The sequence below is a fragment of the Burkholderia sp. COPS genome, assembly GCF_019425585.1.
Lineage (GTDB): Bacteria > Pseudomonadota > Gammaproteobacteria > Burkholderiales > Burkholderiaceae > Burkholderia > Burkholderia cepacia.
In genome coordinates, this window is sequence record NZ_WIXR01000027.1 from 1 (window position 1) to 113,709 (window position 113,709).

Sequence of the window (113,709 nt, forward strand, 5' to 3'; positions counted from 1 at the left end):
GTGCGGCGGGGGCGGCAGGCGGGGCGGCATGGAGCGGGGCAGCGTCGGGCGCGACGGCTTTGATGGCCGACATGCCGGCTCCGGGAGCAGGTAGCTTGCCGCTTGTCCCGCACGCGTTGGCAGATGAGTCGAGTCGATCCATGCCTGCACCGGTACCCGCTTCGTCGGGACAAAATGCGGCGCCCGGCCCGTCGCTCGGTTATTCGACTCCGCCGCCGGTGTCCAGCGAACTGGAAGGCATGCCGAAGAAAGGCCCGGCAGCGCAAAGCGGGCCGTGCAATCTTCACGTCCCCGCGATTCCCACCGAGCTTCATACCGTTGATGCCGGATGCGTCAGCTATTTCCAGACGGGAGAGGACGGCAAGGCGGTACTCAAGGACAAGAAGCGAATCTGGCTGAATATGTCCGGCACGGAGGATTCGTACGACATCGGATACGCACCCGCGACGGCGACCGTAACGGCGATGATCTATATCAAGATCAACCTGAAGGACCAGTACTGGATCAAAGATGGAACCGTCTACATGGATCCATCGACAGGAAAACCGTTCTCGGTGCCGTTCAATAGCGATGGAAACCGTAAAGACCTGGTGATTAAGATCGTGGACCGGCCGGGTGGTCTGGGTCCCATATCGTCGAGCTTCAAGAAGCGCATCGAGGACGGGCTGAATAGAGGGAACTATTCGATGCAGCCGAAAGAATGCCCGCTGGGTAGTGCATGTACGTGCAAGGTCAAGCTGAGACTGGAAGTCGAACTGGTTCAAATTGGGCGATGCCATGCGGAGGTCAATCTGTTTCCGATGGCAACCCGGGCGGATTCGGGGAACTGGGGGGAAGTGAACGTCCAGTGGAACGGCCGGGAGAATCGGTACGTGCCGCTGAAAACGCAACATACGATCGTGCACGAGGCCGGCCACCTGTTCGGCTGGCCCGATGAGTATTTCCTGGATGGCGGGTCGGTGTATGGCAAATACATCAACTCGCAACACCTGGTCGACGTGAAGATGGCCCAGCTTGTCGACAACTGGCAGCGCGAGACCCCCACGAACTTGATGGGCCGGGGGGTGTACACGGAGAAGCCGGAAATTGCGAAGTACTACATGTACGGCTTCCGCAACTGGTTCAACAAGAAAACCGGGATTGAATGGGAGGTGCTGAAATGAAGCGCTCGATCTTGTTCCTGGTGATGTCAACGATTTCTTTCGGGGTGGCGGAAATGACGCTTGCACATGATCGTCCGGATTATTTCGAGATTCGTAGCGGACAGGGACAGCTCAATCCTTCGCCATCGATGGTCTTCACGGCCGATGGTCGAACGGTGTCGTACTTTTCGCGTGGGCGGGACATCGACCCGCTGCCGCCATCGAGTTACGTCGGAATCGGGAAATATACGGCGGATCTCACGGGAACCTATCGCCAGCATGTCGATATGGTCAAGGCGACGTTGAGCAGCAGGACAATCCCCCAGATCCGCGAAATCAACAAGGGGTCCGTGCTTGTCTATTCGTTCAACAAGGACGGCCACCATTACGAGGGCACGTACAACTATCAGTTCGACGATCAATTCAACAAGAACCTTTCGGTGCTTTATGACCTTGCCCACGATTTGCTGGCGCGTGGTACGCACGAGATCAATTTTCGTCCGGAATTTTCGGTGCGATCCACTGCCGACCATCTTGTCGTCGACGTGACGTTCGCAAACGATGGCAAGCAGGATGTGGCGATCGACGGTCCTGATCGTTGGTCGCCAGATCTGGCGAGGCCCGATGTGCAATACATGGAGATCAGCGGCGGCAACAAACTCGTGGGTTTCGACGTCAGGCTTGTCAGCAAATATCTGAACGACGCATCGCGTCGTAATCGGCGCGAAATCGTCGTCAAGCCCGGTCAGCCCGAGAAGATGGAATTCCTCGTGCCTTACGCGGATCTGACCTATGACGCCAATTCGCCGATGCGCCGTGTCGAGCCCGGCACCTACGTCTTCGCCGGCAAGATGAACGTCGACATCCTGCGTCCGCAGGAAATGGACGGACGGATCTTCACGCCGACGAATCGGTTGGAAAACGTGAACCTGACGGGGAAGTGACCCTGACGTGATGCGCGTTATACGAATCCTGGTGTTGGTGGCATTGCTTCCTTGCGCGACGGACATGGCGTCTGCGCGCGACGAGCATGGTCATTTCGAAATCCGGAGCAGCCCGGGGCAGATCAAGCCTGCGCCTCCATTGGGTTTCACGTTTGACGGCAATCGTGTCGCCTACTATTCGCATGGGCTGGATCTTGATCTCATGCCGCCGGCGAAGTATGTGGGAATCGGAAAATACACGGGAGAACTGAACGATCGTTACCGGCCGGAAATCGAGCAGATGCAGCGGATTCTGGCCAATAACGAGATCGCTTCGGTTCCGGGCCGGAATGTCGGATCGGTCCTCGCATATTCGTTCGATCGGAATGGAACGCATTACCAGGGGCAGCTTCAATATCGATCCAGCGACGAGATCAACGGAAAGCTGTCGTTTCTTTACGAACTTGCGCAGGATCTGCTGGATCACGGCACGCCGGAAATCAATCTGCACCCGACGTTCGCCGCGCGTTCCGAAGCGGGGAATCTGGTGGTCGATGTCGTGTTCGGGAACGACGGGACGCAGGAAGTGGTCATCGATGGCCCGGAGAAGTGGTTGCCGCGGCGCGCGCTCCTGAACGGGCAATACTTTCTGACCAGCGCGCGCAACGACGCTGGAGCGCGCTTCCAGGTCGCACTGGTCGAGAAGTACCTGAGTGCCGCTTCCCGCGCCTATGCGTCGGTGATTTCGGTCAAACCGGGGCAGTCGGTGAAGGTCGAATTCGTCGTGCCGCACGATGCGTTGACGTTCGATCCGGGCGCATCGCGGCAACAGATCCCCGGGGGCACCTATCAGATGTTTGGCGAAGCGAATGTCAACATCCAGTCGCCCTCGGAAATGAAAGGCAAAGCATTCATACGGATGGACAAACTGTCCGACGTCGATTTGACCGAACGGTAATGCGTAACCCGATGCTTCGACTCCAGGAACTGAACGTACCCCCCCCGTGAACCCCGAACCCACCCATCATGCCGACCCAATCTGACCTCATCCAGGCGTTCTTCCGCGGCTGGTCGCAGCACGACCGGTTTCTGTGGCTGACCACGCCGCTCGGCGCGGACAAGCTCGTCGCCGAGAGCCTGCACGGATGGGAGTCGCTCGATCACGGCGGCTTCCGGTTCCAGGTCACCGCGCTGACCGAGCGTCCCGACGTGCCGCTCGACAAGCTGATCGGTGCGCCGATCCTGATCGAATGGCAGGCCGCCGACGGGCAGGACGCACGGCGCCCGTTCCACGGCCATGTGATGGCCGCGGAGCTTGTCGGCTACAACGGCGGGCTCGCGCGCGTGCAGCTCGTCGTCGAACCGTGGCTCGCGCTGCTGCAGCAGCGCGTCGACAGCTACAACTTCGTGAACGCGAGCGTGGTCGAGATCAGTGAACAGGTTTTCGCGCACTACGCGCGTGGCGCGGTCGCCCCGGCCTGGCGCTGGGCGCTCGCCGCCCCCACGCGATATGCGAACCGCAGCCTGACCGCACAGGCCGGCGAATCGGACTTCGCGTTTCTCGAACGTCTGTGGGCGGAAGAGGGCATCTTCTACTGGTTCGAACACGAGGGCGACGCGCAGTCGACGAACCTCGGCAAGCACACGCTCGTTCTCGCCGATACGAACCAGCGTTTCGACCCGGCTGAACCCGAGGTCGTCGGGTTCCACCAGACGAGCGACGGCGATCCGCGCGGCGGCATCCGGCACTTCCTGAACGCGCGCCGCTGGCGCATCGGCAGCGTCGCGCGCGCCAGCTGGGATCATCGAAGCCTGTCGACTCGTCCATCCGGCGTGCGCGCGAACGGCGCGGTCGTGCCGGGCGAGGATCGCGACGTCGCCGGCCCGTACGCGTTCCAGACCACCGGGATCGGCGAACAGCGCGCACAGCAGCAACTCGACGCGCAGCGCGTGGCGGCGCTGCAGGCCGAAGGCAGCGGTACGCGTCGTGATCTGCGGCCGGGGCTGCACTTCGCGATGTCGCAGCATCCGTCGCTCGATGCGTCGCGCACGTTCGTGTGCCTGCGTGTCGAGCACGACGCGCGTGCGAACGTGGGCGCCGACGTGCACGGTGCGATCGCGCAGCGACTGGGCGAGATTCCGTCGATGCCCGACGCCGCACCCGGCGAGGCAGTCGGATACGGCGGCGCGCAGGCGCTGCATGCGGCAATCGACGCCACGACGCACGCTGGCGGCGCGCTCGTGGACGGCAACGAGGTGTACCGGAACCGCTTCGCCGCGTTGCCGTTCGACCAGGCCTATCGGCCGCTGGCGTCGAACGGGCACGGTGCGCGCGTGCATCCGGTCGCGGTGATGCCGGGCGCACAGACAACCGTCGTGGTCGGCGCGGGCGATCCGGTTCACACCGAACGCGATCACCGGATCCGGATCCAGCATCACGCGCAGCGTGGGCAGAATTCCGCGAGTCGCGAAGCGCATCCGCGCGCGGCGAATGCGCCGGCCGATCGTGGCGCCGGCACCTGGACGCGCATGGTGACACCGGTCGGCGGCGACAACTGGGGCGGCGTGAGCGTACCGCGCGTCGGCCAGGAAGTCTGGACCGAGTGGCTGGAAGGCCAGCCGGACCGGCCGGTTGCGGTCGCCGCGCTGTACAACGGGCGGGGCAACGCCGACGCGCAGCACAATGCGCTCGCGGGCGGCCCGAGCGGCAGCACGGCCAATGCGGCGGCCTGGTTTGCCGGCAACGACCATGCGGCCGTGCTGACCGGCTTCAAGACGCAGGACATGAGCGCGAGCCAGACCGGTGCGGGCGGCTCGCGGCAATTCATGCTCGACGATACGGCGGGCCAGTCGAGTGCGCGCCTTTACACGACCGATCACGGCAGTGGCCTGACGCTCGGCCACATCAAGCAGGTGCAGGACAACCGGCGTCTGGCCGATCGCGGCTACGGCGCCGAATTGTCGACGCAGGCGGCCGCTGCGCTGCGCGCCGGTGCCGGCCTGCTGATCAGCACGGCGCCGGGCGTGAACCAGATGGACGCGAGCACGGCGAGCCAGGTGCTCGCGCAGCAACGCGAGATGCTTCAGGGGCTCGCGGATTTCGCGCGCAAGCAGGGGGCGGAGCCGGGTGTGAGCACGGTGCAGCCCGGTGTCGCGAGTGCCGGCGCGAGCGCCGCGTCACCGCTCGCGGCGATCGACGGGCTGCAGCAGAGCGAGGTGTCGATCGGCGCGACGCGCGAAGGCAACGGCGCGGGCGGCGCCGGCGGCGGCGGTGCGGTTGCGTGGCAGCATCCGCATCTCGTCGCGCACGGCGAGGCCGGCGTCGTCGCGATGACCGCGCGAAGCCACGTGTGGGCGTCGGGCACGCAAACCGCGCTGAGCGCAGGATGCGACGTGCAGGTTACGGTCCACGGCAAGTCGAGCATCGTCGCGAAGGAAGGCATCGCGCTGTACACGCACGGCACCTCGGGCGGCAGCCGCCCGGTGCCGGCCGTCGGCATCGCGCTGCACGCGGCGACGGGCGCCGTCACCGTGCAGGCGCAGAACGCCGGGACGCTCGACGCCAATGCGCAGCGCGCGGTGACGGTGTCGAGCGCGCAGGCGAGCGTCGCGCTGCAGTCGCCGAAGCGGCTGCTGCTGACGGCCGCCAACGCGTTCCTGAAGATGGAAGGCAACGACATCGTGATCGGCGCGCCCGGCAAGGCGACGTTTCATGCGGCCCAGCACACGCTGGCCGGGCCGCGTTCCGCGAACGTGCAGCTGCCGTCGATGAACAAGCCCGCGTGCGTCGAATGCATGCGGGATCTCGCGCATCGCCACGAAGCGATCGCCACGCGCGGGTGACGCCGATGACAACGCTGCTTCAGACCTGGGAAACGACGGCCGCCGCGGAGCACATGGCGTTTCCGGATACCCATCGCTATCTGCTGGCCGATGCTTCGCAACTGCCGATCAACGCGGCGCCGTGGCGCGAGCTGATCGCGCAAGGGCGGGTTCACAACCTGCTCGCCGGTCAGCCGGAAGCGAGCAACCCGGAAGTCTGCGCGCTGGTGTGCGACTATCGTGCGCCGCACGTGTCGGCGTTGCTCGAACGGCAGTTCGCGCGGCGGCCGTTCGCGTTTCTGTCGCTGGTCAGCATCTATCCGCTCGACGAACTCGCGCCGAAACTTGGTATCCGGACGCGCGTGACGTTGCCCGACGATCGCGACGGCCTGCTGCGGTTCTACGATGCGGCGGTGTTCCAGACGCTGGCCGGCGCACTGTCCGGGTCGCGCTATCAGGCGCTGTTGTCGCCGTGCGTGTCGTGGACCTGGGTGTGTCGCGATGGAACCGTCGGTACGGTACGGCATCCTCGCCGGCACGAGCGGATCTTCTACGCGCGCGTGGACGCCCGCGAGCTCGACGCATTGCGCCGCGGCAGCCGGCCGGACGCCGTGCTGGCCGAGTTGCGGCGCAACGGCCGGATCCCGGCCGACGCGGATCCGTTCGACACATACGCGCGCATGCTCACACTGTTCGGCATGCTGGATGCACAGGGGCTGAACGACGACAGGCTCGCCTACCGGATTGGCGCGACGCTCGCGATGGTCGGCCACGTGCGGCTCGACGATGCGAGTGTCGCCGAGTGCATCGCCGCGCATCGGCACGATCACGACGCGTTGTGCGACGCATTGCTGGATCGCCTGCTCGAGCACGGCGAGGCAGCGAATGCCGCGACGGAACAGGAGGCGCAGCGATGAACGTGCCCGCGCTGTTTTCGTTGCGCGGCCGGGCCGGGCGCATGCAATGGTGGAGCGTGACGGTGCCGTTGCTGGTCGTCGGTTCGGTGTTCGACGGGCTCGCCGATCTGCCCGCCGCGCAGCGTGCGCAGACGATCGTCGACCTTGCCGGATGGGCATTCGCGATCGTGATGATCTGGCTGCTGGTCGCGGTGTCCGTGCGGCGCTGGCACGACATCGGCAAGTCCGGGTGGTGGACGCTCGTCCATGCAATTCCCGTCGTCGGCGCGTTCGTCGCGATCGCGATGAACGGGTTCGTCCGTGGCGACGACGTACATAACCGGTTCGATCCGCCGTCGCGCGGTGAAGGCAACAACGACGCAAGTTTGCGAGGGTATCGATGAAATTCAGGGCAGGGATGCACGTTTTGGCGCTGGTCGGGCTCGGTGTGCTCGCCGCATGCAGCAAGCACGGCGTCGACGTGTCGGCGGAGCCGCATAACGTGTGCGTCACCGGATACAACGAGTACGGCCGCAAGCTGCACGAATTCTGGCTCGACAACGAGCACAAGTCCGGGTGCTTCGGCAATCCGGCGGCGCGCGAGGACGGCGAGGCATTCGGCGGCGGCGGCGGCTTCGCGTGTGGCTGCAAGGTGACGCCGGGGCAGAAGGTGAAGCTGTACTGGGAATTCGCGCAACCGCTGGCCGACATTCAGCGCGGCATCCAGCCGGAGCGCAAGACGATCGACGTGACCATTCCGCAGCCGGAATCGCCGACGTCGCGCTATCTGCGCGTGTATTTCCGCAAGAACGGTACCGCCGAGCTGCAGTGGGTCGACGACATGAACGCACCCGAGCTCAAGCCGACCCAGGAGAAGTGAGCGCCATGGCCGAAATCAACCTGAAGAAGGACGCCGCAAGCGCGGAGACGGATCGCGTCAAGGCGGAAGCCGAGCAGATGTGCCCCGCATGCGAGCACATGCTGTGGGTCAGCTTCTATTTCGACGGATTCGGTTTCGGCGACAAGGAAGGACCACGAACCAATATCCTGAAGCTGTTCAACGCCGCATACGACAAGAAGAACAAGAACATGCGGCGCTTCTACTATCCGGGGCTCGGCGCCGATTTCGACCCGGAAGCCGGCGTCCTTCGGCAGGTATTGAAGGACAAGGCGCTCGACACCGCCGGCGAAAAGGCCGGCGACAAGCTCAAGGAGACGACCGTCGACAAGGCCAAGGAGAAGGGCATGAAGACGGTCGAGGACGCGTGGAAGCAGAGCGGCAGGAAGGGAAATTCCACGCTGAGCGGCCGCGTCGGCGACACGGTCGGCACGGTGTTCGACAAGGCGAAGGAAGGCGTGGGCGACGCACGGAAGCGGCTCGAGCGAGCGGTCGCGCGGCCGGGGGCGGAAAAGAACCGCGCGTTGCGTTACCTGAAGCGCGAATGGCGAGGGTTCTGGCGCGATGTCGTCAAGTATCCGTACCGGATTCCGAAGACGGTCCTGAAGGAGGTCGGCAAGGAAACGCTCGGCGCGCTGGCCGAGTCGTTCCAGCTCTCGCGCGACACGAAGCTCGGCGCCGCGCTGTTCAATACCGGCGTCGATACGCGCCTGAAGGCGGCGGACGAAGATTTCAAGGCGGCCGTGGCGGGCGCGAAGCAGGCGGGCACGATCAACAAGATTCATGTCGCGATCTTCGGTTACGACATGGGCGGCGGCCTCGCGCTGGCCTTTGCCAAACGGTTGCTCGAGGAAACCTGCAAAGGCGGGAAGTACGACGGCGTGGCGGTCAAGATCAAGTTCATGGGCCTGTTCGACTGCGTGACGAACCGTTTCGACGACAACCTGCTGACGGGCTACATTCCGTTGAGCAACGCGGTGTCTTCGGATCTGATCTTGTCGCCGGACATCGAGAAATGCGTGCACTATGCGGCCGCGCATGAACTGCGCGTGTACAAGCCGTTGACGATGCTCGGCGTCGATCCGGCCGACATGCGCGGCAGGCGGCAGGAGCGCCTCTTTCCCGGCGCGCAGGTGGACGTGGGCGGCGGCGCGATCGAAGGCGAGGACGGCATTTCCGACAAGCTTGCGCGCGTGCCGCTCGAGATGATGTACCACCGCGCATACGGCGCGGGCATTCCAATGCCGAGCCTGACCGCGCTGGCGAACGAGGACGGCGCACTGTATCAGCAGATCGTCGCGCCGCAGGAGGTCCAGGCCTTCCAGCTCGACTACCGGGTGACCGTCAAGAAGCTCGTGGCGACGACGCGCGAGATTCCGCCGCTGTCGCCGCTGGGCGCCGGCATCGGCTATCCGTCGGCGGCGCCCAGGCCGTCGACCGGGCCGCTCGATTTTCTCAATCCGAAGCCGCTGCCCGACATGACGGACGGTTGCCGTGTGCCCGACCGGACGCCGCCGCGCCCGGTCGTCGTGACCGACCTGCCGAAGGACATCCAGGGCGAGCTCAAGGGCCACATGGTCGTGTACATCCAGTGGCTGCGCATGTGGTACGACCGGGCCGAGAATCGCACGGCCGCGACACAGCGCAAGCCGGGGTGGCTCGGTGGCGCGGCGAATCCGCTGGCGTACGGCCGTTACGAGAAGCTGGTGCGCGAAATCGACTACCAGAAGCAGCACGGCACGCGCCCGGGATACGGGTTCGATCGGAAGCAGGCGATGAAGCAGCTCGACGGCGAGTTGCCGGCGTCGATGTTCAATACCGACCCGCAGGCGCAGGCGCTGTTCTGGCTGTGGAACAATCCTGGCGAGCGCCTGCCGCAAGTCGAAGCGATGTATCCGCTGTTCGTGAAGCACGTGCACGACAGCATGGCCGAGAGCGATATCGAGGCCGTGTGGAGCCACCTGGTGTCGATCAAGAACTACATGAATACGCGGGCGATGCAGAAGATCGCGACCGCGCCCGACAAGTCCTTCCTGGATCGCGTCGCGGACGTGTACCACTCGCTGGTGTCGACCGTATCCGCACCGTCCGGCACGACGGTCGTTCGATAGTCGGCCGGCCGCCGACCCACGCCGGCCGCCGACGCGCGGCCGGCCCGTGCGTTACTTCGAGATGTACCAGAGCGCGTCGGTGCTGACGCGCGCGGCCGGCTTCGTCGTGGCCGGCACCTGAGGCGTCGCAACGGGGGGCGGCGTGTTCGACGTCACCGCGGTGGGCCACGTCGCCGGCGTAGTCGACGGGGGCGATGCCGTCGACGCATTGGCGGTACTCGCGGTCGGTGCCGAACCCGACGTCGACGCCGTGTCGATGTACCAGAGCGCATCGGACGATGCGGTCCGCCTGGTCGACGCATTCGCTGCCGCCTGTTTCGCAGCCGGCGCGGCGGCAGCCGTTGCCGCCGTCGCGCCCGAACGCGGCGTTCCCGCCGCAGCCGTTGCCTGCGCCGTCGTCCCGGCTCCGCCACGCTGCGCACGCGCCTCGAACGGCCCGAGCTGGAAGATTAACGTTTGCGCGGGACGCGTCAGGACGGCATACGGGAACTGCAGCTCCCACGACATCAGCACGCGTCCCGACGACGTTTCGGTGAAGATCGCCGGCAGGTGCTTCATGTCGCTGAACTGCACGTAGACCCGTGCGCCGTCGTCGAACACCTGGGTCGGCTTGGCCTGGTCCGCTCCGGTGACCGTCCAGCCGAAGTTGTACGTGCCGGCCGGGCCGGCGGGGCCGCCCTGCGGGGGCGCCGGCGGCGGAGCCGACGAGATCGTGCGCGGGCGCGTGACCTGCTGCGGGGCGGACACGCTCAGGCTCGCGAACGGGTTGTACGCCTGGGCCTGTTGCGGCGGCGTAAAGGACGGTGGAAGGATGGGCATGGGAGTATCCGGCGAATCCGGCATGGTCCGGATTGCATCATAGACCTTGCGCGCATACGCGAGGCGCTTGTCGGGCGACGCGGAGTTGTACGCGCCGATCGCGTTCCAGTTGGCGCCGAGCTGGCGGATGTTCTGCGACAGGATCCACGCGCCGACATACGCGTTCGTGCACGCATCGAACAGGCTCTCCCGCGTGATGCCTTCGCGCGCGAGCGTCGGCAGCCAGGTGCTGTTGATCTGCATCAGCCCGATGTCGACCGTGCCGTTCGTGTTGGTGTTGACGGCGTTCGGGTTCATGCCCGACTCGACCTGCGCGATGCCGCGCATCAGGCTGACGCTCACATGCTGGAACGCGGCCGCGTCGTCGAGGCAATCGGCCCGCGCGACGCCGTGCAGTGCGCACGACAGCGCAATCGTCGAGGCGATTTTCAGCGTTTCTCGGCTGATCGAACGGGTGGTCTGACGCGGCATGGCAGGATGGGGCGGAATCCGGGCGCCCGGTGCAAGGAAATTACGCGAGACGCGAAGTTTGCCATAGCGAGCAGGCAAATGGCTCGCGTCAAACTTTCCTTTGCATTTGCGCATGCGCCCGACACGCCTTTTTATCGTGTCCGATCACGGCGTCCGGCGAAGCATTATCGGTAAATATGGCCGGATTTCCCGGTGAATGCCGGGGCAATGGCGGCGCCGGAATACTGACGCATCGCGTCATTCATCCCGGGAAACCGGTGCTGAATCAAACCGGATGAAAATCGGCAGGCAGCCGATACCCGCGGTGAAACGGGCGATGAAAAGGCGATCGGTAAACACGCCGGCGGCCGGTGCCGCCGTATCGGCCGATGCGGATTCGGCCGGCCGCACGGCGGACAGCCGGCCGTTCTGCATCAGAAGCGGTGACGCAGGCCGAGGTTGACCATCGTCTGCGAGCTCATGCCCGCGTAGCCATACGAACCGATCGACGCCTGCGCGGCCATCGAGCCGCCGTTGCCGTCGCCGGTCCGGCCGCTTGCGTGCTGGTACGCGGCAGTCAGGTAGACGTCGGTGCGCTTCGACAGGTTGTAGTCCGCGCCGGCCGATACCTGGTGATAGGTGGCCGACGTGTCGCCGCCCGAGCGCGTATAGCTGTAGCCGACGCCGACCAGCAGCGCGTTCGTCGCCTGGTAGTTCATGAAGCCTTGCCCGGTGTTGTAGTGCTCGTTCGAGTTGAATACGGAGCTCGCATCGCGGCGGTACTGCGCGTTGCTGTAGCCGACGCCGAACGTGAACGGGCCGGCGACGTACTGGCCCGCGATGCGCGCGATGCCGATCGAGTGCGCGCTCGCATAACCGTTGTTGATCGGGCCGTCGAAGGTGCCGTCCGACGAGCTGGTCCAGCCGTTGCGCAGCGTGTTCGACGCGGGGCTGTTGGTCGCGTGGAAGTACCCGCCCGCGACGCTGAACGGCCCGTTGTTGTACGACACGGCGGCCGAATACGATTGCGCGGCGCCGGTGCTGCCGGCGATGCCGCCGAACGAATACATCGCGGAGAACTGCAGGCCCGCATAGACGGCCGACGTGTACTTCACCGCGTTGTCGACGCGGAAGCTGTTGTCGTAGTTGTCGACGTCGCCGGGCGTTGCGAACACGCTGCCGAGATAATTGTCGGCGGTGATGCTCTGCACGAGATCGACGAGCGGATCGTACTGGCGGCCGAACGTGAGCGTGCCGTAGCGGTCGCTCGTCAGGCCGACGAACGCCTGCCGGCCGAACATGCGGCCGCCCTGGCCCTGCCGGCCGTTGCTCGGGTCGAAGCCGTTCTCGAGCTGGAACAGCGCCTTCAGCCCGCCGCCGAGATCCTCGGTGCCTTTCACGCCAAAGCGGCTGCCGGCAAGGTTGCCCGCGCTGCTGTTGCCGAGCATCCACGCGTTGTCCTTGCCCTGCGCATGGTTCACGTAGGTGATCGACGTGTCGATCACGCCATACAGCGTGACGCTCGACTGCGCATGCGCGACGGGTATCGCCGCGAATGACGCGATCGAAATCAGCGAGAGGGTCGTGCGTTTCATTTCATCTCCTTGCGCATTGGCTTGTGTTCGTGATCCGGAATGGCAGGAGACTACCGAGTGCGATTGAAACGGAAAAACGAAATTCTCTTTTGTGGCTTGAGGCAGACAGGGATGTGCTCCAGTCTCGACGATCGAGGGATTTGAATTATTGAAAATTGCGTATCAATTGATTGTCATTTCGCGATTTGGCCATTCCGGCTTGCATATCTCGCGATAATTTCGACCGATTCGACGGGGAGTCGAGGTGGTTCGGATATTGTTATCGATCCGTCAAATAACTATTTAATGAATCGATTTGGCCGCGGTGTAATGAATGTGTTAACGACGCGTCGGGCGACGGCATCGCGGCGGCGCCACCCTTCCTGTCGTGTTGTCGCGGCGCGCATGGCACGCCGGTCGTCGATCCGGTTTTGTATATAATAATCATTCTCATTTACAAGATCGTTGACGCCTGCGCACCCCGGAACCCGGCCATGTCTGCTGACCAGCTGTCTCTCCATCGAGAAATCGACGCCCTCTATACCGGCCACCACGCGTGGCTGCGCGGCTGGTTGAGCCGGAAGCTCGGTTGCGCGCACCGCGCGGCCGACCTGGCGCACGACACCTTCATGCGCCTGCTCGCACGCGACGAGCCGATCGGCGCCGACGAGCCGCGCGCGTTCCTGACCACGGTCGCGCAGCGCGTGTTGAGCAACCACTGGCGGCGCGAGCTGATCGAGCGCGCGTATCTCGATGCGCTCGCGCAGCGCCCCGAAGCGTATGCGCCGTCGCCGGAGGAGCGGGCTGTCGTGCTCGAGACGCTGCTCGAAATCGACCGGCTGCTCGACGGCCTGCCGCTCGCGGCGAAGCGTGCGTTCCTGCTTGCGCAACTCGACGGGCTCACGCAGGCCGAGATCGCGCGCGAACTCGGCGTGTCGCTCGCGACGGTGAAGCGTTATCTCGTGAAGGCCGGCACGCAGTGTTTCTTCGCGATGGCGGCCTGACCGATGGCCGCCCCGGGAGCGCCGGCGGTGCCGCCGCAGGTTGCGCGTCGCGCGGTCGAATGGTGGGTCGACCGGCAGGCCGGCCGCACCGGCGAAGCGTTCGACGCCGCGCTCGCGCGCTGGCGCGCGGAGGATCCGGCGCACGACGCGGCATGGCGCCATATCGAAACGATGCAGCAGAGGTTGGGCGGGCTCACGGCCGGGCTCGACCCGCAGGCCGCGCACGCGGCGCTGCTGTCGCCGCGTGCGGGCCGCCGCCGCGCGGCCGTGAAGGCGCTGGCCGTGCTGCTGTTCGCGGGCGGCGCCGCATGGATGGCCGAGCCCGCGCGGCGCGCGGCGATCTGGCCGGTGGACCTGCGAACGGCGGTCGGCGAGCGGCGCACGGTGACGCTCGCGGATCGCACGGTCGTCGTCCTCGATACCGACACGGCGCTCGACGTGCGCTTCGACGCCGCCGCGCGCCGCCTGCGCCTGCTGCGCGGCACGATCATGGTGACGAGCGGCCACGACGATCGCGTGCCCGCGCGGCCGCTCGTCGTCGCGACCGCGCAAGGCGAGTTGCGGCCGCTCGGCACACGCTTCGCGGTGCGGCAGCGCGACGGCGCGACGCGAATCGAAGTGTTCGCCGGTGCCGTGCGCGTGCAGCCGGACGACGCGGCGGCACGCGCGCGCGTGATCGCGGCCGGGGAGGGTGCGGATTTCACGCGCGATGCGATCGGCGTGCCGGCACCGCTCGATGCGTATGCGTCCGCGTGGACGGGCGGCATGCTGGTCGCGTCGCGCATGCGGCTGGCCGACCTCGTCGCCGAGCTCGACCGCTATCGCCGCGGCAGCCTGCGCTGCGATGCGGCCGTGGCCGACCTGCGCGTGTCGGGCACCTATCCGCTCGACGATCCCGCGCGTGTGCTCGACACGCTGAAGGCGACGTTGCCGATCGATGTGCACTACCTGACGCGCTACTGGGCGACGGTCGTGCCGGCCCGTTCCTGAGCGTGTCGAAAAAAATTTCCGCCGACCTGAGCTGTTTCTCGATGTTCGCGTGACATGGGTAATGAAAGCAGCACTGGCCCATCGTCCACCGACTTCCCGATCATGGTTTCCATCCGTCTCACGTATCGGCGCCGTCCGGCGCCCGACCGACATCTGCCGCGCGCCGCGCGCCCGGCCGCACCCGCCGCGCCCGGGCACCTCGCGCGCCGGCTCGCCGGTGCCGTGCTGATGTCCGCGCTGCTGCCGCTGCCCGCGCTGGCCGACACCGGCACCGATGCGGCGCCGGCCGCGCAGCGCGCGGCACGCCGTGCGTTCGACATTCCGGCCGGGCCGCTCGAAGCGGCGCTGAACCGGTTCGGCCGCGACGCGGGCATCCTGCTCGCGTTTCCGGCCGAGCTGACGGCCGGCCTGACGAGCGGCGGCGTGCAGGGCCGCTTCGACGTCGACGGGGCGCTCGACCGCCTGCTGGCAGGCACGGGGCTCGTCGCGTTGCGGCAGCCCGGCGGCGGCTACACGCTGAAGCGTGCGGACGGCACGGTCGCACGACCCGTGGCGGCCGGCGTGGCCGCGGGCGCCGAGTTGCCGGCGATCATGGTGCGCGACAGCGCGCTGCGCGCCGAAAGCTATCGCGCGCCGAAGGAGGCGGGCGTGCTGCGTTCCGACATCCCGCTGCTCGACACCGCGCAGGCCGTCAACATCGTGCCGGCGCAGGTGCTGCGCGACCAGCGTCCGCGCAATCTGGACGACGCGCTCGGCAACGTCAGCGGCATCACGCAGGGCAACACGCTCGCGGGCACGCAGGACACGATCATGAAGCGCGGCTTCGGCGGCAATCGCGACGGCTCGGTCATGCAGAACGGGATGCCGCTCGTGCAGGGGCGCGCGTTCAACGCGGCGGTCGACAGCGTCGAGGTGCTGAAGGGGCCGACGTCGCTGCTGTACGGGCTGATGGACCCGGGCGGCGTGGTCAACGTCGTCACGAAACAGCCGCAGCTCGTGCGCTACAACGCGATCTCGCTCGGCGCGTCGACGTTCGGGCACGGCAAGAACGGCGGCAGCGCGACCTTCGATTCGACGGGGCCGGTCGGCGATTCGCGGCTCGCGTACCGGCTGATCGTCGATCAATCGAACGAGCAGTACTGGCGCAACTTCGGCGAATACCGGCAGACCTTCGTCGCCCCGTCGCTCGCGTGGTACGGCCGCGATACGCAGGTCGTGGTGTCCTACCAGTACCGGACCTTCCATTCGCCGTTCGATCGCGGCACGGCGCTCGACCCGCGTACCAACGCGCCGCTCGACATTCCCGCGCGGCGGCGCCTCGACGAGCCGTTCAACAACATGGACGGCGAATCGCACCTCGCGCAGCTGAGCGTCGATCACCAGTTCAACGCGGACTGGAGCGCGCATCTCGGTTACAGCTACAACCGCGAGACCTACGACGCGAACCAGTTGCGCACGACGGGCGTCGATCCGGTGAAGGGCACGCTGTCGCGCAGCAACGATGCGACGCACGGCTCGCTCAGCACCGACAGCTACGGGATCGGCTACGTGAACGGCAAGCTGTCGCTCGGCGGGATGCGGCACGACGTGCAGGTCGGCTTCGATACCGAATACCGTCGCATCTACCGCAAGGACATGCTGCGGCAGGCCGTGAAGACGCCGTTCAGCTATGTCGATCCCGTCTACGGGCTGCTGCCGCCGTCGAGCACGGTGTCCGCGAGCGACAGCGACCAGACCGACACGCTGCACGATGCGTCCGCGTTCGTGCAGGACACGATCCACCTGACCGACAAGTGGATCGTGTCGGGCGGGCTGCGCTACATCACGTACAACCAGGTCGCGGGGCGCGGCCGGCCGTTTACCGCGAACACCGATCTCAGCGGCTCGAAGTGGCTGCCGCGCGCGGGCGTCGTCTACAAGTGGACCGATACGTTCTCGCTGTACGGCAGCTATTCGCAGTCGCTGAAGCCGTCCTCGTCGATCGCGCCGATGACGGGCTACATCATCGACGGCGCGACGCCGCCCGAGGAAGCGACCGCGTGGGAAGTGGGCGGCAAGCTCGACCTGCCGGGCGGGATGACGGGCACGCTGGCATTCTTCAACATCGACAAGAAGAACGTGCTCGTGTCGCAATACAACGACGCGACCAAGCTGACCGACTGGCGCACGTCGGGCAAGGCGCGCTCGCGCGGGATCGAGCTCGACGTGTCGGGCCGGATCGGCGAGCGCGTGAACGTGATCGCGAGCTACGCGTACATCGACGCGAAGACGACCGAGGACCCGCTTTACGCGGGCAACCAGCTGTGGAACGTCGCGCGCCACACGGCATCGCTCGCGGCCGTCTACGATTTCGGCACGCTGGTCGGCGGCGACGACCTGCGCATCGGCGCGGACGTGCGTTACGTCGGCGCGCGGCCCGGCGATTCGGCGAACAGCTTCACGCTGCCGTCGTACGTGCTCGCCGACGCGTTCGCGACCTACGACACGCGGATCGGCAAGCAGAAGCTGTCGTTCCAGCTCAACGTGAAGAACCTCTTCAACCGCACCTATTACCCGTCGAGCGCGAACCGTTATTTCGTCGCGATCGGCGATGCGCGACAGGTGTCGCTGCTCACCACGCTGCAGTTCTGACCACGCAATCGCCGCGCGGCCGTCCCGGCGGCGCGCGGCTTCGGAGAAGATCCAGATGAACCGGAACATGAAAACCGGCGCCGTGCGCGCCTTTGCCACCGGTGTCGCCGGTGCGCGGCGCCGCGCGTTGCGCGCGATCGCGGGCTCGGTGCTCGCGATCGGCGCGGGCCTGGGCCTCGGGGCAGGGGCGGCTGCGCCCGCGCGGGCGGCCGATGCACCGCAGGCCGTCACGCGCGTCGCGATGCTCGTGCAGCTGCGCGGCCCGAACCTGAAGGTCGACGAACGCATCGGCCAGCATCTCGGCGAACGCGGCTACGCGGTGCGCCTGATCGACGAGTCCTCGACGCCAGACGCGGCGCGCGACGCCGACCTCGTCGTGATCTCGTCGACGGTGTCGTCGAAGAACGTGCGCCCCGGCTGGCGCACGCTCGACAAGCCGCTCGTCACGTGGGAAAACGACCTGCTCGACGATCTCGCGATGACGGGCAAGCGTCATGACGTCGACTTCGGCGAAACGGGCAAGGAGCGCTACCTGTGGCTCGTCAATGCGCCGCACCCGATCTCGGCCGGGCTGCCGGCCGGCGCGACGAACGTGTACGGCAAGCAGGCGCCGATGAGCTGGGGCAAGCCGGGGCTCGGTGCGGTCACGATCGCGACCGTGTACGGCCAACCCGACAAGGCCGCGATCTTCGCGTACGAGAAGGGCGCGACGATGGACTACGAAGCGCTCGCGCCGGCGCGCCGCGTGATGTTCTTCCTCGACAACGATACGTTCGCGAACCTGTCGCCGGCCGGTGTCGCGCTGTTCGATGCGGCGGTCGACTGGGCGGCCGGGCGGCGTTGACCGACGACGTCGGCTTTATGCCGGCTGCGGCGGCGCGCGCCGTCGTGACGCCGCCTCGATCAGTTGCGCGAGCTGCTGGGCCGGCTCCGACATCGTCCGCCGCGCGCGGTGCACGAGCCCGATGTCGCGGTGGAACGTGTGGTGTCCAAGGTCGATCGCGCGCACGCCGGCCGGCCAGCGGCGATAGACGGCGGTCTGCGGGACGATCGCGACGCCGACGCCGTTCGCGACCAGCTTGACGATCGCGTCGAGCTCGTCGAGCTCACACGTGTCGCGCACCGCGAGGTGCATCTTTCTCAGGAAACGATCGACCTGGCGCCCGCCGAACGATGCGCGGTCGTAGCGCACGAACGGTTCGCGCGCGAGCAGTTCGGCCCAGTCGTTGCCTTTCATGCCGCGCGGCACGATCAGGCGGAACGGTTCCTGCGCGAGCGTCGTCCAGTGCAGGTCGCTCTGCAGCGAAAACGGCGGCCGGATGATCGCGGCCATGTCGATCTCGCCAGCGTCGACCCGGTTGACCAGCTCGATCGACAGCCCCGGTATCACGCGCGTGCGGCACGCGGGATGCCGGCGATGGAAGTCGGCGAGCGCGGCCGGCAGCAGTGCGCTCTGCACCGACGCGATCGCGCCGATCGTCACGCGCACGGCGGCCGGCGAGCCGGGGGCCGTCGAGCTCAGGTTCTCGTACAGGCCGAGCAGCGCCTGCGCCTGGCCGAGCACGTGATGGCCCATTTCGTTGAGCCGCGCCGACCGGCCCTGCCGGTCGAACAGCGCGAAGCCGAGCTCGGCTTCGAGGCGCTGCATCTGCGCGCTGACGGCCGCCTGCGTGAGCCCGATACGGTGGCCGGCCGCGGCGAACGTGCCTTCCCGGGCGACGGCGACGAGGGTTCTCAGTTCGCGGATCATTCATCAATTCCGTTTGTGAATGACGAAACTATATATTGATTTAATTTTCGCTCGACCTTGACTACCATGGTGCCGTCCTCGCGCCACGCGAGCGTTCCATCACGAGGCAACCATGAGTCTTTCCCCGTTTCACCTGGCGATCCCGGTCTACGACCTGGCGGCCGCGCGCGATTTCTACGGCCGTGTGTTCGGGCTGGAAGAGGGGCGTTCGAGCGCGCAGTGGGTCGACTTCGACTTCTACGGGCATCAGCTCGTGATCCACGAGCATCCGAAGACCGCATCGCAGGAAGGCGCGCATACGAACGCGGTCGACGGTCACGACGTGCCGGTGCCGCATTTCGGGATCGTGCTCGACTGGGCGAGCTGGGAAGCGCTGGCCGAGCGGCTGAGATCGTTCGGCGTGACCTTCGTGATCGAGCCGTATGTGCGCTTCCAGGGGCAGGTCGGCGAACAGGCGACGATGTTCCTGTTCGATCCGTGCGGCAACGCACTCGAATTCAAGGCGTTCCGCGATATCGGCCAGTTGTTCGCGAAGTGACCGGCGGCGTTGTCGGCACCGATTGAAATTGGGTGCGAGAATGCGGCCTTCGGGCCGGTTGCGCACATGCCCACCTGCGCACCGGCCGGCGCCGCGCCGCACGACATCCGTCCGTGCGCGCCGTTCTCCAGGGAATCCGTATGGACAGTCACATCGCTCCGGTGGAGCTGAAGAAAGCCTACCGTCTCCTCAACCACGGCCCGACCGTGCTCGTGTCGGCCCGCCACGACGGCGTCGACAACGTGATGGCCGCCGCGTGGGCGTGCGCGCTGGACTTCCTGCCGCCGAAGCTGACGGTCGTGCTCGACAAGTCCGCGAAGACGCGCGAGCTCGTCGAGCGCAGCGGCACGTTCGTGATCCAGGTGCCGACGGCCGCGCAACTGCAGCTCACGCACGCGGTCGGCAGCCACAGTCTCGCCGAGCGTCCGGACAAGCTGCGCGAGGCGGGCGTCACGCTGTTCGACGTCGAGGGCCACGACCTGCCGTTCGTCGCCGGCTGCTCGGGCTGGCTAGCTTGCAGGCTGGTTCCGGAGCCGCACAACCAGCAGACCTACGACCTGTTCATCGGCGAGGTGGTCGCGGCGTGGTCCGACACGCGCGTGTTCCGCGACGGTCACTGGTATTTCGAATCGGCCGATCCGGCGCTGCGCAGCCTGCACTACATCGCGGGCGGCAATTTCTATGCGATCGGCGAATCGCTGCACGTCGATCCGGACGCGCAATAAGCCGAACCCGGCATCACGCGCGGGCGGGCTGTCCCGATCCGGGCGCGCGGTTCACGCGCGCTTTTTCATTTCCGTCAGCATGGTTTCCGCGAACGCCTGCGCGACGCGCGGCAGCGTGCGGCCGCGCTTCGTGACGAGCGCTATCGGCCGCACGAACGCGGGATCGTCGATCGGCTTCGCCACCAGCTCGGGCTCGGCGCGCACCTCGCGCGCGGTCGCGGGCAGGATCGTCACGCCGAGCCCGCCGCGCACCATCGCGACGGCCGTCATCATGTGGGTCGGCTCGCACGCGATGTCGGGCGTGCAGCCGGCCGCGTCCAGCGCGGCATCGACGACGCTGCGCACGCTCGTGCCCTGCGCGGTGAGCACGAGCGGCACGGCCGCGACATCGGCGGTGCTCACGCGGCGCTTGCGCGCGAGCGGATGATCCTTCGGGCACACGGCGACGAGCCGGTCGGCGCCCGCATACAGCACCTCCAGCGACGCATCGAACGTGTCGCCGCCCGTCAGTCCGAGATCGGCTTCCTCGTTGCGCACGAGCGCGGTGACGAGGCTCGCGACGCCGTCGCGGATCTCGAAGGCCGCGCGCGGCACGTCGCGCCGGAACGACTGGATCAGCTCCGGCAGCACGCTGGACGCGAAGGTCGGCAGGCACGCGAGCCGCACCGTGCCGCTCGTGCCTTCGCCGAGCGCGCGCGCGTCACGCAGCACGCGCTCCATGTCGTCGAGCGAACGCTGCAGCAGCGGCAGCAGCTCGCGCCCGGTCTGCGTGAGCGCGACGCTGCGGCTGTTGCGGTCGAACAGGCGCGCGCCGACGATTTCCTCGAGCCGGCGGATCTGCACGGTCAGCGCCGGCTGCGACAGGTGCAGCCGCGCGGCGGCGCGTGTGAAGTTGCCGGCGTGCGCGACGGTGACGAACGCGCGAATGTCGCGAAGATTCAGATCCATAACGATTCGTGATTGCTGCGATCAAATCATTTCAATTGTGCTATCGCTGCGCCGACCTTACGCTCGTCTCCAACAAAAGACAAGGTAGGAGACACGGATGCTGCCGTTACTCGGGCTTGGCACGATCGTCGTGCTGCTGGCCGCAATTCTGTCGAAGCGGATGTCGCCGCTCGTCGCGCTGATCATCGTGCCGATCGCCGCATCGCTGATCGGCGGCTTCGGGCTGCACACCAGCAAGTTCGTCGTCGACGGGCTGAAGGGCCTCGCGCCCGTGGTCGGCATGTTCGTGTTCGCGATCCTCTATTTCGGGACGATCACCGACGCGGGCATGCTCGACCCGATCATCGACCGCATCCTGCGCGCGGTCGGCACGCGGCCGACGCGGATCGTGATGGGCACGACGCTGCTCGCGCTGCTGATCCACCTCGACGGCTCGGGCGCCGTATGTTTCCTCGTGACGATTCCGGCCGTGCTGCCGCTGTACGACCGGCTGAAGATGGACCGGCGCGTGCTGGCCGCCGCGGTGTCGATGGCCGCGGGCATCAACTTCCTGCCGTGGACGGGGCCGATGATCCGTGCGTCCGCTTCGCTGCACCTGCCGGTGTCGGCGCTGTTCAATCCGCTGATCCCGGTGCAGGCGATCGGGCTCGTGTTCGTGTTCGGCGTCGCGTACTGGCTCGGGCGGCGCGAGGAGAAGCGGCTCGGCCTGTCGCGCGACGATGCGTCGATTCCGTTGCCGACCCGCGAGCTGACGCCCGACGAGCAGGCGCTGCGCCGGCCGCACCTGTTCTGGTTCAACCTCGTGCTGACGCTCGTCGTGCTCGGCACGATGGTCGTGATGGGCGAGAAGATCCCGCCGGCGATCATGTTCATGGTCGGGCTGTGCATCGCGCTGATGGTGAACTACCCGGACGTCGACATGCAGAGGAAGCGCATCGACGCGCATGCGCGCGCGGCGCTGATGATGGCCGGCATCCTGCTCGCGGCCGGCGTGTTCACGGGGATCATGCAGGGCAGCGGGATGCTGAAGGCGATGGCGCAGGCGGCGGTCGGCTTCGTGCCGCCGTCGATGGCCGGCCACATCCCGGTCGCGCTCGGCCTCGCGTCGATGCCACTCAGCATGCTGTTCGATCCCGATTCGTTCTACTTCGGCGTGCTGCCCGTGATCGCGGAGGTGGCCGGCCAGCTCGGCGTGCCGGCCGTGCAGGTCGGGCAGGCCGCGCTGCTCGGCCAGATGACCACCGGTTTCCCGGTCAGCCCGCTGACGCCCGCGACCTTCCTCGTCGTCGGCCTGTGCGGCATCGAGCTGGCCGAGCACCAGAAGTTCACGTTTCCGCTGCTGTTCGGCGCGTCGATCGTGATGACGGTCGCGTGCGTCGTGCTGGGCATCTTTTGATTTTCACCGGCGGCGCACCCGCCGGACGACGACGGTATGGACATGACAGCAAAGCAACCTGAACGGCGCGTGCGCATCGGCGCGGGCGCCGGCTACTCGGGCGACCGGATCGAGCCCGCGGTCGAGCTGGCCGAACACGGGCAGCTCGACTATCTCGTCTTCGAATGCCTGGCCGAGCGCACGATCGCGATCGCGCAGCAGGCGCGGCGCCAGGACCCGTCGCTCGGCTACGACCCGCTGCTCGACGCGCGGATGCGCGCCGTGCTGCCGGTCGCCGCGCCGAAGGGCGTGCGCATCGTGTCGAACATGGGCGCGGCGAATCCGCGTGCGGCCGCACGGCGCACCGCCCGGATCGCGCAATCGCTCGGCGTCGCCGGGCTGAAGGTCGCGGCCGTCGAAGGCGACGACGTGCTCGACGTCGTACTGCGCGGCGCGTTCCGCTTCGAGGAATCGGGCGACGACGTCGCCGCCTATCGCGACCGCATCGTGTCCGCGAACGCGTATCTCGGCGCCGCGCCGATCGTCGACGCGCTCGCGGCCGGCGCGGACGTCGTGCTGACCGGTCGCGTCGCCGATCCGTCGCTGTTCGCCGCGCCGCTGATCCATGCGTTCGGCTGGCGGATGGACGACTGGGACACCCTCGGGGCCGCGACGGTCGTCGGCCACCTGCTCGAATGCGCGGGGCAGGTGACGGGCGGTTATTTCGCCGATCCTGGCTACAAGGACGTGCCGAACCTCGCGCGGCTCGGGTTTCCGATCGGCGAAGTCGCGGCGGACGGCTCGGTCGTGATCACCAAGGTGCCGCACGCGGGCGGCCGCGTGAGCGCGGCGACCTGCAAGGAACAGCTGCTTTACGAGATACACGATCCGGCGCGGTACCTGCAGCCCGACGTCGTTGCGGATTTCACGCAAGTCACCGTCGCCGAGGAGGCGGCGGACCGTGTGCGCGTGACGGGCGGGCGCGGCACGGCGCGGCCCGACACGCTCAAGGTGTCGGTGGCGTATGTCGACGGCTGGATCGGCGAAGGCCAGATCTCGTACGGCGGCCCGGGCGCGCTCGAACGCGCGCGTCTCGCGCTCGGGATCGTCCGCGAGCGGCTGGCGTTGACCGGCGTCGCCGCGACCGAGCTGCGCTTCGACCTGATCGGCGTCGATGCGCTGTATGGCGACGCGACGCCGGCCGTGCGCGGCGAGCCGGCCGAGGTGCGTGTGCGGGTGGCCGGCCGCGCGGCGAGCGCCGGCGAAGCGGCGCGGATCGGCAATGAAGTCGAGACGCTCTATACGAACGGGCCGGCCGGCGGCGGCGGCGCGTTCAAGTCGACGCGCGAGGTGATCGCCGTGCAGTCGGTGCTGCTGCCGCGCGCGGCCGTGGCGCCGTCGTTTTCATTCGTGGAGGCATGATGCAACTGCGTGAACTCGCGCATGCGCGCACCGGCGACAAGGGCAATACGCTGAACGTGTCGGTGATCTGCCGCGATCCGCGCCATTACGATCATCTGCGCACGCATCTGGGTGCCGATGCGGTGAAGGCGTGGCTCGCGGGTATCGTGCACGGCGACGTCGTGCGGTACGAACTGCCGGCGCTCGGGGCATTCAATTTCGTGCTGCGCGATGCGCTCGGTGGCGGCGTCACGCGCTCGCTCGCGCTCGACGCGCACGGCAAGTCGGTCAGTTCGGCGCTGCTGGCGATCGAGGTGCCGGAGCCGGCGTGACGGGCGTGACGGGCGTGACGGGCGTGACGGGCGTGACGGGCGTGACGGGCGTGACGGATGGCGCCGCCCGGGCGGGCGAGCCCCGTCACGGAATCAGCAACTCGCGAAGCCCGTCCGGATGCTCGATACGTTCGCCGGCGATGTGCAGGCGCTGGTCCCTGCGATAGTCGTAAACCGCGCGCGACGCGGCGAGCTGGTCGAAATCGAGCTCGATCGCGTGACGCGATTCGCGGTTGCCGGCCTCGAAGATCAGGTTGCCGAACGGATCGGCCGCGAGGCTGCCCCCCGCGAACACGACGTCGTGCGAGCTGCCGCCGACGCGGTTGGCGACCACCGTGAACACCTGGTTCTCCATCGCCCGCGCCGTTGCCGACGTGCGGTGGACCGGGCGGTACGGTTCCATGTTGCCGTCGGTGATGAGGATCAGCTCGGCGCCGAGTTCGGCGAGCGCGCGGCCGGTTTCGGGGAATTCGTTGTCGTAGCAGATCAGCAGGCCGATCCGCACGCCGTGCCATTCGATCGTCGCGTAGCGGTCGCCGGGCAGCACGACGCCGTGCTCGCTCACCCACAGGTGCGTCTTGCGGTAGCGCAGCGCGATGCCGTCCGGCGTGACGAACACGGTGGTGTTGTAGAAGCGGCCGCCGTCGTTCTCGATCAGCCCGACCACGACGGCAACGTCGCGCGCGCGTGCGGCCGCGATGACCGCGCCGACGCTCGGGCCGTCGAGCGGCTCGGCGCATTCGGCCAGGTTCGACGGATCGAGGAAGCCGGTGAGCTGCGCTTCCGGAAACATCACGATGTCGGTGCCCGGTGCGCAGGTCGCGATCGCGTCGAGCGTGCGCTGCAGGTTGTAGTGCGTGTCGCCGTCGCGGCCGGCGAGCTGGACGATGTCGAGCTTCAGTTTCATGGGCGATTTCGGTGGGTGGGGCCGGCGCGGCCGGCTCCGCAACGTTGGACGTCGGAACGCCCGAGTATGCGCCGAACCGCCGGTTTTCCCATCCCGCCGGCGTGTTAACCCGTCAGGGGTATTGATCCCGCGTACTGTCGCCGGCCGGGGCTCAACTTTTTTTGCTGGTCTGACCAGTCGAACCTCAAGTTGCATCGCGTGCGGTCGTTAAGGACGGTTGAGTGCCCATTTGACCAACCGAAAACAACGCGGCAACCGGAGATCACCGTCATCATGCTGTCATCGATTCGCGCTCGGATTCTGGCGACCTGCGTCGCCATCGTGGTCACGGCCCTGGCCGTGACAGGCGGCCTTGTGTACTACGTCGTCAAGCAGCACAACGACACGACCATCGACCAGAACCTGCAGTCCGTCCTGACCGGCCACGCGCTCGCGCTCGACGAGTGGGTCGCGAGCCGCGCGCAGCAGACCCAGGCGCTCGCGGACACGCTCACGCCGGGCGAAGGCGATCCGCTGCCGGCGCTGACCCTGCTCGGCAAATCGGGCGGTTTCCAGGTGCTCACGCTCGGCCTGCCGGATCGCACCGCGTATTCGAACGTTCCGCTCGCGGCCGGCTACGATCCGACCGCGCGCCCGTGGTTCAGGCAGGCGGTCGACGCGGGCCGGCTCGTCGTCACGGCGTTGTACCGCGACGCGTCGACCGGCAAGCCCGCGTTCGCGTTCGCCGCCCCGATCGTTCGCGGCGGCACGCTGAAGGGCGTGCTCGCGGCGAGCCTCTACATGGAGCGCGCGAGCGCGATCGTGGCGTCGATGCATCCGACGCCGTCGAGCTTCGCGTTCCTGGTCGACAGGAGCGGGCGCCTGATCGCGGGCGCGAAGACCGATCTGATCATGAAGCCGGCCGCCGAGCTGTCGCCCGAACTGACGCCGGAGCGGCTCGCCGGCCTGCAGACGGCGACCGAACCGGTGGCGATCGACGTGGACGGCGTGACCAAGCTGGTCCGCGCGCGCCCGATCGCCGGGACGGACTGGTCGCTCGTCATGGCGCTCGACCGGTCGGACGTGACGGCCGGCATGCGCGCCGTCGCGACGACGACGCTCATTGCGATCCTCGTCGTCGCCTGCGTCGCGGCGGCACTCGTCGGCGCGTTGACGAACGCGGCATTCAAGCGCGTGCTGCTCGTGCGCGACGCGCTGACCGACGTCGCGAGCGGCAGCGGGGACCTGACGAAGCGGCTGCCGGCCGACGGCGGGGACGAGGCCGCGCAGATCGCGCGGGCCTTCAACCTGTTCGCCGAAAAGATCAGCGCGATCCTGCTGCAGATACGCGGATTCAGCGAATCCGTGAGCGTGGCGAGCGCGGAGATCGCGCAGGGCAACCAGGACCTGTCGAGCCGCACCGAACACGCGGCATCGAGCCTGCAGGAGACCGCGGCGGCACTCGAGGAGATCGCCGGCACGGCGCGCAACTCGGCCGATGCGGCCACGCAGGTGAGCCGGCTGGCGGAATCGGCGTCGGGCGTTGCCGTACGCGGCGGCGAGGTGGTGAGCGAAGTGGTCGCGACGATGGACGAGATCACGAAGGCGTCGGCCGAGATCTCGAACATCATCGGCGTGATCGACGGCATCGCGTTCCAGACCAACATCCTCGCGCTGAACGCGGCCGTCGAGGCGGCGCGCGCGCACGAGCACGGGCGAGGCTTCGCGGTCGTCGCGGGCGAGGTGCGCACGCTCGCGCAACGCAGCGCGGTGGCCGCCAGGGAGATCAAGCAGTTGATCCAGTCGTCCGTCGAGAAGATCGAAGGCGGATCGGGGCTCGTGAAGACGGCCGGCACGACGATGGACGAGATCGTCGAGGGCGTGCGCGGCATCACGAGCGTGATCGCGGAAATGACGGTCGCGGCGAACGAGCAGAGCACCGGGCTCGCGCAGGTGAACCAGGCCGTGTCGCAGCTCGATCACTCGACGCAGCAGAACGCCGCCCTCGTCGAGGAGTCGGCTGCGGCCGCCGCGCTGTTGCGCGAGCAGGCGGCTCAGCTCGCGCAGACGGTCGGCGAATTCAAGCTCGCGGGTTCGCAACGGGCCGCGACGGCATCGGCATGATCCCGCCGCGGCCGCCGAAGGCCGCCGCAAAGAGGCACGAAGGAGGGCGAAAACGGGCGCGACGGAGCGCGCTATCCGTCGGCCTGCGCCTTCAGGAACAGTGAAAACAGTTCCGATTGCGAATTGATCGCGAGCTTCCCGTAGATGTTGCGCCGGTGCACCTTGACCGTTTCGGCGGAAATCGACAGCTTGTTCGCGACTTCCTTGTTCGAGCAGCCGCTGAGGATCAGCCGGATCACGTCGAGTTCGCGCGCGGTGAGCGGCGTGCCGAGCCGCGCCATCGCCTGCTCGAAGCCATCGTGCGGGCCGGCCCGGCGCGGCGGCGCTTGCTCCGCGGAGGCGGGCTCGAACGCGAGCCGCTGCCGCATCAGCCCGGCCACCCACGGCCGGATCAGGTCGAGCAGCGCGACCTGCCCGGGGCTGAAGCGTCGTTTGCTGCCGAGCGACAGGCACAGCGTGCGCGCATCGTCGAGCACGACGTTGAACTGCACCTCGTCCTCGACGACGTTGTGCGTGAAATAGAGCGTGTAGTACTCGGTATCGCGAAAGCATTCGGGGGCGACGTCCGACAGCCGGAACAGGCCGCTCCTCGGCGCGTCGCGGTTCGCGATGTAGAACGGGTCGAGCTGGTACAGGCCCTGCACGTAGTCGCGGAACAGCGGGTCGGGGCCGCCGCCTTCGTACGGGCATTCGGCGAACACCTGCGGGCGGCCGTCGCCGAAGGTCAGCACGACCCAGCTGTCGACCGCGACGTATTCCTCGATCAGCCGGATCAGCGCCAGCCAGAAGCCCGGCTGGTCGAGCGACTCGATGAGCCGCCCGACCGAACGATGCCACGCGACATCCTGCAAGGTGAGGTTCATGCGGTTTCCGGGGCGGGGGACCGGTCGGCGCGCGTCGCGCCGTCGCGCCGTGCGCATCGACCTGTCCAAGGATGAAGAACGAGATCGTAACGCCGGGCGACGCGAATGGCGAGGCCGCGCACGGTCGCCGTCTCCTGATAAGCTATCGCGATTCCGAGATGGAGAAGTCGATGACTCCCAGCGCCAATACAACTACAAACGCCCATTCCAATATCGATATGACGACGATGCCCCTGACGGGCCAGCCGCTCGACACACTGATGAACCGGCTCGAAGCCGATCTCGAGGAAAGCGATTCGAGCCGCGAGAGCGACCTTGCGGCTCGACTGCGTGCGCAGCCGTTGCGTGCCGATTCGCTCGACGCGATCGCGCGCCTGCACACGCTGTGGATGCGCGCCGGCGATCCGGCCGCCGCACGCGCCGTGCTCGACGAGGACGGCGCGGGCGTGCACGACGCGGCGCCGCCCGAGGCGCGGCCCGACATCCGCATGCAACTCGCGCTATACCGGCTGCAGGTCGCCCGGCACCTGGGCGAGAACGACGCCGTCACCGAGGCGATCGGCCAGATGCACGACGTCCTGCGCACGTCGCCGACGCTCGATGCCGATCGCTACGTCCGCGCACGCATTCTCGATACGCTCGAATTCGACCACGCGGAGCATGCGCTCGACGCGATCGAACTGCGGCATGCGCTGAACCGCGCGATTGCCGACCGCGCCACGTTTCGCGCGTGGGACGAGGCGAACCGGCAATGCCTGCGTGCGTGGGCACTGCGGCGTCTCGACCGGGACGACGACGCGCGTGCGGCGGCCGAGGCCGCGGTGGCTGCGATGGCATCGGCCGGCGCGGACCAGGACATCGACGCCGACGACTGGCTGCGGATCGGCCGGGCGATGATCGAGATCGCGCCGCTGCAGCTCGACACCATTCGCCAGGCCGTCGAGTCGCGCATTGCCGACTGGGCGCTGCCGCCGCGCCGCGAGGCCGAGGTGAGGCTGGCGCGGCTCGCCGCGCGGGCCGCACACGCGCAAGGCGATCTCGCGGGCGCGCTGGCCCGTTGCGAGATGGCGCGCCACAGCCTCGAATCGGATGGCAGCGACGACTTCATCGAATACGAACTGCCGTGGCTGCTCGAGGCGGGCCGTTTCGACGACGCGGGGCGCCGGGCGTTCTTCCACGTGTACCAGATCGAAAGCGGCATGCTCGACCTGGTCGGGCAGATCATCCATGCGCGCCTGGCCGAGCCGACCGACACGTCGGTCTGGTGGCCGCTGTGCGCGATGCGCGCAGCGGGTTTCCAGCCGACGCTCGAGCGGTTCGTCGAACTCGGCGCGGAAGGGCCCGACGCGCTGGCCGCGCGTTCGCCGACGCATGGCGAGATCTTTGCCGCGTTCGGCTCGCTCGAAGGCGACGCATTGCGCTACGCGATCGCCGACGCCGCGCGCGAGGTCGCACTGCGGCGCGCGCCCGGCCATCCGTGGATCGCGCGGCTCGCGGCCGTCTACGACGGCGAAACCGGCCGCATCGACGCGACGACCCAGGCCGCGCGCCTGCTCGCGGCCGCGCAGGAAGGCGAGATGTACGACAAACGCACCGGGTTCATGCTGACCGATGCGCGCATTCGGGCGCTGGGTGTCGCCGCCGCGATGAAGCTGCCGCCGCCGCCGCTGCGCAGCGGCTTGTGGAGCTACGGCTACGCGTGCTCGATCGAGGACAGGGCCGAGGAGGCGATCGACGCGCTGCCGGCCGCGGAACAGGCGCCGGTGCGCGCCGATCTCGAGCGCCTGAAGATCGCCGTGTACGAGCAGGGCCGCGCCTGCATGGAGCGCTTCTTCGAGACGGGCAACGGCCATCCGTACGATGCGTGCGCGCACCTGTATTCGATGCTCTGCAACAATCTCGCGATCCTCTATCGCGACGAGGAGCGCTACGACGAAGCGCTGGTCCTGCATCGCAGCGGGATCGCGGCGAGTTCGTTTGCCGAGCATTACGACGGCGTGCGCTATGTGCTCGCGTGCCAGGGGAAGGATGAGGAGATGCTCGAAGCCGCCGAGCAGCTGTGGCACTACGCCGCCGAATTCGGTTACAGCCGGCACGAGCCGAACTGGTACGTGCGCGACGTGGTGCGCGCGCTGTACCGCGTCGATCGCTGCAACGAATTGCCGATCTGGCTCGAGCGCCTGGTCGGCTGGCAGCGCGAGCACGACCAGCTCGACGGCAGGTTGCCCAACGAGGCACTGATTGCCCGCCTCGTGTTCGCGGCCCACATGTCGGAGTCGCATCCGGACCAGGCATCGGCGCTGTACGACGCCGCGCGTGCGCAGGCCGACGCGTCGCGCGATCTGGACGTGCTGCTCCGGGCCGCCGACGCGGCGTACGAACTGGGCCGCCAGCCGGACGTGAAATATTTCTACGAACGGGTGCTCGCCGGCAACCGGCACGCCGCCGAACCGCTCGACCTGAAGGTGGACGTGATCGAGCGGCGGATCAGCGAGGCCGGTGCGCCGCCCGCGTCGCCGGGCCCGGCGACGGCCGCGCCGGGCAAGCGCTGGTGGAAGTTCTGGCAATGACGGCCGTCGGTCGGCGGACAGGCTATGCGCCGCGCAACGCGCTGAACGCCGATGCGCTGAAAGCGGCGATCGCCGCGCGCAGCACCGCGCGAGGCGATGCCGACGCGGTGCGCGCGTGGCTGCTCAACCATTTCTACCGGCACGTCGTCGCGAACTTCGAGCCGGCACGCACGATCGGGTCGCTCGACGACGCGCGGCAGGCGCTCGGTAACGCCGCGCCGCCGGCGTGGGTCGCGCGGCGCTTCGGTGCGGACGCGAAGACGATCGGCGAGGCCGACGCCGGCAGGCTGGCGCCCGTCGTCTGGGTCGACCCGGGCGATCCGCAGCTTCTCGCGCTCGAAACCACGCTCGTCGAGTTCCTCGAGTCGCGCAAGGGGACCGGGCTCGACGGCAAGCTCGACCGTGTCAATTGCCCGCAGGCGCTCGCGATGTGGGAACGCGAGCATGCGGAGATGGCGGCCCGGATTGCGCGCGGCTGGCGCGAGAGCCAGCCCGACGCGCTGCGCACCTGGTGTGAAACCGCGAACGGCCGCTTCGTCGAATTCCTGCCCGACAGCGCGCTGCTGCGCGCCGAAATGGCGTTCGAGAGTTACGTGATGCGCCATTGCCTCGGGCAGTTCGCCGACCGGCAGGCGCTGACGGGCGGCTACGGCGGGCGCTACGCGGAAGCGATCGAGGCGCGCACGTTGCGGCTGCTGAGCTTCCGGGACGCGAGCGGCCAGCCGCACATCACGATCGGTGTCGCGGTGCGCGCGGACGGCGGCCTCGACGTCGATCAGGTCAAGGGCAAGCAGAACCGGCCGCCGGTCGAGCGCTATGTCGACGACGTACTGGCGTGCCTGAATACGCTGGGGACGACGGATAACACGCCGCCCGACTGCATCGCGCTCGGTGTGGTCCATACGGCGTCGGGGTGGTGCAGGATCGAGGACGTGACGGATGCCGCGTCGCAAGCACGGCTCGTCGCGCGCCATCCGCAATTGTTCGGGCGGCTCGCCGAGCCGACGCCGACCGTCGAGTGGCTGGTCGCCGCGCGGCAGCCCGAACTGTTGCAGGCGCGGCCGCCGCGTGCCGGCTCGGTGCGTTACGCGGTGCGTGCGACGCTGGCGCCCGCGGTGCCGTCCGCGCAGCGGGACGACACACGGCCCGCCTTTGCAACCGAGAACGTGCGCTGGCCCGGCTACGACGCGCCGCATGGCGCCAGTGCCGGCGAATGACGGGGCGAAGACCATGACATTCAAGCTGATCGTCGCGTTGTTCATTTTGTGGCGTATCGTGCGCTACTTCCGCCGGCGCGGTGCGCGCCATTCGACCTTGTCCGCCCGCAAGCACTGGGCGCTGCTGCTCGCGCATCCGTACGTGGAGGCGACCGGGTTCTCGGGTTTCGACGATGCGGATACGAGCCACCTGAACGACACGTCGCGCAAGTTCCTGCGCGCGCAGATGCTGCATCAGATGGAGTTGCGCACCGACGCGACGGACGACGATGCGCGCGCGCACCTCGCACGCGTGCTCGAGACGCAATGGTTTCGGGCCGACCTGCATGCGCTGCAGCCGACCGACGACCCGCGTGCCGCACTCGCGTTCGCCTGTGCGCGGATGGCGTTCCTCGCGCGCGTGGCGATGCTGATGGGCTGGACCGAGCCGGACACCGCATGGCGTGTGCTGTTGCTCAACGCGCAGCGCGCGCAGGATTGTTTCGACAGCTGGACGGATTTCGGTAGCGCGTATATCGCGGGCCGCAAGCAGTGGGTGGCCGGGTTTCGCGCCGATCCGTTCGGCAAGGCGTTCGACGACGCCACGCTGCAGCGCTGGCTTGCACCGGGTGACGGTGCGTGGGGGCGGGCGGCATGGCCGGGGCTGGCGGCGTTCGATCCCGAACCGGTCGCGCAAGCTCGGTGACGCGTCGATGCCGCCAGCCGTTCACTTCGCATGCCGCTTTCCGTTTCCGCCGACGCCGACATGATTTCATCCGTTCATCCCCTGTTGCGACGCCTGGCGCTGTCCGTTGCGTGTGCGGTGCCGGCGTCGGTGCTGCCCGCGACGGCGCAGGCGGTCGAGCCGGTCGCGGCCGACCGCTTGCTGCGCACGTTCCTCCACGACCACTACGGCAACTGGCGCGCGGACCGCAAGGGCTGGCAGTCGGACGCGGGCGATTTCATTTATTCGCCGTGCGGGTCGCTGCGCGTCGCGACCGCCGACGGCCCGCGGTATCTGCTCGCGGTGTGCGGCGAGACCGAGGCAGCCGTGCAGGACGGCACGCCGGGGATGGATTCGGACGGCACGACGGGCACCATCGACCTGTACGTGCTGAAGCCCGCGGCGGACGGCAAGACGCTCGAGCCGGTGGTGAAGAAGACGGATATCGCGTCCGGCAAGCGCGGCGAGCCGGGTACGGTGCGCATCGAGCGGTACGGCCCGCACCTGTTCGGCTTCACGATCGGCGACGGCGTCACGCTGCAGGGCTATACGATGGCGATGCGATCGATCTGGCTGCCGGTCGGCAACGCGATCGTCGAGGCGGCGGCGCGCATCGACGAAGCGCTCGACAACACGGGGTCGCTCGATTGCGGGAACGCGAAGTCCCGTTGCGAGAGCCGCACGTTTTCGATCGTGCCCGACACGACCGGCACCGGCGACGTCTATCCGTTGACGGTCACGGAAACGGGCTCGCGCGGCGACAAGGAGATTCACGCGCGCTACACGGTGAAGTTCGACGCGGCACGCGGCCGCTACGTGGTACCGAAGGCATTGCGCGCAGGATACTGACCGTTCGCGCGAAGGAGCGGGCGGCGCGGTGCCGCCCGAGCGTCACACGTACAGGTACCGTACGAGGTGAAAGAACACCGGCGCGGCGAAGCAGATCGAGTCGACGCGATCGAGCATCCCGCCGTGGCCCGCGATCATCGAACCCCAGTCCTTGGTGCCGAGCGAGCGCTTGACGGCCGACAGCACGAGGCCGCCGACGAAGCCCGCGATCACGATCGCGAGCGAGATCCCGAACGCGGCGCCGAAACTGAACGGCGTCACGCGATACAGCGACGCGCCGCACAGCGTCGCGAGCAGCCCGCCGCCGACGAACCCCTCGATCGTCTTGGACGGCGACAGCTGCGGCGCGATCTTGCGGCGCCCGAACAGCTTGCCGACGACATACTGCAGCACGTCGCTGATCTGCACGACGAACAGGAAGAAGAACAGCAGCAGCGCGTTCTGTCCCGTGTAGCGCGGAATGTCGAGGATCAGCACGGCCGGCGCGTGGCTCAGCCCGTACACGCACACCATCAGCGCCCAGTTGATCTTCGCGTTGCGGCTCAGGAATTCGCGCGTGTCCTGCGTGAGCGCCGACACGAGCGACATCGCGAAGAACAAGTGCACGGGCACGAAGATCGAGTACATCCCGTACCAGTCGATCCCGAGCAGCAGGTATTGCACGGGGATCGCGACGAAGAACGCGATGAACAGCGTCGTGTGGTCGCTCGCTGTCGTCGGCGTGAGCGTGATGAATTCGCGCAGCGTCAGGTAGGACAGCACCGCGAACACGAGATACGTGACGTTGTTGCCGAGGCTGATCGCGATGACCATGATCGCGATCATCGCCCACCACGCACGGATGCGCTGGTTCAGGTTGACGATGGTCGCGCTCGTGCCGCCGCTGCGCGCGCCGAGGATCGCGCCGATCACGGTGGCGATGACGAGCACGCCCGTGACGCCCGCGACCAGTTCCCAGAAGAGAGTTCGCATGAGGGATATCCGGAAAAGGGGAGAAGGGGGGGCTGCGTTCAGCCGGCCGGCCGCTGCGGCGGCGCGAGCGCGACGATCGCGTCGCGCATGCGGGCGAGGAACGTCGGCTTGTCTTCCTGGGCACCGAGCGCATCGTTCGCGCCGAAGTGCACCTTGCAGATCAGCGGCACCGGCCAGATCGCACCCTTCGGCATGATCCGTTGCAGGTTCTCGAGATAGACGGGCGCGAGCGCGACGTCCGGAAACTCGGTCGCGAGGTGGAACAGCCCGCTCTTGAACGGCTGCGGCAGGATCTCGGCGCCGCGCGTGCCTTCCGGGAAGATGATGATCGAATGGCCCTGCCGGAGCGCGTCGCGCACAGGGTCGAGCGGGTCGCCGCCGGACTCGCGGTGGCGATCGATCAGCACGACGTTCAGCAGCTTCTGCGCGATGTGGCGCTTTGCGTCGCTGCTGTCCCAGTAGTCGCGCGCGGCGACGGGCCGTACGACCGCGCGCACGTCGCGCGGCAGCGCGGCGAGGATCGCGAGCGTGTCGATGTGGCTCGTGTGGTTCGAGAAATAGATCTTCTGCGTCGGGGACGGCGGCCCCTGATGCCAGACCGGATACGCGCCGGCGACGAGCCGCACGATGGACAGCAGGAAGTCGCGCTGCCAGACGTTGAGAATGTTCATCGGCGCTGCGCCTCCTGCCTGCATGCATGGCCCGCGGCGCTTGCGCGGCGGGCGGGACCCCGGAATGCCGGCGCGGCAGGATGCGCGCCGGACGGCCCTTGTTTAAATTTTTTCAAATTCGTGGCTGCCTGTCGCAGGTCCGCGATAATCGGACGATTCGCCGCCACACGCTGTTGCGTCGCGGCGAATGCGCCGGTCGGCGGCGTGATAATCGGCTGTTGCACGAGTGCCCGTTTGCAGTTCGAATGGATCGTGCTGCGTTCGGGCCAGCGGATTATCGCGAGTTTCCGTCAAAAACGCCAGATTGGCGCCGTGCTGGCGGGCCGGGCGCTGCTTGACGCATCGGGGCCGCTCGGCGACGATTAGGGCCGTCCATGGAAGGCCGTCCAGGGCCGTTTCGCCGCCCGGGGCATGGCGGCGGGAAATGTGTCCGACTGTGCCGCGTGAATAGAACGAATACGAAACGATGAGCCTCTACGCACTCAAACCCAAATTCCAGAACCGCCTGCGCCCGTTCGCGAACTCGCTCGCCGAGCGTGGCGTCACGGCCAACCAGGTCACGCTGTTCGCGGCCGGCGGCTCGATCGTCGTCGGCGCGCTCGCCGGCCTTGGCGTATTTGCCCGTGCGCTGTTCCTGCTGATCCCGCTGTGGCTGTTCGTGCGGATGGCGCTCAATGCGATCGACGGGATGCTCGCGCGCGAGCACAACCAGAAGAGCACGCTCGGCGCGTACCTCAACGAACTCGGCGACGTCGTGTCCGATATCGCGCTGGTGCTGCCGTTTCTCGCGATTCCGGCGTTCGCTCCGGCAGACGTCTGGCTGTTCGCGCTGACGGCGGTGATCGTCGAATGCGCGGGGCTGATCGGCCCGCTGGTCGGCGTGAGCCGCCGCTACGACGGCCCGTTCGGCAAGAGCGACCGCGCGCTCGCCCTCGGCGCGTTCGCGTTGTGGATCGGGCTCGGCTTTCCGGTCGGCGGCGTCGCCGCGTGGCTGTGGCGGCTGCTGATCGTGCTGTCGATCGTGACCGTAGTGCGGCGCGTGCAGGCCGGCATCGCGGAAAAGGGTAGTCAAGGGTAGTTGAAGCAGTGGCGGTACCGGGCGCCGGAGGGTGGCGCACCAAGATTCGAATAACGAAACGAGAGAAAAATACATGAGCGCACGCACGGCACGTGAGGCCGATTTCATCACGCACGACGGCGAAACGCTGTTCTATCGTCACTGGCCCGCGACGGGCCCGCGTTGCCGCGGCGCCATCGTGCTGCTGCATCGCGGCCACGAACATTCGGCGCGCGTCGCGCATCTCGTCGACGAGCTCGACCTGCCGGATTTCGCGTTCTTCGCGTGGGATGCGCGCGGCCACGGCCGCTCGCCCGGCGCGCGCGGCTACAGCCCGAGCGCGGCCGCGTCGGTACGCGACCTGCAGACCTTCGTCGAACATATCCGCGACACGCACGGCATCGCGATCGAGGACATGGCCGTGGTCGGCCAGAGCGTCGGCGCGGTGCTCGCGGCCACCTGGGTGCACGACTACGCGCCGCCGATCCGCGCGCTCGTCGTCGCGTCGCCGGCGTTTCACATCAAGCTCTACGTGCCGTTCGCGCGGCCGGGCCTGCGGCTGATGCACAAGCTGCGCGGGCTGTTCTACGTGAACAGCTACGTGAAGCCGAAATTCCTCACGCACGATCCCGAGCGGATCGCGAGTTATGCGTCCGATCCGCTGATCACGCGGCCGATCGCGGTCAACATGCTGCTCGACCTGCACGACACCGCGCAGCGGATCGTCGCCGATGCGGCCGCGATTACCGTGCCGACGCAACTGCTGATCTCGGGCGCCGACTGGGTCGTGCATCGCGGCCCGCAGGACCGCTTCTTCGAACGCCTCGGCGCCGCGCGCAAGGAGCGCATCGTGCTGCCGGGCTTCTATCACGACACGCTCGGCGAACGCGATCGCGCGCAGGCGCTCGCGCCGCTGCGCGCATTCGTGCTGCGCGAATTCGATGCGCCGAGCCCGCGCGTGTCGCTCGCCGATGCCGACCGGCGCGGCGCGTTCCACGACGAATACGCGGCACTCGGTCGCCCGCCCGCGAATGCGTTCGCGCGTGCGTACTGGGCGCTCACGCGAGCCGGCCTGAAGGCCGGCGGCGCGCTGTCGGACGGTATCGCGCTCGGGCTGCGGCTCGGTTTCGATTCGGGCTCGACGCTCGATTACGTGTACCGCAATCGCGCGCAAGGGCGGCTCGGCATCGGTGCACTGATCGACCGCACGTATCTCGATTCGCCGGGCTGGGTCGGCATCCGCCAGCGCAAGGTGCATCTGCAGGAGCTGATCGGCGCGGCGATCGGCCGCCTGCGCGGCCACGGCACGCCGGTGCGGATCGTCGACATCGCGGCCGGGCACGGGCGCTACGTGCTCGACGCGATCGCGTCGGCCGCCGAGCGCGACGGCGCGGCGCCCGACGACATCACGCTGCGCGACTACAGCCCGCCGAACGTCGAGGCCGGGCGCGTGCTGATCGCGCAGCGCGGCCTCGAGCCGATCGCGCGCTTCGAGCGCGGCGACGCGTTCGACGAGGCGTCGCTCGCGACGCTCGAGCCGCGTCCGACGCTCGCGATCGTGTCGGGCCTCTACGAACTGTTCGGCGAGAACGCGCTGATCGAGCGCTCGCTGCGCGGGCTCGCGCAGGCCGTGCCGCCGGGCGGGTATCTCGTTTATACGGGGCAGCCGTGGCATCCGCAGCTCGAATTCATCGCGCGCGCACTGAACAATCACCGCGGCGAGGCAACCTGGGTGATGCGCCGCCGCTCGCAGGCCGAGATGGACGAACTCGTCGCGCGCGCGGGGTTCCGCAAGCTCGACCAGCGGATCGACGAAATGGGCATTTTCACGGTCAGCCTCGCGCAGCGGGTCGACGCGTCATGAGCGAGTTCGGCGGCGACGCGCGCGGCCTGACGGCGCAGGCGTCGGCGGCCGGCGCACGCGACGCGTCGTTCGCGCTGCGTGTCGGCTGGCTCGCGGTGATGGGCGCCGTGTTCTTCTCGACCTACGGCTTCGCGAACTGGCTCGCCGCGCGCCGTGCGGCGGTGCCGACCTTCGCGTTCGGCTGGGAGCACGCGATCCCGTTCGTGCCGTGGACGATCGTGCCGTACTGGTCGATCGATCTGCTGTATGCGCTGTCGTTCTTCTTCTGGACGCGCCGCGCCGACCTGCTCGATCACGTGAAACGGCTGTTGACCGTGCAACTGGTTTCGGTTGCGTGCTTCATCGCGTGGCCGCTGCGCTTCGGGTTCGAGCGGCCCGACGCGGGCGGCGTGGCCGGTGCGCTGTTCACGCTGCTGATGGGGTTCGACAAGCCGTTCAACCAGGCGCCGTCGCTGCACATCGGGCTGCTCGTCGTGCTGTGGGCCGTCTATGCGAAACACGTGCGCGGCACGCTCGCGCGCGTCGTGCTCCACCTGTGGTTCGCGGCGATCGGCGTGTCGGTGCTGACGACCTACCAGCATCACGCGATCGACGTGCCGACCGGTGCGGCCGTCGGCTGTCTTGCGCTGTTCCTGTTTCCGCTGCGCGATGCCGCGGGCCGGCTGCCGGGCGCCGATGCATCGCCGGGCGCGGCCGGCCGCACGCTTGCGCGTCGTTATGCGCTCGGCGCGGCGGCGGTCGCGCTGGTGGCGCTCTGGTGCGTGCCGCGCGCGCCCGGCTGGGCGCTGGCGGCCGGGTGGGTCGCGCTGGCGCTCGCGTGTGTCGCGTGGATCTACCGGCGCGGCGCACCCGGCGCGTTCCAGAAGGACGCGCACGGGCGTTTCCCGGTCGTCATCCGCTGGCTGCTTGCGCCGACGATTGCCGGCGCATTCGTCAATTCGCGGCTTTGGACGTTCCGGCAGCCGGCGCCGGTGCGGATCGACGAACGCGTGTCGCTTGGCCGCACGCCGACCACATCCGACGTGCGCCGCCACGGTTTCACGGCACTGGTCGACCTGACGGCCGAAATGCCCCGCTGGGCGGCGGCCGACGCATCGCTCGCCTATGCGAGCGTGCCGCAGCTCGACCTCGTCGCGCCGACGGCCGCGCAACTCGCGCAGGCCGTCGCGGCGCTCGAACGCCTGCACGGGGAAGGGCACGACGTGCTGGTCTGCTGCGCGCTCGGCTACGGGCGCAGCGTGCTGTGCGCGGCCGCGTGGCTGGCGGCGCGACGCGGGATCGGCGATGCGCGCGACGCGCTGGCCGCGGTGCGCGCGGTGCGGCCGCATGCGGTGTGGTCGGACGACGGCGTGGCCGTGCTGCAGCACTGGATCGATCGCCGGCGCGGCGCGGGAGGCGTGTGATGCGCGACCCGTCCGCGCCATTCAGGATTGCCGCCGCGCGCGGCGCGCTCGATGCGGGCGCGTGGGCGATCGCGGCCGCGCTGGCCGCGGCCGGCGCGGGCTGGTGGATCGCGTCGGGCTGGGCGCCGGCGACGGTCGCGCGCGTGCTGCTGGCCGTCGTCAGCACCGGGTCGGGGATCGCGGCGCTGTGGGTCGCGGTGCGGATCGAGATCGACCGCCGGCTGTTCGCCGCGCTTGCGCGCGCGGCGGCCGGCGACGCGTCGGTCGACGACGCCCTCGCCGCGCTCGACCGCGCGCTCGCCGATCTCGGCTGGATCGACGCATCGAAGGCCGGCCGCGCGCTCGACGCACGCGTGCGCGGCGCGGTCGGGCTGTGCCGGGCCGGCGTGCTCGTCGCGATCGTGCAGTGGCTCGTGGTCGGGCTTGCGATCGCTGTTCCGCAGGTGGGCTAGTCAGCGGCCGTGCGAACCCGCCGTGCGTGGTCGACGCTGTCGTTCCGGCTACGGGTTCATCGAGGAAGCCGCCTCGGGATCTGCGTTACGCGTGAGCCGTCCGCTGCGACCGCGTGCGCTTCACCTCATACATCGCCTGGTCCGCATGCTCGATCAGCGCGGTCATGTCGGTGCCGTCGTCGGGCAGCAGCGCGATCCCGACGCTGACGCCGAGCCGCAGCGGGCGGCCCTCGAATTCGAACGGTTCGCTGACCTGCCGCGCGAGCCGCGTGCTTTGCGCATGCGCGTCGTCGCGGTTGCCGATGTTCGGCAGGATCACCGCGAATTCGTCGCCGCCGATACGCGCGACCGTGTCCGAGCGCCGCACCGCGCCCTGCATCCGCGTGGCGATCTCGCGCAGCGCCGCGTCGCCCGCGCGGTGGCCGAACCCGTCGTTGATCGGCTTCAGCCCGTCCATGTCGATGTTGAGGATGCCGAGCCGGCCGTTCGCGCGCAGCGTCGTGTGCATCGACTGGCGCAGGCGGTCGTAGAACAGCGCGCGGTTCGGCAGCCCCGTGAGCGCGTCGTGCGTCGCGCGCATGTAGAGTTCGTTCGCCTCGTTGCGTGCCGCGTGGAACATCGCGGCGGCGATCAGGTCGGCCGTCAGCCGCAGCGTGCCGGCATCGGCTGGCGAAAAGCCGTCGACTTCCGGCGACATCACCTTCAGCACGCCGACCGTCGTGTCGGCATGGGTGAGCGGCATCACGAGCATCGAACGCAGGCCGACACGCCGGCATGCGTCGCGATCGACGCGCGGGTCGGTTTCCGAATCGATGCAGTGGAGCAACTCGCCTTGCTGCACGCACAGGCCGGACAGGCTGCCCGAGCGCCGCAGCCGCAGGCCGAGCATCCCGGCCGCGGTGCCCGACGCGGCGCGGTACACCATGTCGTCACCCTCGGCGAATTCGACCGCGGCGGCGCTCGCGCCGGTGAGCTGCGGCACCTGCTCGGCCACATACGCCATCACGCTGCCGAGGTCGAGGCCGAGCTTCGCGATCTCGGTCTGGGCGGCAATGATGCGCAGCAGGGTGTCGGGGGACGGAGTGACGGTGTCGGCGATTTGATTCAAGTCAGTTTTCCGTGAAAGAAAGCACGTCCGGCGGCACGGGATTGCGGTAGCATACGCGCCGCTTCGCGGCGGCGCGTTCCGGGGCGGTCTGCAACGGACCGCCGCCGGCCGGCCGAACCGCGCCGGCAGTATGCCGTTCGGCCCGTCGGGCGACAACGGCGCAATTCTTACCATTCCTCCCTCTCGCGCAGCATTTTCGACTGGATTGAGGTTTTTTTCGCTTCATCGTCGCGAATCGGGGTAAGTTTTGTCCTATTTTTGAGATAGTGTGACGAATGAGCGTGTGCCGGTGCCAGGCGCGCGCGCAGCATGATGACAGGCGATTAAAGAAATCGCCGCATCGTTTCGATAAATGAATCAGGCCAGTTGGATAGATATGAGGGGAAGCAGTGGGATTGTTCACTCACGGGCATAGCTGCTTTGCGCGCATCGGTTCCGATGCAACGGATGACCTGACGATCCTGACGAAACGGAGCGGCGCATGAAGCCGGCCGTGTCGCTGTTCGTCCTGTCGGCCGCCATGGTCGGCGCATTTCACACGGCCGCGCTGTCGGCCGCGCCGATGCCGGCCGTGCCGGCCGCCGCGGCCTCGGGCGCGATGCCGGCGCCGGTGCTCGCGGCCGCGGCTGCGCCCGCGGCGGCCAGTGCGCCGTCCGCCGGCTTGCCGGCGACGACGGTGCATCTGCCGTTCGCGTCGCTCGGTGCGTTCGATCCGCTGCGCCTGCGCGGCGCCGACGACGCGCGCACGATCAACGCAGGCGTGCGGCTCGACCGCGTGGTCACTGGCGCGCGGCTGCGCCTGACCTACGCCTATTCGCCGTCGCTGGTGTTCCCGATGTCGCACCTGAAGGTGTCGGTGAACGGCGAGGTGATCGCGACCGTTCCGTTCGACGCCGCGCAGGCGGGCCGGACGGTCACGCAGGAAATCCCGATCGATCCGCGCTATTTCTCGGATTTCAACCAGATCGGCCTGCGCCTGATCGCGCACTACACGCTCGACCATTGCGAGGATCCGTCGAACTCGGCGCTATGGGCCGACGTGAGCCCGAAGAGCGAGCTGATCCTCGACGAGTCGCCGGTGCGCCTGCCGAACGATCTCGCGCTGCTGCCCGCGCCGTTCTTCGACCGGCGCGACAACGGCCGCGTGCGCCTGCCGTTCGTGCTGCCGGCGTCGCCGGATTCGGCGACGCTGCGCAGCGCGGGCGTGCTCGCGTCGTGGTTCGGCGCGCTGGCCGACTACCGGCATGCGCGGTTCCCGGTGTCGTCCGGGCTGCCGACGGACGACCAGGCGGTGGTGATCGGCACGGCCGCGACGCTGCCGGCCGGCCTCGCGCTGCCGTCGATCAACGGCCCGCTGCTCGCGGTGGCCGACAACCCGGCTGCGCCGGGGCGCAAGCTGCTCGTCGTCACGGGCCGCACGGCGGCCGAGGTCGACGACGCGGTCGCGACGCTCGTGCTGGGCCGCGCGGCGCTGTCGGGGCCGGCGGCGACGGTCGCGCACGTCGATCCCGGCGCGCCGCGCAAGCCGTACGACGCGCCGCGCTGGTTGCCCGTGAACCGGCCGATCGCGTTCCGCGAGCTCGTATCCGATACGCGCCAGCTGGAAGTGCGCGGCACGACGCCCGACGCCATCCGCCTGAACCTGCGCGTGCCGGCCGATCTGCATTCGTGGAACGGCGCGGGCGTGCCGATCACGCTGCGCTACCGCTACACGGCGCCGACCGTGCAGGACAACTCGACGCTCGCCGTCGAGATCAACGAGCAGCTCGTGAAGTCGTACCGGCTCGGGCCGTCCCATGCCGAGGACGCGCACGGCCGCATGCAGCTGCCGCTGCTGTCGGTGCCCGAAGGGCGCGTGACGAGCGACGTCGACATCCCGGCGTTCCGGGTCGGCAGCGGCAACCAGCTGCAGTTCCGCTTCACGCTCGACTCGCAGAAGACGGGCCTGTGCTCGAGCACGGCGACCGAGCCGCAGCGCGCGGCGATCGATCCCGATTCGACGATCGACTTCTCGCACTTCGTCCATTACGCGCAATTGCCGAACCTCGCGTTCTTCGCGAACAGCGGCTTCCCGTTCACGCGCTTCGCCGACCTGTCGCAGACGGCCGTCGTGATGCCCGACCGGCCGTCGCCGCAGGAGCTCGAGGCCTACCTGACGATGCTCGGCCACATGGGCGAATGGACCGGGTTTCCGGCCCTGCGCGTGCAGGTCGCGCGGCCCGGCGACGTCGCCGCGCTGTCGGGCAGCAAGGACCTGCTCGTGATCGACGGCTCGCCCGCGTCGCCGCTGCTCGCGCACTGGCGCTCGGCGCTGCCGCTCGTGATCGGCGAGCAGGGCGGCGCGGGCAGCGAAGGCACCGCGCGCATCGCGTTCTCCGTGAAGGAGCGCTGGCGCAACGGCGTCGGCCTGGCCGAAGGCGGCGCGCACATCGAGCAGACCGGCTCGCTCGCGGCGCTTGCCGGGTTCGAGCTGCCGGGCAGCCGGGGGCGCAGCGTGGTCGCGCTGACGGCGACCGACCAGCCGCGCCTCGGCGACCTGCTCGACGTGTTCGAGAACGCCGGGCTCGTGTCGCAGCTGCAGGGCGACCTCGCGCTGGTGCGGCCGGGGCAGGTCGACAGCCTGCGCGTCGGCGAGCCTTACGTGGTCGGCTTCGTGCCGTGGTATGCGCGCGTGTGGACGGAAGCGGCGCGGCATCCGGTCGTGCTCGGCGCGGTCGGCGTGGTCGCGGGGCTGTTGCTCGCGCTCGGCGTGTTCAGCGTGCTGCAGAGAATCGCCGCGCGTCGACGGGGGATGTAACGGATGGCGCGGGTTATGGCGAAGCGACGGGCAACGCGGCCGGCGCGGCGCGTCGGCGCGGCACTCGCGCTGGCGGTGGCGATGACGTGCACGGCAGCCGGCATGGCCGCGCGCGCGCACGCCGCGGGCACGGCTGACGCGGCCGACGCGGGATGCGGCGCCGCGTGGCCGCGCTGGGACGCGTTCAAGCGCGATTTCATCTCGGCCGACGGCCGCGTGATCGACGTCGGCTCGGCCGATTCACGCACGGTGTCGGAGGGGCAGGCGTATGGACTCTTCTTCGCGCTGGTCGCGAACGACCGGCGCATGTTCGACACGATCCTCGCATGGACCGAGAACAATCTCGCGCAGGGCGACCTGAGCGCGCACCTGCCGGCGTGGCTGTGGGGCCGTGCGCCCGACGGCGCGTGGCGCGTGCTCGACGCGAACGCGGCGTCGGACGCCGACCTGTGGATCGCGTATGCACTCGTGGAAGCCGGACGGCTGTGGCACGAGCGCAGCTACACGGCGCGCGGCGCGCTGCTCGCGAAGCGCGTGCTCGACGACGAGACCGCGACCGTGCCGGGCCTCGGCCTCACGCTGCTGCCGGGGCCGACGGGGTTCAAGCTGGCCGACGGCCAGTGGCGCGTGAACCCGAGCTATTCGCCGCCGCAGGTGATCCGCGCGCTCGGCGCGCGCCTGCCCGACGACCGGCGCTGGGCCGCGCTCGCCGCCAGCACCGGTCGCGTGCTGCTCGACACGGCACCGAAGGGCTTTTCGCCCGACTGGGCGCTGTATCGCGCGGGCACGGGTTTCGGGCCCGATCGCGACACGCATGCGGAGAGCGCGTACAACGCGATCCGCGTGTATCTGTGGGCCGGCATGCTCGACCGCGCCGATCCGCTCGCCGCGCCGTTGCTCGCACGCTTTGCGCCGTTCGCCGACTACATCGCCGCGCATGGCGCGCCGCCCGAGAAGGTCGACACGACGACGGGCGTTGCGGGGCCGAACGACGGCAACGGCGGGTTTTCGGCGGCCGCCGTGCCGTTCCTCGACGCGCGCGGCCAGCGTGCGCTCGCCGATGCGCAGGCGGCGCGTGTCGATACGCTCGCGCGCCAGTCGGCGCCCGGTTACTACACGAGCGTGCTGACGCTGTTCGGGCTCGGCTGGCGCGACGGGCGCTACCGGTTCGGCGCGGACGGCACGCTCGACGCCCGCTGGGGAGGCCGCTCGTGCGCCGCCCGCTGAAGCGCGCCGCGCCGCACGTCGCGGGATTCGCGTGGCTCGCGTCGTCGGTGTGCGCGGCGGCGCCGGGCACCGCGCCGGGCATGACGATGGCATCCTCCGCGACGCCGGCGGCCGCCGCGTCCACCGATGCGCAGCGCCAGCTCGACACCGCGCGGATGTGGGGCGTCAAGCATCGCGACGACCTTGCGCGCGACGCGCTGCGCAAGGGGCTGCTGATCGCGCCGGGCGATCCCGAGCTGCTGGCCGAACAGGTTCGCGTGCTGTTGCGGCTCGGCGATGCGAAAGGCGCGCAGGCCTCGCTCGCGCGCCTGCAGGCACAGTCGCCGAATGTGCCCGCCGCGCGGCGGGTCGCCGACGAATATCGCGTCGCGACGAGCGGGCGCGGCGAGATGGCGCAGATTCGCCTGCTCGCGCGCAGCGGCCGTGCCGACGAGGCGGCACGGCGGATCGTCGCGCTGTTTCCGAACGGTGCGCCGGACGGCGCGCTCGGCGCCGAGTACTACCAGATCGTGTCGAATGCGCCGGGCGGGCGCGAGCCGGCGATCGCCGCGCTGCGCCGCGCGGTCGCGGCCGATCCGCAGGACACGAGCGCGGCGATGGCGCTCGTGCGGCTCCTGAACCAGCGTGCCGACACGCGGCCGGAGGCGAACCGGCTCGCGTGGGCGCTCGCGAAGCGCGCCGACGCCGACCATACGGAGGCGATGGCGCAGTGGCGGCGCGTGCTGCAGGCGGCCGGCAGCGATCCCGCGTATCTCGATGCGCTGCATGCGTATCTCGTGCTCGTGCCGGACGACACCGAATTCGTCGATCGCGCGGCGGCACTGGATCGTCAGCGCGACGCGCAGCGCCGGCTCGAGCGCAATCCCGACTACATCGCGCAGCAGCGCGGCCTGCAGGCGCTCGCGCGCGGCGACCTGGCCGGCGCCGATCCGCTGCTGACGCGCGCCGCGCGCGCACGCGCGGACGACGCCGACGCGGTCGGCGGGCTCGGCCTGCTGCGCCTGCGCGAAGGGCGGCACGACGAGGCGCGCGCGCTGTTCACGCGCGCCGCGACGCTCGCGACCGACCAGCGTGGCAAATGGCAGGGCCTCGCGCGCACCGCGCAGTTCTGGGGGCTGCTCGCGCAAGGCCGCGCGGCGGCCGCCGCGGGACGTCCGCAGGACGCGGAGCGCGCGGCGCGTGCGGCACTCGCGATGCAGCCGGACAGTCCGGACGCGAAGCTGCAGCTTGCCGATGCGTTGCTCGCGCAGCGCGACTGGGCGCGCGCGGAGCCATTGCTGCGCGAGCTGCTGGCCGCGCGTTCGCCGAGCCTCGCGGCCGTGCGCGACACGGCCACGCTGTATCAGAACACCAGCCGCGCGGACCGGATCGGCCCGCTGCTCGACGCGCTGCAAGGCCGCGTGACGGGCCGCGACGACCGGCACGCGCTCGACGGCCTGCGTGCCGACCTGCTCGCGGACCAGGCGCGCGCGCTGGCGGACAAGGGCGAACGCGGGCCCGCCGCGCAGCGTTACGAGGCGGCCGTGCGCGCGGCGCCCGACGCGCCGTGGACGCGCTTCGCGCTCGCGCGCCTCTATCGCGACATGGGGCTGCCGCAGCTCGGCCGCACGGTGATGGACGACGGGCTCGCGCAAGGCGCGACGCCCGAGATGCGCTACGCGACCGCGCTGTATCGCAACTCCGTCGACGACGCGGCGGGCGCGCAGGCCGCGCTCGCGCCGGTCGACGACGCGCATCGTACGGACGGAATGCGCGCGCTCGCGCGCAAGCTCGATGCGCAACGCGCGCTGGCCGACGCACGCGATGCGCTCGCGCGCGGCGACCGCACGGCGTTCGCCGCGTCGCTCGCGCAGGCCCAGGCGAGCGCGCCGGACGATCCCGACATGCTCGCCGCGATCGGCGCGCAGTGGATCGACGCGGGCGAACCGGATCGCGGCCTCGCACCGCTGCACGACTGGATCGCCGCGCACCCGCGTGAAGCCGATACGGACGTGCGGCTGCGCTATGGCGACCTGCTCGGCAGCGCGGGGCGCGACGACGCGCTTGCCGCGTGGCTCGACACGCTGCGCCGGGAACCGTCGCTGACGCCCGCGCAGACCGCGCGGATCGAGGACCAGTCGTTGCGGCTCGTGTTGCGGCAGACCGACGATGCGATCGCCCGGCAGGACTACGCACAGGCGCGCAAGCTGCTCGATCGTGCGAGCCCGGCCGGCCGCGCGGACAAGCGTCATGCGCTCGAACGGGCCGATCTCGAACGCGCGCAAGGCCGTTACGACGCGGCGCGCGATGCGCTCGCGCCGGTCGTCGCGCGCACGCCGGACGATGCCGATACGCAGCTCGCGCTGGCACGCATCGACGAGGACAGCGGCAACCGTGCCGCTGCGCTGGCGCGCGTGCAGGCGGTACTCGCGCGCACGCCGGACGACGACGTCGACACGCAACTGTCGGCCGTGCGCCGCCTGAACGCGCTGCGCCGCGCGGACGAAGCCGCGCAAGTGGCCGACCGGCTGCATGCCGCGTATCCGGCGCGCGCCGACGTGACGGTCGCGGCCGGGCGCGTGGCCGAGGCACAGGGCCGCTATGACGACGCGGCGTCGCTGTACCGGTTGTCGCAATCGCAGGAGCGCGCGACGGGCGTGAGCCCGGGCCGTGACGGCCTGACGCCCGCGCAGGCCGCGTTCGCGGATCTCGAGCAGCGGCGCAATCCCGAGATCGAGACCGGCTGGACGCCTGCCTACAAGTCGGGCGACGAAGGCATCTCTTCGTATCGCGCGCAGCAGGTGCCGATCTACATGCAGATGCCGGTCCGCTACGACGGCCACGTGTTCGCGCAGATCGATACCGTGCATCTCGATCCGGGCACGCTCGATACGAGCGACGCGAATGCGTATTCGCTCAAGACCTTCGGCACGTTCGCGGCGCTCAAGGCGCAGAACGCGCTGACGCCCGCATCGATCGCGAATCCGCCGGGTTCGCGGCACCAGTCGACGACGGGCGTCGCGCTCGGCGCCGGTTATCTGTCGGACGCATGGCGCGTCGACCTCGGCACGTCGCCGCTCGGTTTTCCCGTGCATTACCTCGTCGGCGGCGTGCGTTACCGGTTCGACGCGGGCCCGGCCAGCTTCTCGGTGAACGCGTCGCGGCGGCCGGAAACAAGCAGCGTGCTGTCGTACGCGGGGATGCGCGACCCGTGGACGGGCGCGGTCTGGGGCGGCGTGCGCCGCGACGGCGTGAACCTGCGCGCGTCGGTCGACGTCGGCCGCACGAACCTGTTCGCGGAACTCGGCGCGGGCGTGCTGTCCGGCCGAAACGTCGAGCGCAACGCGGAAGTCACGCTGCGCACCGGCTTCACGGTGCCCGTGTACGAACGCGCGACGATGAAGGTCAGCACGGGGCTCGTCGGCAACGCGTGGCATTACGCGCAGAACCTGCGCTACTACACGTACGGGCAGGGCGGTTACTACAGCCCGCAGCGCTACCTGTCGCTCGGCGTGCCGATCGAATGGGCGGGGCGGCACGATGCACTGTCGTGGGACCTGACCGTCACGGGCGGGATCTCGAACAGCTACGAGAAGGATTCGCTGTATTACCCGACGTTCTCGGACCAGCGGGCCGCGCAGGTGGCGGCCGGGTTCGTGTACGCGGGCAGCTCGACGCGCGGCGTGTCGTTCTCGTACGGCATCAACGGGATCGTCGAGTATCGCGTGAACCCGCACCTGAGCGTCGGCGCGCAGCTGCACGTCGACCGGTCGCACGACTACGCGCCGAGTTCGGCGCTCGTGTACCTGCGCTATGCGTTCGACGCCCGTGCGCAACGCAGCTGGCTCGTCACGCCGACACCCGTGCGGCTTTATTCGGATTACTAGGGGAACGCGCCGTGAATACGGAAATCGATGCCACCCGTCCCGCGCTCGGCGCCGCCGGCCTGCTGGGCCGCCTGCGTGCGCTGCTGGGCGCGGGGCCGGCCGGCGGCCGCGCCGGCACGGTGAGCCGGCTCGCGATCGACGGCTTGCCCGACGCGTGGACACAGCTGGAAGCCGGCGGCCTGTACGCGATCTACGCGGCCGGCGGCACGCCGGCCTGCGATGCGCTCGTGTGGGAGAGCGCGCGGCAGGCGCGCACGCGCGACGTGACGGTCGTGCTCGCGCGCGACGCGGCGCACGTTGCCGGGCAGATGCGGGCGCGCGGTTTCGCGGACGGCGCGCATCCGGCCGGCTGGCCGCGCAACCTGAACGTGCTGGCGATGCCGCCCGCGGCCGAGCCGGCCGGCGGTGACGGCACCGGCACGGGCGCGACCGCCGACGCATCGCGTCGCGCGGCGCCGGGCCCGTTCGCGCGGCTGACCGGCGGCCTGCGCGCGATGAAGCGTTACGGCTTTCGTGCACGCTCGCTGTATTTCGTCGAGGGCGCGCAGCGCTGGTTCAGCTGGGACGACCCGATCGCGCTCGCCGACGAGGCGCACGCGCTCGCCGACTGGTGCCGCACGCGCCGGATCGCGCTCGTGCTGCTGCTCGATCCCGAAGCGACCCGCGCGGACGACGCGGCACGCACCGACGATGCACCGCTCGTGCGCGATGCGGATCGCACGCCGCGCAGCGGTTTCCACGGTATCTGCTCGGGCGTCGCGCAGTTGCAGCGCACCCACGGCGAGCTGCTGTGGATCGTCGACTTCTGGCGCGCGGGCGATACGCTCGCGGCCGGCGAGGTACGGCCGCTGCGTTTCGCGCCGGGCGGCCGGCTGTCGGCGAGCATCGACGGCGGCGCGACCGAGCCGGCCAACCGGATGAAGCTCGCGAGCGACGAGGATCGCGTCGTCGTCAGCCGCGCGGTGCTCGACGGCACGAACCGCGCGCCGCAGGGCTGGGAAATCGTCGAGGACAACGCGGCCGTCGTTGCCGCCTGTGCGCATGCGCAGGCCGCGACCGCAGTGCTCGTGTTCCGTTCGCATGCGCAGCTCGAAGCGCTCTGCGCGGACGTGCACACGCTGCGCCGGCAGTGCGGCGGTGCGCTGAAGATCGCGGTCGTCGAGCGCGGCGAAGTGCTGCGCCAGCAGTTCGAGATGCTCGTGCTGAGCGTCGGCGCGAGCCGCGTCATCGCACGCGACCTGCCGGTATCGCGACTGCAGGGGGCCGTGCATGCGCTGCGCGGCCAGCTTTATGCGCGGCCCGTCGCGGCCGACTATCGTGCGGCGCTCGCGGCCGCGCTCGGCGATTCGGTGCTCGGTTATCTGCCGGTCGGCGCGTTCTGCCTGCGGATTCGCGCGGTGCTCGATCGCGGCGCCGTGCTCGCGCTGCCGCACACGCTCGCGAAGATCGCGCTGCTGCCCGGCGTGTCGCACGTCGACGCGCTGCGGCATTGCCGCCCGCGCCGCGCGGGCGACGTCGTGACGGCCGATGCCGCGCACCTGTACGTGTTCCTGTTCGCGTGCGAACCGGCGGACGCGGAGGACGCGCTCGCGCGTATCTTCGACGTGCCGGTCGACACGCTGTCCGACCGCGTCGTGTGTCTCGGGCAGGGCAGCATCGATACCGAACTCAACGCGCTGAAGGCCGAGAACCGGCGCGCGCCGATCGCCGACTACAGCGATTTGTTCGGGGCCGCGCAGCCGGCGGGCGCCAGTCGCGCCCCGCTCGCGCGCACCGGGCCCGGCGACGCGTTGCCCGACGCGGGTGAAGTGAGCGGTGCGATCGACGCGATCGATACGATCGTCGCGCTCGAGGCGATCGGTGCGATGCCGGCGGCTGCGGCTGCGGCGGCCGCGGCCGCCGACGCTTCGGCACCGGAACCCGTCATACTCGCCGCGCGCAAGCGCAGCGCCATCCGCAGCGCGATGCCGCTGCGCAAGGAGGGGGTCGCATGATCGCCGAACTCGTCATCGGATTCATCGTCGGCATCACGATCGCGGTGCCCGTGTGGATCGTCGCGCAGCATCTCGGCATCGGCCGCGGCTTTCAAGCGCCGCGCGGGATCGACCGGCGTGACGCGGTGCCGTGCGAACTCGTGCCGGTCGCGCATCGCGGGCGGCTGCTCCCGGACGCCGGGCGCGAGCGTGGCGAGCATGACGAACGTCACGGTGAGGCGGCCCGATGAAGACGATCGCCATTACGTCGACGACCGGGGGGGCGGGCCGCACGACGCTCACGGCCGCGCTCGCGGTGCTGCTGGCGCGCCGCGGCCGGCCGGTCGTCGCCGTCGAATTCGATGCGCAGAACCTGATGGGCGCGACGCTCGGCCTCGACACGCTGGCCGAGCACGGCCTCGCGCAGAGCGTGCTCGGCGGCGCCGAGCCGTGGCATGCGCACACGTGGCGCAACGCCGATGGCGTGCTGTTCGTGCCTTACGGGCAGGTCGACGCGGCCGGCGCGGCCGCATGCGATGCGCGGCTCGCGGCGGATCCGGCGTGGCTGTCGCGCGCGCTCGACGAGATCGCGTTGCCGGCCGACGGCGTCGTGCTGATCGACACCGCGCGTTATCCGTCGACGCAGGCCGAGCAGGCGATTCGCCGCGCGGACCTGACGCTCGTCGTCGTGCCGCCCGAGCCGGCCGCCTGTGCGACGACGGCCGCGCGGCTCGGGGCGCTCGGGGCGGGTGGCGAACTGCACATCGTCGTGAACCGGCTGAATCCGGCGCGCGACATGCAGCGCGACGCGCTCGCGATGCTGCGTGCGGTCGCGGGGCCGGCGTCGATGCTCGAGCAGCGCATCCACGTCGATGCGGCCGTGCCCGAAGCGCTCGCGCGCGGCAGCTGGATCTTCGACGACGCGCCGTATTCGCAGGCGTCGCACGACCTGAACGGCGTCGCGAACTGGGTCGATACCTGGCTGGCGGCACGCGCGGCCGTTCGCCGCGGAGCGGAGCGATGAACGCGCGCATCGCGTCGCGCCTGCGCGCATTCGGACGCCGCACGGCCGACTGGATCGCGCGCGGCATCGGCTTGCCCGCGCAACGCACGCTGGTCGACTGGCTCGTGCGGCTGTTCTTCCACGCCCCGCCGCCCGGCCGGCCCGATCACGTGCGCCGCTGGGTGCGTGTCGCGTCGCTGCGGCTCGCGCAGGAGTGGGGCGTGCTGCAGCCGCTCAGCCCGCGCGAATGGCTGTGGCGCGCGATCGTGCGGGCGCCGCGCGCGGCCGACGGCCGCCCCGCGCGTGATCCGCTCGCCTGGTTCGACAAGTACGTCGTGCCCGTCTACGTGGCCGGGCGCGCGGTCGGCCGGCGCGTCAACGCGTTGCTCGAGCGTCTGCCATGGGTGCGCTGGGGCGGCTGGCTCGACGCGCGCGCGAACGGCGTCGGCCGGCGCCGCTGGCTCGCGCCGCTGCTGCTGGTGGCCGGCGCACTGCTGTGGGCCGCGGCCGGCATGTCGCCGCTGATGCCCGGCGCGCAGTTCGCGTTCTTCGCGATCGTCGCGGTGCTGGCGCTCACGCTGCGCCGCCTGCCGGGCCATCTGCCGACGCTCGCGCTCGCGTCGCTCGCGCTGCTCGCGACGGTGCGCTACGTGTGGTGGCGCACCACGCAGACGCTCGATTTCCGCGGCCCCGTCGAGGCCGTCGCGGGTTACCTGCTGTACGGCGCGGAAGCCTATACGTGGATGATCCTGCTGCTCGGCTTCGTGCAGACGGCCTGGCCGCTCGACCGGCCGATCGTGCCGCTGCCCGACGATCCCGACACCTGGCCGACCGTCGACATCTACATCCCGACCTACAACGAGCCGCTGTCGGTCGTGAAGCCGACGGTATTCGCCGCGCAGAGCATCGACTGGCCGAGCGCGAAGCTGCGCGTGTACCTGCTCGACGACGGCCGGCGCCCCGAGTTCGCGGCGTTCGCGGCCGAGGCCGGCATCGACTACCTGACGCGCGACGACAACCGCCACGCGAAGGCCGGCAACATCAACCGCGCGCTGCCGAAGACGCACGGCGAATACATCGCGATCTTCGACTGCGATCACGTGCCGACGCGCTCGTTCCTGCAGACGACGATGGGCGTGTTCCTGCGCGACCCGAAGTGCGCGCTGGTGCAGACGCCGCACCATTTCTTCTCGCCCGATCCGTTCGAGCGCAACCTCGGCACGTTCCGCGAGATCCCGAACGAGGGCAACCTGTTCTACGGCCTAGTGCAGTCGGGCAACGACCTGTGGAACGCGACGTTCTTCTGCGGCTCGTGCGCGGTGCTCAAGCGCAGCGCGCTGGAAGAGGTGGGCGGCGTCGCGGTCGAGACCGTGACCGAGGATGCGCACACGGCGCTCAAGCTGCACCGGCGCGGCTATACGTCGGCGTACCTGCCGACCGTGCAGGCGGCCGGCCTCGCGACCGAAAGCCTAGCGGGCCACGTGAAGCAGCGCACGCGCTGGGCGCGCGGGATGGCGCAGATCTTCCGCATCGACAACCCGTTCCTCGGGCGCGGGCTCGGCCTGATCCAGCGGATCTGCTACGGCAACGCGATGCTGCATTTCTTCTACGGGATTCCGCGGCTCGTGTTCCTGACGATCCCGCTCGCGTACCTGTTCTTCCACCTGTACTTCATCAACGCGTCGTCGCTCGCGCTCGCGAGTTACGTGATCCCGTACCTGGTGCTCGCGAACGTCGCGAACTCGCGGATGCAGGGGCGCTACCGCCATTCGTTCTGGGCCGAGGTCTACGAGTCGGTGCTCGCGTGGTACATCGCGCTGCCGACCACCGTCGCGTTCTTCAGCCCGAAGCACGGCAAGTTCAACGTGACCGACAAGGGCGGCAAGATCGACGAAGGTTACGTCGACTGGTCGACGTCGAAGCCGTATCTCGTGCTGTTCGGGCTGAACGTGCTCGCGATCCTCGCCGGCATCTGGCGGCTCGTGGCCGACCAGGGCGACGAGGCGTCGACGATCCTGATCACGCTCGGCTGGACCGTGTACAACCTCGCGATGCTCGGCGCCGCGCTGGCCGTTGCGCGCGAGACCAGGCAGGTGCGCGTCACGCACCGGATCGCGATGCGCGTGCCGGCCACGCTGCTGCTCGCCGACGGCTCGACGGCCGCATGCTTCACGAGCGACTACTCGACCGGCGGCCTCGGCCTCGAAGCTGTGCCGGGGCTCCCGGTCGCCGTCGGCGACACGCTGACGGTGTGCGTGACGCGCGGCGACCGGCCGTTCCCGTTCCCGGTGCGCGTGACCCGCGTGACGCCGACCCATATCGGCGTGAGCTTCGAGGAACTGACGCTCGAACAGGAGCGCCAGCTCGTGCAATGCACGTTCGGGCGCGCGGACGCGTGGCTCGACTGGCACGAAGGCCAGCGCGTCGACACGCCGCTCGGCGGGCTGAAGGAAGTGCTGCGCATCGGCCTGGACGGCTATGTACGGATGTGGAAGGGTGCGGCGCGCGGCCTGCAGGCCATGCTGGCGCCGAAACTCGATCGGGCGCGCGACTGACGCGGCGCTCATCATGGAGTGGGTTAGATGACGTTCTGGAATCTGTATTTCATCCTGAAGTTCGCGCTGTTCGCGACCGGGCACCTGCAGCCGTTCTGGCTCGCGAACCTCGCGTTCGCGGTGGCGCTCGCGATGAGCGCGCCGATCCGGCGGCGTGCGTGGCGCATCGTCCGGCAGGTCGTCGCGATCGCGATCGCCGTGCCGCTGCTCGCGCGCGAACTGCATGCGCCGCCGCTTGCCCGTCTCGCCGAGGCCGCGCAGGAAGTCAGCACGTTCCGCCTCGACTACTGGATGGAGCTGCTGCCGCGCCTGCTGCCGCCCGTGCTGGTGCTGACGGTGGCCGGTGTGCTGATCGTCTACTTCATCGTCAACCGCTGGCTGCGCGTCGCGACCTTCGTGCTGGCCGTGCTGGTCGTGATGCCGCTGTGGCAGGCCGGCAGCGGGCTGATGGCGCGCGTCGTCGCACCGCTTCCGCAGCAGGCGAACGCGGCAGGCACGACGCTCGCCGGCCAGCCCGAGGACCACAACGCCGCGCTCGCGACGTTCCGCACGCAGGAGTCGCAGCGACAGGTCGCGTTCGGCCACCTAGGCAGCGATCCGGCCGCCCAGTTCGACGTGATCGTGCTGCACATCTGCTCGCTGTCGTGGGACGACCTCGATGCCGCGAAGGCGCGCAACCATCCGATGCTGAGCCATTTCGACTACCTGTTCTCGAACTTCAGCACGGCCGCGAGCTACAGCGGCCCGGCGGCGATCCGCGTGCTGCGCGCGAGCTGCGGGCAGGAAGCGCACGCCGACCTGTACAAGCCCGCACCGCAGCAGTGCCACCTGTTCTCGCAACTGGCGAGCGCCGGTTACTCGGTGCAGTCGCTGCTGAACCACGACGGCCACTTCGACAACTTCCTGCAGGTGATCCACGACAACATCGGCGTGGCCGACGCGCCGATGATCTCGAACGCGGCCGCGCCCATTGCGATGCATGCGTTCGACGGCTCGGCGATCAAGGACGACTACACGACGCTCGCGAACTGGTACGCGCAGCGCGCGTCGGTGCAGGGCCCGGTCGCGCTGTACTACAACACGATCAGCCTGCACGACGGCAACCGGATCGTCGGCAGTTCGCTGACGAGCATCGACTCGTATCCGCAGCGCGTGACGAAGATGATGGACGACTTCGACCGCCTCGCCGACCTGATCGCGCAATCGGGCCGCCGTGCGGTGATCGTGTTCGTGCCCGAGCACGGCGCCGCGCTGCGCGGCGACAAGTACCAGGTCGCGGGGCTGCGCGAGATCCCGACGCCGCGCATCGTGCACGGGCCGGTGGGCGTGCGGCTCGTCGGCTTTGCCGGCAATCACGGCGCGACGACCGTGATCGACCAGCCGACCAGCTTCCTCGCGCTCGCGCAACTGCTGTCGAACCTCGTGTCGAACAGCCCGTTCAAGCCGGGCACGACGCTCGCGCAATACGCGGCCGACCTGCCGCGCACGCGGATGGTCGGCGAGAACGAGGGCACGGTGACGATGCAGACGGCCGAGGGTTACTCGGTGAAGACTCCGGATGGCGTATGGATCGACGAACAGTAATGCTGCACGGTGACGGCGACGACGACCGCCTGTCGCAACCGAACGACGTGCTCGGCCTCGCACGGCATCTGCCCGCGCTCGATCCCGGGCGTTATGTCGACGAGCAGGCGCGCCGTGCGTTCATCGAGTCGCTCGACCGCTGGCCGACACTGGCGAAGCTGATGGGATTGAAACCGTCGGCGTAACACGGACGGGACGACGGCCGGCATGCGTGCCGGCCGTCGGTTGCCTGTGGGCGATCCTGTCTATTGTGCCTATTGCGCCTTGCGTTCCGGCTGGCGCGTCCATTCGTTTTCTTCGCCCGGCACCTTGCCGAAGGTCTGATCGGCCCACGCGGCGCGGGCCGCGTCGATCTTCGCGCGCGCGCTCGACACGAAATTCCATTCGATGAAACGCTCGCCCGGCAGGTGCGCACCGCCGAGCAGCATCACGCGTGCGCCGCTTGCGCTGGCGAGTGCCACGGTCGCGCCGGGTTCGAGCACGGCCATCGTCGCGGGGGCGAGCGGCGTGCCGTCGATGGCGAGGTCGCCGTCGACCAGGTACACGCCGCGTTCCTCATGTTCGGCATCGAGCGCGAGCGTGCCGCCTGCCGCGAATTCCGCATACGCATAGAGCGTCGGCGAGAACACGGCGACCGGCGACGCGAGCCCGAACGCGGTACCCGCGATCACGCGCACGGTCGTGCCGTCACGCGTGAACGACGGCAGCGTGTCGGCCGGATGATGGACGAACGCGGGCGCGGTGTCTTCATGCTCGACCGGCAGCGCGACCCAGGTCTGGATCCCGTGCACCGGCTGCTCGCGCGGCCGGTCTTCGTCGGGCGAGCGCTCCGAATGCACGATGCCGCGGCCGGCCGTCATCCAGTTCACGTCGCCCGGCACGATCTTCTGCCGGAAGCCGAGGCTGTCGTGATGCATCAGCGAGCCGTCGAACAGGTAGGTGACGGTCGCCAGGCCGATGTGCGGATGCGGCAGCACGTCGATGCCGCGGCCGGCCGGCAGCACGGCCGGCCCCATCTCGTCGAAGAAGATGAACGGGCCGACGAGGCGTGCGGCGCGCGCGGGCAGCACGCGGCGCACGACGAGGTTGCCGATGTCGCTTTCGCGCGGCGTGAGCAGGGTCTTGATCGAGGCGGACATGGTGGGGATTCTCGTGGTCGATGCGGGGCGCGTCAGGCGATCGCCGTGTCGATGGTGATCGGATGCGAGAGGATCTTGTGCACCGGGCAGGCGTTCGCGATCTGCAGCAGGCGTTCGCGCTGTTCGCCGGACAGGTCGCCGTCGAGCGTGATGCGGCGCACGATCGTGCTGCCCGCGCTGCCCGATTCGTGCGCGAGCTTCACGTGCACTTCGGCGAGCGGCCAGCCCTTGCGTTGCGCATACATCTTCAGCGTGATCGCGGTGCATGCGCCGAGGCTCGACAGCAGCAGCGCGACGGGCGTCGGCGCGGTGTCGCCGCCGCCGAGCGGCGTGGGCTCGTCGGCGCGCCACTGGTGGACGCCGTCGGTGAAGTGGACGAGGTAATCGACGGCGCCGATGCTTGCTTCGACGGACAGTTCGCTCATTGCGGTTCCATAAGGAGAAAGGGGGAGGCGGCAGCTTGGCCGGGCTTCAGGGTTCGAGCAGGCGCTGCAGGCGCAGTTCCTCGAAATCGAGTTCCGATTCGATCCGGTGCAGGACCGTGTCGTCGACCTTGCCGTCGCGATGCAGGTCGAGCAGCGCGCGGCGCGACACGCCGACGAGGTCGAGTTCGACGCGCAGCATGCGCGCCCGCACGTTGGCCGGTTCGGTGCCGTGACGAAACGCGCGTTCGTTGAAGGTCACGCGGTTCCTGTATTCGGCGAGCAGGCGGTCGAGCGAAGGGCGTTCGAGGCTCGACCCGCGCTGTTCGAGCGCGTCGAGTTCGGCGAGCGCCGCGCCGAACGTATGCGCGCGCACCGCGTGCTCGGACATCGTGTGCCGCGCGGCCGGGCGCAGCTTCAGTACGCGGATCAGCGGCGCGAGCGTGCCGCCCTGCACGACGAGCGTCGCGATGATCAGCAGGAACGTGCTGAACAGGATCAGGTCGCGGCCGGGGAAGGTGGCCGGCAGTGCGATCGCGGCCGCGAGGCTCACGACACCGCGCATGCCCGACCAGCCGAGCACGACGGCTTCGCGCCACGACCACGGCGCGTGGCCCGCGCGCGGCGCGCGCAGGCGGCCCGGCAGCCACATCGCGACGAACACCCATACGACGCGCGCGCCGATCGCGGCGGCGGTGGCGGGCAGCGCGACGCGCAGGCCGGCCATCAGCACCGCGCCTTCGTGGTTCACGCGTGCGAGGATCGCGTGCAGCGCGAGGCCGATCAGGATGAACACGAGCGCGTCGAGCACGAACACGATCGCTTCCCAGGTCGCCTTCGCCTTGATCCGCATGTCGGCGTCGAACACGCGATGCTGGCGCACGCCGAGCACGAGGCCGCAGGTCACCACCGACAGCACGCCCGAGCCGTCGACGGCTTCCGCGATTCCGTAGCTGCCCCACGCCATCGCGAAGGTCACGACGATGCCGAGCATCGGGTCGCGCAGGCGCGGCAGCACCCAGCACATCGCATGGCCGCACGCGAGGCCGACCGCGATGCCGATCAGCGTCAGCGAGAAGAACAGGCCGGTGGCGCTGGCGGCCGTGATCGATACCGCCAGCGCGGCCGACACGGCCATCTGGTACAGCAGCAGGCCCGACGCATCGTTGACGAGGCTCTCGCCTTCGAGCACCGCGACGAGCCGCGCGGGCAGCGGGTGGCGCTGCAGGATCGCCTTCGCGGCGACCGCGTCGGGCGGCGACACGATCGCGCCGAGCGTGAAGCAGGCGGCCCACGGCAGCGCCGGGTTCACGGCATGCACGGCGAGCGCGACCGCGACGGTGGTGAAGACCACCGCGCCGAGCGCGAGCGACGCGATCGATGCGAGCTCCTGCCGGAATTCCTTCCACGCGGTGTAGAACCCGCTCGACATCAGCAGCGGCGGCAGCACGGCCGCGAGCAGCAGCGCCGGGTCCATGTCGGGTACACGCTTGCCGGCGACCGCGACCACGCAGCCGCCGAGCAGCAGCACGACGGCCGGCGGAATCGAGATGCGTTCGGCGAGCCACGTGAGCGCGCCCGCGCCGCAGATCAACAGCAGCAGGTAATGAAACAGTTCGACGTTGGTCATGAGCCTGGCGTCACGACGGCTTGCGGTCGTTGGCGGCGCCGCCCGGCAGCGTACCGAACATGTGCTGGCCGCATTGTGCGTCGTGCCACGCGGTATTGAGCCCGTAGCCGGACAGCATCCGGCGCGCGAGCGGGAGGATCTGCTCGCCGGCCAGCATGCCGAGCAGGCCGAGGAGCGCGATGATCGGCGGCGCCGGCGAATTCACGCCGAGCGCGCCGTAGATGACACCGGCGAGGATGCCGGCGAACAGCGACAGAAAATACGGTTTCATGATGAAAACCTCTCGTGACAGGCTGGTCGGGCGCGAAGGCGGCGCCTTCAATGTGCTGGAAGCGTATCGGTTTTACGTGCGGAAAAAAAGGGCGGACAGCCTTCGGAGCCCCTCTCTTTCGGAATTCGATCGATTCCATTTCTTGGATGTTCGGGCCGCGACTTTTCCGATTAAATGGCTGCAACCGGAACACGCCGCTCCGGGGCGACGCACAGCCGGCTCCTCCGCCATCCCGGTCGGGGCAAGCCTTGAACGTTTCCAGACCAAAGGATGATTCGCTACATGAGCAACGCCAAGCTTGAAGTCCTCACTCCCCACAATAGCCAGATCATCTTCATCGACCAGCAGCCGCAGATGGCGTTCGGTGTGCAGTCGATCGATCGCCAGACGCTGAAGAACAACGTCGTCGGGCTCGCCAAGGCCGCGAAGGCATTCAACATTCCCACCACGATCACGACGGTCGAAAGCGACAGCTTCTCGGGTTACACCTACCCTGAACTGCTCGACGTGTTTCCGAACCAGAAGACGCTCGAGCGCACGTCGATGAACTCGTGGGACGACCAGAAGGTGCGCGACGCGCTGGCCGCGAACGGCCGCAAGAAGGTGGTCGTGTCCGGCCTGTGGACGGAGGTCTGCAACACGACGTTCGCGCTTTGCGCGATGCTCGAAGGCGGCTACGAGATCTACATGGTCGCCGATGCGTCGGGCGGCACGTCGAAGGACGCGCACGACTACGCGATGCAGCGGATGATCCAGGCCGGCGTCGTGCCGGTCACCTGGCAGCAGGTCGCGCTCGAATGGCAGCGCGACTGGGCGCGCCGCGACACCTACGACGCGGTGATGGCGATCGCGAAGGAACACTCGGGCGCGTACGGGATGGGCGTCGACTACGCATACACGATGGTCCACAAGGCCGCCCAGCGCACCGCGACGCCGCACGAGTCGATTCCGGCCGTGCCGGCGAAGTAACCGGCCGCGTGTTGCCGCGCGGTCAGACGGGCGGCAGCGCCCATGGCGCGTGCGACAGGTGTTCGACGAGAAAGTCGAGCAACGCCGTCACGCGCGCGGCGCGCAGCATGCCGGGCGGTGTGACGAGGTTGACGTTGATATCGGGAATTTTCCAGTCATGCATCACTTCCTCGAGCGCGCCGCTTTGCAACTCGTCCCACACCAGGAACGACGGCTGCAGCGCAAGGCCCTGGCCGGCGATCAGCGCGGGGCGGAGCACGTCGGCGTTGTTCGCGCGAATGCGGCCGCGCACCGGCACGCCGAATTCCTCGCCCGACGTCTTGTGGCGGAAGCGCCAGAATTCGGGCGTCGGGATGTTCGTGTAGGTCAGGCATACGTGCTGGTCGAGTTCGCTCGGATGAGTCGGCCGGCCGTGCCGGTCGAGATACGCGGGCGACGCGACGAGCGGCCGGCGCACCGCGCACAGGCGGCGCGCACGCAGCGACGAATCGTTCAGCTCGGCAATCCGGATCGCGACGTCGAAGCCGCCGGACACGATGTCGACGAAGTGGTCGGTCAGCACGAGATCGACGTCGACGCGCGGATAGCGTTCGAGAAACGCGGGCAACAGCGGCGCGAGATTGCACAGGCCGTAGGACATCGGCGCGTTCACGCGCAAGAGGCCGTGCGGTTCGAGCGCATGCGCGGAGGCTTCGCCTTCGATCAGTTCGGCATCGGCGAGCAGCCGGACCGCGCGATCGCGCAGCAGCTCGCCGGTCGGCGTGAGCGACAGCTTGCGCGACGTGCGGTACAACAGCATCGCGCCGAGGCGTTTTTCGAGGCGGGCGATCGCTTTCGACACGGTCGGTTGCGATACGCCGAGCAGGTCGGCGGCCTTGGCGAACGAACCGGTCTCGGCGACGCGCGCGAAGATGGCCCAGGCTTCGAGATCGGGAAGGTGTTGCATGGCTGGAAGGCGTGGCAGGCAAGCGAAGCGGGTGGGGCGGCAGCGGATCGCGCCGCGAGCGCATGGCGCCCGTACGGGCGGAAATGCGGGGTCATTCTAATCCAGTCGTGAGGAGCGTATGGAATCGTATGTCGTTTCATTGGGTGCCGGCATGCTGGTCGGCGTCATGTACAGCGTGGTCAAGGTGCGTTCGCCCGCACCGCCGCTGATTGCCCTGGTCGGGCTGGCCGGCATGCTGGCCGGCGTCGCGGCCGTCGCACCGGTCCGTCACTGGCTCGGTTTCTGACTGGATCGAAGGCACATTGATGAACGCACCCGCCACTCGACCGGATCTGATCCTTCACAACGGAAGGTTCACGATCCTCGACCGCGCAAACCCGTCGCTCGCGCTTGCAATGGGCATGCTCGAGCGGCAGGTGGCGATCACGCGTGCGCCGCAATGGGTGCGCGTGGCCGGCGGTTTCACCGAGCCCCCGTTCGCCGGGAAGCGCCTGCCGACGATCGACGGGGCGCGGCGACGGCGGCCCCGGCATGCTGACGCTCGTCGCGATGGCGGTGGCGCACGACTTCCGGAACCGGACGGGCGCTGCGCATTTCATGGCGCTCGACAGCTTCTTCGCGCATCTCGGGCTGATCGCGGCATGCGTGCTCGCGACGCGGCTCGCCGATGCGAAGTATCCGGCCGGCAACAGCCGTGCCACTCGATGACGATCAACAACAAGGACATCCAGTCATGAAAACGATTCGTTCCGCCTTGCTCGCGCTGGCGATCGCCGCCGGCCTCGTCGCGGCGCCGGCCGTGTACGCGAAGCCGCCCGTCCTGCCGGCGGCCACGCCGACGCTCGCCGTCGGGCCGCAATACGACACGACGCACGTGTATGTGGCGCCGGAGGATTTCGATCGCTTCACCGACAGCTTCGTCGCGACGTTCGGCGGCAGCAAGTCGAAGCAGGGCGTGTTCCAGGTCACGCCGACACCGAGCCTGACGATGTCGCAGCTCGTGTTCACGCCGGCCGGCACGATCTCCGTGTTCGGCTTCAAGACGCCGACTCCCTGGCCGTTCGGCGCGGAGCGCACGGGGTATCTCGTCACCGACATGGACGCGGCGATGAAGGTGGCGCGCGAGCACGGCGCGGAAGTGATCGTCGACACGTTCCCCGATCCGATCGGCCGCGATGCGGTGATCGCGTGGACGGGCGGCGTGAAGATGCAGCTCTACTGGCACACGCAGGCGCCGAAGTACGACCCGCTGCAGACGGTGCCGGAAAACCGCGTGTACGTGTCGCCGCAGAGCGTGCGCAAGTTCGTGCACGACTTCGTCAAGTTCTCGAACGGCAAGGTGGTGTCCGACGATCTGAAGGCGCCCGGCGTCGAGATCGGCCGCCCGGATGACACCTATCGCCGCATTCGCATCACGTCGGGCTTCGGCAAGATGACGGTGCTCGTGACGGACGGCCACCTGCCTTATCCGTACGGGCACGAGACGACGGGCTACGAGGTGCCGGACCTGGCCGCAACGCTGGAGAAAGCGAGGGCGGCCGGCGTCGACGTGCTCGTGCCGCCGTACACGGCGGACCGGCGCGACGCGGCGCTGGTCCGGTTCCCCGGCGGTTATGTCGCCGAGATCCACGCGGGGGCGGCGCGATGAAGCACGAGGACACGATTCTTGCCGCGGTGGCCGGCTTCGTCGACACGCTGAGCTTCGTCGCGCTGTTCGGGCTGTTCACCGCGCACGTGACCGGCAACTTCGTGCTGATCGGCGCGGGGGCCGCGGGGTTCGGCCAGGGCATCCTGCTGAAGCTGAGCGTGTTTCCCGCATTCGTGTGCGGTGTCGTCGCGAGCAGCCTGATCGCACGCGCGTTTTCCGGGCGGCCCGCGTGGCAGGGTACGCGGGCGCTGCATGCGGTCCAGGCCGTGCTGCTGCTCGGCTTCTGCGCGGCCGGCGTGTGGGCGTCGCCCGTCACGCAATCCGACAGCCTGCCGGTGCTGCTGGCCGGCATCGTCGGCACGTTCGCGATGGGCATCCAGAACGCGCATCCGCGCGTGATCGCGCGCGCCGGCGTGCCGAACACGGTGATGACCGGCAACGTCACGCAGGCGATTCTCGACGTCGTCGACCTGCTGTCCGCCGGCACGCCCGACAGCGTGCGCACGGCGGCACGCGCGCGCTTCGCGAAGATGTGGCCGGCGATCGTCGCGTTCGCGCTCGGCGCGACGGCCGGCGCGCTGGGCTTTCGCTATCTCGGGTTCTGGGCGCTGCTGGCTCCGGCCGTCGCGCTTGCGGGACTGGCGGCGTGCGCTGGGATGTCGGCCGGCACCGCCGCGCGGGAGCATGCGTGATCGGGCCGCGCATTGCGCAGCAGGTCGATGCGGCGTCGGGCGACCGGCATCCGCACGACGGCCGTGTCGAGGCAGGCGGGCACAACGCGGACCCTGTCGGGGTCGCGCTGAAGTACGGCGGGTGACGCGCGCGTTCCGATGAAAAAAGGGCGGCCGGGAGGCCGCCCTTCGTGCGTTCGGGCCGGCGATGACACCGGCCCGCCTGTCGCGATGCCGTTACAGGTTCGGCGACAGTTGCAGCGCGTTCGTCAGGTCGCCCATCGGCTGCCCGCCGTTGGCCTTCAGCGCGTCGTCGCGCTGTTGCAGGCCGGCGAGGCGCGGCAGCGAGAAGCGGCGCGTGATGAAGCGCAGGATCGACGCGGTGTCGTACTGCGTGTGGTCGACGAAACCCTTCTTCGAGAACGGCGACACGATCAGCGCCGGAATGCGCGTGCCCGGGCCCCAGCGGTCGCCCTTCGGCGGCGACACGTGATCCCAGAAGCCGCCGTTTTCGTCGTACGTGACGACCACGACCATGTTCTTCCACTGCGGGCTCGCCTGCAGGTGCGCGAGCACGTTCGCGATGTGCTGGTCGCCGCTCGCGACGTCCGTGTAACCCGGGTGTTCGTTCAGGTTGCCCTGCGGCTTGTAGAACGCGACCTGCGGCAGCGTGCCCGCGTCGATCGCCTTGATGAACTCGCTGCCGTCGGTGCCGCCGTCGAGCAAGTGCTGCGCGCGGCTCGTGCTGCCCGGTGCCTGGTTCGCGTAGTAGTTGAACGGCTGGTGGTGCGGCTGGAAGTTCGGCGCCGTCATGTTCGGGCCGTAGATCACGTTCGCCGTGCCGCTTTGCGCGGCCTGCAGTGCCTGGTTCCACGCACCGCCGTACCACGCCCACGACACGCCCGCGTTGGTCAGCAGGTCGCCGATGTTCTGTTGCGACTGCGGCGGCAGCGTCGTCGCGGCCGACGGGTCGGCGAGGTTCGGATCGCCGCCCGAAGCCGCCTTGTTGCCGCTCGGCTGGTACGGCGGCTGCATCGTGTTGATCGCGTAGAAGTCGGGCGTCAGGTTGCCCGAGTTCACGAACTTCGGCGCGCCGTCGAGCGCGGAAGCGGGCGAGTTGCTCGCGAGCTGCAGCGACTTGCCGTCGGCGGCGACGGCCGAGATCGAACCGGCGGCCGGGCTCTTGTCCGCGTTCGCGTAGAACGGCGCGCACGCGCAGATCAGGTACTGGTGGTTCAGGAACGAACCGCCGAACGCACCCATGAAGAAGTTGTCGGCCAGCGTGAACTGCTGCGCGATCTTCCACAGCGGCAGCTTCGTCGCGTCGGGCGTGTAGTGGCCCATCACGAGGCCGCCCGAGTCGGCCCATGCGGCGAACATGTCGTTCTTGCCGCCGTTGATCTGCATCTGGTTCTCGTAGAAGCGGTGATACAGGTCGCGCGTCGTCACGCTCATCGGCGTGTTGAAGCCGTTCGGGTCGTCGATCGCGAACGGCGCGTTCGGCAGGTTGGCCGTCATCGCCTCGGTCACGGCCGGCGTCACGCCCTTCGCGGTCAGGCCGCCCCAGGCCTTCGGCAGCGTCGCGAGCGGCTGGCCGTTGCGGTCCTTCTGCTGTGCGCTGGCCGCGGTCACGTTCTGCAGGCCGTTCGCGCCGGGGAAGTTGCCGTACAGGTTGTCGAAGCTGCGGTTTTCCGCGTAGATCACGACGACGTTCTTGACCGTCGACAGGCCCTGCTGCTGCACGTCGTCGCCGCCGCAGGCGGTGAGGGCGGCGGCCGCGGCAACGGCGATCGGTGTAAAGCGAATCCAGGCGTGGTTTTTCATCCGTTGTACTCTCTATCTCTCTCTTGTCGCGTGGGGAACCGGCGCATTCGTGTACCGCCGGTTCGCGAGGTGACCGTGGCATGTCCGGCTGCACGCATTTTGAGGGTGCGATTTGACAGGCGGGTGTAGGCGTCCTTTCGATTGGCTGTCGATGAGTCGTCATGTAACGGTCATGCGGCTGACATAAACTCCGGCCGCTCCTGAACCTACTTTCCGACGAATCGATGAAGCCTCGCCAACCGACAGCCGGCGCATTCGCGCATTCGTGGCTGCATCTCGCCAGCGCATTCGCGCTGGCCGCCACGCTCGTCACCGTTGCCGGCTGTGACGGACAGCCCGGTGCCGCTACGCCGTCCGCGCAGGCCGCGAGTGCGTCGGGCGCGCCGGACGGTGCGCACCCGGTTGCGTCCGCAACGGTTGCCGCGAGCGGCGCCGTGGTCGCGACGAACCAGCCGCAGACGCGCGCACAAGTTTACGAAGGCGTGCGCCGGATGACGGCCCTCGGCAAGCAACTTTTCTTCGACCCTACGCTGTCAGGTTCCGGCAAGCTCGCGTGCGCGTCATGTCACAGCCCCGATCACGCATTCGGGCCGCCCAATGCGCTGGACGTGCAATTAGGCGGCGACGACATGAAGCATCCGGGCTTTCGTGCGGTGCCGTCGCTCAAGTACCTGCAGGGCGTGCCGCAGTTCACCGAGCACTTCCACGATTCCGACGACGAAGGCGACGAGAGCGTCGATGCCGGCCCGACGGGCGGCCTCACGTGGGACGGCCGCGTCGATACGGGCGCCGAGCAGGCGCGCATTCCGCTCACGTCGCCGTTCGAGATGAACAGCTCGCCGGCGAAGGTCGCGCAGGCCGTGAAGGCCGCGCCGTACGCGCAGGAGTTCCGCGCGGTGTTCGGCGTGAAGGTGCTCGACGACGATGCGGCCACGTTCAAGGCCGTGCTGCGCGCGCTCGAAACCTTCGAACAGACGCCCGAGCTGTTCTCGCCGTACACGAGCAAGTACGACGCGTATCTCGCGGGCCATGCGCAGCTCACGCCGGCCGAAATGCGCGGGCTGCAATTGTTCAACGACGAAAAGAAGGGCAACTGCGCGAGTTGCCACATCAGCCAGCGCGCACTCGACGGCACGCCGCCGCAGTTCAGCGATTTCGGGCTGATCGCGATCGCGGTGCCGCGCAATCGCGCGCTGCCGGTCAATCGCGACCCGCGCTTCCACGACCTTGGCGCGTGCGGCCCCGAGCGTACCGACCTGAAGGGCCGCGACGAATTCTGCGGGCTGTTCCGCACGCCGTCGCTGCGCAACGTCGCGCTGCGCAAGACGTTCTTCCACAACGGCGTGTATCACACGCTCGAGGACGTGATGCGCTTCTACGTCGAGCGCGACATTCATCCGGAGAAGTTCTATCCGGTCGTGCACGGCAAGGTGCAGATCTACGACGATCTGCCGAAACGCTACTGGCCGAACATCAACCGCGAAGCGCCGTTCGACCGCAAGCGCGGCGAGCAGCCGGCGCTGAACGCGGCCGAGATCAAGGACGTGATCGCCTTCCTCGGCACGCTGACTGACGGATATCGGCAAACGGCCGCGCCGGCCGGCCACTAGAAGGCGGTGCGGGCGGCACGCATGCTATCCTCGCTCGCTGACAGGCGCAGTGTGCGTGCCGGAGGGCCGGCCCCCGGTTCGCCGGCATGCGCGTTGCGCCGTTTGATCGAACATCCAAGGAGAACAACATGTCGATGCGTGCATCCCTTTCCGTCGTCACGCGCGTGCTGGCCGGCGCCGCGTGCGCAGCCGCGATGCTGCCCGCCCATGCGCAGAACAACCTGAACTTCCTGAACGACACGCCGATCAGCTATTTCAGCAAGGCCGACCGTGCGTCGCTCACGAAGGCGGTTGTGCAAGCACGCGATGAAGGCAAGGACGGCGAGGCCACGACGTGGCAGAGCAGCGGCCGCGGCACGCAGATCGATGCGAAGCTCACGCCGACCACGACCGAGACGGACGGCAAGACCTGCCGCGAAATCGCCACCGAAATCACCGCGAAGGGCCAGACGATGACGCTCAAGCCCATCTATTGCAAGACCGACGCGGGCAAGTGGCAGTTGCAGAAGCGCTGAGCACGCGTGTGATGAAGCGGGGCGACGCGCCGCGCACGGTGTCGTGCGGCGTCGTGATCCTCGATGCGGCCGGCCGCGTGTTCCTCGCGCACGCGACGGACACCACGCACTGGGACATCCCGAAGGGGCAGGGCGAGCCGGGTGAATCGCCGGCCGACGCCGCGCTGCGCGAACTGCTCGAGGAAACCGGCATCGCGCTGGCGCCGGCCCGGTTGCTCGATCTCGGCCGCTTTGCGTACCGGCACGACAAGGATCTGCACCTGTTCGCGGTGCAGGTGGCCGAAGGCGAGATCGATCCGGGGCAGTGCACGTGCACGTCGCTGTTTCCGAGCCGTCGAGACGGCTCGATGATTCCCGAGATGGATGCGTATCGCTGGACCGTGCCGGCCGACATCGACGCGTATGCGAGCCGCAGCCTCGCGCGGCTGTTTCGCACGAAGCTGTCGCTGGTGGATCTGCATCGGCGGTTGACGGGCGCGTAACCCCGGCATGCAATAAAAAAACCGGCGCAAGCCGGTTTTTTCATGGTTCGTCCGATTCGCGGCCGGTGAGTCAGGCCAGCCATCGATCGGTGTCGCGATGCTGGTCGAGGCCGATCGCTTCGAACTCGTCGAACGCGTCGCCCTTGGCGACGCCGAGATGGCGAAGCGCTTCGTTGATCGCATGATCCGACACGACGAGCGGGCCGCTTGCGCGGCCATCCGCGAAGCGCGCATACGCCTGGGTGCCGCTGCCGCCAAAGAATTCGGCTTCGACATAGGCCAGTGCAGCGTGCGCGCTCAACTGTTCACACAGCGACAGAAGTGCCGGCGGCAGCACCGTGTCGTCCCCGTCGGTCAACGGGCAGAACGGGATCGCGTGAGCGTTCCGGAACGCGGTGTCGAGCGGGATCATGTCGATGTCGCCGCGCAGGCGGACGACGCGCAGCCCCCGCGGCAGCGGCGCGGACGCAAATGCGCCGGATCTGGCGACGATGGCCTGCAGCGAATAGGGCATGGCGACGGTTCCTGACGTGGCATTCGGGGCAGGCCGCCCCGGCGAGCGGGCAGTCGGGCTGCGCATCGGCGCAGCCGTTGCCGCGCATGACGAACGGCACAGGCGCGGGCGACCGGCGCTGCGCCTGTCCGATCCGTCAGGCCGGCTTGCCCCAGCTGTCGCGCAGCCCGACGATCCGGTTGAACACGGGCTTGCCCGGCTTCGAATCGACACGATCGGCCACGAAGTAGCCGTGACGCTCGAACTGCACGCGCGTTTCCGGCGCGATGTCGCTGTTGCCCGGCTCGACGTATGCCTGGACGATCTTCTTCGAATCGGGATTCAGCGCCTCGAGGAAGTTCGCGCCGCCCGCGTCCGGATGCGGCTCCTTGAACAGGCGGTCGTAGATCCGCACTTCGGCCGGCTGCGCATGTTTCGCGCTGACCCAGTGGATGTTGCCCTTGACCTTGTAGTTGTTCGCGCCTTCGGTGCCCGACTTGCTGTCCGGGAAGTAGTTGCAGTGCACGGCCGTCACGTTGCCGTCGGCGTCCTTGTCGAAGCCCGTGCACTCGATCACGTAGCCGTAGCGCAGGCGCACCTTGTTGCCTGGGAACAGGCGGAAATAGCCCTTCGGCGGGTTCTCGACGAAATCCTCGCGCTCGATCCACAGCTCGCGCGAGATCGGGAACGTGCGCACGCCGCGATCCGGATGGTGCGGATGCACGGGCGCCGTGCACGCTTCCTCGAGGTCTTCCGGGTAGTTGTCGATCACGAGCTTCAGCGGATCGAGCACGGCGACCGTGCGCGCAGCCTTGTCGTCGAGGTCGTCGCGCAGCGCGCCTTCGAAGATGCTCATGTCGATCCACGAATCGATCTTCGTCACGCCGATGCGCTCGCAGAACAGGTGGATGCTCTCCGGCGTGAAGCCGCGGCGGCGCACGCCGACGATCGTCGGCATCCGCGGGTCGTCCCAGCCGTCGACGTGGCCTTCGGTGACGAGTTGCAGCAGCTTGCGCTTGCTGGTGATCGCGTACGTGAGGTTCAGCCGCGAGAATTCGATCTGTTGCGGCAGCGGGCGCGTGAACATGCCGGCTTCCGCGAGTTCGTTCAGCACCCAGTCGTACAGCGGGCGGTGATCCTCGAATTCGAGCGTGCACAGCGAATGCGTGATGCCTTCGAGCGCATCCGAGATGCAGTGCGTGTAGTCGTACATCGGGTACACGCACCACGCGTCGCCGGTGCGGTAGTGATGCGCGTAGCGGATCCGGTAGATCACCGGGTCGCGCATGTTCATGTTCGGCGAAGCCATGTCGATCTTCGCGCGCAGCACGTGCTCGCCTTCCTTGAACTCGCCGGCCTTCATGCGGCGGAACAGGTCGAGGTTTTCTTCCGGCGTGCGGTCGCGGAACGGCGACGGCTTGCCGCCTTCGGTCAGCGAGCCGCGGTTCGCGCGCATTTCTTCCGCGCTCTGGCTGTCGACGTATGCCTTGCCGCGCTGGATCAGCAGCTCGGCGAATTCGTACAGCTTGTCGTAGTAGTCGCTCGCGAAGTACTGGTGATCGACCGCGTCCTTGCGCCAGTCGAAGCCGAGCCAGCGCACCGCGTCGACGATCGAGTCGACGTACTCGACGCTTTCCTTTTCCGGGTTCGTATCGTCGAAGCGCAGGTGGCACACGCCGCCGTAGTCGCGTGCGACGCTGAAGTTCAGGCAGATGCTCTTGGCATGGCCGATGTGCAGGTAGCCGTTCGGCTCGGGCGGGAAGCGTGTTTCGACGCGGCCGCCCCATTTGCCGGTGCGGTTGTCGTCGTCGATGATGTTGCGGATGAAATTGGAAGCCGCGGGGGCGTCGTTGCGTTCGGTGCTCATGCGGATGGCGTCAGGTTGTGTCGGCGCGTCGCGCCGGTTTAATCCCGTGATTCTACCTGACCGGGGTCCGTCCCGCGCGGCTGGCGGCGCGGCAGGCGCGGGTTTCGACGGATTATCTCGATATTGTGTCGGCTGTAACACGACGTAAATCGGATTGCCCGGGCCGTTTGGCGTTGCCTATGATGGCTTCACCGATTCAATGCCGCCGCTCGCATGACCGCGCGGCGAGAGGACACCAACAATCATGATGAAGAAGACCACGTTTATCGTTCGTACCGCCGTGATCGTCGCGGCCCTGTCGCAACTCGGCGCGTGCGCCATGACGCATACGCAGCGCAATGCCGGCATCGGCGCGGCCGCGGGCGGCGCGCTCGGTTACCTGGTGACGGGCGGCCCGCTCGGCACGGTCGCCGGCGCTGCGGCGGGCGGTATCGTCGGCGCGAACGTGCGCTGATCGACGACATGACGCGAGCCGCGTGCCACGCGGCTCGTCGTCCGGTCGCGACGCCGTCCCGCACGCGTCCCGGCCCCATGCACATCCTTCCGGTTTCAGACAGGCAGCATCAGGGAGGAACGGGTGTGCGACACTGCGTCGACGCCATATAACGATTTCACCCGTCGACGCACCTTCCATGAGCTCATTCCCCGTTCTCGTCCTGCCGGGTTACGCCAATTCGGGCCCGCTTCACTGGCAGAGCCGCTGGGAGCGTGCCGATGCACGTTTCTCGCGCGTCGCGATGCCCGACTGGGACCGTGCGTTCCGCAACGGCTGGTGTCTCGCGCTCGATCGCGCGGTCGAAGCCGCGCGCGGGCCGGTGCTGATCGCCGGCCACAGTCTCGGCACGCTCACCACCGCGTGGTGGGCGACCCGCTATGCGCGCCCGGCCGCGCTCGCGAAGGTGCGCGGCGCGTTGCTCGTCGCGCTGCCCGACCCGGGCGGCCCCGCGTTTCCGGCCGATGCGCACGGCTTCGGGCCCGTGCCGCTCGAACGGCTGCCGTTTCCGACCTGCGTCGTCGCCAGCAGCGACGATCCGTACGGCTCGTCCGCGTTCGCGCGCCGTTGCGCGAACGCATGGGGCAGCGCATTCCACGATATCGGCCCGCGTGGCCACATCAATGCGGACAGCGGGCTCGGCGACTGGCCCGAGGCGCGCGGCTGGCTCGACGCGCTCGCCCGCCGCGGCTGACGGCGCGCGGCGGGGCGGCAGCGGCAACTGCGGCAGCCGCCTGCCCGCCGGCACCGGCGCCGGGCGCCGTGCTCGTGCCACCTCTCAGATCGCCTCTCAGATCGCCTGTTTCGCGCGCAGCCGGGCGATCTTCGCGTCGTCGTAGCCGAGCATGTCGCGCAGCACGTCGTCGGTCTGCGCGCCGAGCAGCGGCGGGGCGGTACGCGCGTCGGGCGGCGTCGCGCTCATCCGGATCGGGTTGCGCACGAGCTTCGCGTTCGCGCCGCTCGGGTGCGGCAGCGACACCTGCATCCCGCGCGCGACGACCTGCTCGTTGTCGAACACCTCGTCGAGATCGTTGATCGGCCCGCACGGCACGCCGGCCGCTTCGAGCACGTCGATCCAGTCGGCCTTGCCGCGCGCCTTCACCATTTCCGCGAGGATCGGCACCAGCGTGTCGCGGTGACGCACGCGCGACGGATTCGTCGCGAAACGCTCGTCGTCGGCCAGCTCGGGCCGGCCGCCCGCCTCGACGAACTTGCGGAACTGCCCGTCGTTGCCGACCGCGACGATGATCCACCCGTCGCTCGTCTGGAACGTCTGGTACGGGACGATGTTCGGATGCGCGTTGCCCCAGCGCACCGGCGGCTTGCCGCTCGCGAGGAAGTTGGTGTTCATGTTCGCGAGCAGCGCGACCTGCACGTCGAGCAGCGCCATGTCGATGTACTGGCCTTCGCCCGTCCGGTCGCGGTGGGTGAGGGCGGCGAGCACCGCGATCGTCGAGTAGAGGCCGGTCGCGAGGTCGGCGATCGCGACGCCGGCCTTCTGCGGGCCGCCGCCCGGCTCGCCGTCGCGTTCGCCGGTGATGCTCATGAAGCCGCCGATTCCCTGGACGATGAAGTCGTAGCCGGCACGATGCGCGTACGGGCCCGTCTGGCCGAAGCCGGTGACCGAGCAGTAGACGAGGTCCGGCTTCACCGCGCGCAGCGATTCGTAGTCGAGCCCGTATTTCTTCAACTGGCCGACCTTGTAGTTCTCGAGCACGACGTCGCTTTGCGCGGCGAGTTCGCGCACGATCTGCTGGCCCTCGGGCGTCGCGATGTCGACCGTCACCGAGCGCTTGTTGCGGTTCGCCGCCAGGTAGTACGCGGCCTCGGCGGTATCCGCGCCGTCCGCGTCCTTCAGGTACGGCGGCCCCCAGTGGCGCGTGTCGTCGCCGGCGCCCGGGCGCTCGACCTTGATCACGTCCGCGCCGAAATCGGCAAGCGTCTGCGCGCACCACGGGCCCGCGAGCACGCGGGTGAGGTCCAGCACGCGGATATGGCTCAGGGCACCCATCGTCGAATCGTCTCCTTTCATGGCTGGCCTTGGCGGGCAAGGCGAATTGGCATGCCGAGCATCTTAAGGCGAATCGGCGTCGCGAGTGGCCCAGCCGGGCCGGCAGGAGGGCCGAGCCGCTTTGCCGGCGCTTTGCCCGGAAGCCGGCCCCGATCCCGTATAATCGATTGTTTCCGAATCCATGCCGCCGCGCGCCGCCCAAGGGCGCCGGCGTTTGAAGCCGTCTTTGCCAGACTGTCCCCGCACGCCATGAAAGCTGCCGAAATCCGCGAGAAATTTCTCAAATTCTTCGAATCGAAGGGCCACACGATCGTCCGCTCGTCGAGCCTCGTGCCCGGTAACGACCCCACGCTGATGTTCACGAACTCCGGCATGGTCCAGTTCAAGGACGTGTTCCTCGGCACGGACCCGCGTCCGTACTCGCGCGCCACGACGGCGCAGCGCAGCGTGCGCGCGGGCGGCAAGCACAACGACCTCGAGAACGTCGGCTACACGGCGCGCCACCACACGTTCTTCGAGATGCTCGGCAACTTCTCGTTCGGCGACTACTTCAAGCACGACGCGATCAAGTTCGCGTGGGAACTGCTGACCACGGTCTACCAGCTGCCGAAGGACAAGCTGTGGGTGACCGTGTACCAGGAAGACGACGAAGCCTACGACATCTGGGCGAAGGAAGTCGGCGTGCCGACCGAGCGCATCATCCGCATCGGCGACAACAAAGGCGCGCGCTACGCGTCGGACAACTTCTGGACGATGGGCGACACCGGCCCGTGTGGCCCGTGTACCGAAATCTTCTACGACCACGGCCCGGACGTGTGGGGTGGGCCGCCGGGGTCGCCTGAAGAAGACGGCGATCGCTACATCGAGATCTGGAACCTCGTGTTCATGCAGTTCAACCGCGACGCGCAAGGCAACATGACGCGCCTGCCGAAGCAGTCGGTCGACACCGGCATGGGCCTCGAGCGTCTCGCCGCGGTGCTGCAGCACGTGCACAGCAACTACGAGATCGACCTGTTCCAGAACCTGATCAAGGCCGCCGCGCGCGTGACCGAGATCAGCGACCTCACGAACAACTCGCTGAAGGTGATCGCCGATCACATCCGCGCGTGCTCGTTCCTGATCGTCGACGGCGTGATCCCCGGCAACGAAGGCCGCGGCTACGTGCTGCGCCGCATCGTGCGCCGCGCGATCCGCCACGGCTACAAGCTCGGCCGCAAGGGCGCGTTCTTCCACAAGCTGGTGGCCGACCTCGTCGCCGAGATGGGCGTCGCCTATCCGGAGCTGAAGGAAGCCGAGCAACGCGTGACCGACGTGCTGCGTCAGGAAGAAGAGCGCTTCTTCGAGACGATCGAGCACGGCATGTCGATCCTCGAAGCCGCGCTGGCGGAAGTCGAGGCGAAGGGCGGCAAGGTGCTCGACGGCGAACTCGCGTTCAAGCTGCACGATACGTACGGCTTCCCGCTCGACCTCACGGCCGACGTGTGCCGCGAACGCGGGATGACGGTCGACGAGCCGGCATTCGACGACGCGATGGCGCGCCAGCGCGAGCAGGCGCGCGCGGCCGGCAAGTTCAAGGCGACGCAGGGCCTCGAATACACGGGCGCGAAGACCACGTTTCACGGTTACGAGGAAATCGCGTTCGACGACGCGAAGGTCGTCGCGCTGTACGTCGACGGTTCGGCCGTCAACGAAGTGAAGGCCGGCCAGGACGCGGTCGTCGTGCTCGACCACACGCCGTTCTACGCGGAATCGGGCGGCCAGGTCGGCGACCAGGGCGTGCTCGCGAACGCCGCGACGCGCTTCGCGGTGGCCGACACGCTGAAGGTGCAGGCCGACGTGATCGGCCACCACGGCACGCTGGAGCAGGGCACGCTGAAGGTCGGCGACGTGCTGCGCGCGGAGATCGACGCGCACCGTCGTGCGCGCACGCAGCGCAACCACTCGGCCACCCACCTGATGCACAAGGCGCTGCGCGAAGTGCTCGGCGCGCACGTGCAGCAGAAGGGTTCGCTGGTCGACGCGGAAAAGACCCGTTTCGACTTCGCGCACAACGCGCCGATGACCGACGACGAAATCCGTCGCGTCGAGCAGATCGTCAACAACGAAATCCTCGCGAACGCGCCGGGCATCGTGCGCGTGATGCCGTACGACGAAGCGGTGAAGGGCGGCGCGATGGCGCTGTTCGGCGAGAAGTACGGCGATGAAGTGCGCGTGCTCGACCTCGGCTTCTCGCGCGAACTGTGCGGCGGCACGCACGTGCACCGCACCGGCGACATCGGCCTGTTCAAGATCGTCGTCGAAGGCGGTGTCGCGGCCGGCATCCGCCGCGTCGAGGCGATCACCGGCGACAACGCGCTGCGCTACGTGCAGGAACTCGACGCGCGTGTGAACGAAGCGGCAGCGGCGCTGAAGGCGCAGCCGTCGGAACTCACGCAGCGGATCGCGCAGGTGCAGGACCAGGTGAAGTCGCTCGAGAAGGAGCTGGGCGCGCTGAAGTCGAAGCTCGCCTCGAGCCAGGGCGACGAACTCGCGCAGCAGGCCGTCGAAATCGGCGGCGTGTACGTGCTCGCGGCGACGCTCGACGGCGCGGACGCGAAGACGCTGCGCGAAACGGTCGACAAGCTGAAGGACAAGCTGAAGAACGCGGCGATCGTGCTGGCGGCCGTCGAAGGCGGCAAGGTCAGCCTGATCGCGGGCGTCACACCGGATGCGAGCAAGAAGGTCAAGGCCGGCGAGCTCGTGAACTTCGTCGCGCAGCAGGTCGGCGGCAAGGGCGGCGGCCGTCCGGACATGGCGCAGGCGGGCGGCACCGAGCCGGCGAACCTGCCGGGCGCGCTCGCGGGCGTGAAGGGCTGGGTCGAAGAGCGCCTCTGATCGGCCTGGCCGGCGCGGCGCCCGCAAGGGCGGAGCGCCGGCCCGCACCGCGCGATTCTTTCGACGGAATCGCATGAAACGACCCGATCGGCATCGGTGCCGGTCGGGTCGTTTTGCGTTTACCCGCCGTGTGTGGGGCCGATCCGCCATCGTGCCTGACGCACGAACGGTTGCCCGGTACGCAAACGGACGGTGCGTGAGTGCGCCGTCGCGCGCCCGTTGGCGGATCGCTTCAGGCCGGCAGCGCCACGTGCGCTTTCTGTACGGCGTCCTGCTGCCGCTCGGCTTCCCCAAGCGCATCGCGCAGCGCGGCGAGCGCCGCCGACGCATAACCCTGCCGCCACGCGAGCAGCGTGTCGATGCCCTCCAGCTCGGGGATCACGTGTGCGGCGATGTTGCCGGTTTCGGGCTGCAGGTCGAGCACCGAACGCGGCGCGACCGCGACGCCCGCGCCGGCCGCGACACACGCGACGATCGCGTGATACGAGCCGAGTTCGAGCACGCGCGCCGGCTTGACGCCGTGCGCCGCATACCACTGTTCGACGTACTTGCGATACGTGCAGCCGCGCTCGAATGCGATCAGCGTCGGCAGGATCACGTCGCGCGGCGTGCGCACCGGTGGATGGCCGCGCGGCGTGAGCAGCACGAGATCCTCGCGGAAGATCGGCACCGTCTCGAACGTGTCGGGCAGCGTGTCCGGCGCCGGCGGGCGCGCGAACAGCGCGGCGTCGATCTCGAAGTCGCGCACGCGCTCGATCAGCCAGCCCGTCGTGCCCGTCACCAGTTCGAGCGACACGTCGGGCCATGCGTGGTGATAGCGCGCGAGCACGGTCGGCAGCCGGCTCGCGGCCGTGCTTTCCATCGTGCCGAGCCGCAGCCGGCCGCGTGGCGTGTCCTCGCGCACCGCGTCGCGCGCCTCGTCGGCGAGCGCGAGCAGGCGCTCCGCATATGGCAGCAGCGTGTGCCCGGCCGGCGTCAGCACGAGCCGGCGGCCGTCGCGCACGAACAGCGCCGCGCCGAGTTCTTCCTCGAGCTGCTTGATACGCGTCGTCACGTTCGACTGCACGCGATTGAGCTTGGCCGCCGCGCGCGTCACGCCGTTCTCGCGCACCACGGCCCGAAATATCGCCAGTGCCGCCAGATCCATGATTCTCTCCGAGCGATGAATGGATTCTCAATTATTCATTTTTCGAGAACGTTTGGTCAAGCTACGATGGAAACGTTCCGATTTCCGATCCGGCCGGCGCGTTCCGCGCGCGGCCCATGCCGCCATGTCCCGTTCCGATGCCCCGAGCGCCGCTGCCGGCGCGCCTTCCGTCGACGATACCGACCGCCGCGCCCGCACGGTCGCGCTGGCCTGCATGGTCGGCCTCGCGATCGTGCTCGGTGTCGGCCGCTTCGCGTTCACGCCGCTGCTGCCGCTGATGCTCGCCGACGGTTCGATCGGCCTGAAGGCCGGCGGCTGGCTCGCATCGGCGAACTACGCGGGTTACTTCGTCGGTGCCGTCAGTTGCGCCGCGCTGCGGGTAGCGCCCGCGCGCATGGTGCGCGTCGGGCTCGTGGCCACCGTGTTGCTCACCGCCGCGATGGGTGTCGGCCACCTGCTGCCCGTGTGGCTCGCGGTGCGCTTCGTCGCGGGCGTCGTCAGCGCATGGACCTTCGTCTTCATGTCGCAATGGGGGCTGCGGCGGCTGGCCGAACTGGTCGCGCCGGAGTGGAGCGGGGTGATCTACGCGGGGCCCGGCGTGGGCATCGTGGTGACGGGGCTGATCGGCAGCGCGCTGGCCGGCCAGCGCGCGGCGTCGGGCTGGCTCGGTTTCGCGGCGCTGTCGGCCGTGCTGTCGGTCGCGATCTGGCGCACGTTCGGCAGTGCGCCGGTGTCGGCAGCCATGCCGCCGGCCGTGACTGCCCGGCATGCGGCGACGGTCGCGGCGCCGCACGACGCGCGGCGCCATCGTGCGGACGCCGCTTGGCTCGTCGTGCTGTACGGCATGCCGGGCTTCGGCTACATCATCACCGCGACGTTCCTGCCCGTGATCGCGCGCGCCGCGCTGCCGGCCGGGTCGCCGTGGCCCGACCTGTTCTGGCCGATGTTCGGCGCGGCGCTGATCGTCGGCGCGGTCTCCGCTTCGCGGCTGCCCGGCCACTGGGACAACCGGCTGCTGCTCGCGGCCGGTTGCGCGACGCAGGCGCTCGGCATCGCGGCCGGGATCGTGTGGCCGAACGCGGCCGGTTTCTCGGTCGGCAGCCTGTTGCTCGGCCTGCCGTTCACCGCGATCACGCTGTTTGCGATGCGCGAGGCGCGGCGCCTGCACGGCGAACGCGCGGCTGGGCTGATGGGCTATGCGACCGCGTCGTATGGCGTCGGGCAGATTGCGGGGCCGCTCGTCGCGGCGCCGCTGGTGGCGCGATATGGGTCGTTCACGCCCGCGCTGTGGGTCGCGGCCGCGGCGCTGCTGGCCGGGGCGGCGGGATTCATGGCGATGGCGGCGGTTGCCGGTGCGCATCGGCGGCGCGCGTGACACCGACGGACGATGCCGTCGGCGCGCGCGGGCAACGTGTCGATTGCCCGGGGACGATGCCGTTTCGATCCGGGTAAATTAATAGGATTACTATTTTTCCCGGAAGCGGATTAGTACGCGACTGATTTTTAACGACGATTGCTGCGCAAATTTCGTACCTGATCTACATACATCCGGAATGCCTGTCTGTAGCATCCGCCGAATAAATTGATCGCCGGAGGGGTCCGGCGATTGCACTTCGGATGCAGTGGCGCATGTGGGTAGATCAACGAAGAATTATCGTCCGTTGCCGTAACGACATCGGCTCTTTCGTCAACGCGGGCGCAAGTACAGCCGGTTCACCGCCCGGGGTGGTTGCCGACAGTGGTGTGCCGCGCGTGCTTCGGGGCGCCGGCAGCATGCTGTGCCTGTCGTTGCTGTGGGGCGCGGGCGTGGCGGGCGTGCCCGGGCAGGCACACGCACAGGTGCCGAACGCCGGAGCGACGATGCGCGACGTCGAAACGTCGCGTCCGGCGCTGCCGCCGAAAGCCGCGCCCGATCTCGAGATCGTTCCGTCCGAAAGCGCCCCGCAACCGCAACCGGATGCCGGGCCGCGCATCGCCGTGCGCGCATTCCAGATCGGCGGCAACACCGTATTCGACACCGCAACGCTGCAGGCGCTCGTCGCCGGGCTGGCGGGCGACGCGCTCACGTTTGCCGACCTGCAAGGCGCGGCCGAGCGGATCACCGCCTACTATCGCGAGCGCGGTTACGTGCTCGCGCGCGCCTACTTGCCGAAGCAGGACATCGAAGACGGTGTCGTGCGCATCGAAGTCGCTGAAGGGCGCTACGGCAAGATCGAGATCCAGAATCATTCCCGCGCACTCGACGCCGTGCTGCGGCAGCCGCTTGCCGCGCTGCATCCGGGCGACGTCGTCCGCGGCTCCAGCCTCGAGCGGAGCCTGCTGCTGCTCGACGATCTGGCGGGCGTCGGTGCGCGCGGCACGCTGCGCCCGGGCGAAACTCCGGGCACCACCGATCTCGTCGTCGATGCCGAACGCGGGCCGCCCGCATCCGGGTCGCTCGAATTCGACAACTTCGGCGGGGTGTCGACGGGGCGCTACCGCGTCGGCGGCAGCGTCGACGTCAATGCGCCGTTGCGGCTCGGCGATCGCCTGAGCCTGCGCGGGCTCGTCAGCGACGAACGGCAACGCTATTACCGCGCCGCCTATCAGGTGCCGGTCGGGCCGGCCTCCACGCGGGTCGGCGTCGCGTATTCGTCGTTGCGCTACCGGGTCGCGGGGCGGTTTTCCGATCTCGAGATGAGCGGGCGCGCCAGCGTCCAGACCGTCTATGTCGCGCAACCGCTCGTGCGTGCGCGCGATTTGAGCGTCACCGCGCAGGTGCAATACGAGAACAAGAACCTGCACGACACCTACGGCACTTTCTCGCTCCAGAACGACAAGAACGTCGGCCTGTGGACCTTCGGGCTCAGCGGCAACAGCCAGGACGGCTGGCTGGGCGGCGGCCGCAACGGCTTCTCGGTGATGTTCGGCGTCGGGCGTTTGCGCAGCAACGATGTGTTCGGGTCGAATCCGCTGACGAAGTCGATCGGCGGTTTCAAGAAGCTCAACGTGGACGCGCAGCGGATCCAGGCGCTGGGCGGCCGTTTCCAGCTGTACGGGCAGGTCAGCGCGCAGTTCGCGTCGCGCAATCTCGATTCGTCGGAGAAATTCAGCCTCGGCGGCCCATACGGCGTGCGGGCGTACGCGCTCGGCGAAGGCAGCGGCGACCAGGGCTGGCAGGCCAGTGCGGAACTGCGTTATCTCGCCGCGCCGGGGTGGCAGGTCAGCATGTTCGTCGACGCGGGCGCGGTGCAGCTCAACCGGCATCCGTGGACGGGCGAACGGAATACGCAACACATGCAGGCGGCGGGTATCGGCGCGACCTGGTTCGGCGCGAAGCGCCAGGTGTCGCTGACGGCCGCATTGCCGCTTGGTCGGGGGGGCGATTCGCCGACCCGCGCACCGAGCGTATGGGTTCAGGCCGCTCAGTATTTCTGAGTTGGCGTGATCAACTGCTCGGTTGTTTCACGAGCATTCAAAAACTACATAAATAGGATTCCAAATGAACAAGGCATATTCATTGGTATGGAACGAAGCGCAGGGCGGTTGGTGCGCGGTGAGCGAGACCGCGCGTCGCCGCGGCAAGACGGGTAGCGGCAAGCGCCTGCTGGCGGCCGGGGTATCACTGCTGGGCCTGGCGGCGACGAGCGCGTATGCGCTGCCGACAGGTGGCGCGGTGGCCTCCGGGAAGGCGGACATCGCGACGTCTGCGGACGGCAAGACGATGTCGATCAACCAGCACACGGACAAGCTGATCACGAACTGGCAGGACTTCAGCGTGGCCGGCGGCGAGCGTGTGTCGTTTCAGCAGCCGGACGTCAAGTCGATCGCGCTGAACCGCGTGATCGGCACGAACGGCAGCCAGATCCACGGGCAGATCGATGCGAACGGGAAGGTGTTCGTGGTGAACCCGAACGGGGTGGTGTTCGGTGCGGGTGCGCAGGTGAATGTGGGCGGTCTGGTGGCGTCGACGAAGGACATCTCGGACAAGGATTTCCTCGCAGGCACCTACCGGTTCTCGGGCACATCGGGCCAGTCGGTGGAGAACGCGGGGACGATCGCGGCGACCGAGGGCGGTAGTGTGGCGCTGCTGGGCGCACGGGTGTCGAACACGGGCGTGATCCGTGCGAAGGCAGGACGCGTGGCGTTGGGCGCAGGTGACGCATTCACCGTGAACTTCGACGGCAACGGCCTGCTGAACCTGCAGGTGGAAGGCGGCGCGATGGACGCGCAGGCGCACAACGGGGGGCTGCTGAGCGCGGAAGGCGGCGAGGTGCTGATGACGGCGCGCGCGGCGAACGGCCTGCTGAACGCGATGGTGAACAACAGCGGGACGATCGAGGCGCAGGGCTTGAAAGAGCGCGACGGGAAGATCGTGCTGGATGGCGGCCTGGTGCAGGTCGCGGGCAAGCTGAACGCGGCGGGCGGTGACGTGACGACGCGCGGCGAACAGGTGAAGGTGGCGGGCGACGCGCAGGTCGACACGCGTTCATCGTCGGGCCGCACGGGTACGTGGACGATCGAGTCGGCGAACGCGAGCGTCGCGAATGCAGACGCCGCACTGGACGCGGCAACGCTGTCGCGCACGCTGGGCACGACGAACGTCGCATTGACGAACACGTCGGGCGACCTGACGGTGGATGGCGCAGTGAACTGGACGAGCGATCACGCGCTGGCGCTGACGTCGCAAAAGGGCGACGTGGCGCTGAAGCAGGCGGTGACGGCGAGCGGCGCGAAGGCGAGCGTCAAGGCGAACGCCGCAGGTGAAATCCGTGTGGACGACAAGCTTGCGCTGACGGGCGACCAGGCGCATCTGGAGCTGAACGCGAAGAAGGGCCACCGGTTCAAGGACAACGCATCGGCCACGCTGTCGGGCCGCAACGCATCGTTCTCGTCGAACGGCGAAGGATATCAGGTGATCCACGACGTGGCGGACCTGCGTAACGTGGACCTCGACCTGAACGGCCGCTACGTGCTGGGCAACGCGATCGACGGCAGGGGCGCGGCGTTCCGGAGCATCGGTGCGAACAGCGCATTCGAGGGCGTATTCGACGGTCTCGGCAACACGGTGTCCAGGCTGAAAGTCAATAACAGCGGCTCGTCGGTCGGCCTGTTCGCCGAGAACCGCGGGCGCATCGCCAACCTCGCGCTCGACTCGATCGCGGTGAACGGCGCGAGCACGTCGATCAAGAGCAGCATGACGATCGGCGGCCTGGCCGGCGTCAACCGCGGGACGATTTCGAACGTCCGCGCAACGCGGATGAGCATTTCGTCGTCCGGCACCGGCTATAGCGTCGCAGGCGGTCTCGTCGGCGAGAACAACGCCGGGGTGATCGACGGTGCGCGCTTCCAGGGCTCGATCACCGGTAACGACAGGACGGTCAACATCGGCGGTATTGCCGGGACGAACGCCAGCTCGCGCATCGTGAACAGCCGTGCCGATGCCGAGATCAGGAACGTGCGGTCGCCGTCGTCGACCATGACGAATCTGGTAGGCGGCATCGCCGGCCTGAGCTGGGATTCGACCATCTCGGATTCGTCGAGCGCGGGCCGGATCACCGTGGGCAACGCCATGTACGCGGGCGGCCTTGTCGGCCACGCGGTCGGCGGCGCCATCGATCGTTCGAATTCGTCGATGGCCGTCTCGGCCGGCCACGCAGGCATGGTTGGCGGGGCGGTCGGTTCGAACGTCTATACCGCGCTGTCGAACGTATCGGCGAGCGGCAACGTGAGCGCGACGTCCGGGGCCGAGGTCGGCGGTCTCGTCGGCCGCAGCGATTACGCGACGATCCTCGCTTCGTCGGCAAGCGGCAATGTCAGCGCGACGGCGGGCAGCCGGGTAGGCGGTTTCATCGGCACGAATGCCAACAGCAGGATCAGCCAGTCGCACGCGACCGGCAACGTGACCGGCAACGGGTCGGCGGCGACCGGCGGTTTTGCAGGCGTGAACGACGGCGGCAGCATGCTCGCGGACGTGTCGGCGAAAGGGCGCACGGCGGATGCCGGACGCGGCATCGTCGGCGGTCTGGTCGGCCAGAATGCCGGCGCGATTCTGCTCGGCAACGCGTACGGCGACGTGAGCGCGGGCGATGCGAGCAGCATCGGCGGTCTGGTCGGCACGAATCGCGGCAGCGTGGTGTCGTCGAGTTCGACGTCGAACGTGGTTTCGTTGCGCGGCAGCTACGCCGGTGGCTTGATCGGCGAAAACCGCGGCAAGCAGGCCGTCGTGAGCGGTTCGACGGCAGGTGGCACGGTGACGGCTACCGGTGGACAGTACGCCGGCGGGTTCGTCGGGGCGAACGACGGCTTGATCGACGGTTCGGACTCGTCGGGCACGGTCTACGCGGCGGGTACGTATGTCGGCGGCTTTGCGGGCCAGAACTCCGGCACGATCCGTTCGTCGCGTACGAGCTCGAAGATCGACTACCCGGCGCAGGCACGGCCAGTGTTCACGGGCGGTTTTGCCGGACTCAATACGGGCAGCATCGAATCGAGTCAGGCGACGGGCGCCGCATCGAAGGAGCCGTTCGTCGCATTCAACATCGGCATGATCGACGGCAAGTCGTGGTAACGCACGTCGGCGCGGGATGATGCGCCGTGCATGTCACGGGGCGGCAATCGAGCCGCCCCGTGACGATGGCCGCCCATCCCGATCGTTTGGGGCGGCATTCGACGCAAGACCGGATTTTTCGTGTCTCCGTCGGCGTGGATAGCAGGCGCCGGGTCGACATCCGTGGTGCAGACCGCGAATCGCTTTTGGTTTGTCATTCCGATTTTTATATAGGAATGCGAATCGATGATTGTCGATCGCAAGTCGATTCGAATGCGATCCCACGCGACGGGCTGAAGGGACACAAGGCTTGCTTGTCGAACGGAAGGGTTCACGCTGTCCGGCTTTGGCGGGCGGCGCGATCGGAGGTCCGTCGAAGATGGACCAGTTGAAATGTGGAAATAAGAGGAATTCAGATGAATAAAGCCTACTCGCTGGTATGGAACGAAGCGCAAGGCGGCTGGTGCGCGGTGAGCGAGACCGCGCGTCGCCGCGGCAAGACGGGTAGCGGCAAGCGCCTGCTGGCGGCCGGGGTATCGCTGCTGGGCCTGGCGGCGACGAGCGCGTATGCGCTGCCGACGGGCGGCGCGGTGGCCTCTGGGAAGGCGGACATCGCGACGTCTGCGGACGGCAAGACGATGTCGATCAACCAGCACACGGACAAGCTGATCACGAACTGGCAGGACTTCAGCGTGGCCGGCGGCGAGCGCGTGTCGTTCCAGCAGCCGGACGTCAAGTCGATTGCGCTGAACCGCGTGATCGGCACGAACGGCAGCCAGATCCACGGGCAGATCGACGCGAACGGGAAGGTGTTCGTGGTGAACCCGAACGGGGTGGTGTTCGGTGCGGGTGCGCAGGTGAATGTGGGCGGTCTTGTGGCGTCGACGAAGGACATCTCGGACAAGGATTTCCTCGCAGGCACCTACCGGTTCTCGGGCACATCGGGGCACTCGGTGGAGAACGCCGGGACGATTGAGGCGGCGGAAGGCGGTAGCGTCGCGCTGCTGGGCGCGCGGGTGTCGAACACGGGCGTGATCCGTGCGAAGGCAGGACGCGTGGCGCTGGGCGCAGGCGACGCATTCACCGTGAACTTCGACGGCAACGGCCTGCTGAACCTGCAGGTGGAAGGCGGCGCGATGGACGCGCAGGCGCACAACGGGGGGCTGCTGAGCGCGGAAGGCGGCGAGGTGCTGATGACGGCGCGCGCGGCGAACGGCCTGCTGAACGCAGTGGTGAACAATAGCGGGACGATCGAGGCGCAGGGTTTGAAAGAGCGCAACGGGAAGATCGTGCTGGACGGCGGCCTGGTGCAGGTCGCGGGCAAGCTGAACGCGGCGGGCGGTGACGTGACGACGCGTGGCGAACAGGTGAAGGTGGCGGTCGACACGCAGGTCGACACGCGTTCATCGTCGGGCCGTACGGGTACGTGGACGATCGAGTCGGCGAACGCGAACGTCGACAATTCGAATACGAACGGCACGCAGCGCGGCCTGACGATCGATGGCGCGAATTCGAATGTCGCGAATGCAGACGCCGCACTGGACGCGGCGACGCTGTCACGCGCGCTGGGCACGACGAACGTCGCATTGACGAACACGTCGGGCGACCTGACGGTGAATGGCGCGGTGAACTGGGCGAGCGACCATACGCTGGCGCTGACGTCGCAAAAGGGCGACGTGGCGCTGAAGCAGGCAGTGGCGGCGAGCGGCGCGAAGGCGAGCGTGAAAGCGAACGCCGTGGGCGAAATCCGCATCGACGACAAACTTGCGCTGACGGGCGACCAGGCGCATCTGGAGCTGAACGCGAAGAAGGGCCACCGGTTCACGCAGGACAACGCATCGGCCACGCTGTCGGGCCGCAACGCATCGTTCTCGTCGAACGGCGAAGGGTATCAGGTGATCCACGACGTGGCGGGCCTGCGTAACGTGGACTTCGACCTGAAGGGCCGCTACGTGCTGGGTAACGCGATCGACGGCAAGGGCGCGGCGTTCCGGAGCATCGGCGCGAGACGCGCGTTCGAAGGCGTATTCGACGGCCTCGGCAACACCATCGGCGATCTGTCGATCTCCAATCCGGGCAGCAACGCCGTCGGCCTTTTCGAGGCCAACGGCGGGCGTATCGCCAACCTCGGGCTCGACAGGATCTCGACGCGCGCGGTCGTGCCTTACGGCCGCACACCGGCCAGCATCGGCACGCTCGCGGGCTACAACTTCGGCACGATCTCGGACGTGAAGGCGACGAACGTCGCGGTGAGCAGCGAAGGCATGGCGATTGTCGGCGGTCTCGTCGGCAGCAACTACGGCGGATCGATCGAGCGTGCATCCGTGCTGGGTTTCGTCAACGGCGGCAACGATGCGCTGCACGTCGGCGGGCTGGCCGGTGAAAACATCTCGTTCGTCTCGCCCGGTGCCGACGATGCGCTGATCCGCGACAGCCGTGCCGACGTCCAGGTCGTCAGTGCGTCGAACGGCAGCGCAGGCGGGCTCGTCGGGGACAACCACGGTGTCGTCGACAGGTCGACGGCGACCGGCATCGTCAACGCACGCGGCGGCGGCGCGCGCGTCGGCGGGCTGGTGGGCGTCAACAATGGCGGCGTGATCAACGCGTCGACGGCCGCCGGCGATGTGCGGGGCGCCCGCAACGCGTCCGTGGGCGGCCTCGTCGGCCACAACGCGGGCCGGGTGGACGCATCGACGTTCAAGGGTATCGTCGCGGCGACCGACGGCGCGCGTGTGGGTGGCCTCGTCGGCGAAAACCGCGGCGTCGTGCATGCGTCGACGGCAGTCGGCAGGGTAATGGGCGGCGCGTCGAACGTCGGCGGCCTCGTCGGCGCCAACTTCGCGAGCGTGCGCGACTCGACGGCCAGCGTCAACGTCGACGCCGGCATGGCAGGTGTGGCGGGCGGGCTGGTCGGCTACAACGCAGGCAGGATCGACGCGTCGAGCACCGACAGCTACGTTACGGCAGCGGCGAGCGGCATCGCAGGCGGGCTGGTCGGCCGCAATGCGGCGACCGGCGAAGTGCTTGCGTCGTCGGCCGCTGGCGACGTGATCGCGGGCGACTTCGCAACGGCAGGCGGTCTGGCCGGCGTGAACGACGGCGCGATCCACGGTTCGTCGTCGAAGGGGGCCGTGATGGCCGGCATGATGGCGCAGGCCGGCGGTCTGGTCGGCGTCAATGCGGGCACCGTGCAGGTGTCCGCATCGACGGGTTCGGTCGTCAGCGATTTCGAGAGCGTCGTCGGCGGCCTCGTGGCGTCCAACAGCGGCGTGATCGACGGATCGTCCGCGTCGGGCGACGTCCGGGTCGGGTTCGGCAGCATCGCCGGCGGGCTCGTCGGCCGCAACACGGGTACGGTGCGTGACGCCGGCGCGAAGGGCACGGTCGCCGTGACGGGGACGGGCAAGGCCGGCGGGCTGGTCGGCTTCAACGCCGGCCGCGTGTCGTCGTCGAGCGCAAGCGGCGACGTGCTGGCCGATCGGGGCAGTTCGGTCGGCGGCCTGATCGGCGAGAACGCCATTGGCGCGTCGGTCGAGCACTCGAACGCGACCGGTTCGGCGGCCGGCGGCCACGACAGCTATGTCGGCGGCCTGGTCGGCTTCAACAGCGGCATGGTCGCATCGTCGTCGTCGGCCGGCACGGTTTCGGGTGGCTACTATGCGCGGCTCGGCGGCCTGGCCGGCGCGAACTTCGGCACGTTCGACAACGCGACGACGGCAACCCGCGTTGCGCTGACGCCGGGTTACCGCCAGCAAGCCGGCGCGTTCGCGGCCCTGAACTTCGGCCTTTTCAAGGGCAGCAGCGCAGCCGGTGCCGCAGCGGGCATGCCGCTCGCCAACCTCAACTACGGCCAGATCCGCGACTGACCGGTGCCGCCCATGCCGGCGGCCCGGCCCGGTCTGACCTGAACTGACCGGATCGGATCGCCGGCAAGCCTGCCGCACGCGGCGGCCCGCGCAGGAACGGGCCGCCGCGTGCAAGCGGGACGCACCTCGCCGGGCATGCACGCGCATGCCCGGTGCGCGAACCGGCCGGGCGCGAACGCAGGCCGGGCGTCGGCGGATGGCATCGCCCGCGCGATTCCGGCCGGTTCGTCCGGCCGTCGCGGAAATCCTCGGCGCCGCGCAAACTCGCTAGAATCGAGACTTTCCCGCGCCGAGCGCGACCGGCGCCGCCGTTGCAGGCGGCCCCGGTCGCCCCGTCTCCATCGATGACCACTGCCGATTACCGCTTTTGCCCGCGCTGCGCGAGCCCGCTCACCGAGCGTGCCGATCCCGACCACGAAGGCGGCCGCATCCGCCAGGCCTGCCCCGACGGCACCTGCGGCTACGTGCACTGGAACAACCCGCTGCCCGTCGTCGCCGCGATCGTCGAACTCGACGGCAAGATCCTGCTCGCGCGCAACGCGGCCTGGCCCGAAGGCATGTTCGCGCTGATCACTGGCTTCCTCGAGAACGGCGAAACCCCCGAGGACGGCATCGCGCGCGAGGTGTTCGAGGAAACGGGCCTGAAGGCCGAGCACGTGTCGCTCGTCGGCGTGTACGAATTCATCCGCAAGAACGAACTGATCATCGCGTATCACGTGCGCGCGTCGGGCACGGTCGTGCTGTCGCCGGAACTGCTCGAATACAAGCTCGTCGATCCGCCGCTGCTGCGCCCGTGGCGCGCCGGTACCGGTGTCGCGCTCGCCGACTGGATGCGCGCGCGCGGCCTCGAGTTCGAGTTCGTCGACCGGCCGGGGCAGTGACGGGCCGGCCCGTGCACAGGGTTTTCTCCGCCGTGCCGCGTGCGATCGCGACGCGGCGCTTCACCCGTTGCCGGCGCGCCGTGCCCTGCGGCCGCCGTGCTTCGTCTGCATCGCTTCCCACGTCCTGACCGCCATCGCCATGTCCGACAAGCCGCAACCGCGTCCGCGCGACGCCTACCGCCACTTCCTGCCGATCACGACCCGCTGGATGGACAACGACGTCTACGGGCACGTGAACAACGTCGTCTACTACAGCTACTTCGACACCGTCGTGAACGAGTACCTGATCCGCGCGGGCGTGCTCGACGTCGAGCACGGGCAGACGATCGGGCTGGTCGTCGAGACGCAGTGCAACTACTTCGCGCCGCTCGTGTTCCCGCAATCGGTCGATGCGGGGCTGCGTGTCGTGAAGCTCGGCACGTCGAGCGTGCGCTACGAGGTCGGGCTGTTCGCGCAAGGCGATGCCGCGCCCGCCGCGCAGGGGCATTTCGTGCACGTGTACGTCGATCGCGGGACACGCCGTCCCGTGCCGCTGCCCGACGCGTTGCGCGCCGCGCTCGAGCCGCTCACTGCCTGACGGCTCGCGGTGCACGCGCTCGCGCTCCAGGTCTTCAACGGCCTCAGCTACGGCTTGCTGCTGTTCATGCTGTCGGCCGGCCTCACGCTGATCTTCAGCGTGCAGGGCGTGCTCAACTTCGCGCATGCGAGCTTCTACATGCTCGGTGCGTATGTCGGCTACAGCATCGCGGCGCAAGCGGGCTTCTGGCCCGCGCTCGTGCTTGCGCCGCTCGCGGTCGGGCTGCTCGGCGCCGGCTGCGAACGCGCGCTGCTGCGCCGCGTGCAGGCGCGCGGCCATACGAGCGAACTGCTGCTGACCTTCGGGCTCGCGTACCTGATCGGCGAGGGCGCGAAACTCGTCTGGGGCCTCGCGCCGTTGCCGGCGCCCGTGCCGCCGCTGTTCGACGGTGCGCCCGTGAGCGTGTTCGGCCTCGCGTTGCCGCGCTACCGGCTGTTCATGATGGCGATGTCCGCGACGATGCTGGTCGCGCTCGGCGCGCTGCTGCGCGTGTCGCGCATCGGGCTCGTCGTGCGTGCGGCGCTCACGCATCGTGCGGCCGTCGAGGCGCTCGGCTACGACGTGCCGCGCGTGATGACGGGCCTGTTCGGCGCCGGCACCGCGCTCGCGGCGCTGGCCGGCGTGATCGGCGCGCCGCTGGCGGTGATCGAACCCGCGCTGGCCGAGACCGTCGGGTCGGTCGTGTTCGCGGTCGTCGTGATCGGCGGGCTCGGCTCGCTCGGCGGCGCGTTCGTCGCGTCGCTCGCGGTCGGCTTCGCGCAGACCTTCGCGGCCGCGAGCGACACGTCGCTGCGCGACCTCGCGTCATGGGCTGGCATCGTGTTGCCCGACAGCGTGGCCGCGGTGTCGATCGCGCAACTCGCGCCGCTGGTGCCGTACCTGCTGCTCGTCGCGGTGCTGGTCGCGCGGCCGCGCGGGCTGTTCGGAGAACGGGTCGATGCGTAGCCGCGTGCTCGCCGGATGCACGCGCTGGGCGCTGTTCGCCGCGTGCTTCGTGCTGCCCGCGTGGCTGTGGCCGCATGGCGCGGTGCTCGGCTATCTTGCGCAGACGGCTGCGCTCGTCGTGCTCGCGCTGTCGTACAACCTGCAGCTCGGCACGACCGGGCTGCTGTCGTTCGGGCACGCGGCGTTCGCGGGCCTCGGCGCGTTCGCGGCCGCGCACTGGTTCAACCATATGGGCGGCCCGCTGCCGTTGTTGCCGCTCGTCGGCGGCGTGGCCGGCGCGGGATTCGGATTCGTTGCCGGGTTGCTCGCGACACGCCGTTCCGGCACCGCGTTCGCGATGATTACGCTCGGGCTCGGCGAATGCGTCGCGGCCGCCGCGTGGAGCGTGCCGGCATGGTTCGGCGGTCTCGGCGGCGTGCCGATCGACCGCGCGGGCGGCACGCCGTGGGGCGGCTGGCAGTTCGGCGCGCCGGCGCATGCGTACGCGGTGATCGCTGCGTGGTGCGTCGCGTCGGCATGGGCGATGCACGCGCTGACGCACACGCCGCTCGCGCGGCTCGCGAACGCGGTGCGCGACAACCCGGCGCGCGTCGCCGCGCTCGGCACCGATCCGCGCCGCGTGCGGCTCGCGATGGTCACCTGCGCGTCGTTCTTCGCGGGTATCGCCGGCACACTGACGTTGATCGACGTCGAGCTCGCGACGCCCGACAGCGTGTCGATGGCACGCTCCGCGACCGTGCTGATCGCGACCGTGATCGGCGGCACCGGTGCGTTCTTCGGGCCGGCGGCCGGGGCCGCCGTGCTGACCGCGCTGAGTGTCGTCGTCGCGGGCGTGTCGCGCGCGTGGGCGCTGTATCTCGGCGTGCTGTTTGTCGTGATCGTCGTGGCCGCGCCGCGCGGGATCGCCGGTATCGCGCAAGCGGTCGCGCACGCGTTGCGGCGCGGCGCGCCGGGGGCCGAGCGGTGGCGCCTGCTGTGCGGCATCGGCGCATGCGTGTTCTGGGGCGTCGCGGTCGTGTGCGCGGCCGAGCTGGGTTATGCGTGGCGCTTCGCGCAGGACGACGGCTCGGGCCTCGCGTTCGGTGCGTGGGGCATCGATGCCGATACGCCGGCCGGCTGGGCCGTCGCGTGTTCGGCCGCGGGCATCGGTGCGCTGCTGTGGGGCTGGCGCGCGCGCTTCGCGCAGGGTGCGCGGCCTGGCAAGCGGGAGGACCGGCGATGAACGGCAACGCGATCGCGCTGCATGGCGTCGTGCAGCGCTTCGGTGCGCAGACCGTGCTCGACGGCGTCGAGCTGAGTATCGCGGCCGGCGAGCGCCATGCGCTGATCGGGCCGAACGGCGCGGGCAAGTCGACGCTGTTCGGCGTGATCGCGGGCGCGACGCGGCCGACGCGCGGGCGGGTCGTGCTGCACGGCGTCGACCTGCGCGGGCGCGGGCCGGTCGTCGCGAGCCGCCTCGGCATCGGCCGCAGTTTCCAGCAGACGAGCGCGTTCGCGCGGCTGACCGTATTCGACAACCTGCGCTGCGCGGCGCTGCATGCGCCCGCCGAACGGCGGCGCTGGTGGAACCGGCTGCGCGAATCGGCGTCGGTCGATCTCGCGGCCGCGCGCGTGTTGCACGACATCGGGCTCGATGCGCGGCGCGGCGCGCTGGCCGCTGAACTGAGCTATGCGGAACAGCGCGCGCTCGATCTCGGGATCGCGCTCGCGAGCGGCGCGCGCACGCTGCTGCTCGACGAACCGACGGCCGGCATGAGCCGCGAGCAGGCGGCGCGGATGATCGCGCTGATCCGCGCGACGACGCAGGGCCGCACGGTGCTGATGATCGAGCACGACATGGACGCGGTGTTCGGTTTCGCCGAACGCATCACGGTGCTCGTGCGCGGCGCGGTGGTCGCGACCGGCGCGCCCGATGCAATCCGTGCCGATTCGCGCGTGCGCGCCGCGTATCTGGGAGAGGGGCGCGCATGAGCGCACTGCTCGACATTCGCGGCCTGCGCGCGTGGTACGGATTGCAGCCCGTGCTCGACGGCGTCGATCTTGCGCTGGCACCGGGCGAGACGCTCGCGCTGCTCGGCCGCAACGGCTCGGGGCGCTCGACGCTCGCGAAGGCCGTGCTGGGGCTCGTGCGCACGGCCGGCTCGGTGCGCATCGCCGGTGCCGAATGCGCGGGTGCGCGCACGTTCGAGATCGCGCGGCGCGGTGTCGCATACGTTGCCGAAAGCCGCGACGTGTTCCCGCTGCTGACGGTGCGCGACAACCTGCGGCTCGGGCTGCGCGGTGCCGGCGGTGCGGCCGAACGCGCGGCGCTCGAACGCCTGTTCGAGCGTTTCCCGCTGCTGGCCGCGCGCGCGGACGTGAAAGCCGGGCGGCTGTCTGGCGGCGAACAGCAGGTGCTCGCGCTGGTGCGTGCGCTGGCCGGCTGCCCGCGCGTGCTGATCGTCGACGAGCCGGCCGAAGGGCTCGCGCCGCTCGCGGTCGACGAAGTCGGCGCTTGCCTCGCCGCGCTGCAGGCCGACGGCGTCGCGATCCTGCTGATCGAGCAGCGGCTGCAGTTCGCGCCGCGGCTCGCACGGCGCGTCGCGGTGATGGGGCGCGGACGGATCGTCTACGACGGCGCGCTCGACGGCCTGGGCGGCGAGGTCGCCGATGCGTGGCTGAGCGCCGGCTGACGGCGCGCGATCGATTGTTCGGCAAACTCCGCCAGTCAATTCGTATCGAGCCGCTTTATCGCGGCGGTGCCGCACCGTACATTGCCAGTCAGGCCGGTCGTCATCACAACGCGTCGACGCGTCAACGCATCGTCGCGGCAACCGGCGCCATCCATCGAAGGTCTTCTGACTGAGGAATGAAATCATGAGCAAGCTGGCAGGCAAGGTCGCGATCGTCACGGGCGGATCGAAGGGCATCGGCGCGGCAATCGCGAAGGCACTGGCCGCCGAAGGCGCGTCGGTCGTCGTCAACTATGCGAGCAGCAAGGCGGGTGCCGACGCGGTCGTCGGCGCGATCGTCGAAGCGGGCGGCCGCGCGGTCGCGGTGGGCGGCGACGTGTCGAAGGCAGCCGACGCGCAGCGCATCGTCGACACGGCGATCGACACGTACGGCCGTCTCGACGTGCTCGTCAACAATTCCGGCGTGTACGAATTCGCGCCGATCGAGGCGATCACCGAAGAGCACTATCGCCGTCAATTCGACACGAACGTGTTCGGCGTGCTGCTGACGACGCAGGCAGCCGTCAAGCATCTCGGCGAAGGCGCGAGCATCATCAACATCAGCTCGGTGGTGACCAGCATCACGCCGCCCGCCAGCGCCGTCTACAGCGGCACCAAGGGCGCGGTCGACGCGATCACCGGCGTGCTCGCGCTCGAACTCGGCCCGCGCAAGATTCGCGTGAACGCGATCAACCCGGGGATGATCGTGACCGAGGGCACGCACAGCGCGGGCATCATCGGTTCGGATCTCGACAAGCAGGTGCGCAGCGAGACGCCGCTCGGCCGTCTCGGCGAGCCGGACGACATCGCGTCGGTGGCCGTGTTCCTCGCGTCGGACGATGCACGCTGGATGACCGGCGAGCATCTCGTCGTGAGCGGCGGGTTGAACTGATCGTGCGGGGCGGTGCATCGGCGCGCTTGCGCCGGTCGTGCCGCCGTTGTCGTTACGCGTGCGGCGCGAGCGCGTAACGCCCGACGTGCCACTGCAGGCTCTCGACGACGAGCGCGTGATTGTGTTCCGAGTCGAGCCCCGCGATCGTCATCGCGCCGACGATGCCGGCCCCGGCAACACGCAACGGCACGCCGCCGCCGTCGAGCGCATAGTCGTCATCCGACAGGCCCTGCGACTGCAGCGACCAGCCGGCGCGACGAAAGCGCTCGCCGACCGCGAGTGAGCTGAGGCCGAAGCGCAACACCGTGTTCTGTCGCCGGCGGATCGCGTGACTGTCGTTCGCGTGGCTGCCGTCGAGCGCGCAGTAGAACAGCGGCGCCTGCTCGCCGACGATGCTCACCGCGATCGGCAGCCCGCGGCGCAACGCGAGGTTGACCGCGATCTCGCCCATCCGGCGGGCAAGCGCCGCATCGAAGCGCGGCAGCGCCGGGTTCGACGCGTCGTCGTCGAACGGGTGGGGATCGAGGCGAAAGAGGGTCGTCACCATGGCGGCTCCGTGGCGTTCCCGGCTCTGGGTGCGCGTGCCGGGCATCGCATCGTCACGGGCCGCGCGCGGGCCCGTTTTCCATTCAGCGCTTCGGCGCCGCGTCGAGCATCCATTCGTGCGCGGGGTCATTCCTGAACGCCCACGCGCGGCTCGGTCCGGCCATCACGTTCAGGTAGTACAGGTTGTAGCCGTGCGGCGCGACCACCGGATGGTAGCCGCGCGGCACCATCACGACGTCGTGGTTCTCGACCGCGCACGCTTCGTCGAGGCTGCGGTCGTCCGTGTACACGCGCTGGAACGCGAAACCCTGCGGCGGATCGATCCGGTGGTAGTAGGTTTCCTCGAGCGAGGTTTCGTCGGGCGCCGCATCGCGGTCGTGCTTGTGCGGCGGATAGCTGCTCGAATGGCTGGCCGGCGTGACGACCTCGACGACGAGGAGGCGCTCGGCCGCCGGGTTGTCGCCCATCAGGATGTCGCACACGTAACGCGTATTGGTGCCTTGCCCGCGTACCGAGCGGCGCATCCGTTCGCCGTCGAGGCGTTGCACGGGTTTGTCGCCGCTCGCATACGGCGCGGTGCACAGCGCGATTTCCGCATCGCGCGTCGCGACCAGCGTGACCGTCTTGCCGCCCGGCACGTACAGCGCATCGGGCGATACGTCCTCGAATACGCTGTCGCGCTTGCCGAGCGCATCGTGGGTCGTGCCGTCGACCTCCGCGCGCACCGTGCCCGTGAGCACGACGACGCACAGTTCCCGCGTGCCCGTGTCGAGCGTTTCGGTGTCGCTGGCTTTCAGGCGCAGCGCGCGAAAGCCGACATGCTTCCAGCCGGCCGATTCCGGCGTGACGTTGCAGATTTCGCGGTCGGCAGAGGCTTTGACCAGCAGGGGAGAAATCGTCATGGGGTGGGGCTCCGCAATGGGGTGACAGCGGGGGTGACGGGGCTCACGCGCTCAACCGGTCGACGATCGCGCGCAGTGATTCGTAGCCCTTCTTCGCATACGCATAACTCGGCGCGACGGCCGGATCCTGCTCGGCCTCGACGACGAGCCAGCCTTCGTAGCCGGCATCCTTCAGCGTGCGCAGCGTCGCCTCGTAGTCGAGCGCGCCGTCGCCGGGCACCGTGAAGGTGCCGTTGATCACGCCGCTCAGGAAGCTCCAGCCGCTGTTGCGCGCCTGCGTGACGACCTGCGGCCGCACGTCCTTGCAATGCACGTGGACCACGCGCGATACGTGTTTCTTCAACAGCGTCACCGGGTCGGCCGCGCCGCCGAAATACGCGTGGCCGGTATCGAACAGCAGGAACACCTTCGCCGGATCGGTCAGCGCCATCAGCCGGTCGACGTCGTCGGGCGATTCGACGTATGCGCCCATGTGGTGATGGTAGGCGAGCTTGATGCCGTACGTGTCGAGCAGATGCGCGCCGAATGCGTCGAGGCGGGCCGCGTAGCGCCGCCATGCGTCTTCGTCGACGAAGCGCGGCCGCTTCGCGACCGGCGTGTCGATGTTGCCCTGGATCGTGCCCGCGCATTCGCCGTACACGACCACGTTCACGTCGTTGTATTGCAGCTTCGTCATGTGCGCGCGGCAGCGCTCGATTTCCGCGGCGACCGCATCGGCGTCGCTCATGCCCGGCGCGACTTCCGCGAGGAAACCCGAATACCAGCCCGACACGCACACGAGCCCGAACCCGGCAAGTTTCGCCTTCAGCTCGGGGCCCGTCTTCGGGAACTTGTTGCCGAGCTCGAAGCCCGCATAGCCGATTTCGGCGCCTTCCTTCAGCGCCGTTTCGAGCGGCGTCTCGCCACCGAGCGACGGCAGGTCGTCGTTCATCCACGACAGGGGATTGATACCGATGCGGACGTTCCAGCTCATGACGGGCTTCCTTGGTTCGAATGTGTTTTTCGCGGGGAGGGTGCGTGGAGCAGCGTGCGCCGTCAGCGCCGCTGCCGGGTCTTCGCGTCGAGATACGCGCGGTGCGCATCCTCGACGCCGGCGCGTTCGGACACCTGCGGCACGGCGACTTCCCACCATGCGCCGCCGTCATCGGTCGTGCGCTTGTGCGTGGTGTCGATCACGAGCACCTGGCTCGTCTTCGCCGCGCGGGCGCGCTTCATTTCGCTGCGCAGCTCGCCGATGTCGCGCACGTGCACGGCGTCGGCACCCATCGCGCGCGCGTGCATCGCGAAGTCGATCGTCGAGCGTGCGCCGCCTTCGGGCACGCAGTCGTCGAGCATGTTGTTGAAGCTCGCGCCGCCGCAGTTCAGTTGCAGCCGCTCGATGCAGCCGTAGCCGCGGTTGTCGAGGATCACGACGACGATCTTGCGGCCGAGCATCACCGACGTCGCGAGTTCCGCGTTGAGCATCATGTACGAGCCGTCGCCGACGATCACGATCACTTCGCGCTCGGGCCGCGCGAGCTTCGCGCCGAGGCCGCCCGCGACCTCGTAGCCCATGCACGAGTACGCGTAGTCCATGTGATAGTTGCCCGGCACGCCGCTGCGCCACAGCTTGTGCAGTTCGGCCGGCAGCGTGCCGGCCGCGCACACCACGAGGTCGTCGCGCGCGCTGTCGCGCCCCGCGTCGGCCGCGGAGTCGCGCACCGCGCCGATCACTTCCGCGTCGTAGGGCAGCGTGTCGTTCGGCACGTGCGTCGTGAGTTCGGTCACGCGCGCGTTCCATGCGACGGCCTGGTCGCGGTTGCCGGCCGTCCATGCCGGATCGGCGTGCCAGCCGGCCAGCGCGGCCGACAACTGGCCGAGGCCCGTGCGCGCGTCGGCGACGAGTTGCCGGCCGCGTTTCTTGCCCGCGTCGAACGGCTGCACGTTCAGGCTCAGCAGCGTCGCGTTGCCGTAGAGCGCATGCGAGCCGGTCGTGAAATCCTGCAGCCGCGTGCCGACCGCGAACACCACGTCGGCCTGCGCGGCCGCGCGGTTCGCGGCGGGCGAGCCCGTCACGCCGATCGAGCCGAGGTTCAGCGGGTGGTCCCACGCGAGGCTGCCCTTGCCGGCCTGCGATTCCGCGACCGGCACGCCATGCGTATCGGCGAACGCACGTAGCGCGTCCCACGCCTGGCTGTACAGCACGCCGCCACCCGCGACGATCAGCGGCTTCTTCGCGGCCTTCAGCACGTCGAGCGCATCGGCGAGCTCGAGCGCGTCGGCCGGCGGCCGGCGCATCCGGATCACCGGCGGCGCGAAGAAATCCTCGGGCCAGTCGTACGCGAAGGTCTGCACGTCCTGCGGCAACGCGAGGCACACGGGGCCGCACTGCGCGGGGTCGGTCATCACCTGGATCGCACGCGGCAGCGCGACGAGCAACTGCTCGGGCGACGTGATCCGGTCGAAGTAGCGTGTCACCGGCCGGAAGCAGTCGTTCGCGCTGACGTCGCCCTGTTCGAAATCCTCGACCTGCTGCAGCACGGGGTCGGGCAGGCGCGACACGAACACGTCGCCGGGCAGCAGCAGCAGCGGCAGGCGGCCGACGTGCGCGAGCGCGGCGGAGGTCAGCATGTTGGTCGCGCCCGGGCCGATGCTCGACGTCGCGGCCATCATCCGCTGGCGGAAGTTCGCTTTCGCGAACGCGACCGCCGCGTTCGCCATCCCTTGCTCGTTGTGCGCGCGGAACGTCGGCAGCCGGTCTTTTTCAGCGTGCAGCGCCTCGCCGAGCCCGGCCACGTTGCCGTGGCCGAAGATCGCGAACACGCCGCCGCAGTAGGGCAGGATCTCGACGCGGCCGTCGGGCTGGACGACTTCGGCGCGCAGGGCGGCCAGGTAGCGCACGAGCGCCTGGCTGACGGTCAGTCTTACGGTAGAGGTCATGTCGGTCGGTGAAGAGGATTCGGGTGGATCATCGCGGGCGTCGCTTCGTGTTGCGTCACGTCACGTCACGTCACGCCGCGGCGGCGCGGGCGGCCGCCGCACGGCGGCCGAGCCACGCATCCACGAGCTGCGCGAAGTTGCCGGCCACTTCATCGATCAGCGCCTGGTCGTCGATCCGGCCGGCGAACCAGTTCAGCGACGCATCGGCCCACAGCGTGCGCCCGACCATGAAACCCTTGACGATCGGGTTGGTCGCCGAGCGGAAGCTGTCGACGAGGTATTGCAGCGGCTGGTTCAGCCCGAGGATCACCGCGCCACGGCAGTGCGGGTCGCGCTCGGCGATCAGCGCGGCGAGCCGTGCCCAGCCGTCGGCGCTCAGCGGCGTGAGTTTCCACCATTCGGGTTTCACGCCGAGGTTGTAGAAGCGCGCGATCGTGCGCAGCACCGCGTCGTCCTCGGTGCCGGCCGGCGTGACCGCGCGCGGCGGAATCATTTCGAGCAGCAGTTCGTTGCCGCTGGCGCGCGTGGCTTCCCACAGTTCCAGCACGCGCTGCTCCTGTTCGACGCGCAGGTCGACCTGGTCGTCCGGATGGTAGTGAACGAGGCACTTCACGACCTGTTCGGTCGGCCAGTGCGTGAGCGACGAGCCGACCGAGCGCGTTTCGTCGAAGCGCAGCGGCCGCGAGCCCGGCAGCTCGACCGGGCGGCCGACCCACCAGCCGCGCCCCGTGGCCGACGCCAGCGCGTCGCTGCCGTAGCCGCCGCCGTCGATCAGCACCCCGACATGGCCTTCGATATGACGATCGCGCTCGACCTGCTCGACCGCGCGCACGAGCAGGCGCTTGAGCGTCCTGATCCGCGCTTCGTCGGCGCCGGCCTGCACCGCGAGTTCGTAGAACTGGCTGCGATGATCGAACGCCATCACGCACAGGTCGTCCCATTCGCGGCGCGGCACCGTCACGCGATGCAGGTGCGCGAGCGTGTGATCGGCATCGACCACCGGATTGCGGCTGCCGTCGAACCAGTGCGCAAGCTCGGCCGGCGTCGGCATCGCCGCGGAGCACGCGTGGCGCGATACGACGATCGCGCCGCACGCGTTCGCGATGCGCGTCGACTCGGCCCAGTCGCGGCCGCGCAGCAGCCCCGACAGCAGGCCCGACAGGAACGCGTCGCCCGCGCCGAGCACGTTGAGCACCTCGACGCGTTCGCCGAGGAAGGTCGGCGCATCGTCGATGCGGGCGGGAATGTCGCCTTCGATCACGCAGCAGCCGAGCGCGCCGCGCTTGACGACCAGCGTCGCGTTCGTGATGGCGCGCACTGCCTGCAACGACCCGATCAGGTCGTGCGGCACGCCGCCCGCGATCAGGAATTCCTCCTCGGTGCCGACCAGCAGGTCGAATTCGCCGAGCACCTGCTGCAGCTGACGCGTCACCTGCGCGTCCGGCACGTAGCGGTTCTCGCCCGCGCCGCGCGCGGTCAGGCCCCACAGCACGGGCCGGTAGTCGATGTCGAGAACCCGCACGACGCCATGGCGGCGCGCATAACCGAGCGCGGTCAGCGACGCCTCGCGCGTGCCCGGCGTCGACAGATGCGTGCCGGTGATCGCGAGCGCCCGGCAGCCGGCGATGAAGTCCTCGCTGATCTCGTCGGCGCGCACGGCCATGTCCGCGCAGTTCTCGCGCACGAACAGCAGCGGGAACGTGTCGCGATCCTTCAGCCCGAGCAGCACCAGCGCGGTGAGGCGTTCGCGGTCGGTCTGCAGCTGGCTCGTGTCGCAGCCTTCGCGCTCGAGCGTCTCGCGCAGGAAGCGGCCCATCTGCTCGTCGCCGACGCGCGAGATCATCGCGGTCTTCAGCCCGAGCCGCGCCACGCCGAACGCGACGTTGCCGGACGAGCCGCCGAGGTACATCTGGAAGCTGCGCGCGTCTTCGAGGCGGCTGCCGTACTGCTGCGCATAGAGATCCACGGCCACGCGGCCGAGGCAGGCGAGATCGATGGGGCGGTCACTCGGAAAGTTCAGCAGGCTCATATCACGTGTCACGCTCGCGGCCGGCGTTCGGCAATGCCGGCGGATTAGGGGGCCGATCCGGTCGCGACCGTCCGCACCGTGTATTGCACGACGCGGGACTGCCTGCCGCCAGGAATCGGGCTACGGACGCAGTCTAGACTTTTTGGAAATCCAGTTCCCTAGGTGAAATCACGTAGAAATAAATTTCCAAATTTTCGAGGAAGTGATCTACAGTTTCATCCGGATGCTTCAGTCCGTATCGGATTCGATCGGACTCGGCCCGGCGGCGCGCAACGCGCCGTCTTCCGCCCCCCGGAGATGAGGAGACAGATTGATCATGAAGACCAAGCTGATGGCCGTCGCGGCCGCCGCGATCCTGGCTGCGCCGCTCGCGCATGCCGAGAAGATCGGCGTGACGATGGCGTCGTTCGACGACACGTTCCTGACCATCCTGCGCAACAGCATCGCCGATTCGGCGAAGAAGGACGGCGCGACGGTACAGATCGAGGACGGCGGCAACGACGTCGGCAAGCAGTTGAGCCAGGTCCAGAACATGATTGCGCAGAAGGTCGACGCGATCATCGTGAACGCGGTCGATACCGACGCGACGCCGAAGATCACGAAGATGGTGACGGCCGCGAAGATCCCGCTCGTCTACGTGAACCGCAAGCCGGTCGATTTCGACAAGCTGCCGGCCGGCGTCGCGGTCGTCGCGTCCGACGAGAAGCAGTCGGGCACGCTGCAGGCGCGCCAGGTGTGCAAGCTGCTCGGCGGCAAGGGCGACCTCCTCGTGCTGATGGGCGAGCTGTCCAACGAATCGGCGCGCGCCCGCACGAAAGACATCGAGGACGTGATCGCGACGAAGGATTGCGCGGGCATGAAGATCGTCGACAAGCGCGAGGGAAAGTGGAGCCGCACGCAGGGCCAGGACATCACGATGAACTGGCTGAGCTCGGGCACGAAGTACGACGCGATCATCTCCAACAACGACGAGATGGCGATCGGCGCGATCAATGCGCTGAAAGCCGCGCGCAAGTGGACGCCGAAGACGATCGTCGCCGGCATCGACGCGACGCCCGACGGGCTCGCCTCGATGAAGAGCGGCGAGCTGAAGGTGTCGGTGTACCAGAACGCGTCCGGGCAGGGGCAGCAGGCCGTCGCGGCCGCGCTCAAGCTCGCGAAGAAGCAGCCCGTCGACCGCTACGTGAACGTGCCGTTCGAGCTCGTGACGCCCGAGAACATGAGCCAGTACGCGAAGCACTGACCGGTGATCCGTTGAACTGCGTGTGCCCGGTATGACCGGGCACGCGCGCGACTCGTCGAGGAACGTCCATGTTTACAGCCAGGATCGCGCGCCCGATGGCCGGCGACGATGCGTCGGCCGGTGCGTCGGGTTTGTCCGGCGCGTCGGCCCCGCCGGCTTCTTCCGCGGCCGACTGCGTGCTCGAGGTGCGCGGTGTCGGCAAGTCCTTTCCGGGCGTCGTCGCGCTCGACGGCGTGCAGTTCCGCGTGCGTCGCGGCACCGTCCATGCACTGATGGGCGAGAACGGCGCGGGCAAGTCGACGCTGATGAAGATCATCGCGGGCGTCTACACGCCCGACGAGGGCGAAATCCTGATCAACGGCGAGCCGGTCGTGCTGAACGGCCCGCTCGATGCGCTCGATCGCGGCATCGCGATGATTCACCAGGAACTCAACCTGATGCCGTACATGACGGTCGCGGAGAACATCTGGATCCGCCGCGAACCGAAGAACCGCTTCGGCCTGATCGATCACGCGGCGCTGCGCCGCCAGACGGCCGCGCTGTTCGAGCGGCTGTCGATCGACATCGATCCGGAAACCGACGTGCGCACGCTGACGGTCGCGAGCCGCCAGATGGTCGAGATCGCGAAGGCGGTGTCGTTCGACTCGGACGTGCTGATCATGGACGAGCCGACTTCCGCGCTGACCGACAAGGAAGTCACGCACCTGTTCCGGATCATTCGCCAGCTGCGCGAGCAGGGCAAGGGCATCGTCTACATCACGCACAAGATGAACGAGCTGTTCGAGATCGCCGACGAGTTCTCGGTGTTCCGCGACGGCAAGTACATCGGCACGCATGCGTCGAGCGACGTCACGCGCGACGACATCATCCGCATGATGGTCGGGCGCGAGATCACGCAGATGTTCCCGAAGGAGGAGGTGCCGATCGGCGACGTCGTGCTGTCGGTGAAGAACCTCGGCGTCGACGGCGTGTTCCGCGACGTGAGCTTCGAGCTGCGCGCGGGCGAGATCCTCGGCGTGGCCGGCCTCGTCGGCTCGGGGCGCTCGAACGTCGCGGAGGCGCTGTTCGGCGTCGTGCCGGCCACGTCGGGCGAGATCCGGATCGACGGCAAGTCGGTGCGGATCGCGACACCCGCGCAGGCGATGAAGCACGGGATGGCCTTCCTCACCGAGGATCGCAAGGACACCGGCTGCTTCCTGAATCTCGACCTGCTCGCGAACATGGAAGCGGCGGTGCTCAGCAACCGCTACGTGAAGTTCAATTTCGTGCGGCAGGCGCAGCTGAAGCGCGACTGCGAGGAAATGAGCCGGATGCTGCGCGTGAAGTCGCCCGGGCTGCACGAGGAGATCCAGAACCTGTCGGGCGGCAACCAGCAGAAGGTGCTGATCGGCCGGTGGCTGCTCACGCAGCCGCGCATCCTGATCCTCGACGAACCGACGCGCGGCATCGACGTCGGCGCGAAGGCCGAGATTCACCGGCTCGTCAGCGCGCTCGCCGGCAAGGGCGTCGCGGTGCTGATGATCTCGTCGGAAATGCCGGAAGTGCTGGGAATGAGCGATCGCGTGATGGTGATGCACGAAGGGCGCATGACCGGCATCGTCGATCGCAAGGACGCCGACCAGGTCCGCATCATGGATCTCGCGTCGCGCTGAGCCGAAACAAGACTGGAGACAAACGAAATGGGCAACCTGAACCCGGCTGCGGATGCGCAGACCATGACGATCAAGGCGCGGCACATGAAGTGGCCGCCCGAACTGAGCATCTTCCTCGTGCTCGTCGGCATCAGCCTGTTCTTCGAGATCGTCGGCTGGATCGTCGTCGGCCAGAGCTTCCTGTTCAATACCGAGCGGCTCGAGATCATCGTGCTGCAGATGGCCGTGATCGGCATCATCGCGGTCGGCGTGAACCTCGTGATCATCACCAGCGGGATCGACCTGTCGTCGGGCTCGGTCGTGGCCGCCGCGGCGGTCGTGTCGGCAAGCCTCGCGCAGGTGTCCGACTTCCCGCGCGCGGTGTTCCCGCACCTGACCGACCTGCCGATCATCTGGCCCGTGCTGGCCGGCGTGTGCGTCGGGCTGCTGGTCGGCCTGCTGAACGGCTCGCTGATCGCGATGACCGGCATCCCGCCGTTCATCGCGACGCTCGGCACGATGGTGGCCGCGCGCGGGTTCGCGAAGTGGTTCACCAACGGGATGCCCGTGTCGATGCTGACCGACCAGTTCGCGGCCATCGGCGCCGGCGCCAATCCGGTGATCATCTTCCTCGTGATCGCCGCGATCTTCCACGTCGTGCTGCGCTACACGCGCTTCGGCAAGTACACCTACGCGATCGGCGCGAACCGTCACGCGGCCGTCGTGTCGGGCATCAACGTTACGCGCCACCTGATCTTCGTCTACGCGATCGCGGGCCTGCTGAGCGGGATCGCCGGCACCGTGACCGCCGCGCGCGCGATCTCGGGCCAGTCGGGCATGGGCGTGATGTACGAACTCGATGCGATCGCGGCCGTCGTGATCGGCGGCACGTCGCTGTCGGGCGGGCTCGGCCGCGTGACGGGCACCGTGATCGGCGTGCTGATCCTCGGCGTGATGACGTCGGGCTTCACGTTCATCCGCATCGACGCGTATTACCAGGAGATGGTCAAGGGCGCGATCATCGTCGCGGCCGTGATCGCCGACCAGTACCGCAACAAGAAGAAGCGCCGCTGACCGTCGTGCATCGCCGGACGAGGGCGGCACGTGCCGCCGCGTTCGTCCGTAACCCACTGTCGCCGAGGATTTTCGATGAAGATCGCGCTGGACCCCTACATGATTCGCCACCTGCCGCTCGACCGCCTGCCGCACGCGGTGGCCGAGCTCGGCTACGACCAGATCGAGCTGTCGCCGCGCAGCGACTTTCTCGACTGGTGGGTGATGCCGCGCGCGACGCGCGAGCGGATGGCCGCTTTCCGGCAGGCGATGCGCGCAAGCGGCGTCGGCCTCGCGTCGCTGCAGCCGATGTACCGCTGGGCGAGCCCGTTCGAGGACGAGCGGTTATGGGCCGTGCGCTGCTGGAAGAAGGCGATCGAGGTGGCGGTCGAGATGGAGTGCGCGCTGATGGTGTCGGAGTTCGGGCGCGGCGCGTCGCCCGAGCGCTCGGTCGGCGAACGGCCGGGCGCGAACCCGAAGGAGCTGTGCGAAGCCGCGTGGTTCCGTTCGATGGACGAGCTGCTGCCGATCCTCGAGCGCGAACGCATCGTGCTGTCGGTCGAGCCGCATCCGGAGGACTGGATCGAACAGCTGCAGCCGGCGATCGACATCGTCACGAACATCGGCTCGCCGTCGCTGAAGCTGTCGTACATCGCGCCGCACACGTTCTACTACGGCGACGACATGGCCGCGATGATCGCGCAGGCCGCGCCGATCCTCGCGCACGTGCGCGTGGCCGACACCTTCGACCACCGCAAGAGCAGCCAGCTGCGCTACATCGTGAACCCGCCCGGTTCGAACCAGATCCGCGTGCACCAGCATCTCGACATCGGGCAGGGCGAGATCGACTGGGACGTGTTCTTTCGCGCGCTCGGCGCGGCAGGCTTCGACGGCGTGATGTCGTCGTGCGTGTTCGCGTGGGAGGACCGCGCGGAAGCGTCGTCGCGCTACATGCGCGAGACGATCCGGCGCTACGTCGATCGTTTTTTCGATCGCACCGCGCGCTGACCTATTGCCGACCGGTGCGGCGGGTGTCGCACCGCAGATGAACGACTGGAGACTGTTAGATGACCTTGCAAATCGGCGTGATCGGCTGCGGCGCGATCGGCCAGGACCACATCCGCAGACTGACCCGCACGCTGTCCGGCGCGCGTGTCGTGGCCGTCAACGACATCGATCCGCAGCAGGCGCGCGACGCGGTGACGAAGTACGGGCTCGATGCCGAGATCTACGCCGACGGCCACGAGGTGGTCGCGGCCGCGGACGTGCAGGCCGTGCTCGTCACGTCGTGGGGCCCGACGCACGAAGCGTTCGTGCTCGACGCGATCGCGCACGGCAAGCCCGTATTCTGCGAGAAGCCGCTCGCCGTCACGGCGGAAGGCTGCATGCGGATCGTCGAAGCGGAAGTCGCGCACGGCAAGCGGCTCGTGCAGGTCGGCTTCATGCGTCCGTACGACGAAGGTTATCGCGCGCTCAAGCGCGTGATCGACAGCGGCGAGATCGGCGCGCCCTTGATGCTGCATTGCGCGCACCGCAACCAGTCGGTCGGCGAGCGCTACACGACCGACATGGCGATCACCGACACGCTGATTCACGAACTCGACGTGCTGCGCTGGCTGCTCGGCGAGGACTACGTGAGCACGCAGGTCGTCTATCCGAAGAAGACGCGCCATGCATCGTCGCATCTCGCCGATCCGCAGATCGTGTTGCTGGAAACCGCGAGCGGCGTGCGGATCGACGTCGAGATCTTCGTGAACTGCCAGTACGGCTACGACATCCAGTGCGAGGTGGTCGGCGAGCAGGGCATCGCGAAGCTGCCCGATCCGCCGGCGGTGGGGCTCAAGCATGCGGCGCGGCAGTCGGTCGAGATCATGACCGACTGGAAGGAGCGTTTCATCGCATCGTACGACGTCGAGCTGCAGGCGTTCATCGACGGCGTGCGCGCGCACGCGCTCACCGGGCCGTCGGCCTGGGACGGTTACGCGGCGGCGGTCGCGGCCGACGCATGCGTGCGGGCGCAAAAGAGCGGGGCGGTCGAATCGATCGCGATGGCCGAACGCCCCGCGTTCTATCGCGGCTGACCCGCCGGAGAGACCGACATGACGATGAAGATTGGCTGCGCGCCCTGCTGCTGGGGTGTCGACGACGTGAAGAACCCGCACCTGCCGCCGTGGCGGCAGGTGCTCGCCGAAGCCGCGCAGGCCGGCTACTCGGGCATCGAGCTCGGGCCGTACGGCTACATCCCGCTCGAACTCGACGTGGTGAGCGCCGAGCTCGAGCGGCAACGCCTGAGCATCACCGCCGGTACGATCTTCGACGATCTCGTGGCGCCGGAGAACCTGCCGAACCTGCTGCGCCAGACGCGCGACATCTGCGCGCTGATCACGCGGCTGCCGAAACTGCCGACGCAGGACGGCCAGCGCTACGCGGCGCCGTACCTGGTCGTGATCGACTGGGGGCATGAAGAACGCGACTACGCGGCCGGCCACGGCGATCGCGCGCCGCGGCTGTCCGGCGAGCACTGGGCGCGGATGGTCGACCATATCCGGCAGATCGCGACGATCGCGCGCGACGAATTCGGCGTGCGCGCGGTGATCCATCCGCATGCGGGCGGCTACATCGAATTCGCGGACGAGATCGACCGGATCGTCGCCGACATTCCGGCCGACACGGCCGGCCTCTGTCTGGATACCGGCCACCTGCATTACTCGGGCATGGACCCGGAAACCTGGCTGCGCCGCCATGCGGCGCGCCTCGACTATGTGCACTTCAAGGACATCGACGCGGCCGTGTACGACGCGGTGATGGGCGAGCACATCGCGTTCTTCGCCGCGTGCGCGCGCGGCGTGATGTGCCCGATCGGCACCGGCGTGCTCGACTACCGGTCGATCCGCCACGCGCTCGACGACATCGGCTACGCCGGGTACATCACGATCGAACAGGAGCGCGACCCGCGCAACGCCGGCACGAGCCTGCGCGACGTCGCCGCGAGCCGCGCGTTTCTCGCGTCGGCCGGCTTCGCATGATGCATCGCGCGTTGCACCCCCGAACCCCCTGAACACGGACCAGGAACACCACCATCATGATTGACGGACAGATTCTGCTTGGACATTCGATTCGCTGGGGCATGGTCGGCGGCGGGCTCGGCAGCCAGATCGGCTACAGCCACCGGTCGGCCGCGTTGCGCGACGGCAGCTTCCAGCTGGTCGCCGGCGCGTTCGACATCGATCCCGAACGCGGCCGCCAGTTCGGCGTGAAGCTCGGCGTCGCCGCCGAGCGCTGTTATCCCGACTACGCGACGATGTTCGACGCCGAGGCGCGCCGCCCGGACGGCATCCGCGCGGTGTCGATCGCGACGCCGAACAACACGCACTTCGAGATCTGCCGCGCCGCGCTGAACGCGGGGCTGCACGTGGTCTGCGAGAAGCCGCTGTGCTTCACGACCGAGGAGGCCGAGGCGCTGCAGCGGCTGTCGGTCGAGAAGAACCGGATCGTCGGCGTCGCATACGGTTATTCCGGACACCAGATGATCGAACAGGCGCGCGAGATGATCGCGCGCGGCGATCTCGGCGAGATCCGCATCGTGCAGATGCAGTTCGCACACGGGTTCCACAGCGAGGGCGTCGAGGCCGCGAGCGCGGCCGCGCGCTGGCGCGTCGACCCGAAGTTCGCGGGCCCGAGCTACGTGCTCGGCGACATCGGCACGCATCCGCTGTACATCTCCGAAGTGATGGCGCCCGAGCTGAAGATCCGGCGGCTGATGTGCTCGCGGCAGAGCTTCGTGAAGAGCCGCGCGCCGCTCGAGGACAACGCGTTCACGATCATGGAGTACGACACGGGCGCGGTCGGGTACGTGTGGTCGAGCGCGGTGAACGCGGGCTCGATGCACGGCCAGAAGGTGAGGGTGATCGGCGCGAAGGCGAGCGTCGAATGGTGGGACGAGCATCCGAACCAGTTGCGCTACGAAGTGCAGGGGCAGCCCGCCCAGGTGCTCGATCGCGGGATGGGTTATCTGCATCCGCACGCATTGCGCGAAGATCGCATCGGTGCCGGGCATCCGGAGGGGCTGTTCGAGGCCTGGTCGAATCTCTATGCGCGCTTCGCGCTCGCGATGGATGCGGCCGACCGCGGCGACGCCGCGGCGTTGAAGAACATTCGTTTTCCGGATGTCCATGCGGGCGTGGAAGGCGTGCGCTGGGTGGAGAACTGCGTGCGCTCCGCCGATGCGGGCGGCGTGTGGATCGACTATCGCTGAACCGGCGGCGCGGGCAGGCTGCTTGCCGCATGTTTCCGCTTCTGCTGCTTCTGCCGCCTTTGCCGCTTTTTCCGTTGCTCGCCGCTTCACCCCGATGGCGGCTTGGTAGACGCCCTAATCTTTACGACGCCGCGAGAGCGTTGGACAATCGCTTCCAGTATCGCCGTGGAGCGTAGGCAAGTGATGATCGAGCGCGTGGGAGCGAGCACGTGGCGCGGGCCGCGCCGCAAACGTGATTAAATTCGCCCTTCATGCATGTGTTCAGGTGAGCCCCGGGCCGCGTCCGTCAGTGTCGCGCGCGCATCGGGGCCGTCAACTTCGCGCTATCCGATGAGTTCATCCGAGAAACCTCCCGCCACCGTCGAGCAGTTCCTGCAGCACCTGACGCAGGAGTACGACGGCCTCAGCAATCGCCTGAAGGTGATTGCGCGCCACGTGGAAACGCATCGGGACCAGCTTGGCCTGGAAGGCATCCAGTCGCTCGCGGAGGCGTGCGGCGTCCAGCCGTCGGCCGTCGTGCGCTTCGCGAAGCATTTCGGCTTTTCCGGCTTCTCCGAGATGCAGCGGCTGTTCCGCGAAGGGCTCGCGCAGCAGATCGCGCCGGGGCGCGCGTACAACCTGCGGCTGCGCGACGTGATCGAGTCGGGCTCGTCGAGCCTGCAGCCCGAACAGATCGCCGACGAGTTCATCAAGGGCAGCATTGCCGGCATGCAGCAGCTGCGGCAGACGCTCGATTCGCAGGCGCTCGCGCAGGCCGTCGACCTGCTCGCCGAAACCCAGGCGATCTGGATCGCGGGCTCGCGGCGCGCGTTTCCGATCGCCGTGTATCTCGACTACGCGCTGCAGCACACCGACAAGCGCATCGGGCTGTTCAGCGCGCTGGGCAGCATGCATCTCGGGCAGATCCGGTCGGTGCGCGAGGGCGACGTGATGATCGTCATCTCGTTCATGCCGTATGCGGAGGAAACCGTGCAGGTCGCACAGCAGGCCGTGCAACGCGGCGCGCGGCTGATCGCGATCACCGACAGCCGGATGAGCCCGCTTGCACGGGAGGCCGAGGTGACGCTGATGGTGCAGGACAGCGAGACGTTCGGCTTCCGCGCGCTGACGGCCACGATGGGTCTCGCGCAGAGCCTGTTCGTCGCACTCGCGTATCGGCTCGAACTGTCGTACCTGCCGACCGCCGACGGCGCGCACGGCACGAAGGCCGGCTGACGCCGCCTGCCGGGTGCCGGCCGCGAGAGCGGCCGGCACCCGGCACCCGGCGTGCCTTCAGGCAATTACTTCGCGGTCGGCATCGCGAATTCGGCACCCTTGCCGATGCTCGACGACCAGCGCTGCATCACCGACTTCTGGCGCGTGTAGAAGCGCACGCCTTCCTCGCCGTAGGCGTGCATGTCGCCGAACAGGCTCTTCTTCCAGCCGCCGAAGCCATGCCACGCCATCGGCACCGGAATCGGCACGTTGATGCCGACCATCCCGACCTGGATGCGCCGCGCGAATTCGCGCGCGATGCCGCCGTCGCTCGTGAAGCACGACACGCCGTTGCCGAACTCGTGTGCGTTGATCAGGTCGACCGCCTCGCCGAAGTCCTTCACGCGCACGCAGCCGAGCACGGGCCCGAAGATTTCTTCCTTGTAGATGCGCATGTCGGGGGTCACGTGATCGAACAGCGTGCCGCCGGTGAAGAAGCCTGCCTCGCGGCCCGGCACGCGCAGCCCGCGGCCGTCGACCACCAGTTGCGCGCCTTCGTTCACGCCTTGCTCGATATAGCCCTCGATGCGCTTGAGTGCATCGCCGGTGACGATCGGGCCCATCTCGACTTCCGGCGACATCCCGTCGCCGATCACGAGCTTGCGGGCGCGCTCGGCCACCAGCGGCACGATCTTGTCCGCGACGTCGCCGACCAGCACCGCGACGCTGATCGCCATGCAGCGTTCGCCGGCCGAGCCGTACGCGGCGCCGATCAGCGCGTCGACGGCCTGTTCGAGGTTCGCATCGGGCATTACGACCAGATGGTTCTTCGCGCCGCCGAGGGCCTGCACGCGCTTGCCCGACTGCACCGCGCGTTGCTGCACGTAGGCCGCGATCGGGGTCGAGCCGACGAAGCTGACGGCCTGCACGTCCGGGTGGTCGAGCAGCGCGTCGACCGCTCCCTTGTCGCCCTGGACGACGTTGAACACGCCGGCCGGCAACCCGGCCTGCGTGAGCAGGTCGGCGATGAACAGGGCCGCCGACGGGTCGCGCTCGCTCGGCTTCAGCACGAACGTGTTGCCCGTCGCGATCGCGACCGGGAACATCCAGCACGGCACCATGCACGGGAAGTTGAACGGCGTGATGCCCGCGACGACGCCGAGCGGCTGGCGCATCGTCCAGTTGTCGATGCCGGTGCTGACCTGGTCGGTGAAGTCGCCTTTCAGGAGCTGCGGCACCCCGCACGCGAATTCGATGATGTCGATGCCGCGGGCGACTTCGCCCTGCGCGTCGGAGAACACCTTGCCGTGCTCGGCCGTGATGATCGCCGCGAGTGCGTCGCGGTGCTCGTTCATCAGTTGCAGGAAGCGATGCAGGACGCGCGCGCGGCGGATCGGCGGCGTCGCCGCCCACTCGGGGAACGCGGCATGGGCCGACGCGACGGCCTGCTGCACTTCGCTGTCGTCGGCGAGCGCGACGCGGCGCACCGCGCGGCCGAGCGCCGGATTGAGCACGTCCTGGAAGCGGCCGCTGCGGCCGGAGACGGGCGCGCCGTCGACATAGTGGCCGACGTCGGCGTCGGAGGTGTACGCGGGAACCGTATTCATCGTGTCTCCTGAGGGATCGGGTAGGGTGGACGGCACCCAGTCTAGGCAAACGCGCCGGGTGGGAGAAGGCCGCGCAGCTTGATTCACTGTTCAGAATTCTGAATAATCGGCGGATGAATCAGCAAAATGTCCAGGCGCTCTGGCCGCATATCCATTCGCTGACGGTGCTGGCCGCGGCGGGCAGTTTCACGGCCGCCGCGCAGCGGCTCGGCATCAGCAAGGCCGCGATGAGCCAGCGCATCGCCGATCTCGAAAAAGCGGCCGGCGTGCCGCTCGTGCGGCGCACGACGCGCAGCGTGCGGCTCACCGACGCGGGCCAGACGCTCGTCGACAGCACGCGCGACGCGTTCGAGTCGATCGGGCAGCACTTCGCGCGCGTGAAGGACCTGGCCGGGGAGCCGCGCGGCCTGCTGCGCGTGACGGTGCCGGTCGCGCTCGGGCGCCAGCAGGTCGTGCCGCACCTGCCCGATTTCCTGCGGCGGCATCCGGGCGTGCATATCGAACTCGACCTGTCGGACCGGCTGCATTCGCTGACGCAGGAGGGTTTCGACCTCGCGATCCGCCATACGACCACAGCGCCGCAGACCCACGTCGCGTGGAAGCTGTGCGACACGCGTTCGCTGCTCGTCGCGAGCCGCGACTACCTCGACGCGCGCGGCGCGCCGAGGCACCCGAGCGAACTCGTCGAGCACAGCTGCCTGTGCTACCTGCGCGAGCACGAGCCGGCCGCGTGGAGCTTCGAGCCGGACGGCCGGCGGCGCGAGCGCGTGAGCGTGCCGGTGCGCGGCAGTTTCGCGGCGAACAACAGCGAGGCGATGCGCGAAGCCGCGCTCGGCGGGCTCGGCATCGCGCTGCTGCCGGACTTCAGCGCGCAGCGCGATCTCGACGCCGGCCGGCTCGTCGCGCTACTCGACGGCTGGCGGCCGTCGGGGGCGTTCGGCGACCACATCTTCGCGATCCGCCCGTACAGCCCGGTCGTGCCGAGCGCGGTGCGCGCGCTCGTGCGGCACCTGCGGGAACGGCTCGCGGGCGGCTTCTCCGGCGCGTGAACCCGGTGCCCGCGAGGGCCGGGCCCTGGCCTGCCCGGGCAGGCGCTGCGGCGCTGCGGTAAAATCGCGGCTTCTTCCCGCGCCGCGTGTGGCGCGACATTCGAAGGTCGACAGCCGATGCAGATTCACAAGGAAGTGGACGCGCGCGGGCTCAATTGCCCGTTGCCGATCCTGCGTGCCAAGAAAGCGCTCGCCGATATGGAAAGCGGGCAAATCCTCAAGGTGCTCGCGACCGATCCGGGTTCGCAGCGCGATTTCGCCGCGTTCGCCAAGCAGACGGGCAACGAGATCGTCGAATCGACGACGCAGGACAAGACCTTCGTGTTCCTGATGCGCCGCCGCTGAAGGCCGGCGTCATGCTGCCGGCCGCGCCTGGCGCCAGCCAGGCCGCGCTTTTCTGACAATTCTTAAACCTCGCTTCGTGACCGGCTGCGTATACTGACCCGGCCGGTCGTCCGCTCCCAGCGGATGCGCCGGCCACGGTACGTCTTACGGCGGGCACGGGGGCCATGCCTGACGCTACCGTCGTACAACGGGGAGAGGACATGTCCTTCAGACCAGGGACCATTCGAAGTCCGTCCGGAGCGGAACGCAGCGTATCGGGACTGAGCCGTATCGAGCTCGATCCGCAGCAGGATCGTCACGCGCGTGCGGCGCTGGAAGCCTATGCGGATTCGGCCGCGGCCGAGATGCCGTGGCTGGCCGAGTGGCTCGACGAACGGCTGCGCGACGCCGCGCTGGACGACGGCTCGGGCCTGACCTACTGCGGTGCGACGATCGAGCGCGTGTTCGATCTGGCGCAGGCGTGGGCGGCGAGCCAGCCGGATTACGCGGCCGCCGCGTGGGAGCGCGTGCGCGGCCAGCTGCAGCGGATGCTTGTACAACCGGCGCATTCGGAACCGCTGCCGCCGCACGTGCCGGCCGACGATGTTGCCGAGCCGGTGGCCGGCATCGCAGGCGTCGACTAGGCGCCCGATTGCGCGACGGGAAGCATTATTCGAAGAAAAGACGGTAGTCCGCGCAATTTATTGGCGAATTTCATACTACTATGATGAAATCGCCGGTTCGTCCGTGCCCCGTTTTTGAGATATTTAGCCGGGGTCGCCGGTTTGCGCAGGTGGCGCGAGCGGCGAACGACGGCTCGCCGGCCGGTATCCGGAAGCCGCGCATGTGCTGCGCGGCCGGGGTGGGGGCGGCGAGCTGAACTGGACGAATCGATTTCGATTTGCGGGGTGCTATGAGAATTGCTGTACTGGATGACGATCCGGCCCAGACGGATTTCGTCAGTCAAACGCTGACGGCCGTCGGCCATACGTGCTATGCGTTCAAGGAAGGCAAGGCCCTGAAGAAGCGCCTGCAGCGCGAGACCTTCGATCTGCTGGTGCTCGACTGGAACGTGCCCGACATGTCCGGCGAGGAAGTGCTGAAGTGGGTGCGTGCGAATCAGACCGAGCACAGCCTGCCGATCATCTTCATGACGAGCCGTGACGACGAGGCGGGGATCACGCAGATCCTCAACGCCGGCGCCGACGATTACGTGGTCAAGCCCGTGTCGGGCCCGATCCTGCGTGCGCGCATCGGCTCGTTGCTGCGCCGCGCGTATCCGGTCAACGCCGAGGCAACCGTTCGCGAATTCGATCAATTCCGTTTCGACGTGAACCTGAAGCAGGCCTACGTCGGCGACAAGGCCGTGAGTCTCACGCAGAAGGAATTCGAGCTCGCGCTGCTGCTGTTCCAGCACCTCGACCGGCCGCTGTCGCGCGCGCACATTCTCGATCTCGTGTGGAAGCAGGCG

At 68.7% G+C, this 113,709-nt stretch carries 96 protein-coding genes and 3 pseudogenes (1 of these 99 only partly in view); 73 read left to right on the forward strand and 26 right to left on the reverse strand.

Features of this window, described 5'->3' with window-relative positions; all coding sequences use genetic code 11:
* The 8 genes and pseudogenes from FOZ70_RS23570 to FOZ70_RS23605 all read left to right on the forward strand — a co-directional run.
* Nucleotides 1-1,163 (forward strand): annotated as a pseudogene (locus tag FOZ70_RS23570) (type VI secretion system tip protein VgrG); the annotation flags it as partial.
* Nucleotides 1,160-2,086, forward strand: a complete 927-nt coding sequence (locus FOZ70_RS23575; protein WP_219706875.1) for a hypothetical protein — start codon at nt 1,160-1,162, stop codon at nt 2,084-2,086. The pseudogene FOZ70_RS23570 and the gene FOZ70_RS23575, both read left to right, overlap by 4 nt.
* Before the next feature lie 34 nt (nt 2,087-2,120).
* Complete coding sequence (locus FOZ70_RS23580) at nt 2,121-3,023, forward strand: hypothetical protein (RefSeq protein ID WP_219706877.1); 903 nt, start codon at nt 2,121-2,123, stop codon at nt 3,021-3,023.
* A gap of 68 nt (nt 3,024-3,091) precedes the next feature.
* Nucleotides 3,092-5,908 carry a type VI secretion system tip protein VgrG gene (vgrG, locus tag FOZ70_RS23585; protein ID WP_219706879.1) on the forward strand — a complete coding sequence of 939 codons (2,817 nt, stop codon included), beginning with the start codon at nt 3,092-3,094 and terminating at the stop codon, nt 5,906-5,908.
* Between the two features lie 5 nt (nt 5,909-5,913).
* The gene (locus FOZ70_RS23590; protein WP_258025709.1) at nt 5,914-6,804 is read left to right on the forward strand and encodes a DUF4123 domain-containing protein; all 891 of its coding nucleotides are present in this window, start codon (nt 5,914-5,916) and stop codon (nt 6,802-6,804) included.
* The gene (locus FOZ70_RS23595; RefSeq protein ID WP_219706883.1) at nt 6,801-7,187 is read left to right on the forward strand and encodes a DUF805 domain-containing protein; all 387 of its coding nucleotides are present in this window, start codon (nt 6,801-6,803) and stop codon (nt 7,185-7,187) included. Before FOZ70_RS23590 ends, FOZ70_RS23595 begins: the two co-directional genes overlap by 4 nt.
* The gene (locus FOZ70_RS23600) at nt 7,184-7,663 is read left to right on the forward strand and encodes a DUF3304 domain-containing protein (RefSeq protein WP_042973214.1); all 480 of its coding nucleotides are present in this window, start codon (nt 7,184-7,186) and stop codon (nt 7,661-7,663) included. The genes FOZ70_RS23595 and FOZ70_RS23600 overlap by 4 nt, the downstream gene beginning before the upstream one ends.
* A gap of 5 nt (nt 7,664-7,668) precedes the next feature.
* Nucleotides 7,669-9,792: a DUF2235 domain-containing protein gene (locus FOZ70_RS23605; protein WP_219706885.1), complete on the forward strand. Its 2,124-nt coding sequence runs from the start codon at nt 7,669-7,671 to the stop codon at nt 9,790-9,792.
* A 51-nt stretch (nt 9,793-9,843) separates the two neighbouring features.
* Here FOZ70_RS23605 and FOZ70_RS23610 read toward each other — a convergent pair whose 3' ends face one another.
* The 3 genes from FOZ70_RS23610 to FOZ70_RS23620 all read right to left on the reverse strand — a co-directional run bounded on the left by FOZ70_RS23610 (nt 9,844) and on the right by FOZ70_RS23620 (nt 12,656).
* On the reverse strand, nt 9,844-11,082 hold the full coding sequence (locus FOZ70_RS23610; RefSeq protein ID WP_124842409.1) for a transglycosylase SLT domain-containing protein: 1,239 nt from the start codon (nt 11,080-11,082) through the stop codon (nt 9,844-9,846).
* Between the two features lie 237 nt (nt 11,083-11,319).
* Nucleotides 11,320-11,496, reverse strand: coding sequence for a hypothetical protein (locus FOZ70_RS23615; protein WP_219706887.1), 177 nt, complete (start codon nt 11,494-11,496; stop codon nt 11,320-11,322).
* On the reverse strand, nt 11,496-12,656 hold the full coding sequence (locus tag FOZ70_RS23620) for a porin (protein ID WP_219706889.1): 1,161 nt from the start codon (nt 12,654-12,656) through the stop codon (nt 11,496-11,498). Before FOZ70_RS23620 ends, FOZ70_RS23615 begins: the two co-directional genes overlap by 1 nt.
* Nucleotides 12,657-13,129: 473 nt before the next feature.
* Here FOZ70_RS23620 and FOZ70_RS23625 point away from each other — a divergent pair, with 473 nt between their 5' ends.
* From FOZ70_RS23625 to FOZ70_RS23640, 4 genes are read left to right on the forward strand one after another with little or no spacing between them, the layout of a single operon-like run.
* The gene (locus FOZ70_RS23625; RefSeq protein WP_048025893.1) at nt 13,130-13,639 is read left to right on the forward strand and encodes a sigma-70 family RNA polymerase sigma factor; all 510 of its coding nucleotides are present in this window, start codon (nt 13,130-13,132) and stop codon (nt 13,637-13,639) included.
* A gap of 3 nt (nt 13,640-13,642) precedes the next feature.
* Nucleotides 13,643-14,629: a FecR domain-containing protein gene (locus FOZ70_RS23630; protein WP_219706891.1), complete on the forward strand. Its 987-nt coding sequence runs from the start codon at nt 13,643-13,645 to the stop codon at nt 14,627-14,629.
* A gap of 54 nt (nt 14,630-14,683) precedes the next feature.
* The gene (locus FOZ70_RS23635; protein WP_219706893.1) at nt 14,684-17,260 is read left to right on the forward strand and encodes a TonB-dependent receptor; all 2,577 of its coding nucleotides are present in this window, start codon (nt 14,684-14,686) and stop codon (nt 17,258-17,260) included.
* Between the two features lie 55 nt (nt 17,261-17,315).
* Nucleotides 17,316-18,104: a hypothetical protein gene (locus tag FOZ70_RS23640; protein ID WP_219706894.1), complete on the forward strand. Its 789-nt coding sequence runs from the start codon at nt 17,316-17,318 to the stop codon at nt 18,102-18,104.
* A gap of 15 nt (nt 18,105-18,119) precedes the next feature.
* On the opposite strand, the gene FOZ70_RS23645 is transcribed toward FOZ70_RS23640, so the two are convergent.
* Nucleotides 18,120-19,010: a LysR family transcriptional regulator gene (locus tag FOZ70_RS23645; protein ID WP_048025896.1), complete on the reverse strand. Its 891-nt coding sequence runs from the start codon at nt 19,008-19,010 to the stop codon at nt 18,120-18,122.
* Between the two features lie 112 nt (nt 19,011-19,122).
* On the opposite strand from FOZ70_RS23645, the gene FOZ70_RS23650 reads away from it, so the two are divergent.
* A complete protein-coding gene (locus FOZ70_RS23650; RefSeq protein ID WP_059497887.1) occupies nt 19,123-19,548 on the forward strand; it encodes a VOC family protein in 426 nt (141 codons plus the stop codon).
* A gap of 140 nt (nt 19,549-19,688) precedes the next feature.
* A complete protein-coding gene (locus FOZ70_RS23655; protein WP_021163062.1) occupies nt 19,689-20,273 on the forward strand; it encodes a flavin reductase family protein in 585 nt (194 codons plus the stop codon).
* Between the two features lie 51 nt (nt 20,274-20,324).
* Here the strand turns inward: FOZ70_RS23655 and FOZ70_RS23660 are convergent, their stop codons facing one another.
* A complete protein-coding gene (locus FOZ70_RS23660) occupies nt 20,325-21,221 on the reverse strand; it encodes a LysR family transcriptional regulator (RefSeq protein WP_219706896.1) in 897 nt (298 codons plus the stop codon).
* A 97-nt stretch (nt 21,222-21,318) separates the two neighbouring features.
* On the opposite strand from FOZ70_RS23660, the gene FOZ70_RS23665 reads away from it, so the two are divergent.
* From FOZ70_RS23665 to FOZ70_RS23675, 3 genes are read left to right on the forward strand one after another with little or no spacing between them, the layout of a single operon-like run.
* Entirely contained in the window at nt 21,319-22,617 is a 1,299-nt protein-coding gene (locus FOZ70_RS23665; RefSeq protein ID WP_059620659.1) for a citrate:proton symporter, read from the forward strand.
* A gap of 42 nt (nt 22,618-22,659) precedes the next feature.
* The gene (locus FOZ70_RS23670) at nt 22,660-24,018 is read left to right on the forward strand and encodes an acyclic terpene utilization AtuA family protein (RefSeq protein ID WP_219706898.1); all 1,359 of its coding nucleotides are present in this window, start codon (nt 22,660-22,662) and stop codon (nt 24,016-24,018) included.
* Nucleotides 24,018-24,329, forward strand: coding sequence for a hypothetical protein (locus FOZ70_RS23675; protein WP_027787796.1), 312 nt, complete (start codon nt 24,018-24,020; stop codon nt 24,327-24,329). The genes FOZ70_RS23670 and FOZ70_RS23675 overlap by 1 nt, the downstream gene beginning before the upstream one ends.
* An 85-nt stretch (nt 24,330-24,414) precedes the next feature.
* Here the strand turns inward: FOZ70_RS23675 and FOZ70_RS23680 are convergent, their stop codons facing one another.
* The gene (locus FOZ70_RS23680; RefSeq protein WP_219706900.1) at nt 24,415-25,236 is read right to left on the reverse strand and encodes a carbon-nitrogen hydrolase family protein; all 822 of its coding nucleotides are present in this window, start codon (nt 25,234-25,236) and stop codon (nt 24,415-24,417) included.
* Nucleotides 25,237-25,509: 273 nt separating this feature from the next.
* Here FOZ70_RS23680 and FOZ70_RS23685 point away from each other — a divergent pair, with 273 nt between their 5' ends.
* Complete coding sequence (locus tag FOZ70_RS23685) at nt 25,510-27,339, forward strand: methyl-accepting chemotaxis protein (protein WP_219706902.1); 1,830 nt, start codon at nt 25,510-25,512, stop codon at nt 27,337-27,339.
* A 71-nt stretch (nt 27,340-27,410) separates the two neighbouring features.
* Here the strand turns inward: FOZ70_RS23685 and FOZ70_RS23690 are convergent, their stop codons facing one another.
* Nucleotides 27,411-28,202, reverse strand: coding sequence for a LuxR C-terminal-related transcriptional regulator (locus FOZ70_RS23690; protein ID WP_059863470.1), 792 nt, complete (start codon nt 28,200-28,202; stop codon nt 27,411-27,413).
* Between the two features lie 218 nt (nt 28,203-28,420).
* Here FOZ70_RS23690 and FOZ70_RS23695 point away from each other — a divergent pair, with 218 nt between their 5' ends.
* The 4 genes from FOZ70_RS23695 to FOZ70_RS23710 are packed head-to-tail and all read left to right on the forward strand — an operon-like array spanning nt 28,421 to nt 33,541.
* Nucleotides 28,421-30,772, forward strand: coding sequence for a hypothetical protein (locus tag FOZ70_RS23695; RefSeq protein WP_219706904.1), 2,352 nt, complete (start codon nt 28,421-28,423; stop codon nt 30,770-30,772).
* Nucleotides 30,769-31,989, forward strand: a complete 1,221-nt coding sequence (locus FOZ70_RS23700; protein WP_165581327.1) for a hypothetical protein — start codon at nt 30,769-30,771, stop codon at nt 31,987-31,989. The genes FOZ70_RS23695 and FOZ70_RS23700 overlap by 4 nt, the downstream gene beginning before the upstream one ends.
* A gap of 13 nt (nt 31,990-32,002) precedes the next feature.
* Nucleotides 32,003-32,674, forward strand: coding sequence for a DUF1266 domain-containing protein (locus FOZ70_RS23705; RefSeq protein ID WP_059590159.1), 672 nt, complete (start codon nt 32,003-32,005; stop codon nt 32,672-32,674).
* 60 nt (nt 32,675-32,734) lie between these two features.
* Complete coding sequence (locus FOZ70_RS23710; RefSeq protein WP_059498145.1) at nt 32,735-33,541, forward strand: hypothetical protein; 807 nt, start codon at nt 32,735-32,737, stop codon at nt 33,539-33,541.
* Nucleotides 33,542-33,583: 42 nt separating this feature from the next.
* Here FOZ70_RS23710 and FOZ70_RS23715 read toward each other — a convergent pair whose 3' ends face one another.
* Together FOZ70_RS23715 and FOZ70_RS23720 are read right to left on the reverse strand one after the other, a co-directional pair.
* Nucleotides 33,584-34,513 carry a phosphatidate cytidylyltransferase gene (locus FOZ70_RS23715; protein ID WP_059526992.1) on the reverse strand — a complete coding sequence of 310 codons (930 nt, stop codon included), beginning with the start codon at nt 34,511-34,513 and terminating at the stop codon, nt 33,584-33,586.
* Between the two features lie 38 nt (nt 34,514-34,551).
* Nucleotides 34,552-35,184: a lysophospholipid acyltransferase family protein gene (locus FOZ70_RS23720; protein ID WP_021163072.1), complete on the reverse strand. Its 633-nt coding sequence runs from the start codon at nt 35,182-35,184 to the stop codon at nt 34,552-34,554.
* Nucleotides 35,185-35,418: 234 nt separating this feature from the next.
* Here FOZ70_RS23720 and FOZ70_RS38175 point away from each other — a divergent pair, with 234 nt between their 5' ends.
* The 5 genes from FOZ70_RS38175 (at nt 35,419) to FOZ70_RS23740 (ending at nt 39,960) form a co-directional block, all read left to right on the forward strand.
* Nucleotides 35,419-35,550 (forward strand): hypothetical protein, encoded by a 132-nt coding sequence (locus FOZ70_RS38175; RefSeq protein ID WP_258025710.1) that lies wholly within the window; start codon nt 35,419-35,421, stop codon nt 35,548-35,550.
* Nucleotides 35,551-35,650: 100 nt separating this feature from the next.
* Complete coding sequence (locus FOZ70_RS23725; RefSeq protein ID WP_021163074.1) at nt 35,651-36,262, forward strand: CDP-alcohol phosphatidyltransferase family protein; 612 nt, start codon at nt 35,651-35,653, stop codon at nt 36,260-36,262.
* Between the two features lie 73 nt (nt 36,263-36,335).
* Nucleotides 36,336-38,105, forward strand: coding sequence for a bifunctional alpha/beta hydrolase/class I SAM-dependent methyltransferase (locus FOZ70_RS23730; RefSeq protein ID WP_021163075.1), 1,770 nt, complete (start codon nt 36,336-36,338; stop codon nt 38,103-38,105).
* Entirely contained in the window at nt 38,102-39,508 is a 1,407-nt protein-coding gene (locus FOZ70_RS23735) for a phosphatase PAP2/dual specificity phosphatase family protein (RefSeq protein ID WP_219706906.1), read from the forward strand. Before FOZ70_RS23730 ends, FOZ70_RS23735 begins: the two co-directional genes overlap by 4 nt.
* Nucleotides 39,508-39,960, forward strand: coding sequence for a hypothetical protein (locus FOZ70_RS23740; RefSeq protein WP_059554802.1), 453 nt, complete (start codon nt 39,508-39,510; stop codon nt 39,958-39,960). The genes FOZ70_RS23735 and FOZ70_RS23740 overlap by 1 nt, the downstream gene beginning before the upstream one ends.
* 85 nt (nt 39,961-40,045) lie before the next feature.
* On the opposite strand, the gene FOZ70_RS23745 is transcribed toward FOZ70_RS23740, so the two are convergent.
* Nucleotides 40,046-41,242: a sensor domain-containing diguanylate cyclase gene (locus FOZ70_RS23745; RefSeq protein ID WP_042978329.1), complete on the reverse strand. Its 1,197-nt coding sequence runs from the start codon at nt 41,240-41,242 to the stop codon at nt 40,046-40,048.
* A gap of 307 nt (nt 41,243-41,549) precedes the next feature.
* On the opposite strand from FOZ70_RS23745, the gene bcsB reads away from it, so the two are divergent.
* From bcsB to FOZ70_RS23790, 9 genes are read left to right on the forward strand one after another with little or no spacing between them, the layout of a single operon-like run.
* Entirely contained in the window at nt 41,550-43,865 is a 2,316-nt protein-coding gene (gene bcsB / locus FOZ70_RS23750; protein ID WP_219706908.1) for a cellulose biosynthesis cyclic di-GMP-binding regulatory protein BcsB, read from the forward strand.
* A 3-nt stretch (nt 43,866-43,868) separates the two neighbouring features.
* Nucleotides 43,869-45,092: a cellulose synthase complex periplasmic endoglucanase BcsZ gene (gene bcsZ, locus FOZ70_RS23755; protein WP_060225345.1), complete on the forward strand. Its 1,224-nt coding sequence runs from the start codon at nt 43,869-43,871 to the stop codon at nt 45,090-45,092.
* Nucleotides 45,077-48,958: a cellulose synthase subunit BcsC-related outer membrane protein gene (locus FOZ70_RS23760; RefSeq protein WP_219706910.1), complete on the forward strand. Its 3,882-nt coding sequence runs from the start codon at nt 45,077-45,079 to the stop codon at nt 48,956-48,958. Before bcsZ ends, FOZ70_RS23760 begins: the two co-directional genes overlap by 16 nt.
* Before the next feature lie 11 nt (nt 48,959-48,969).
* Nucleotides 48,970-50,952 (forward strand): cellulose biosynthesis protein BcsE, encoded by a 1,983-nt coding sequence (gene bcsE / locus FOZ70_RS23765; RefSeq protein ID WP_059620651.1) that lies wholly within the window; start codon nt 48,970-48,972, stop codon nt 50,950-50,952.
* Nucleotides 50,949-51,182 (forward strand): hypothetical protein, encoded by a 234-nt coding sequence (locus FOZ70_RS23770; protein WP_219706912.1) that lies wholly within the window; start codon nt 50,949-50,951, stop codon nt 51,180-51,182. Before bcsE ends, FOZ70_RS23770 begins: the two co-directional genes overlap by 4 nt.
* Nucleotides 51,179-51,955, forward strand: coding sequence for a cellulose biosynthesis protein BcsQ (gene bcsQ, locus FOZ70_RS23775; protein WP_059620649.1), 777 nt, complete (start codon nt 51,179-51,181; stop codon nt 51,953-51,955). The genes FOZ70_RS23770 and bcsQ overlap by 4 nt, the downstream gene beginning before the upstream one ends.
* Nucleotides 51,952-54,489, forward strand: a complete 2,538-nt coding sequence (bcsA, locus tag FOZ70_RS23780; protein ID WP_048025918.1) for a UDP-forming cellulose synthase catalytic subunit — start codon at nt 51,952-51,954, stop codon at nt 54,487-54,489. The genes bcsQ and bcsA overlap by 4 nt, the downstream gene beginning before the upstream one ends.
* Before the next feature lie 27 nt (nt 54,490-54,516).
* Entirely contained in the window at nt 54,517-56,073 is a 1,557-nt protein-coding gene (gene bcsG / locus FOZ70_RS23785) for a cellulose biosynthesis protein BcsG (protein WP_219706914.1), read from the forward strand.
* Nucleotides 56,055-56,258 (forward strand): hypothetical protein, encoded by a 204-nt coding sequence (locus FOZ70_RS23790; RefSeq protein ID WP_042975818.1) that lies wholly within the window; start codon nt 56,055-56,057, stop codon nt 56,256-56,258. Before bcsG ends, FOZ70_RS23790 begins: the two co-directional genes overlap by 19 nt.
* A 69-nt stretch (nt 56,259-56,327) precedes the next feature.
* Here the strand turns inward: FOZ70_RS23790 and FOZ70_RS23795 are convergent, their stop codons facing one another.
* From FOZ70_RS23795 to FOZ70_RS23810, 4 genes are read right to left on the reverse strand one after another with little or no spacing between them, the layout of a single operon-like run.
* Nucleotides 56,328-57,212 carry a pirin family protein gene (locus FOZ70_RS23795; protein ID WP_059554788.1) on the reverse strand — a complete coding sequence of 295 codons (885 nt, stop codon included), beginning with the start codon at nt 57,210-57,212 and terminating at the stop codon, nt 56,328-56,330.
* 32 nt (nt 57,213-57,244) lie between these two features.
* Complete coding sequence (locus FOZ70_RS23800; RefSeq protein ID WP_021160831.1) at nt 57,245-57,637, reverse strand: OsmC family protein; 393 nt, start codon at nt 57,635-57,637, stop codon at nt 57,245-57,247.
* A 46-nt stretch (nt 57,638-57,683) separates the two neighbouring features.
* Complete coding sequence (locus tag FOZ70_RS23805; protein ID WP_021160830.1) at nt 57,684-59,264, reverse strand: sodium:proton antiporter; 1,581 nt, start codon at nt 59,262-59,264, stop codon at nt 57,684-57,686.
* A gap of 10 nt (nt 59,265-59,274) precedes the next feature.
* Nucleotides 59,275-59,535: a DUF1427 family protein gene (locus tag FOZ70_RS23810; RefSeq protein ID WP_060054910.1), complete on the reverse strand. Its 261-nt coding sequence runs from the start codon at nt 59,533-59,535 to the stop codon at nt 59,275-59,277.
* Between FOZ70_RS23810 and FOZ70_RS23815 the strand changes: the two genes are divergently transcribed.
* Entirely contained in the window at nt 59,534-59,809 is a 276-nt protein-coding gene (locus tag FOZ70_RS23815) for a hypothetical protein (RefSeq protein WP_219706916.1), read from the forward strand. The genes FOZ70_RS23810 and FOZ70_RS23815 overlap by 2 nt on opposite strands.
* 8 nt (nt 59,810-59,817) lie before the next feature.
* Complete coding sequence (locus tag FOZ70_RS23820; protein WP_021160828.1) at nt 59,818-60,504, forward strand: hydrolase; 687 nt, start codon at nt 59,818-59,820, stop codon at nt 60,502-60,504.
* A 22-nt stretch (nt 60,505-60,526) separates the two neighbouring features.
* On the opposite strand, the gene FOZ70_RS23825 is transcribed toward FOZ70_RS23820, so the two are convergent.
* Nucleotides 60,527-61,450 carry a LysR family transcriptional regulator gene (locus tag FOZ70_RS23825; RefSeq protein WP_059497848.1) on the reverse strand — a complete coding sequence of 308 codons (924 nt, stop codon included), beginning with the start codon at nt 61,448-61,450 and terminating at the stop codon, nt 60,527-60,529.
* A gap of 118 nt (nt 61,451-61,568) precedes the next feature.
* Between FOZ70_RS23825 and FOZ70_RS23830 the strand changes: the two genes are divergently transcribed.
* The 6 genes and pseudogenes from FOZ70_RS23830 (at nt 61,569) to FOZ70_RS23855 (ending at nt 63,915) form a co-directional block, all read left to right on the forward strand.
* Nucleotides 61,569-61,736 carry a DUF1427 family protein gene (locus FOZ70_RS23830; protein ID WP_021160826.1) on the forward strand — a complete coding sequence of 56 codons (168 nt, stop codon included), beginning with the start codon at nt 61,569-61,571 and terminating at the stop codon, nt 61,734-61,736.
* Nucleotides 61,737-61,755: 19 nt separating this feature from the next.
* Nucleotides 61,756-61,956: pseudogene (locus FOZ70_RS23835) on the forward strand (hypothetical protein); the annotation flags it as partial.
* Nucleotides 61,957-61,978: 22 nt separating this feature from the next.
* Nucleotides 61,979-62,158 (forward strand): annotated as a pseudogene (locus FOZ70_RS23840) (DoxX family protein); the annotation flags it as partial.
* Between the two features lie 25 nt (nt 62,159-62,183).
* Nucleotides 62,184-63,098, forward strand: a complete 915-nt coding sequence (locus FOZ70_RS23845) for a glyoxalase (RefSeq protein ID WP_124590060.1) — start codon at nt 62,184-62,186, stop codon at nt 63,096-63,098.
* The gene (locus tag FOZ70_RS23850) at nt 63,095-63,790 is read left to right on the forward strand and encodes a YoaK family protein (RefSeq protein WP_048025922.1); all 696 of its coding nucleotides are present in this window, start codon (nt 63,095-63,097) and stop codon (nt 63,788-63,790) included. Before FOZ70_RS23845 ends, FOZ70_RS23850 begins: the two co-directional genes overlap by 4 nt.
* Nucleotides 63,787-63,915, forward strand: a complete 129-nt coding sequence (locus FOZ70_RS23855; RefSeq protein WP_021160822.1) for a hypothetical protein — start codon at nt 63,787-63,789, stop codon at nt 63,913-63,915. Before FOZ70_RS23850 ends, FOZ70_RS23855 begins: the two co-directional genes overlap by 4 nt.
* A 91-nt stretch (nt 63,916-64,006) precedes the next feature.
* Here FOZ70_RS23855 and FOZ70_RS23860 read toward each other — a convergent pair whose 3' ends face one another.
* A complete protein-coding gene (locus FOZ70_RS23860) occupies nt 64,007-65,593 on the reverse strand; it encodes an acid phosphatase (protein ID WP_027787762.1) in 1,587 nt (528 codons plus the stop codon).
* Nucleotides 65,594-65,817: 224 nt separating this feature from the next.
* Between FOZ70_RS23860 and FOZ70_RS23865 the strand changes: the two genes are divergently transcribed.
* The 3 genes from FOZ70_RS23865 (at nt 65,818) to FOZ70_RS23875 (ending at nt 68,200) form a co-directional block, all read left to right on the forward strand.
* On the forward strand, nt 65,818-67,203 hold the full coding sequence (locus FOZ70_RS23865) for a cytochrome c peroxidase (RefSeq protein ID WP_219706918.1): 1,386 nt from the start codon (nt 65,818-65,820) through the stop codon (nt 67,201-67,203).
* 128 nt (nt 67,204-67,331) lie between these two features.
* Nucleotides 67,332-67,718 carry a hypothetical protein gene (locus FOZ70_RS23870; RefSeq protein ID WP_219706919.1) on the forward strand — a complete coding sequence of 129 codons (387 nt, stop codon included), beginning with the start codon at nt 67,332-67,334 and terminating at the stop codon, nt 67,716-67,718.
* An 11-nt stretch (nt 67,719-67,729) separates the two neighbouring features.
* Nucleotides 67,730-68,200, forward strand: coding sequence for an NUDIX hydrolase (locus FOZ70_RS23875; protein WP_059677691.1), 471 nt, complete (start codon nt 67,730-67,732; stop codon nt 68,198-68,200).
* Nucleotides 68,201-68,270: 70 nt separating this feature from the next.
* Here the strand turns inward: FOZ70_RS23875 and FOZ70_RS23880 are convergent, their stop codons facing one another.
* Both FOZ70_RS23880 and FOZ70_RS23885 read right to left on the reverse strand, forming a co-directional pair.
* Nucleotides 68,271-68,714, reverse strand: coding sequence for a YdiU family protein (locus tag FOZ70_RS23880; protein WP_219706921.1), 444 nt, complete (start codon nt 68,712-68,714; stop codon nt 68,271-68,273).
* A gap of 136 nt (nt 68,715-68,850) precedes the next feature.
* Nucleotides 68,851-70,560 carry a glutamine--tRNA ligase/YqeY domain fusion protein gene (locus tag FOZ70_RS23885; RefSeq protein WP_027787758.1) on the reverse strand — a complete coding sequence of 570 codons (1,710 nt, stop codon included), beginning with the start codon at nt 70,558-70,560 and terminating at the stop codon, nt 68,851-68,853.
* Between the two features lie 244 nt (nt 70,561-70,804).
* On the opposite strand from FOZ70_RS23885, the gene FOZ70_RS23890 reads away from it, so the two are divergent.
* The gene (locus tag FOZ70_RS23890) at nt 70,805-71,014 is read left to right on the forward strand and encodes an ornithine acetyltransferase (RefSeq protein WP_011351716.1); all 210 of its coding nucleotides are present in this window, start codon (nt 70,805-70,807) and stop codon (nt 71,012-71,014) included.
* 178 nt (nt 71,015-71,192) lie between these two features.
* Complete coding sequence (locus tag FOZ70_RS23895) at nt 71,193-71,747, forward strand: alpha/beta hydrolase (RefSeq protein ID WP_059486866.1); 555 nt, start codon at nt 71,193-71,195, stop codon at nt 71,745-71,747.
* A gap of 96 nt (nt 71,748-71,843) precedes the next feature.
* Here the strand turns inward: FOZ70_RS23895 and FOZ70_RS23900 are convergent, their stop codons facing one another.
* Nucleotides 71,844-73,064: a CaiB/BaiF CoA-transferase family protein gene (locus tag FOZ70_RS23900; protein WP_059486869.1), complete on the reverse strand. Its 1,221-nt coding sequence runs from the start codon at nt 73,062-73,064 to the stop codon at nt 71,844-71,846.
* Between the two features lie 249 nt (nt 73,065-73,313).
* On the opposite strand from FOZ70_RS23900, the gene alaS reads away from it, so the two are divergent.
* Nucleotides 73,314-75,938: an alanine--tRNA ligase gene (alaS, locus tag FOZ70_RS23905; RefSeq protein ID WP_060218198.1), complete on the forward strand. Its 2,625-nt coding sequence runs from the start codon at nt 73,314-73,316 to the stop codon at nt 75,936-75,938.
* Nucleotides 75,939-76,170: 232 nt separating this feature from the next.
* Here alaS and FOZ70_RS23910 read toward each other — a convergent pair whose 3' ends face one another.
* A complete protein-coding gene (locus FOZ70_RS23910; protein WP_059486871.1) occupies nt 76,171-77,085 on the reverse strand; it encodes a LysR family transcriptional regulator in 915 nt (304 codons plus the stop codon).
* A gap of 124 nt (nt 77,086-77,209) precedes the next feature.
* On the opposite strand from FOZ70_RS23910, the gene FOZ70_RS23915 reads away from it, so the two are divergent.
* The 11 genes from FOZ70_RS23915 to FOZ70_RS23965 all read left to right on the forward strand — a co-directional run bounded on the left by FOZ70_RS23915 (nt 77,210) and on the right by FOZ70_RS23965 (nt 93,486).
* Complete coding sequence (locus FOZ70_RS23915; RefSeq protein ID WP_219706923.1) at nt 77,210-78,460, forward strand: YbfB/YjiJ family MFS transporter; 1,251 nt, start codon at nt 77,210-77,212, stop codon at nt 78,458-78,460.
* A 377-nt stretch (nt 78,461-78,837) separates the two neighbouring features.
* Entirely contained in the window at nt 78,838-80,502 is a 1,665-nt protein-coding gene (locus FOZ70_RS23920) for a ShlB/FhaC/HecB family hemolysin secretion/activation protein (RefSeq protein WP_346656410.1), read from the forward strand.
* Nucleotides 80,503-80,566: 64 nt separating this feature from the next.
* A complete protein-coding gene (locus tag FOZ70_RS23925) occupies nt 80,567-83,635 on the forward strand; it encodes a GLUG motif-containing protein (RefSeq protein WP_219706926.1) in 3,069 nt (1,022 codons plus the stop codon).
* Between the two features lie 395 nt (nt 83,636-84,030).
* Nucleotides 84,031-87,480, forward strand: coding sequence for a GLUG motif-containing protein (locus FOZ70_RS23930; RefSeq protein WP_219706928.1), 3,450 nt, complete (start codon nt 84,031-84,033; stop codon nt 87,478-87,480).
* Nucleotides 87,481-87,824: 344 nt separating this feature from the next.
* A complete protein-coding gene (locus tag FOZ70_RS23935; protein ID WP_042973140.1) occupies nt 87,825-88,361 on the forward strand; it encodes an NUDIX domain-containing protein in 537 nt (178 codons plus the stop codon).
* 139 nt (nt 88,362-88,500) lie between these two features.
* Nucleotides 88,501-88,938: a thioesterase family protein gene (locus tag FOZ70_RS23940; protein ID WP_021157113.1), complete on the forward strand. Its 438-nt coding sequence runs from the start codon at nt 88,501-88,503 to the stop codon at nt 88,936-88,938.
* 9 nt (nt 88,939-88,947) lie between these two features.
* Nucleotides 88,948-89,883: a branched-chain amino acid ABC transporter permease gene (locus FOZ70_RS23945; protein WP_124922898.1), complete on the forward strand. Its 936-nt coding sequence runs from the start codon at nt 88,948-88,950 to the stop codon at nt 89,881-89,883.
* Nucleotides 89,876-91,105 carry a branched-chain amino acid ABC transporter permease gene (locus tag FOZ70_RS23950; protein ID WP_059620636.1) on the forward strand — a complete coding sequence of 410 codons (1,230 nt, stop codon included), beginning with the start codon at nt 89,876-89,878 and terminating at the stop codon, nt 91,103-91,105. Before FOZ70_RS23945 ends, FOZ70_RS23950 begins: the two co-directional genes overlap by 8 nt.
* Nucleotides 91,102-91,854: an ABC transporter ATP-binding protein gene (locus FOZ70_RS23955; protein WP_048025936.1), complete on the forward strand. Its 753-nt coding sequence runs from the start codon at nt 91,102-91,104 to the stop codon at nt 91,852-91,854. The genes FOZ70_RS23950 and FOZ70_RS23955 overlap by 4 nt, the downstream gene beginning before the upstream one ends.
* Nucleotides 91,851-92,555, forward strand: a complete 705-nt coding sequence (locus FOZ70_RS23960; RefSeq protein WP_219706930.1) for an ABC transporter ATP-binding protein — start codon at nt 91,851-91,853, stop codon at nt 92,553-92,555. Before FOZ70_RS23955 ends, FOZ70_RS23960 begins: the two co-directional genes overlap by 4 nt.
* A 184-nt stretch (nt 92,556-92,739) precedes the next feature.
* Complete coding sequence (locus FOZ70_RS23965; RefSeq protein WP_021162382.1) at nt 92,740-93,486, forward strand: glucose 1-dehydrogenase; 747 nt, start codon at nt 92,740-92,742, stop codon at nt 93,484-93,486.
* A gap of 52 nt (nt 93,487-93,538) precedes the next feature.
* On the opposite strand, the gene FOZ70_RS23970 is transcribed toward FOZ70_RS23965, so the two are convergent.
* From FOZ70_RS23970 to iolC, 5 genes are all read right to left on the reverse strand, one after another.
* The gene (locus tag FOZ70_RS23970; RefSeq protein WP_059863489.1) at nt 93,539-94,033 is read right to left on the reverse strand and encodes a heme-degrading domain-containing protein; all 495 of its coding nucleotides are present in this window, start codon (nt 94,031-94,033) and stop codon (nt 93,539-93,541) included.
* An 82-nt stretch (nt 94,034-94,115) separates the two neighbouring features.
* Nucleotides 94,116-94,934, reverse strand: a complete 819-nt coding sequence (iolB, locus tag FOZ70_RS23975; protein ID WP_219706932.1) for a 5-deoxy-glucuronate isomerase — start codon at nt 94,932-94,934, stop codon at nt 94,116-94,118.
* Between the two features lie 43 nt (nt 94,935-94,977).
* Nucleotides 94,978-95,907: a myo-inosose-2 dehydratase gene (iolE, locus tag FOZ70_RS23980; protein ID WP_059812388.1), complete on the reverse strand. Its 930-nt coding sequence runs from the start codon at nt 95,905-95,907 to the stop codon at nt 94,978-94,980.
* A gap of 62 nt (nt 95,908-95,969) precedes the next feature.
* Nucleotides 95,970-97,853 (reverse strand): 3D-(3,5/4)-trihydroxycyclohexane-1,2-dione acylhydrolase (decyclizing), encoded by a 1,884-nt coding sequence (gene iolD, locus FOZ70_RS23985; RefSeq protein ID WP_219706934.1) that lies wholly within the window; start codon nt 97,851-97,853, stop codon nt 95,970-95,972.
* A 70-nt stretch (nt 97,854-97,923) separates the two neighbouring features.
* Nucleotides 97,924-99,882 (reverse strand): 5-dehydro-2-deoxygluconokinase, encoded by a 1,959-nt coding sequence (gene iolC / locus FOZ70_RS23990; RefSeq protein WP_219706936.1) that lies wholly within the window; start codon nt 99,880-99,882, stop codon nt 97,924-97,926.
* Nucleotides 99,883-100,198: 316 nt separating this feature from the next.
* On the opposite strand from iolC, the gene FOZ70_RS23995 reads away from it, so the two are divergent.
* The 8 genes from FOZ70_RS23995 to FOZ70_RS24030 all read left to right on the forward strand — a co-directional run bounded on the left by FOZ70_RS23995 (nt 100,199) and on the right by FOZ70_RS24030 (nt 109,279).
* Nucleotides 100,199-101,125, forward strand: a complete 927-nt coding sequence (locus FOZ70_RS23995) for a sugar ABC transporter substrate-binding protein (RefSeq protein WP_027787741.1) — start codon at nt 100,199-100,201, stop codon at nt 101,123-101,125.
* Nucleotides 101,126-101,193: 68 nt separating this feature from the next.
* On the forward strand, nt 101,194-102,777 hold the full coding sequence (locus tag FOZ70_RS24000; protein ID WP_060377746.1) for a sugar ABC transporter ATP-binding protein: 1,584 nt from the start codon (nt 101,194-101,196) through the stop codon (nt 102,775-102,777).
* A gap of 27 nt (nt 102,778-102,804) precedes the next feature.
* A complete protein-coding gene (locus tag FOZ70_RS24005; protein ID WP_021162374.1) occupies nt 102,805-103,830 on the forward strand; it encodes an ABC transporter permease in 1,026 nt (341 codons plus the stop codon).
* Between the two features lie 75 nt (nt 103,831-103,905).
* Entirely contained in the window at nt 103,906-104,817 is a 912-nt protein-coding gene (locus FOZ70_RS24010) for a sugar phosphate isomerase/epimerase (RefSeq protein ID WP_021162373.1), read from the forward strand.
* A gap of 59 nt (nt 104,818-104,876) precedes the next feature.
* On the forward strand, nt 104,877-105,890 hold the full coding sequence (locus FOZ70_RS24015) for a Gfo/Idh/MocA family oxidoreductase (RefSeq protein ID WP_021162372.1): 1,014 nt from the start codon (nt 104,877-104,879) through the stop codon (nt 105,888-105,890).
* Nucleotides 105,891-105,908: 18 nt separating this feature from the next.
* Nucleotides 105,909-106,835: a TIM barrel protein gene (locus tag FOZ70_RS24020; protein WP_059620631.1), complete on the forward strand. Its 927-nt coding sequence runs from the start codon at nt 105,909-105,911 to the stop codon at nt 106,833-106,835.
* Between the two features lie 56 nt (nt 106,836-106,891).
* The gene (locus FOZ70_RS24025) at nt 106,892-108,064 is read left to right on the forward strand and encodes a Gfo/Idh/MocA family oxidoreductase (protein WP_021162370.1); all 1,173 of its coding nucleotides are present in this window, start codon (nt 106,892-106,894) and stop codon (nt 108,062-108,064) included.
* A gap of 330 nt (nt 108,065-108,394) precedes the next feature.
* Nucleotides 108,395-109,279, forward strand: coding sequence for a MurR/RpiR family transcriptional regulator (locus FOZ70_RS24030; protein ID WP_021162369.1), 885 nt, complete (start codon nt 108,395-108,397; stop codon nt 109,277-109,279).
* 65 nt (nt 109,280-109,344) lie between these two features.
* On the opposite strand, the gene FOZ70_RS24035 is transcribed toward FOZ70_RS24030, so the two are convergent.
* Nucleotides 109,345-110,865: a CoA-acylating methylmalonate-semialdehyde dehydrogenase gene (locus FOZ70_RS24035; protein WP_219706938.1), complete on the reverse strand. Its 1,521-nt coding sequence runs from the start codon at nt 110,863-110,865 to the stop codon at nt 109,345-109,347.
* Between the two features lie 113 nt (nt 110,866-110,978).
* Here FOZ70_RS24035 and FOZ70_RS24040 point away from each other — a divergent pair, with 113 nt between their 5' ends.
* The 4 genes from FOZ70_RS24040 to FOZ70_RS24055 all read left to right on the forward strand — a co-directional run.
* Nucleotides 110,979-111,914 carry a LysR family transcriptional regulator gene (locus FOZ70_RS24040; RefSeq protein ID WP_048025561.1) on the forward strand — a complete coding sequence of 312 codons (936 nt, stop codon included), beginning with the start codon at nt 110,979-110,981 and terminating at the stop codon, nt 111,912-111,914.
* A gap of 117 nt (nt 111,915-112,031) precedes the next feature.
* The gene (locus FOZ70_RS24045) at nt 112,032-112,259 is read left to right on the forward strand and encodes a sulfurtransferase TusA family protein (protein ID WP_006402122.1); all 228 of its coding nucleotides are present in this window, start codon (nt 112,032-112,034) and stop codon (nt 112,257-112,259) included.
* Between the two features lie 200 nt (nt 112,260-112,459).
* Nucleotides 112,460-112,882, forward strand: a complete 423-nt coding sequence (locus FOZ70_RS24050; protein ID WP_021162366.1) for a hypothetical protein — start codon at nt 112,460-112,462, stop codon at nt 112,880-112,882.
* A 269-nt stretch (nt 112,883-113,151) separates the two neighbouring features.
* Nucleotides 113,152-113,709: the 5' portion of a response regulator transcription factor gene (locus tag FOZ70_RS24055; RefSeq protein ID WP_006490421.1), read on the forward strand. Its footprint extends 147 nt past the window's final position; only the first 558 of its 705 coding nucleotides appear in the window; its start codon is at nt 113,152-113,154; its stop codon lies beyond the right edge, outside the window.

What these genes read in the sequence shown, in the direction of transcription:
- FOZ70_RS24030 (WP_021162369.1), top strand. Translation starts at nt 108,395, where the DNA reads ATGAGTTCATCCGAGAAACCTCCCGCCACCGTCGAGCAGTTCCTGCAG.
- FOZ70_RS23995 (WP_027787741.1), top strand. Translation starts at nt 100,199, where the DNA reads ATGAAGACCAAGCTGATGGCCGTCGCGGCCGCCGCGATCCTGGCTGCG.
- FOZ70_RS23720 (WP_021163072.1), bottom strand. Translation starts at nt 35,184, where the DNA reads ATGAACATTCTCAACGTCTGGCAGCGCGACTTCCTGCTGTCCATCGTG.
- FOZ70_RS23620 (WP_219706889.1), bottom strand. Translation starts at nt 12,656, where the DNA reads ATGAAACGCACGACCCTCTCGCTGATTTCGATCGCGTCATTCGCGGCG.
- FOZ70_RS23725 (WP_021163074.1), top strand. Translation starts at nt 35,651, where the DNA reads ATGAGCCTCTACGCACTCAAACCCAAATTCCAGAACCGCCTGCGCCCG.
- FOZ70_RS23715 (WP_059526992.1), bottom strand. Translation starts at nt 34,513, where the DNA reads ATGCGAACTCTCTTCTGGGAACTGGTCGCGGGCGTCACGGGCGTGCTC.
- FOZ70_RS23925 (WP_219706926.1), top strand. Translation starts at nt 80,567, where the DNA reads ATGAACAAGGCATATTCATTGGTATGGAACGAAGCGCAGGGCGGTTGG.
- FOZ70_RS23695 (WP_219706904.1), top strand. Translation starts at nt 28,421, where the DNA reads ATGACGACGATGCCCCTGACGGGCCAGCCGCTCGACACACTGATGAAC.
- FOZ70_RS23625 (WP_048025893.1), top strand. Translation starts at nt 13,130, where the DNA reads ATGTCTGCTGACCAGCTGTCTCTCCATCGAGAAATCGACGCCCTCTAT.
- FOZ70_RS24015 (WP_021162372.1), top strand. Translation starts at nt 104,877, where the DNA reads ATGACCTTGCAAATCGGCGTGATCGGCTGCGGCGCGATCGGCCAGGAC.
- FOZ70_RS23965 (WP_021162382.1), top strand. Translation starts at nt 92,740, where the DNA reads ATGAGCAAGCTGGCAGGCAAGGTCGCGATCGTCACGGGCGGATCGAAG.
- FOZ70_RS23655 (WP_021163062.1), top strand. Translation starts at nt 19,689, where the DNA reads ATGGACAGTCACATCGCTCCGGTGGAGCTGAAGAAAGCCTACCGTCTC.
- FOZ70_RS23705 (WP_059590159.1), top strand. Translation starts at nt 32,003, where the DNA reads ATGACATTCAAGCTGATCGTCGCGTTGTTCATTTTGTGGCGTATCGTG.
- FOZ70_RS24000 (WP_060377746.1), top strand. Translation starts at nt 101,194, where the DNA reads ATGTTTACAGCCAGGATCGCGCGCCCGATGGCCGGCGACGATGCGTCG.
- FOZ70_RS23930 (WP_219706928.1), top strand. Translation starts at nt 84,031, where the DNA reads ATGAATAAAGCCTACTCGCTGGTATGGAACGAAGCGCAAGGCGGCTGG.
- FOZ70_RS23670 (WP_219706898.1), top strand. Translation starts at nt 22,660, where the DNA reads ATGACAGCAAAGCAACCTGAACGGCGCGTGCGCATCGGCGCGGGCGCC.
- FOZ70_RS23900 (WP_059486869.1), bottom strand. Translation starts at nt 73,064, where the DNA reads ATGGGTGCCCTGAGCCATATCCGCGTGCTGGACCTCACCCGCGTGCTC.
- FOZ70_RS24010 (WP_021162373.1), top strand. Translation starts at nt 103,906, where the DNA reads ATGAAGATCGCGCTGGACCCCTACATGATTCGCCACCTGCCGCTCGAC.
- FOZ70_RS23815 (WP_219706916.1), top strand. Translation starts at nt 59,534, where the DNA reads ATGATGAAAACCTCTCGTGACAGGCTGGTCGGGCGCGAAGGCGGCGCC.
- FOZ70_RS24025 (WP_021162370.1), top strand. Translation starts at nt 106,892, where the DNA reads ATGATTGACGGACAGATTCTGCTTGGACATTCGATTCGCTGGGGCATG.
- FOZ70_RS23870 (WP_219706919.1), top strand. Translation starts at nt 67,332, where the DNA reads ATGTCGATGCGTGCATCCCTTTCCGTCGTCACGCGCGTGCTGGCCGGC.
- vgrG (WP_219706879.1), top strand. Translation starts at nt 3,092, where the DNA reads ATGCCGACCCAATCTGACCTCATCCAGGCGTTCTTCCGCGGCTGGTCG.
- FOZ70_RS23770 (WP_219706912.1), top strand. Translation starts at nt 50,949, where the DNA reads ATGATCGCCGAACTCGTCATCGGATTCATCGTCGGCATCACGATCGCG.
- FOZ70_RS24050 (WP_021162366.1), top strand. Translation starts at nt 112,460, where the DNA reads ATGTCCTTCAGACCAGGGACCATTCGAAGTCCGTCCGGAGCGGAACGC.
- FOZ70_RS23805 (WP_021160830.1), bottom strand. Translation starts at nt 59,264, where the DNA reads ATGACCAACGTCGAACTGTTTCATTACCTGCTGCTGTTGATCTGCGGC.
- FOZ70_RS23810 (WP_060054910.1), bottom strand. Translation starts at nt 59,535, where the DNA reads ATGAAACCGTATTTTCTGTCGCTGTTCGCCGGCATCCTCGCCGGTGTC.
- FOZ70_RS23970 (WP_059863489.1), bottom strand. Translation starts at nt 94,033, where the DNA reads ATGGTGACGACCCTCTTTCGCCTCGATCCCCACCCGTTCGACGACGAC.
- FOZ70_RS23950 (WP_059620636.1), top strand. Translation starts at nt 89,876, where the DNA reads ATGCGTAGCCGCGTGCTCGCCGGATGCACGCGCTGGGCGCTGTTCGCC.
- FOZ70_RS23710 (WP_059498145.1), top strand. Translation starts at nt 32,735, where the DNA reads ATGATTTCATCCGTTCATCCCCTGTTGCGACGCCTGGCGCTGTCCGTT.
- bcsA (WP_048025918.1), top strand. Translation starts at nt 51,952, where the DNA reads ATGAACGCGCGCATCGCGTCGCGCCTGCGCGCATTCGGACGCCGCACG.
- FOZ70_RS23795 (WP_059554788.1), bottom strand. Translation starts at nt 57,212, where the DNA reads ATGTCCGCCTCGATCAAGACCCTGCTCACGCCGCGCGAAAGCGACATC.
- FOZ70_RS23885 (WP_027787758.1), bottom strand. Translation starts at nt 70,560, where the DNA reads ATGAGCACCGAACGCAACGACGCCCCCGCGGCTTCCAATTTCATCCGC.
- FOZ70_RS23790 (WP_042975818.1), top strand. Translation starts at nt 56,055, where the DNA reads ATGGATCGACGAACAGTAATGCTGCACGGTGACGGCGACGACGACCGC.
- FOZ70_RS23685 (WP_219706902.1), top strand. Translation starts at nt 25,510, where the DNA reads ATGCTGTCATCGATTCGCGCTCGGATTCTGGCGACCTGCGTCGCCATC.
- FOZ70_RS23830 (WP_021160826.1), top strand. Translation starts at nt 61,569, where the DNA reads ATGGAATCGTATGTCGTTTCATTGGGTGCCGGCATGCTGGTCGGCGTC.
- FOZ70_RS23825 (WP_059497848.1), bottom strand. Translation starts at nt 61,450, where the DNA reads ATGCAACACCTTCCCGATCTCGAAGCCTGGGCCATCTTCGCGCGCGTC.
- FOZ70_RS23690 (WP_059863470.1), bottom strand. Translation starts at nt 28,202, where the DNA reads ATGAACCTCACCTTGCAGGATGTCGCGTGGCATCGTTCGGTCGGGCGG.
- FOZ70_RS23875 (WP_059677691.1), top strand. Translation starts at nt 67,730, where the DNA reads ATGAAGCGGGGCGACGCGCCGCGCACGGTGTCGTGCGGCGTCGTGATC.
- FOZ70_RS23880 (WP_219706921.1), bottom strand. Translation starts at nt 68,714, where the DNA reads ATGCCCTATTCGCTGCAGGCCATCGTCGCCAGATCCGGCGCATTTGCG.
- FOZ70_RS24020 (WP_059620631.1), top strand. Translation starts at nt 105,909, where the DNA reads ATGACGATGAAGATTGGCTGCGCGCCCTGCTGCTGGGGTGTCGACGAC.
- FOZ70_RS24045 (WP_006402122.1), top strand. Translation starts at nt 112,032, where the DNA reads ATGCAGATTCACAAGGAAGTGGACGCGCGCGGGCTCAATTGCCCGTTG.
- iolE (WP_059812388.1), bottom strand. Translation starts at nt 95,907, where the DNA reads ATGAGCTGGAACGTCCGCATCGGTATCAATCCCCTGTCGTGGATGAAC.
- FOZ70_RS23850 (WP_048025922.1), top strand. Translation starts at nt 63,095, where the DNA reads ATGAAGCACGAGGACACGATTCTTGCCGCGGTGGCCGGCTTCGTCGAC.
- FOZ70_RS23860 (WP_027787762.1), bottom strand. Translation starts at nt 65,593, where the DNA reads ATGAAAAACCACGCCTGGATTCGCTTTACACCGATCGCCGTTGCCGCG.
- FOZ70_RS23960 (WP_219706930.1), top strand. Translation starts at nt 91,851, where the DNA reads ATGAGCGCACTGCTCGACATTCGCGGCCTGCGCGCGTGGTACGGATTG.
- FOZ70_RS23645 (WP_048025896.1), bottom strand. Translation starts at nt 19,010, where the DNA reads ATGATCCGCGAACTGAGAACCCTCGTCGCCGTCGCCCGGGAAGGCACG.
- FOZ70_RS23630 (WP_219706891.1), top strand. Translation starts at nt 13,643, where the DNA reads ATGGCCGCCCCGGGAGCGCCGGCGGTGCCGCCGCAGGTTGCGCGTCGC.
- FOZ70_RS23660 (WP_219706896.1), bottom strand. Translation starts at nt 21,221, where the DNA reads ATGGATCTGAATCTTCGCGACATTCGCGCGTTCGTCACCGTCGCGCAC.
- iolC (WP_219706936.1), bottom strand. Translation starts at nt 99,882, where the DNA reads ATGAGCCTGCTGAACTTTCCGAGTGACCGCCCCATCGATCTCGCCTGC.
- FOZ70_RS23700 (WP_165581327.1), top strand. Translation starts at nt 30,769, where the DNA reads ATGACGGCCGTCGGTCGGCGGACAGGCTATGCGCCGCGCAACGCGCTG.
- FOZ70_RS23735 (WP_219706906.1), top strand. Translation starts at nt 38,102, where the DNA reads ATGAGCGAGTTCGGCGGCGACGCGCGCGGCCTGACGGCGCAGGCGTCG.
- alaS (WP_060218198.1), top strand. Translation starts at nt 73,314, where the DNA reads ATGAAAGCTGCCGAAATCCGCGAGAAATTTCTCAAATTCTTCGAATCG.
- FOZ70_RS24035 (WP_219706938.1), bottom strand. Translation starts at nt 110,865, where the DNA reads ATGAATACGGTTCCCGCGTACACCTCCGACGCCGACGTCGGCCACTAT.
- FOZ70_RS23600 (WP_042973214.1), top strand. Translation starts at nt 7,184, where the DNA reads ATGAAATTCAGGGCAGGGATGCACGTTTTGGCGCTGGTCGGGCTCGGT.
- FOZ70_RS23940 (WP_021157113.1), top strand. Translation starts at nt 88,501, where the DNA reads ATGTCCGACAAGCCGCAACCGCGTCCGCGCGACGCCTACCGCCACTTC.
- FOZ70_RS23680 (WP_219706900.1), bottom strand. Translation starts at nt 25,236, where the DNA reads ATGAAACTGAAGCTCGACATCGTCCAGCTCGCCGGCCGCGACGGCGAC.
- FOZ70_RS23820 (WP_021160828.1), top strand. Translation starts at nt 59,818, where the DNA reads ATGAGCAACGCCAAGCTTGAAGTCCTCACTCCCCACAATAGCCAGATC.
- FOZ70_RS24040 (WP_048025561.1), top strand. Translation starts at nt 110,979, where the DNA reads ATGAATCAGCAAAATGTCCAGGCGCTCTGGCCGCATATCCATTCGCTG.
- iolD (WP_219706934.1), bottom strand. Translation starts at nt 97,853, where the DNA reads ATGACCTCTACCGTAAGACTGACCGTCAGCCAGGCGCTCGTGCGCTAC.
- iolB (WP_219706932.1), bottom strand. Translation starts at nt 94,934, where the DNA reads ATGACGATTTCTCCCCTGCTGGTCAAAGCCTCTGCCGACCGCGAAATC.
- bcsB (WP_219706908.1), top strand. Translation starts at nt 41,550, where the DNA reads ATGAAGCCGGCCGTGTCGCTGTTCGTCCTGTCGGCCGCCATGGTCGGC.
- bcsQ (WP_059620649.1), top strand. Translation starts at nt 51,179, where the DNA reads ATGAAGACGATCGCCATTACGTCGACGACCGGGGGGGCGGGCCGCACG.
- FOZ70_RS23865 (WP_219706918.1), top strand. Translation starts at nt 65,818, where the DNA reads ATGAAGCCTCGCCAACCGACAGCCGGCGCATTCGCGCATTCGTGGCTG.
- FOZ70_RS23745 (WP_042978329.1), bottom strand. Translation starts at nt 41,242, where the DNA reads ATGGTAAGAATTGCGCCGTTGTCGCCCGACGGGCCGAACGGCATACTG.
- FOZ70_RS23595 (WP_219706883.1), top strand. Translation starts at nt 6,801, where the DNA reads ATGAACGTGCCCGCGCTGTTTTCGTTGCGCGGCCGGGCCGGGCGCATG.
- FOZ70_RS23730 (WP_021163075.1), top strand. Translation starts at nt 36,336, where the DNA reads ATGAGCGCACGCACGGCACGTGAGGCCGATTTCATCACGCACGACGGC.
- FOZ70_RS23935 (WP_042973140.1), top strand. Translation starts at nt 87,825, where the DNA reads ATGACCACTGCCGATTACCGCTTTTGCCCGCGCTGCGCGAGCCCGCTC.
- FOZ70_RS23605 (WP_219706885.1), top strand. Translation starts at nt 7,669, where the DNA reads ATGGCCGAAATCAACCTGAAGAAGGACGCCGCAAGCGCGGAGACGGAT.
- FOZ70_RS23610 (WP_124842409.1), bottom strand. Translation starts at nt 11,082, where the DNA reads ATGCCGCGTCAGACCACCCGTTCGATCAGCCGAGAAACGCTGAAAATC.
- FOZ70_RS23890 (WP_011351716.1), top strand. Translation starts at nt 70,805, where the DNA reads ATGATGAAGAAGACCACGTTTATCGTTCGTACCGCCGTGATCGTCGCG.
- FOZ70_RS23845 (WP_124590060.1), top strand. Translation starts at nt 62,184, where the DNA reads ATGAAAACGATTCGTTCCGCCTTGCTCGCGCTGGCGATCGCCGCCGGC.
- FOZ70_RS23640 (WP_219706894.1), top strand. Translation starts at nt 17,316, where the DNA reads ATGAACCGGAACATGAAAACCGGCGCCGTGCGCGCCTTTGCCACCGGT.
- FOZ70_RS23800 (WP_021160831.1), bottom strand. Translation starts at nt 57,637, where the DNA reads ATGAGCGAACTGTCCGTCGAAGCAAGCATCGGCGCCGTCGATTACCTC.
- FOZ70_RS23955 (WP_048025936.1), top strand. Translation starts at nt 91,102, where the DNA reads ATGAACGGCAACGCGATCGCGCTGCATGGCGTCGTGCAGCGCTTCGGT.
- bcsZ (WP_060225345.1), top strand. Translation starts at nt 43,869, where the DNA reads ATGGCGCGGGTTATGGCGAAGCGACGGGCAACGCGGCCGGCGCGGCGC.
- FOZ70_RS23650 (WP_059497887.1), top strand. Translation starts at nt 19,123, where the DNA reads ATGAGTCTTTCCCCGTTTCACCTGGCGATCCCGGTCTACGACCTGGCG.
- FOZ70_RS23675 (WP_027787796.1), top strand. Translation starts at nt 24,018, where the DNA reads ATGCAACTGCGTGAACTCGCGCATGCGCGCACCGGCGACAAGGGCAAT.
- bcsG (WP_219706914.1), top strand. Translation starts at nt 54,517, where the DNA reads ATGACGTTCTGGAATCTGTATTTCATCCTGAAGTTCGCGCTGTTCGCG.
- FOZ70_RS23615 (WP_219706887.1), bottom strand. Translation starts at nt 11,496, where the DNA reads ATGCAGAACGGCCGGCTGTCCGCCGTGCGGCCGGCCGAATCCGCATCG.
- FOZ70_RS23635 (WP_219706893.1), top strand. Translation starts at nt 14,684, where the DNA reads ATGGGTAATGAAAGCAGCACTGGCCCATCGTCCACCGACTTCCCGATC.
- FOZ70_RS23910 (WP_059486871.1), bottom strand. Translation starts at nt 77,085, where the DNA reads ATGGATCTGGCGGCACTGGCGATATTTCGGGCCGTGGTGCGCGAGAAC.
- FOZ70_RS23665 (WP_059620659.1), top strand. Translation starts at nt 21,319, where the DNA reads ATGCTGCCGTTACTCGGGCTTGGCACGATCGTCGTGCTGCTGGCCGCA.
- FOZ70_RS23590 (WP_258025709.1), top strand. Translation starts at nt 5,914, where the DNA reads ATGACAACGCTGCTTCAGACCTGGGAAACGACGGCCGCCGCGGAGCAC.
- FOZ70_RS23575 (WP_219706875.1), top strand. Translation starts at nt 1,160, where the DNA reads ATGAAGCGCTCGATCTTGTTCCTGGTGATGTCAACGATTTCTTTCGGG.
- FOZ70_RS23915 (WP_219706923.1), top strand. Translation starts at nt 77,210, where the DNA reads ATGTCCCGTTCCGATGCCCCGAGCGCCGCTGCCGGCGCGCCTTCCGTC.
- FOZ70_RS23740 (WP_059554802.1), top strand. Translation starts at nt 39,508, where the DNA reads ATGCGCGACCCGTCCGCGCCATTCAGGATTGCCGCCGCGCGCGGCGCG.
- FOZ70_RS23895 (WP_059486866.1), top strand. Translation starts at nt 71,193, where the DNA reads ATGAGCTCATTCCCCGTTCTCGTCCTGCCGGGTTACGCCAATTCGGGC.
- FOZ70_RS24005 (WP_021162374.1), top strand. Translation starts at nt 102,805, where the DNA reads ATGGGCAACCTGAACCCGGCTGCGGATGCGCAGACCATGACGATCAAG.